Annotated in this window: 107 protein-coding genes and 1 tRNA gene (2 of these 108 running past the window's edge); 55 read left to right on the top strand and 53 right to left on the bottom strand. The window is 56.5% G+C overall.

The features are described 5' to 3' along the window. The 12 genes from G8764_RS01045 to G8764_RS00990 form a co-directional block, all read left to right on the top strand. Positions 1-165, top strand: partial view of a YceD family protein gene (locus tag G8764_RS01045; RefSeq protein ID WP_166161012.1) — the end only. The gene continues 366 nt to the left of window position 1, outside the view; the window shows 165 of its 531 coding nt (coding positions 367-531); its start codon lies off the left edge, out of view; its stop codon occupies positions 163-165. A 42-nt stretch (positions 166-207) separates the two neighbouring features. Next, positions 208-390, top strand: a complete 183-nt coding sequence (gene rpmF / locus G8764_RS01040; RefSeq protein WP_166161010.1) for a 50S ribosomal protein L32 — start codon at positions 208-210, stop codon at positions 388-390. 114 nt (positions 391-504) lie between these two features. Further along, positions 505-1,446, top strand: a complete 942-nt coding sequence (gene fabD / locus G8764_RS01035) for an ACP S-malonyltransferase (protein ID WP_166161008.1) — start codon at positions 505-507, stop codon at positions 1,444-1,446. Between the two features lie 43 nt (positions 1,447-1,489). After that, positions 1,490-2,233: a 3-oxoacyl-ACP reductase FabG gene (gene fabG / locus G8764_RS01030; protein ID WP_166161006.1), complete on the top strand. Its 744-nt coding sequence runs from the start codon at positions 1,490-1,492 to the stop codon at positions 2,231-2,233. Between the two features lie 199 nt (positions 2,234-2,432). Beyond that, positions 2,433-2,669 (top strand): acyl carrier protein, encoded by a 237-nt coding sequence (gene acpP / locus G8764_RS01025; protein ID WP_166161004.1) that lies wholly within the window; start codon positions 2,433-2,435, stop codon positions 2,667-2,669. A 251-nt stretch (positions 2,670-2,920) separates the two neighbouring features. Beyond that, complete coding sequence (fabF, locus tag G8764_RS01020; protein ID WP_166161002.1) at positions 2,921-4,159, top strand: beta-ketoacyl-ACP synthase II; 1,239 nt, start codon at positions 2,921-2,923, stop codon at positions 4,157-4,159. 49 nt (positions 4,160-4,208) lie between these two features. Beyond that, entirely contained in the window at positions 4,209-5,045 is an 837-nt protein-coding gene (gene pabC / locus G8764_RS01015; protein ID WP_166161000.1) for an aminodeoxychorismate lyase, read from the top strand. Beyond that, positions 5,029-6,081 (top strand): endolytic transglycosylase MltG, encoded by a 1,053-nt coding sequence (gene mltG / locus G8764_RS01010; RefSeq protein ID WP_207951621.1) that lies wholly within the window; start codon positions 5,029-5,031, stop codon positions 6,079-6,081. The genes pabC and mltG overlap by 17 nt, the downstream gene beginning before the upstream one ends. A 121-nt stretch (positions 6,082-6,202) precedes the next feature. Beyond that, positions 6,203-6,838 carry a dTMP kinase gene (tmk, locus tag G8764_RS01005; RefSeq protein ID WP_207951620.1) on the top strand — a complete coding sequence of 212 codons (636 nt, stop codon included), beginning with the start codon at positions 6,203-6,205 and terminating at the stop codon, positions 6,836-6,838. Between the two features lie 130 nt (positions 6,839-6,968). Continuing rightward, on the top strand, positions 6,969-7,976 hold the full coding sequence (locus tag G8764_RS01000; protein WP_166160998.1) for a DNA polymerase III subunit delta': 1,008 nt from the start codon (positions 6,969-6,971) through the stop codon (positions 7,974-7,976). Between the two features lie 154 nt (positions 7,977-8,130). Then, positions 8,131-8,484 carry a PilZ domain-containing protein gene (locus G8764_RS00995; protein ID WP_166160996.1) on the top strand — a complete coding sequence of 118 codons (354 nt, stop codon included), beginning with the start codon at positions 8,131-8,133 and terminating at the stop codon, positions 8,482-8,484. Positions 8,485-8,651: 167 nt separating this feature from the next. Next, positions 8,652-9,425, top strand: a complete 774-nt coding sequence (locus G8764_RS00990) for a TatD family hydrolase (protein WP_166160994.1) — start codon at positions 8,652-8,654, stop codon at positions 9,423-9,425. Positions 9,426-9,468: 43 nt separating this feature from the next. On the opposite strand, the gene G8764_RS00985 is transcribed toward G8764_RS00990, so the two are convergent. After that, positions 9,469-10,554, bottom strand: coding sequence for an MJ1255/VC2487 family glycosyltransferase (locus G8764_RS00985; protein ID WP_166160992.1), 1,086 nt, complete (start codon positions 10,552-10,554; stop codon positions 9,469-9,471). Further along, on the bottom strand, positions 10,551-11,072 hold the full coding sequence (locus G8764_RS00980; protein ID WP_166160990.1) for a phosphatase PAP2 family protein: 522 nt from the start codon (positions 11,070-11,072) through the stop codon (positions 10,551-10,553). The genes G8764_RS00985 and G8764_RS00980 overlap by 4 nt, the downstream gene beginning before the upstream one ends. 203 nt (positions 11,073-11,275) lie before the next feature. On the opposite strand from G8764_RS00980, the gene G8764_RS00975 reads away from it, so the two are divergent. The 7 genes from G8764_RS00975 (at position 11,276) to G8764_RS00945 (ending at position 17,723) form a co-directional block, all read left to right on the top strand. Beyond that, the gene (locus G8764_RS00975; RefSeq protein ID WP_166160988.1) at positions 11,276-11,899 is read left to right on the top strand and encodes a dUTP diphosphatase; all 624 of its coding nucleotides are present in this window, start codon (positions 11,276-11,278) and stop codon (positions 11,897-11,899) included. A 161-nt stretch (positions 11,900-12,060) separates the two neighbouring features. Beyond that, on the top strand, positions 12,061-13,044 hold the full coding sequence (locus tag G8764_RS00970) for a malate dehydrogenase (protein ID WP_166160986.1): 984 nt from the start codon (positions 12,061-12,063) through the stop codon (positions 13,042-13,044). 94 nt (positions 13,045-13,138) lie between these two features. Next, on the top strand, positions 13,139-13,615 hold the full coding sequence (gene bcp, locus G8764_RS00965) for a thioredoxin-dependent thiol peroxidase (protein WP_166160984.1): 477 nt from the start codon (positions 13,139-13,141) through the stop codon (positions 13,613-13,615). Positions 13,616-14,034: 419 nt separating this feature from the next. Next, on the top strand, positions 14,035-15,015 hold the full coding sequence (locus tag G8764_RS00960; RefSeq protein ID WP_166160982.1) for a helix-turn-helix domain-containing protein: 981 nt from the start codon (positions 14,035-14,037) through the stop codon (positions 15,013-15,015). Between the two features lie 140 nt (positions 15,016-15,155). Next, positions 15,156-15,491 (top strand): preprotein translocase subunit YajC, encoded by a 336-nt coding sequence (gene yajC, locus G8764_RS00955; RefSeq protein ID WP_166160980.1) that lies wholly within the window; start codon positions 15,156-15,158, stop codon positions 15,489-15,491. Positions 15,492-15,651: 160 nt separating this feature from the next. Further along, positions 15,652-16,635, top strand: coding sequence for a D-cysteine desulfhydrase family protein (locus G8764_RS00950; protein ID WP_166160978.1), 984 nt, complete (start codon positions 15,652-15,654; stop codon positions 16,633-16,635). A 176-nt stretch (positions 16,636-16,811) separates the two neighbouring features. Continuing rightward, positions 16,812-17,723 carry a 5'-nucleotidase gene (locus G8764_RS00945; protein WP_166160976.1) on the top strand — a complete coding sequence of 304 codons (912 nt, stop codon included), beginning with the start codon at positions 16,812-16,814 and terminating at the stop codon, positions 17,721-17,723. Between the two features lie 66 nt (positions 17,724-17,789). On the opposite strand, the gene G8764_RS00940 is transcribed toward G8764_RS00945, so the two are convergent. Further along, entirely contained in the window at positions 17,790-18,563 is a 774-nt protein-coding gene (locus G8764_RS00940; protein WP_166160974.1) for a sulfite exporter TauE/SafE family protein, read from the bottom strand. Positions 18,564-18,718: 155 nt separating this feature from the next. On the opposite strand from G8764_RS00940, the gene cysB reads away from it, so the two are divergent. Beyond that, positions 18,719-19,693, top strand: a complete 975-nt coding sequence (gene cysB, locus G8764_RS00935; RefSeq protein ID WP_166160972.1) for an HTH-type transcriptional regulator CysB — start codon at positions 18,719-18,721, stop codon at positions 19,691-19,693. Positions 19,694-19,751: 58 nt separating this feature from the next. On the opposite strand, the gene G8764_RS00930 is transcribed toward cysB, so the two are convergent. Beyond that, a complete protein-coding gene (locus G8764_RS00930) occupies positions 19,752-20,480 on the bottom strand; it encodes a phosphoadenylyl-sulfate reductase (protein ID WP_166160970.1) in 729 nt (242 codons plus the stop codon). 490 nt (positions 20,481-20,970) lie between these two features. Here G8764_RS00930 and thrH point away from each other — a divergent pair, with 490 nt between their 5' ends. Continuing rightward, positions 20,971-21,588 (top strand): bifunctional phosphoserine phosphatase/homoserine phosphotransferase ThrH, encoded by a 618-nt coding sequence (thrH, locus tag G8764_RS00925; RefSeq protein ID WP_166160968.1) that lies wholly within the window; start codon positions 20,971-20,973, stop codon positions 21,586-21,588. A 71-nt stretch (positions 21,589-21,659) separates the two neighbouring features. On the opposite strand, the gene pabB is transcribed toward thrH, so the two are convergent. Beyond that, a complete protein-coding gene (gene pabB, locus G8764_RS00920) occupies positions 21,660-23,063 on the bottom strand; it encodes an aminodeoxychorismate synthase component I (RefSeq protein ID WP_166160966.1) in 1,404 nt (467 codons plus the stop codon). A 366-nt stretch (positions 23,064-23,429) separates the two neighbouring features. Between pabB and G8764_RS23035 the strand changes: the two genes are divergently transcribed. Together G8764_RS23035 and G8764_RS00910 are read left to right on the top strand one after the other, a co-directional pair. Beyond that, complete coding sequence (locus G8764_RS23035) at positions 23,430-23,741, top strand: Rieske (2Fe-2S) protein (RefSeq protein ID WP_166160964.1); 312 nt, start codon at positions 23,430-23,432, stop codon at positions 23,739-23,741. Between the two features lie 37 nt (positions 23,742-23,778). Beyond that, a complete protein-coding gene (locus tag G8764_RS00910) occupies positions 23,779-24,216 on the top strand; it encodes a secondary thiamine-phosphate synthase enzyme YjbQ (RefSeq protein WP_166160962.1) in 438 nt (145 codons plus the stop codon). A gap of 141 nt (positions 24,217-24,357) precedes the next feature. Here G8764_RS00910 and G8764_RS00905 read toward each other — a convergent pair whose 3' ends face one another. From G8764_RS00905 to rne, 6 genes are all read right to left on the bottom strand, one after another. Then, positions 24,358-24,642 carry a DsrH/TusB family sulfur relay protein gene (locus G8764_RS00905; RefSeq protein ID WP_166160960.1) on the bottom strand — a complete coding sequence of 95 codons (285 nt, stop codon included), beginning with the start codon at positions 24,640-24,642 and terminating at the stop codon, positions 24,358-24,360. Next, positions 24,642-24,989: a DsrE family protein gene (locus G8764_RS00900; protein ID WP_166160958.1), complete on the bottom strand. Its 348-nt coding sequence runs from the start codon at positions 24,987-24,989 to the stop codon at positions 24,642-24,644. Before G8764_RS00900 ends, G8764_RS00905 begins: the two co-directional genes overlap by 1 nt. Next, positions 24,982-25,362 (bottom strand): sulfurtransferase complex subunit TusD, encoded by a 381-nt coding sequence (tusD, locus tag G8764_RS00895; RefSeq protein ID WP_166160956.1) that lies wholly within the window; start codon positions 25,360-25,362, stop codon positions 24,982-24,984. The genes G8764_RS00900 and tusD overlap by 8 nt, the downstream gene beginning before the upstream one ends. Before the next feature lie 49 nt (positions 25,363-25,411). Then, complete coding sequence (locus G8764_RS00890; RefSeq protein WP_166160954.1) at positions 25,412-26,092, bottom strand: Bax inhibitor-1/YccA family protein; 681 nt, start codon at positions 26,090-26,092, stop codon at positions 25,412-25,414. Between the two features lie 415 nt (positions 26,093-26,507). Continuing rightward, positions 26,508-26,595: transfer RNA gene (locus tag G8764_RS00885), tRNA-Ser, on the bottom strand. Positions 26,596-26,717: 122 nt separating this feature from the next. Continuing rightward, positions 26,718-29,762 carry a ribonuclease E gene (gene rne / locus G8764_RS00880; RefSeq protein ID WP_166160952.1) on the bottom strand — a complete coding sequence of 1,015 codons (3,045 nt, stop codon included), beginning with the start codon at positions 29,760-29,762 and terminating at the stop codon, positions 26,718-26,720. 856 nt (positions 29,763-30,618) lie between these two features. On the opposite strand from rne, the gene rluC reads away from it, so the two are divergent. Next, a complete protein-coding gene (rluC, locus tag G8764_RS00875; RefSeq protein ID WP_166162906.1) occupies positions 30,619-31,575 on the top strand; it encodes a 23S rRNA pseudouridine(955/2504/2580) synthase RluC in 957 nt (318 codons plus the stop codon). Positions 31,576-31,619: 44 nt separating this feature from the next. Further along, complete coding sequence (locus tag G8764_RS00870; protein ID WP_166160950.1) at positions 31,620-32,300, top strand: HAD-IA family hydrolase; 681 nt, start codon at positions 31,620-31,622, stop codon at positions 32,298-32,300. Between the two features lie 47 nt (positions 32,301-32,347). Here G8764_RS00870 and G8764_RS00865 read toward each other — a convergent pair whose 3' ends face one another. The 6 genes from G8764_RS00865 to G8764_RS00840 all read right to left on the bottom strand — a co-directional run bounded on the left by G8764_RS00865 (position 32,348) and on the right by G8764_RS00840 (position 37,369). Then, positions 32,348-32,890, bottom strand: coding sequence for a DUF7931 domain-containing protein (locus G8764_RS00865; RefSeq protein ID WP_166160948.1), 543 nt, complete (start codon positions 32,888-32,890; stop codon positions 32,348-32,350). Between the two features lie 101 nt (positions 32,891-32,991). Beyond that, the gene (gene purB / locus G8764_RS00860) at positions 32,992-34,371 is read right to left on the bottom strand and encodes an adenylosuccinate lyase (RefSeq protein ID WP_166160946.1); all 1,380 of its coding nucleotides are present in this window, start codon (positions 34,369-34,371) and stop codon (positions 32,992-32,994) included. A 94-nt stretch (positions 34,372-34,465) separates the two neighbouring features. Further along, positions 34,466-35,101 (bottom strand): high frequency lysogenization protein HflD, encoded by a 636-nt coding sequence (gene hflD, locus G8764_RS00855; protein ID WP_166160944.1) that lies wholly within the window; start codon positions 35,099-35,101, stop codon positions 34,466-34,468. Then, positions 35,085-36,194 carry a tRNA 2-thiouridine(34) synthase MnmA gene (gene mnmA, locus G8764_RS00850; protein WP_166160942.1) on the bottom strand — a complete coding sequence of 370 codons (1,110 nt, stop codon included), beginning with the start codon at positions 36,192-36,194 and terminating at the stop codon, positions 35,085-35,087. Before mnmA ends, hflD begins: the two co-directional genes overlap by 17 nt. Positions 36,195-36,241: 47 nt before the next feature. Beyond that, complete coding sequence (locus G8764_RS00845) at positions 36,242-36,685, bottom strand: NUDIX hydrolase (protein WP_166160940.1); 444 nt, start codon at positions 36,683-36,685, stop codon at positions 36,242-36,244. A gap of 51 nt (positions 36,686-36,736) precedes the next feature. Next, positions 36,737-37,369 (bottom strand): pseudouridine synthase, encoded by a 633-nt coding sequence (locus tag G8764_RS00840; RefSeq protein WP_166160938.1) that lies wholly within the window; start codon positions 37,367-37,369, stop codon positions 36,737-36,739. A gap of 163 nt (positions 37,370-37,532) precedes the next feature. On the opposite strand from G8764_RS00840, the gene G8764_RS00835 reads away from it, so the two are divergent. After that, a complete protein-coding gene (locus G8764_RS00835; RefSeq protein ID WP_166160936.1) occupies positions 37,533-39,767 on the top strand; it encodes an NADP-dependent isocitrate dehydrogenase in 2,235 nt (744 codons plus the stop codon). Positions 39,768-39,891: 124 nt separating this feature from the next. Here G8764_RS00835 and G8764_RS00830 read toward each other — a convergent pair whose 3' ends face one another. Further along, positions 39,892-40,173, bottom strand: a complete 282-nt coding sequence (locus tag G8764_RS00830; protein WP_166160934.1) for a cold-shock protein — start codon at positions 40,171-40,173, stop codon at positions 39,892-39,894. Between the two features lie 336 nt (positions 40,174-40,509). On the opposite strand from G8764_RS00830, the gene clpS reads away from it, so the two are divergent. Both clpS and clpA read left to right on the top strand, forming a co-directional pair. Continuing rightward, positions 40,510-40,884, top strand: a complete 375-nt coding sequence (gene clpS, locus G8764_RS00825) for an ATP-dependent Clp protease adapter ClpS (protein ID WP_166160932.1) — start codon at positions 40,510-40,512, stop codon at positions 40,882-40,884. A 155-nt stretch (positions 40,885-41,039) separates the two neighbouring features. After that, positions 41,040-43,337: an ATP-dependent Clp protease ATP-binding subunit ClpA gene (clpA, locus tag G8764_RS00820; protein ID WP_166160930.1), complete on the top strand. Its 2,298-nt coding sequence runs from the start codon at positions 41,040-41,042 to the stop codon at positions 43,335-43,337. A 65-nt stretch (positions 43,338-43,402) separates the two neighbouring features. Here clpA and infA read toward each other — a convergent pair whose 3' ends face one another. The 4 genes from infA to trxB all read right to left on the bottom strand — a co-directional run bounded on the left by infA (position 43,403) and on the right by trxB (position 46,290). Then, on the bottom strand, positions 43,403-43,621 hold the full coding sequence (gene infA, locus G8764_RS00815; RefSeq protein ID WP_166160928.1) for a translation initiation factor IF-1: 219 nt from the start codon (positions 43,619-43,621) through the stop codon (positions 43,403-43,405). A gap of 198 nt (positions 43,622-43,819) precedes the next feature. After that, a complete protein-coding gene (locus tag G8764_RS00810; RefSeq protein ID WP_166160926.1) occupies positions 43,820-44,530 on the bottom strand; it encodes an arginyltransferase in 711 nt (236 codons plus the stop codon). 5 nt (positions 44,531-44,535) lie between these two features. Further along, positions 44,536-45,276, bottom strand: a complete 741-nt coding sequence (gene aat, locus G8764_RS00805) for a leucyl/phenylalanyl-tRNA--protein transferase (protein ID WP_166160924.1) — start codon at positions 45,274-45,276, stop codon at positions 44,536-44,538. Positions 45,277-45,315: 39 nt separating this feature from the next. Further along, positions 45,316-46,290: a thioredoxin-disulfide reductase gene (gene trxB / locus G8764_RS00800; RefSeq protein ID WP_166160922.1), complete on the bottom strand. Its 975-nt coding sequence runs from the start codon at positions 46,288-46,290 to the stop codon at positions 45,316-45,318. A 402-nt stretch (positions 46,291-46,692) separates the two neighbouring features. On the opposite strand from trxB, the gene G8764_RS00795 reads away from it, so the two are divergent. The 8 genes from G8764_RS00795 (at position 46,693) to gorA (ending at position 56,192) form a co-directional block, all read left to right on the top strand. Beyond that, complete coding sequence (locus G8764_RS00795) at positions 46,693-49,011, top strand: DNA translocase FtsK (RefSeq protein WP_425049209.1); 2,319 nt, start codon at positions 46,693-46,695, stop codon at positions 49,009-49,011. A gap of 15 nt (positions 49,012-49,026) precedes the next feature. Then, positions 49,027-49,668, top strand: a complete 642-nt coding sequence (lolA, locus tag G8764_RS00790) for an outer membrane lipoprotein periplasmic chaperone LolA (RefSeq protein ID WP_166160920.1) — start codon at positions 49,027-49,029, stop codon at positions 49,666-49,668. Beyond that, entirely contained in the window at positions 49,661-51,016 is a 1,356-nt protein-coding gene (locus G8764_RS00785; RefSeq protein WP_166160918.1) for a replication-associated recombination protein A, read from the top strand. The genes lolA and G8764_RS00785 overlap by 8 nt, the downstream gene beginning before the upstream one ends. 114 nt (positions 51,017-51,130) lie before the next feature. After that, positions 51,131-51,505: a fluoride efflux transporter CrcB gene (crcB, locus tag G8764_RS00780; protein WP_166160916.1), complete on the top strand. Its 375-nt coding sequence runs from the start codon at positions 51,131-51,133 to the stop codon at positions 51,503-51,505. Positions 51,506-51,517: 12 nt separating this feature from the next. Beyond that, complete coding sequence (gene serS / locus G8764_RS00775) at positions 51,518-52,795, top strand: serine--tRNA ligase (protein ID WP_166160914.1); 1,278 nt, start codon at positions 51,518-51,520, stop codon at positions 52,793-52,795. A gap of 9 nt (positions 52,796-52,804) precedes the next feature. Next, on the top strand, positions 52,805-54,184 hold the full coding sequence (cysG, locus tag G8764_RS00770; protein ID WP_166160912.1) for a siroheme synthase CysG: 1,380 nt from the start codon (positions 52,805-52,807) through the stop codon (positions 54,182-54,184). A gap of 261 nt (positions 54,185-54,445) precedes the next feature. Further along, on the top strand, positions 54,446-54,679 hold the full coding sequence (locus tag G8764_RS00765) for a hypothetical protein (RefSeq protein WP_166160910.1): 234 nt from the start codon (positions 54,446-54,448) through the stop codon (positions 54,677-54,679). A 121-nt stretch (positions 54,680-54,800) separates the two neighbouring features. Continuing rightward, positions 54,801-56,192, top strand: a complete 1,392-nt coding sequence (gorA, locus tag G8764_RS00760; protein ID WP_425049208.1) for a glutathione-disulfide reductase — start codon at positions 54,801-54,803, stop codon at positions 56,190-56,192. Here gorA and G8764_RS00755 read toward each other — a convergent pair. The 3 genes from G8764_RS00755 to G8764_RS00745 form a co-directional block, all read right to left on the bottom strand. Beyond that, positions 56,189-57,355, bottom strand: a complete 1,167-nt coding sequence (locus tag G8764_RS00755; RefSeq protein ID WP_166160906.1) for a cation:proton antiporter — start codon at positions 57,353-57,355, stop codon at positions 56,189-56,191. The genes gorA and G8764_RS00755 overlap by 4 nt on opposite strands. 85 nt (positions 57,356-57,440) lie before the next feature. Next, positions 57,441-57,941 carry a DUF934 domain-containing protein gene (locus G8764_RS00750; RefSeq protein WP_166160904.1) on the bottom strand — a complete coding sequence of 167 codons (501 nt, stop codon included), beginning with the start codon at positions 57,939-57,941 and terminating at the stop codon, positions 57,441-57,443. Further along, positions 57,925-59,589, bottom strand: coding sequence for a nitrite/sulfite reductase (locus G8764_RS00745; protein ID WP_166160902.1), 1,665 nt, complete (start codon positions 59,587-59,589; stop codon positions 57,925-57,927). Before G8764_RS00745 ends, G8764_RS00750 begins: the two co-directional genes overlap by 17 nt. Before the next feature lie 725 nt (positions 59,590-60,314). On the opposite strand from G8764_RS00745, the gene G8764_RS00740 reads away from it, so the two are divergent. Continuing rightward, entirely contained in the window at positions 60,315-60,761 is a 447-nt protein-coding gene (locus G8764_RS00740) for a MarR family transcriptional regulator (protein ID WP_166160900.1), read from the top strand. Between the two features lie 200 nt (positions 60,762-60,961). On the opposite strand, the gene G8764_RS00735 is transcribed toward G8764_RS00740, so the two are convergent. The 3 genes from G8764_RS00735 to G8764_RS00725 form a co-directional block, all read right to left on the bottom strand. Continuing rightward, positions 60,962-61,165 (bottom strand): DUF2970 domain-containing protein, encoded by a 204-nt coding sequence (locus G8764_RS00735; protein WP_166160898.1) that lies wholly within the window; start codon positions 61,163-61,165, stop codon positions 60,962-60,964. 82 nt (positions 61,166-61,247) lie between these two features. Then, complete coding sequence (locus G8764_RS00730) at positions 61,248-61,676, bottom strand: type 2 periplasmic-binding domain-containing protein (RefSeq protein WP_341806261.1); 429 nt, start codon at positions 61,674-61,676, stop codon at positions 61,248-61,250. Positions 61,677-61,877: 201 nt separating this feature from the next. Further along, positions 61,878-62,783, bottom strand: coding sequence for a LysR family transcriptional regulator (locus G8764_RS00725; protein WP_166160896.1), 906 nt, complete (start codon positions 62,781-62,783; stop codon positions 61,878-61,880). A 127-nt stretch (positions 62,784-62,910) separates the two neighbouring features. On the opposite strand from G8764_RS00725, the gene G8764_RS00720 reads away from it, so the two are divergent. From G8764_RS00720 to G8764_RS00710, 3 genes are read left to right on the top strand one after another with little or no spacing between them, the layout of a single operon-like run. Then, positions 62,911-63,708: a (Fe-S)-binding protein gene (locus tag G8764_RS00720; RefSeq protein WP_166160894.1), complete on the top strand. Its 798-nt coding sequence runs from the start codon at positions 62,911-62,913 to the stop codon at positions 63,706-63,708. Continuing rightward, positions 63,705-65,177, top strand: coding sequence for a LutB/LldF family L-lactate oxidation iron-sulfur protein (locus G8764_RS00715; RefSeq protein WP_341806260.1), 1,473 nt, complete (start codon positions 63,705-63,707; stop codon positions 65,175-65,177). Before G8764_RS00720 ends, G8764_RS00715 begins: the two co-directional genes overlap by 4 nt. Beyond that, on the top strand, positions 65,174-65,818 hold the full coding sequence (locus tag G8764_RS00710) for a LutC/YkgG family protein (protein ID WP_166160892.1): 645 nt from the start codon (positions 65,174-65,176) through the stop codon (positions 65,816-65,818). Before G8764_RS00715 ends, G8764_RS00710 begins: the two co-directional genes overlap by 4 nt. A gap of 529 nt (positions 65,819-66,347) precedes the next feature. On the opposite strand, the gene G8764_RS00705 is transcribed toward G8764_RS00710, so the two are convergent. The 10 genes from G8764_RS00705 to G8764_RS00660 all read right to left on the bottom strand — a co-directional run bounded on the left by G8764_RS00705 (position 66,348) and on the right by G8764_RS00660 (position 75,989). After that, complete coding sequence (locus G8764_RS00705) at positions 66,348-66,656, bottom strand: type II toxin-antitoxin system RelE/ParE family toxin (protein WP_166160890.1); 309 nt, start codon at positions 66,654-66,656, stop codon at positions 66,348-66,350. After that, positions 66,656-66,916 carry a type II toxin-antitoxin system Phd/YefM family antitoxin gene (locus tag G8764_RS00700; RefSeq protein WP_166160888.1) on the bottom strand — a complete coding sequence of 87 codons (261 nt, stop codon included), beginning with the start codon at positions 66,914-66,916 and terminating at the stop codon, positions 66,656-66,658. Before G8764_RS00700 ends, G8764_RS00705 begins: the two co-directional genes overlap by 1 nt. Positions 66,917-67,066: 150 nt before the next feature. Continuing rightward, complete coding sequence (gene fadA / locus G8764_RS00695; protein WP_166160886.1) at positions 67,067-68,242, bottom strand: acetyl-CoA C-acyltransferase FadA; 1,176 nt, start codon at positions 68,240-68,242, stop codon at positions 67,067-67,069. Positions 68,243-68,260: 18 nt separating this feature from the next. Beyond that, on the bottom strand, positions 68,261-70,423 hold the full coding sequence (fadB, locus tag G8764_RS00690; protein WP_166160884.1) for a fatty acid oxidation complex subunit alpha FadB: 2,163 nt from the start codon (positions 70,421-70,423) through the stop codon (positions 68,261-68,263). A gap of 182 nt (positions 70,424-70,605) precedes the next feature. Then, positions 70,606-71,655: a helix-turn-helix domain-containing protein gene (locus G8764_RS00685; protein ID WP_166160882.1), complete on the bottom strand. Its 1,050-nt coding sequence runs from the start codon at positions 71,653-71,655 to the stop codon at positions 70,606-70,608. 69 nt (positions 71,656-71,724) lie between these two features. After that, positions 71,725-72,396: a DUF480 domain-containing protein gene (locus G8764_RS00680; RefSeq protein WP_166160880.1), complete on the bottom strand. Its 672-nt coding sequence runs from the start codon at positions 72,394-72,396 to the stop codon at positions 71,725-71,727. 55 nt (positions 72,397-72,451) lie between these two features. Further along, entirely contained in the window at positions 72,452-72,766 is a 315-nt protein-coding gene (locus tag G8764_RS00675) for a CopG family antitoxin (RefSeq protein WP_166160878.1), read from the bottom strand. Further along, on the bottom strand, positions 72,763-73,041 hold the full coding sequence (locus G8764_RS00670; protein ID WP_166160876.1) for a BrnT family toxin: 279 nt from the start codon (positions 73,039-73,041) through the stop codon (positions 72,763-72,765). Before G8764_RS00670 ends, G8764_RS00675 begins: the two co-directional genes overlap by 4 nt. A 135-nt stretch (positions 73,042-73,176) precedes the next feature. Then, complete coding sequence (locus tag G8764_RS00665; protein WP_166160874.1) at positions 73,177-75,528, bottom strand: heavy metal translocating P-type ATPase; 2,352 nt, start codon at positions 75,526-75,528, stop codon at positions 73,177-73,179. Between the two features lie 38 nt (positions 75,529-75,566). Beyond that, positions 75,567-75,989 carry a MerR family transcriptional regulator gene (locus G8764_RS00660; RefSeq protein WP_166160872.1) on the bottom strand — a complete coding sequence of 141 codons (423 nt, stop codon included), beginning with the start codon at positions 75,987-75,989 and terminating at the stop codon, positions 75,567-75,569. Positions 75,990-76,617: 628 nt separating this feature from the next. On the opposite strand from G8764_RS00660, the gene G8764_RS00655 reads away from it, so the two are divergent. After that, positions 76,618-77,046 (top strand): globin, encoded by a 429-nt coding sequence (locus tag G8764_RS00655; RefSeq protein ID WP_166160870.1) that lies wholly within the window; start codon positions 76,618-76,620, stop codon positions 77,044-77,046. Positions 77,047-77,079: 33 nt separating this feature from the next. On the opposite strand, the gene G8764_RS00650 is transcribed toward G8764_RS00655, so the two are convergent. The 3 genes from G8764_RS00650 to G8764_RS00640 are packed head-to-tail and all read right to left on the bottom strand — an operon-like array spanning position 77,080 to position 82,945. After that, positions 77,080-80,211 (bottom strand): efflux RND transporter permease subunit, encoded by a 3,132-nt coding sequence (locus tag G8764_RS00650; protein WP_166160868.1) that lies wholly within the window; start codon positions 80,209-80,211, stop codon positions 77,080-77,082. Further along, positions 80,208-81,641 carry an efflux RND transporter periplasmic adaptor subunit gene (locus G8764_RS00645; RefSeq protein ID WP_166160866.1) on the bottom strand — a complete coding sequence of 478 codons (1,434 nt, stop codon included), beginning with the start codon at positions 81,639-81,641 and terminating at the stop codon, positions 80,208-80,210. Before G8764_RS00645 ends, G8764_RS00650 begins: the two co-directional genes overlap by 4 nt. 14 nt (positions 81,642-81,655) lie before the next feature. Then, the gene (locus tag G8764_RS00640) at positions 81,656-82,945 is read right to left on the bottom strand and encodes a TolC family protein (protein ID WP_166160864.1); all 1,290 of its coding nucleotides are present in this window, start codon (positions 82,943-82,945) and stop codon (positions 81,656-81,658) included. A gap of 325 nt (positions 82,946-83,270) precedes the next feature. On the opposite strand from G8764_RS00640, the gene G8764_RS00635 reads away from it, so the two are divergent. Both G8764_RS00635 and G8764_RS00630 read left to right on the top strand, forming a co-directional pair. Beyond that, positions 83,271-83,558: a hypothetical protein gene (locus G8764_RS00635; protein WP_166160862.1), complete on the top strand. Its 288-nt coding sequence runs from the start codon at positions 83,271-83,273 to the stop codon at positions 83,556-83,558. A gap of 232 nt (positions 83,559-83,790) precedes the next feature. Next, positions 83,791-84,021 (top strand): hypothetical protein, encoded by a 231-nt coding sequence (locus G8764_RS00630; protein WP_166160860.1) that lies wholly within the window; start codon positions 83,791-83,793, stop codon positions 84,019-84,021. Between the two features lie 138 nt (positions 84,022-84,159). On the opposite strand, the gene G8764_RS00625 is transcribed toward G8764_RS00630, so the two are convergent. Together G8764_RS00625 and G8764_RS00620 are read right to left on the bottom strand one after the other, a co-directional pair. After that, positions 84,160-84,921, bottom strand: a complete 762-nt coding sequence (locus G8764_RS00625; RefSeq protein WP_166160858.1) for a TIGR01458 family HAD-type hydrolase — start codon at positions 84,919-84,921, stop codon at positions 84,160-84,162. A gap of 31 nt (positions 84,922-84,952) precedes the next feature. Beyond that, on the bottom strand, positions 84,953-85,180 hold the full coding sequence (locus tag G8764_RS00620; protein WP_166160856.1) for a hypothetical protein: 228 nt from the start codon (positions 85,178-85,180) through the stop codon (positions 84,953-84,955). 94 nt (positions 85,181-85,274) lie between these two features. Here G8764_RS00620 and uxaC point away from each other — a divergent pair, with 94 nt between their 5' ends. From uxaC to G8764_RS00600, 4 genes are all read left to right on the top strand, one after another. Next, the gene (gene uxaC / locus G8764_RS00615) at positions 85,275-86,705 is read left to right on the top strand and encodes a glucuronate isomerase (protein ID WP_166160854.1); all 1,431 of its coding nucleotides are present in this window, start codon (positions 85,275-85,277) and stop codon (positions 86,703-86,705) included. A 7-nt stretch (positions 86,706-86,712) separates the two neighbouring features. Then, positions 86,713-88,170: a mannitol dehydrogenase family protein gene (locus G8764_RS00610; RefSeq protein ID WP_166160852.1), complete on the top strand. Its 1,458-nt coding sequence runs from the start codon at positions 86,713-86,715 to the stop codon at positions 88,168-88,170. Positions 88,171-88,179: 9 nt separating this feature from the next. Beyond that, a complete protein-coding gene (gene uxuA / locus G8764_RS00605) occupies positions 88,180-89,382 on the top strand; it encodes a mannonate dehydratase (RefSeq protein ID WP_166160850.1) in 1,203 nt (400 codons plus the stop codon). Between the two features lie 316 nt (positions 89,383-89,698). Next, on the top strand, positions 89,699-91,405 hold the full coding sequence (locus G8764_RS00600) for an IS1634 family transposase (protein ID WP_166160848.1): 1,707 nt from the start codon (positions 89,699-89,701) through the stop codon (positions 91,403-91,405). Between the two features lie 211 nt (positions 91,406-91,616). Here G8764_RS00600 and G8764_RS00595 read toward each other — a convergent pair whose 3' ends face one another. Both G8764_RS00595 and G8764_RS00590 read right to left on the bottom strand, forming a co-directional pair. Continuing rightward, positions 91,617-94,112 carry a beta-glucosidase family protein gene (locus G8764_RS00595; protein WP_166160846.1) on the bottom strand — a complete coding sequence of 832 codons (2,496 nt, stop codon included), beginning with the start codon at positions 94,110-94,112 and terminating at the stop codon, positions 91,617-91,619. 290 nt (positions 94,113-94,402) lie between these two features. Beyond that, positions 94,403-96,643, bottom strand: coding sequence for a TonB-dependent receptor (locus G8764_RS00590; RefSeq protein WP_166160844.1), 2,241 nt, complete (start codon positions 96,641-96,643; stop codon positions 94,403-94,405). A gap of 304 nt (positions 96,644-96,947) precedes the next feature. Between G8764_RS00590 and G8764_RS00585 the strand changes: the two genes are divergently transcribed. From G8764_RS00585 to G8764_RS00550, 8 genes are all read left to right on the top strand, one after another. Continuing rightward, positions 96,948-98,003, top strand: coding sequence for a substrate-binding domain-containing protein (locus tag G8764_RS00585; protein WP_166160842.1), 1,056 nt, complete (start codon positions 96,948-96,950; stop codon positions 98,001-98,003). A 448-nt stretch (positions 98,004-98,451) separates the two neighbouring features. Next, positions 98,452-100,533: a glycoside hydrolase family 2 protein gene (locus G8764_RS00580; RefSeq protein ID WP_166160840.1), complete on the top strand. Its 2,082-nt coding sequence runs from the start codon at positions 98,452-98,454 to the stop codon at positions 100,531-100,533. A gap of 94 nt (positions 100,534-100,627) precedes the next feature. Continuing rightward, the gene (locus tag G8764_RS00575) at positions 100,628-101,689 is read left to right on the top strand and encodes a TRAP transporter substrate-binding protein (protein WP_166160838.1); all 1,062 of its coding nucleotides are present in this window, start codon (positions 100,628-100,630) and stop codon (positions 101,687-101,689) included. A 2-nt stretch (positions 101,690-101,691) separates the two neighbouring features. Continuing rightward, positions 101,692-102,201: a TRAP transporter small permease gene (locus tag G8764_RS00570; protein WP_166160836.1), complete on the top strand. Its 510-nt coding sequence runs from the start codon at positions 101,692-101,694 to the stop codon at positions 102,199-102,201. Then, positions 102,189-103,472, top strand: coding sequence for a TRAP transporter large permease (locus G8764_RS00565; RefSeq protein ID WP_166160835.1), 1,284 nt, complete (start codon positions 102,189-102,191; stop codon positions 103,470-103,472). Before G8764_RS00570 ends, G8764_RS00565 begins: the two co-directional genes overlap by 13 nt. 158 nt (positions 103,473-103,630) lie before the next feature. Next, a complete protein-coding gene (locus tag G8764_RS00560) occupies positions 103,631-105,718 on the top strand; it encodes a glycoside hydrolase family 3 protein (RefSeq protein WP_166160834.1) in 2,088 nt (695 codons plus the stop codon). Positions 105,719-105,909: 191 nt separating this feature from the next. Further along, on the top strand, positions 105,910-106,911 hold the full coding sequence (locus G8764_RS00555; protein WP_166160833.1) for a Gfo/Idh/MocA family protein: 1,002 nt from the start codon (positions 105,910-105,912) through the stop codon (positions 106,909-106,911). Positions 106,912-107,141: 230 nt separating this feature from the next. Continuing rightward, positions 107,142-108,452, top strand: coding sequence for an NAD(P)/FAD-dependent oxidoreductase (locus G8764_RS00550; RefSeq protein ID WP_166160832.1), 1,311 nt, complete (start codon positions 107,142-107,144; stop codon positions 108,450-108,452). Between the two features lie 21 nt (positions 108,453-108,473). Here G8764_RS00550 and G8764_RS00545 read toward each other — a convergent pair whose 3' ends face one another. From G8764_RS00545 to G8764_RS00510, 8 genes are all read right to left on the bottom strand, one after another. After that, positions 108,474-109,100, bottom strand: coding sequence for a 3'-5' exonuclease (locus G8764_RS00545; protein ID WP_166160831.1), 627 nt, complete (start codon positions 109,098-109,100; stop codon positions 108,474-108,476). A gap of 29 nt (positions 109,101-109,129) precedes the next feature. Next, a complete protein-coding gene (locus G8764_RS00540) occupies positions 109,130-109,300 on the bottom strand; it encodes a sodium-dependent bicarbonate transport family permease (protein ID WP_207951617.1) in 171 nt (56 codons plus the stop codon). A 181-nt stretch (positions 109,301-109,481) separates the two neighbouring features. Beyond that, entirely contained in the window at positions 109,482-112,004 is a 2,523-nt protein-coding gene (glgP, locus tag G8764_RS00535; RefSeq protein ID WP_166160830.1) for an alpha-glucan family phosphorylase, read from the bottom strand. Between the two features lie 350 nt (positions 112,005-112,354). Beyond that, entirely contained in the window at positions 112,355-112,714 is a 360-nt protein-coding gene (locus G8764_RS00530; protein ID WP_166160829.1) for an STAS domain-containing protein, read from the bottom strand. An 18-nt stretch (positions 112,715-112,732) separates the two neighbouring features. After that, positions 112,733-113,344 (bottom strand): MlaC/ttg2D family ABC transporter substrate-binding protein, encoded by a 612-nt coding sequence (locus G8764_RS00525; protein ID WP_166160828.1) that lies wholly within the window; start codon positions 113,342-113,344, stop codon positions 112,733-112,735. A gap of 27 nt (positions 113,345-113,371) precedes the next feature. After that, on the bottom strand, positions 113,372-113,854 hold the full coding sequence (gene mlaD / locus G8764_RS00520) for an outer membrane lipid asymmetry maintenance protein MlaD (protein WP_166160827.1): 483 nt from the start codon (positions 113,852-113,854) through the stop codon (positions 113,372-113,374). A 22-nt stretch (positions 113,855-113,876) separates the two neighbouring features. Continuing rightward, positions 113,877-114,674 (bottom strand): lipid asymmetry maintenance ABC transporter permease subunit MlaE, encoded by a 798-nt coding sequence (gene mlaE, locus G8764_RS00515; protein WP_166160826.1) that lies wholly within the window; start codon positions 114,672-114,674, stop codon positions 113,877-113,879. Between the two features lie 103 nt (positions 114,675-114,777). Then, positions 114,778-115,343, bottom strand: the 3' portion of a protein-coding gene (locus G8764_RS00510) for an ABC transporter ATP-binding protein (protein WP_166160825.1). It continues 253 nt past the right edge of the window; only the last 566 of its 819 coding nucleotides appear in the window; the start codon falls outside the window, past its right edge; it ends in the stop codon at positions 114,778-114,780.

The following is a 115,343-nucleotide window of genomic DNA, read 5'->3' as shown; positions in this document are numbered from 1 at the left end:
TATACAATTATTGAAGATGAATTACTGTTGAGTTTGCCTATGGCGTCCTATCACCCCGAGGACTGTATAGCGCAAACCAGCTTTGGGGAGGAGGTCGAAGAATCGACCAATTCCGCTAACCCGTTTCAAGTGCTGGAGCAATTAAAGGGCTCGCCGAAATCCTGAGGCGCCCCGGTTCTGGCGGACTTTGAGTAATAGGAGTGCAAGATGGCTGTTCAAAAAAGTAAAAAGACTCGTTCCAAGCGCGGTATGCGTCGTTCACACGATGCCCTGTCTGGACCTACTCTTTCTACAGATCCAACAACTGGTGAAAAACACCTTCGTCACCACGTCACCGCTGACGGCTTTTATAAAGGCCGGAAAGTGGTCGATACTGGCGCAGACGACTAAGATACGAGTCACTTTCGGTGACCGTATTTTTTCAGGAACGGGGACTTAACAGTCCCCGTTCTGCGTTAGGTCGCAGCAAACTTCGTCCTTACAAACTACAGAGTGAAAAGAATTATGAAAAATAATCAGCTTGCATTCGTATTCCCCGGGCAAGGTTCTCAAAAAGTTGGCATGCTTGCGGAATTGGCTGGTTCCTACCCCGTGGTAGAAGAAACATTTGCCGCGGCATCCGGCGTGCTGGGTTACGACCTTTGGGCACTGGTACAAAATGGCCCGCAGGAAGAGTTGAACTTGACTGAGCGAACCCAGCCCATGTTGTTGACCGCCAGCATTGCGATCTGGCGTGCCTGGCAGCAGAAGGGAGCCCCGCAGCCGGCGCTGATGGCCGGCCACAGTTTGGGTGAGTGGTCGGCATTGGTCGCGGCGGGCGTGGTTGGCTTTGAGGACGCGGTCAAGCTGGTGCAATTGCGCGGCAAGTATATGCAGCAAGCGGTGCCGAAGGGTACCGGCGCGATGGCGGCAATTATGGGCCTGGATGACGATGTTATTAAAGCGGCCTGTGCGGCGGCGGCGGAGTCTGAAGTGGTGGCGGCGGTTAACTTTAATTCGCCCGGCCAGGTGGTTATTGCCGGTCATGCCGGTGCTGTGGAGAGAGCAATAGACAAGTGCAAGGAAGCTGGCGCCAAGCGTGCCTTGCCGCTGCCGGTCAGCGCGCCTTTCCATACAGAACTGATGCGTCCTGCCGCCGATCAGCTGGCGGAGCAGATAAAGGCGACGGCATTTTCGGCACCGGAAGTGCCCGTTGTGCACAATGTTAATGCACAAACCGAGGCCAGTGCGGAAACAATCAAGGAGCTGATGATCGAGCAGATATACACCCCGGTACTGTGGGTGGATTGCACCAAAGCGCTGGCGGCAGCCGGCATTACCCAGGTTATTGAATGTGGTCCTGGTAAAGTGTTGTCGGGGCTGTGCAAGCGTATTGATCGCAGCCTCAATGCCTTTGCTACCGAGAGCCTGGCGGAGTTTGATGCCGCCATCGCCGCAGCACAGTAGTGGTAATCAGTAAACTCAATCCATTGATAGGGAGTTTTGGAGTATGAGCGTAAAAGACAAGGTCGCATTGGTGACCGGGGCCAGCCGTGGAATTGGCGCGGCTATTGCAGATCAGCTCGGTGAGTCAGGTGCAACGGTTATCGGTACCGCGACCAGCGAAGCCGGTGCCGAGAAGATATCCGCCCGCTTTGCCGAGAAAGGCATCAAGGGCTGCGGTAAGATGTTGAACGTCAATGATGCAGATTCAGTAGCTGCATTGTTAAAAGATATTCAGGCCGAGTTTGGCGCGCCGGCCATATTGGTGAATAATGCCGGTATCACCAAGGATAACCTGTTGATGCGGATGAGCGACGAGGAGTGGTTTGACGTCATCAATACCAATCTGAGTGCGGTTTACCGTCTCAGCAAGGCCTGTCTGCGCGGCATGATGAAGGCTCGCTGGGGGCGCATTATCAATATCAGCTCCGTAGTGGGCTCTATGGGTAATGCCGGGCAGTCGAATTACGCAGCCACCAAAGCCGGCGTCGGCGGTTTTGCCCGCGCCCTGGCGAAAGAAGTCGGTTCGCGGGGTATCACCGTCAACACCGTAGCGCCCGGGTTTATCGATACCGATATGACCAAGGAGCTGTCGGAGGAGCAGAAGCAATTGATGCTGTCGCAGATATCCCTTGGCAGGTTGGGGCGGCCGGAAGAGATTGCTGCTGTGGTGGCATTTCTGGCAGGTGATGCCGGTGGCTACATCACTGGTGATACCATCCATGTGAATGGCGGTATGTATATGGCCTGATGTCTGTCACGAAAGTGCAGTCGTTTGGCGTGAAAGAATTTTTTAATCGTTACGTTACAACTCGGGAAATTCTATGTAGAATGCGCCTTCGAGTTGGCCGTAACCCACTAATAGAGCTGGTTCCCAAGATTTTGGAACACGGGTTTGGGGACAAGGCTCAGGGCTAACCATTGATATCAATTAGGAGTTGAAAACCACTATGAGCAGCATTGAAGAGCGCGTTAAAAAAATCGTTGCTGAGCAACTGGGCGTTAAAGAAGAAGAAGTGAAAAACGAAGCCTCTTTCGTTGAAGATCTTGGCGCTGACTCACTGGACACAGTTGAGCTGGTTATGGCTTTGGAAGAGGAGTTCGAAACTGAAATTCCTGATGACGAAGCGGAAAAAATCACTACCGTTCAGCTGGCAATCGATTACGTAAACTCTAATCTGGACTAACCGCCGGAATAGCAGTAGTGGCTTCGATTGAGCCAATTGATACTTGTTGAACACGTATCGTCCTGAAAGCCGCGCTATTGAAAAATAGGGCGGCTTTTCTGTCTATGTGGTGTTTAAACCGGATAACGATTGGCAAAAAAGGCTATTATGCCAGGTACCAAGGTGCGATTGGAGTTGAGCCGTTTAGTGGCTGGCCAAAAATCGTACCAGTATTGCACTAGAACAGAAGAGACAAACCAAAAGGAGGCCGCGTGGCACGCCGTAGAGTGGTAATAACAGGTGTGGGTATGGTTACCCCACTGGGTAATGATGTCACCTCAACCTGGGATGGCATATTGGCAGGTAAGAGTGGTGCCTGCCCCATAGACACTTTCGATGCCTCGGCATTCACCACCCGCTTTAGTGCTTCGTTGAAAGGCTTCGATCCGGAACCGCTGTTGCCGGCCAAAGATGCCCGGAAAATGGATCTCTTTATCCAGTACGGTATGGTTGCCGGGATTCAGGCCATGGAAGATTCCGGCCTGCCAATCACCGAGGAAAACGCCCCTCGCATTGGCGCTGCCATAGGCGCTGGTATCGGCGGCATAGGGTCTATCGAGTTTGGTGCCGCAACCATCGCCAGCAAGGGCCCGCGGCGCATATCCCCGTTTTTCGTACCGGGTGCGATCATCAATATGATCGCCGGCAACCTGAGTATCAAATACGGTTTCAAAGGCCCGAATATTTCTATCGTTACCGCCTGTACCACAGGTACTCACAATATCGGTATGGCGGCGCGCCTGATTCAATACGGCGAGGCAGACGCCATGGTGGCCGGCGGAGCGGAAATGGCCTGCACACCGGTGGGCCTGGGCGGCTTTGCCGCGGCACGAGCACTGTCGACCCGCAACGATGACCCGCAGGCTGCCAGTCGGCCCTGGGACAAGGACCGGGACGGTTTTGTACTCGGCGATGGTGCCGGGGTGGTGGTGCTGGAAGAGTATGAAATGGCGAAGGCCCGCGGGGCGAAAATTTACGCTGAATTGATCGGCTTTGGTATGAGCGGTGACGCCTATCATATGACTTCGCCGCCGGAAAACGGCGAGGGTGCGGCCCAGTCCATGGAAAACGCCATCAAGGATGCGCAGATCGATGTCGCTGACATCAATTACATCAACGCCCACGGCACGTCCACTCCAGCCGGTGACATCGCTGAGTGTAAAGCCGTTAAGTCGGTAATGGGCAGTGCCGCAGACAAGGTCGCAGTGAGCTCCACCAAATCCATGATTGGTCACCTGTTGGGTGCTGCCGGCAGTGTTGAAGCCATCTTCAGTGTGCTGGCGATTCGGGATCAGGTAGCTCCGCCAACCATTAACCTGGACAACCCCGAGGAAATTTGCGACCTCAACCTGGTGCCTCATACGGCCCAGGAAATGCCCATTAATGCCGTTTTAAGTAATTCTTTCGGCTTCGGTGGTACCAACGGTTCGCTGATTTTCCGCAAGGTTTAAAGCTTGACTGCGGCAGGTTACGGCTGCTCGCTGTGGCCCGCATAAGCCCATGGTTATTTGCAGTGTCAACGGCGTTGTAGCGGCTGCGGTGCCAGTTTCGGACCGCGGCCTGGCCTATGGCGACGGGGTTTTTGAAACCATGCGCCTGGTGGCTGGCGACTTGCCGCTTTGGGCTTACCATAAGCAGCGTTTGACCCGGGGCTGCCAGCGACTGGGTATTGCCCCGCCACTTGAGCAGGTGCAAACCTGGCTTTGTGAACTGCTGGCGGCGGTGCCGGCAGCGACTCTGAAAACCTGCACTGTCGCCAAGTTGATTGTTACCCGCGGCGGCGGAGGTCGCGGTTATCGCCCCGATCCTGGCGCTTCCCCAACCGTGATTATTGCTTTGTATGCCGGTGACCTGGCAGCGCAAGACGCTATTGCATTGCGGGTTTGTGATTATCGGCTGCCAGCTAACCCATACCTCGCGGGCATTAAACACCTCAATCGACTGGATAATATCATGTTGCAAATGGAGTGCAGCGCGGCGGGCTTTGGTGACGGACTGGTGCTCGACAACCAGGGTAACGTTATCGAGACGACTTCCAGCAATGTGTTTTTTGAGCAGCGTGGCAAATTGATAACACCGCTGTTGAATGAGTGCGGGGTCAGTGGGGTGATGCGCGGCTTTATTATTGACGAATTGGCGCCGGCCAATCAGGTCGCCACCGCCGAAGCGGTGATTCCGCTGGCCTCGCTCGACCGCTTCAGTGGGGCGTTTTGTTGCAATAGTGTGCGCGGAATAATCCCTGTTGAGCGAATCGGTGACCTGCGCTTCCAGGCTACCCCCGCGATGCAAAAATTGCAGCGTTCACTGATGGAAAGCCGGTTTGAAAAAGGCCAATAAATCTATTTTGAGTAAGTGCCTGTGGCTGCTGCTGGCATTGGTCGGCGCGGCCACTGTTCTGGTTGCGGCGGCGAGCTGGCGCTGGTTGCATACGGAGCTGGAGCTGACAGGTGAGGCAGGTGTGGAGATTGTTTTTGAAATTGAGCGCGGCGAACCCCTCAATCGGGTGCTGCGCAAATTCCAGCAAGACTTTGGCCTCGAGTACCCGGTGCTGGTAAAAGCCTATGCGCGATTGGCCGACCAGGGCCGCATAAAACAGGGTGAATACAGTTTGCCGGCCAGGCTGACACCGGTGCAGCTACTGGAATTGTTCAACGCCGGGAAAGTGAAGCAGCACTCCGTAACTCTGGTAGAAGGCATTACCGCCGCTGAGGCCGTGGCGTTGTTGCAGCGGCAGTATGGCGTGGTGAAAACATTGCAGGGCACGGATACGACACTGCTGGCAACCAGGTTGGGTGTAGACAATGGCAACCTGGAAGGCTGGCTGTTTCCCGATACTTATCACTACGAAAAAGGTAGCAGCGATTGGTCTCTCATCGAGAGGGCCCATCGGCGCATGCGGGCAATGCTTGCGTTGGAGTGGCAGCAGCGAGCTGAAGGCCTGCCCTACAAGTCGCCCTATGAAGCCCTGATCATGGCATCCATCATCGAAAAGGAAACAGGTGCGGGTCATGAGCGCGGCGAAATTGCCGGGGTGTTTGTACGCAGATTGGAAAAACGCATGCGGTTGCAGACCGACCCCACCGTTATCTACGGGCTCGGTGAGGAATACCAGGGCAATATCACCCGCCGGCACTTGAGGCAAAAGACGCCTTACAATACCTATATAATTGCCGGCTTGCCGCCGACGCCTATTGCTTTGCCGGGGCGGCAGTCGATTCACGCGGCACTGCACCCGGCGCCGGGCAGCAGCCTGTATTTTGTCGCCCGGGGCGACGGTACTCACGTGTTCTCTGACACCCTGGAAGCGCACCGGCAAGCGGTGCGAGAGTTTCAACTGCGCCGGCCGGAAAATTATCGATCGTCAGTGCGCTAGTAGTAGCGGGCACTGTGCGGATTGGGGTTGGGCCCTGGCAGCAACTTCTAAAGCAGTAACATCTAAAGTAGCAACACCTGTAACAGTAACAGCAATACCTACAACAACTGGTGGAGGTTTTTTGTCCGGTCAACAGATTAAACCAGGCAAGTTTTTGACCCTGGAGGGTACCGAAGGGGTGGGTAAGACTACCAATCGGCAATTTATCCAGGACTGGCTGGAAGCCCGGAATATTCCGCTGCTGGTTACCCGGGAGCCGGGCGGTACCCCCCTGGCGGAGGAAATCCGCGAGCTGTTACTGCAAAAGCGCGCTGAGGCGGTGGATGCAACGGCCGAGCTGTTGTTGGTGTTTGCGGCGCGGGCACAACACGTCAATACTCTGATCCGGCCGGCGTTGGCGGCGGGCAAATGGGTGCTCTGCGATCGCTTTACCGATGCCACCTATGCCTACCAGGGCGCTGGCAGAGGCTTGCCGTTGAACACCATCGAGCAGCTGGAAAATATGGTGCAAGGCGTGTTGCGCCCCGACTTGACCCTGGTGCTGGATATCGAGGTAGAGGCCGGCTTGCAGCGTGCTGGCGAGCGAGCTGACCTGGACCGGTTTGAGTCGGAGGAGCTGGCCTTTTTCCAGCGCGTTCGGGCCGGTTATCACGCCCGGGCGGCAGCGGCACCCGAGCGTTACCGATTGGTGGATGCTGGCCAGAATCTGACGGCGGTGCAGGATGATATTGAGGCGATCCTTGAAGGTTTGCTCTAGCTCAACCGGGGTTGAAGTCTTTGCTTCTGGCCCGCCACTGAAAAAGGGCAGGGGCAGGGGCAAGGAAAGGGCAGCGTTTTGGTCGTGCACTGGCGCCGTAGCGGTATTGAAGATGGGTGGAGAACAATAGATGGAAAGTGAAAAGGCGCGGCTTGCGGTCCCGTTTGCCTGGCAGCGTGAGCAGTGGGGGCGCTTGTGTCAGCAACATGCGGATAACCGCTTGCCCCACGCGTTGTTACTGGCCGGGCCGAAAGGTGTGGGCAAGCTGCATCTGGCCTCGGCGTTCGGCTGTTATCTGCTCTGCCTGTCGCCCCTGAACAATGCCGCTTGCGGCCACTGCAAAGGCTGCGATCTTAATTTGTCGGGGACCCACCCGGACCTGCTGCTGCTGCGACCTGAGGACGGCAGTCGCGTTATCAAGATCGACCAGGTCAGGAGCTTGACCGAATTTCTCAGCAAGACCGCCCAGCAGGGTGGGCGCAAGGTTGCTGTGATAGAGCCGGCCGAGGGGCTGAATGCCAATTCTGCCAATGCGCTGTTGAAGAGCCTGGAGGAACCCTCGGGTGATACCACGCTGTTGCTGGTGTCGCACTTGACCAGCGGGGTGCTGGCGACGATTCGCAGTCGCTGCCAGCTGTTGCCGTTTGCTATTCCCTCCACCGACGACGGTCTCGCCTGGCTGGCGCCGCTGGCGGTGGGGCAGGACCCGGAGTATTTATTGAAGTGTGCTGCCGGGGCGCCGCTGGCGGCGTTCGCGCTGCTTGACGGGGACAAGCTGGTAAAGCAGGAGGCGCTTATAAAGGGCCTGCTGGGAGTGGCCACCCATAATGCGTCGCCACTGGCGCTGGCCGCCGAACTGGCCTCCGGCGAGCCACTGGTAGTGATCGAAAGTATGCAGCAGTGGTTGCAGAGCGGTTTTCGCCAGCAGGCCAGCGGCGGCGAGGCAAGTGCTGGCCGGGATGCGCAACTGGTGAATTTGCTGGCGGCCACGCCGGCCACGGTGGCCTATCGCTTTTGGGACAAGCTGGTGCGCTTAAAGCGCCAGTCCCTGAGCGCCGCCAACCCCAATAAGCAACTGCTGCTGGAAGAATTGATGTTAGACTGGCAGGCGCTGGCGCGACAATCACGCTATGCTTAGGAAGCAAGGGCAGCGATTAACCGGTTGTCGCCTGGCAGGGCGCGAGGCGGCGGGCTGGACAGCTGGCGATTATTGAATTATTTTTCCTTGTACACGGCTACCGGTGACACCCGGGTGGTAGCTGGGGCAAATTGATTAACACGAGAACAGATACATGCAAGCGAAAGCTGGAGCGGCGCGCAACGGTATTTTATCCCTGACGATCAAGGATAAAGCAGTGCTGTATGCAGCCTATATGCCTTACGTTAAGCACGGTGGGCTGTTTATTCCCACCAGCAAGACCTACAGTCTCGGTGACGAGGTGTTTATGCTCCTTAACCTGATGGATGAAACAGAAAAAATTCCGGTGGCTGGCAAGGTGGTTTGGGTGACGCCCAAGGGCGCCCAGGGCAATCGCGCGGCCGGAGTCGGAGTACAATTCAGCGATCAGGATGACACTGCCGCAAAAAAAATTGAGACTTACCTGGCCGGCTCACTGGACTCTGATCGGCCCACTCATACCATGTGACAAATTGCTCGTTTAGCAGGCATCCGGAAACCCATAGGCCAGTTACCCTGGCCTTTTTTGTTACAACTCGCTCAGTCGTATGCTGCTTATCTTTTATACTGTTTGGCCGTCGTACTGTTTAACTTTCGTATTGTTTAATTTTTGTAACGCATAACCAAGAGGCACCTATGCTGGTAGATTCCCATTGCCACCTGGATCGATTGAAACTCGATAAATATGGCGGCAGCCTCGACCAGGCCCTGCAGGCAGCGCGATTGGCCGGGGTAGAGAAATTTCTCTGTATTGGCATCAGTCTGGAGAACCGGCAGCGGGTCACAGACCTGGCGGCAAAGTACCCGGATGTACGGGCCTCGGTGGGGGTTCACCCCCTCGATGTGGCGGCGGGACTGGCCACCGAAGACCAGTTGGTGGCCTGGGGCGAGAATCCGGATGTGGTGGCGCTGGGCGAAACCGGCCTCGATTACTATTACAGCAAGGATGACCTGGCGGTGCAGCAGGAGAGTTTTGCCATTCATTTGCGGGCTGCCGGTCGCGCTCAATTGCCGGTTGTCGTACACACTCGGGACGCCCGTGAAGACACATTGAGCTTGATCAGGGAGCACGGCTGCCTGGAAAACGCCGGTGTACTGCACTGTTTTACCGAGAGTTGGGAGATGGCTAAAGCCGCCCTGGATATGAATTATTACGTGTCGCTCTCCGGTATTGTCACCTTCAAGAATGCCGAGGAGCTGCGCGATGTGGCGCGCAAGTTGCCGCTGGATCGGCTGCTGGTAGAGACCGACTCGCCCTACCTGGCGCCGGTGCCGTTTCGGGGCAAGCCCAATGAACCCGCATTTGTACGCGAGGTGGCGAAGTTTGTGGCCGAACTCAGGGGTATCAGTTACGAGCAGCTGTGCGAAGTGACTGGGGAGAATTTCCACCGTCTGTTCCGCAAGGCTTGAAGTAACTTCCTGTCAAATCCCCCTGCGGAGACCGCCGGGGCGATTAGCCGGCGGCGGCAACCGGCACCCGGACATCGTTGTCGCCGGCCGGGCCTGCCGATGCCACGCGCGCCTCTGCCCAGAGCCGTCCGGCAAGCTCCGCGACCGGGCAGCGTTGACTCTGCTGGAGCCAATTGACGATGGCTGCAGCCACGTCAGGGTAATGGCAATCCGGCTGCTCGGCGCAGTCGAGCCAGTCGCGGATCGCTGCTTCTGACAGGTTTTCCATGCGCTGGCCGAGCTTGAGGCTGGTGAGTGCCAGGGCGTTGGAGAGCTGCTCCATCTGGCCGTGCAGGGGTTTTACCAGCAGGCGCTTGCCGAGGTGCAGGGCTTCGCTGGCCAGCTCGAAACCGGCGTTGCAGATCACTCCCCTGGATTGTGCCAGCTCATGCTTGAAACCCTTGACGCTGAGCGGACACAGGGTGATATTTTGCTCGTCTCTGCGCTCGCTGAATTCGCCGTAGTAGACAAATTTCTGCTGTGGAAATTTATGCAAAAGGGGTATGACTTCGGCCGGGTCCTCAAATCCCAGGTAAACCAGCACCTGGTTGTCTTTCACTGGCAGGGAGCGCTCCCTGAGATCTATGATCGGCGGCAGTATTGGCTGGCCGAAATGGTGCCAGTGCAGGCCCAGATACTCGCTGCCCGGGGCAAAATATTTGATGATGCTGCGCGATAGCCAGGAGTCACCTTCGAGGGGAATGTCGTATCGAAACGCATACTGGTGGCCGAGGGTAATGCAGGGGATGCCCTGGCGCCGGGCGGCCCATGCGGTAATCGGTTCAAAATCCGATAACACCAGGTCGTATTGGCTCAGGTCGAGCTCGCAGATATCCCGGTAGAAGCGCCACAGCTTGTTGCGGATGATTGTTTTGGCGGGATTGACCCGACCTCTCTCAGTCACGAAGCTGAGCCCGGTCTTGCTCTGCCAGTTGCCGAATATCTCCATGTCGAAGTACTGGTCGCGGGGGCGGCCGCTAAACAGGAAGCGGGTGTCTATATTGGCGGCATTCTGCAGGTGTGTTGCCATGGCTCGGGCGCGACTGATGTGGCCATTGCCGGTGCCTTGCACACCGTAAAAGATTCTCATGCCACACCCATATAGAGCAACACAAGACTGGCGACGCTGTGGCCCAGAGCCGCTCCTGCCAGGGTGTCGGTGGGGAAGTGAACCCCCAGTAAAACCCTGGAGATGGCGACGGCGACGGCCCAGGGGTAGAGCAGCCAGCCCAGGGCTGGTATCGCCGCCACTGCGAGCGCGGTGCAAAGAAAAGCCGCGGAACTGTGCCCGGAGGGAAAGCTGAACTGGTCACTGGGTTGCACTATGCTGGTGAAGCCTGGAATGGCCGCCGGCGGGCGGTTGCGGCGAAAGTGGCTTTTCATAAAGAAATAGCAGGTCCGCTCAATCGCAAAGGCCGTTAGCACCACCCAGGCCCACTGATACTGCTTGAACAGCAGTAACAGCAGCAGGGCGATGGCGTAGAGGTGACCGTCGGCGGTGCGCGACACCTCGCGGCTGGCGCGGGTTAGCTGTTGCAAGTGGCGGCGCCGCAGGCACCAGTCAAAGGTGTACAGGTCACAGTTGTGCAAGTTTTGCAGGAGTTTCATGGCTCGTTCTCCTCATTGTTCCTGGATTGTAGGTATCGAATACAGGTTATTGCTTTGATGTGACAAATTCATGATCGGCGAATGACAGGATTGTGGCGTTATTGTGACTAAATTGTGACAGCTGGGGAGGTGAGGAGGGTGTGCGAGGGGCTGATATTTGATAGCATCTGCCGCGTTTGATTGCGACCCACCACGGAGAATTTATGCAGCAACAACTGAAAATCATGCTCGATCTGCAAGACGGCATTAACAGCAAGGTAAACGCCGACTGGCGCCAGCAGGGCTTTGCCTGGTATCGCGCGATCTGGATCGAATGTGCCGAGCTGCTCGATCACTACGGTTGGAAATGGTGGAAAAAGCAGACCCCGGATATTGAGCAGGTACAGCTCGAGTTGATTGATATCTGGCACTTCGGCCTCAGTATCCTGTTGCAGAGCGGCAAGACTCACGCGCAATTGGCAGAGGAAATTGCCGATCAATTGCTTATCCAGACCGACCAGCCGGACTTCCGCCTCGACCTGGAGGCGTTTGCGGCAGCGGTGCTGACCACGCGGGACTTTTCAGTGCCGGCCTTTGGTCGCCTGATGGCGGGTATGGATATGGACTTTGACAAGCTCTATCGGGGTTACGTGGGTAAAAACGTGCTCAATTTCTTCCGCCAGGACAACGGTTATCAGGATGGCACCTACCAGAAAGTGTGGGACGGCCTTGAGGACAACGAACACCTGGTGCTGGCAGCCCGTTCGCTGGACAGCAACAGTGTCAGCTACAGCGATGAGCTGTACCAGGCATTGGTACAGCGTTATGCAGCGAGTGCACAGGGATAGTGCGGGTGCCGATTAAATAGGCTGGAAGGGCACCTCTTTGCCCGCCAAGACCATGTTTTAAGTGCATTTTGCCATTATTTCCATATAATGTTGCACCGCCTGATGGGGCCTTTCCGGCCTTCATCTACAACTTCTAAATTGAGCGTAAACGGAGAAATATCGTGAAAGCACCCGTACGTGTCGCCGTAACTGGCGCAGCCGGTCAGATCAGCTACTCCCTGTTATTCCGCATTGCTGCTGGCGAAATGCTAGGTAAAGACCAACCCGTGATTCTGCAAATGCTTGAAATCACTCCCGCCCTGAATGCCCTCCAGGGTGTAGCGATGGAACTGGACGATTGTGCCTTTCCGCTGCTGGCCGGTATGGTTTGCACCGATGATCCTAACGTAGCCTTTAAGGATGCCGATTACGCGCTGTTGGTGGGTGCTCGTCCGCGCGGCCCGGGCATGGAGCGCAAGGATCTGCTGGAGGCAAACGCGGCGATCTTTTCTGTGCAGGGCAAGGCCATCAACGATCACGCCTCCCGAGACATCAAGGTGCTGGTGGTTGGTAACCCGGCCAATACCAATGCCCTGATTACCCAGCGTAACGCGCCGGATATCGACCCCCGTCAATTTACCGCCATGATGCGCCTCGACCACAACCGTGCCATGAGCCAGCTGGCGGAAAAAGCCGGCAAGACCATCAACGATGTCAACAAGGTCATTATCTGGGGTAACCACTCCGCTACCCAGTACCCTGACATTCACAACACCACGGTCGCTGGTACTGACGCCATGCAACTGGTGGATCAGGCCTGGTACGAAGAAGACTTTATTCCGACTGTGCAGCAGCGTGGCGCGGCTATTATCAAGGCGCGGGGCGCATCCTCAGCGGCTTCTGCTGCCAATGCGGCGATTTTCCATATGCGCGACTGGGCCCTGGGTACACCGGAGGGTGACTACGTGACCATGGGTGTCTATTCTGACGGCTCCTACGGCATCGAGAAGGGCCTGATTTACGGCTACCCCTGTGTCTGTAAGGATGGCGACTGGAGTATCGTTCAGGGTATCGATATCAACGAGTTTTCCCGTGCGAAAATGACCGCCACCGAAACCGAGTTGAAAGAAGAGCGCAATGCCGTAGCTGATTTGCTGCCGAGCTGATCGTCGCAGTTAAATCAATGTATAAAAAGCGCGGCTGGCCCGCGCTTTTTTGTGGCTTTCGTGTAATAAATTTCCAACTGAGGATAGGTGAAAAATGGCGTTTCCAAAAATCGGCAACCTGGCTCCTGTGTTTACACTCCCGAATCAAGCCGGTGCCAATGTCAGCCTGAAAGATTACCGGAACAAAAGTAATGTGGTCGTCTATTTTTACCCAAAGGCGAGTACACCGGGTTGTACCACCCAGGCCTGCGGCATTCGCGATATTGCCAGTGAGCTGAAAAAGTTCGATACCGTGGTGCTGGGAATCAGCCCTGACCCGGTTGCGCGGTTACAGCGTTTTATTGACAAGCAAGAGTTAAATTTTGACCTCCTGTCCGATGAGGATCACGCGGTGGCGGAAAAATATGGCGTGTGGGGGCTGAAGAAGTTTATGGGGCGGGAGTTTATGGGTATTTTGCGCACCACATTTATTATTGGCAAGGACGGCCGCTTGAAGCAGGTTATGGATCGATTTAAAACCAAAAGCCATCACGACGATCTGTTGGCTGAGCTCGCGCAACTGGAACTTTAAGCCCGTACTTATTGAGTTCCCTCCGGGTCGCTCGCCGCTGCTGAAGCGGGCGCCCGAGGCTCGGCCACCGCCGGCGCGGTTACAACGGGATGACTCACGCCGCCGTTCTTGCTGGCGGACTGCTACCTCGCGCTCGCCTATCGCGCTCGCCTAAACCGGCGCTAAAGTTCTGGGTATCGCAGGCAATCTCTTCGTGGAAAAAAATAAATCTTGCGCCCCCACACAACCGCAAAATACTACCTATACTTAATTGGGCAGTTGTAGCTTTCGGTCAGCCCGTCTGGCAGGAAAAAAACAACTATTGGCGTTAAAACCAACTACGTGGCACCAATCAGCCTAGTTTATTTTCGTTATAAAGAATATGGTTGTTTATAGTTAATTAGACGCTTGCTGAAAGGCGCCTCTGGTGTAGCAGGAATATGGAAGAACAGCGACAAGTTATCGGCAACCCCCGCAGGGTGGTGGTCAGTGCTGAGCAGGATGCTTACCCGCATAACAGTGAAATTCTGGTCGACCGGTACCGCCGGTTGCACGATTTGCTGACGGCTACGTATCCCACTCGTAATCGTCACTCACAGGCGTACCTTGAGTGCGGCCTGGAGATGTTTCGGGCTGATTTCGCACTGTTGTGCCGGTGGCGCTACTTGCAGGATGATATGGTCGTAGAGCAGCAGGCCGGTACTATATCTGACGGGGCTGCAAGCCTGAATCCGAAAGAAGACTGGTTCGACTTCACAATTACGGAAAAAAAAGCAAGCTATGTGAACGATTCCAATGGGAATTCGGGACGCATGTCATATAATGGGGCCTCTATTCGTGCTTATCTCTGCGCACCGCTCGTTGTTTCCGGGCAGTTGTATGGCGCGCTATGTTTTTTTAACAGTGAAGGCGGCGAGCGCAGGTTTACTGGCGATGATCTTGCAACAATTGACTTGATGGCAAAAGGAGTGGCCAAAATGATTGAGCTGCATAAAAAGCACCCTGAGGGTCTGGCTAAACTTCAAACCGGCTTTGCCACTGAAGGGGTAAAATCTTTTGAGGAGTACGTGCAGCAGGCACGCCTCCCGGAGGCCTATGGTGTGCCGGGGCGGGTGGTGGAAGTGCTGCAGCGCCGCATTGGTAACTCTCCGCTGTCGATTGATCACATTGCCGATGAAATGAACTTGTCCAAGCGTACCTTGCAGCGGCGCCTGCAGCAGCAGGAGATCAGCTTTGCCCAGCTGCGCGACCAGGTCCGTTTCCATCATTCCATCAATTATCTGGTGGAAAATGTCATGAGTATTGACAGTATTTCTGCTTCTCTGGACTTTTCCGACCGCACCAGCTTCACCAATGCTTTCAAGCGTTGGACCGGTCTGTCCCCCAGCACTTTCAGAAAGCTGTTCAGGGACTACGCCTAACCAACCCACTTACAGAGCACCGACTACTAGTGCTCTGTAAGTAATAGATCCCCATAAATTCTCCCTCCTCTCGTTGCCTGACTGCTGGAAACAGGGTAGAGTTCTGCGCTTTGGATTTTACTCAATAACGAGGATAGTTAATGTCGTTTTTTATTCCTGCTGCGATGGCACAAACCCAGGCTCCCGCCCCTCAGGGCAACCCAATGGTCACGCTGCTGCTGTTTGGCGGTTTGTTCGTGTTCATGTATTTCTTTATGATTCGGCCCCAGCGCAAGCGCCAGAAAGAGCACCAGCAATTGGTCACCGGGCTGAGCAAGGGCGATGAGGTGGTTATGAACAGTGGTATATTGGGCAAGGTTACCAAGGTGGATGATAATTACCTGGTGCTCGATACCGGTAACAATGTTGAGTTAAAATTCCAAAAGGTTGCTGTTCACGCCGTACTGCCCAAGGGCACCATCAAATCGATCGGTTAGGCGGGCTTGGTGCCTGCTGAATTCGCAGGCCGCCTGGCAAGTGCCACTCCATAGGAGGGCATCCTCCTAAAAGGCACTCAACAAAAAGGCAGCCCAGGGCTGCCTTTTTGTTAGTATCGGCGATCTGGTTCCGGGGTGGCCGCACTGGAGAGACGAAACCATGCTCAAATTACCGCCACAAGTGCCGTTGGCACAGACTCCTACGCCGTTGCAGTACCTGGCTCGCGCCAGTGCTGAAGTCGGGGCGAAGCTCTGGATCAAGCGCGACGACCTGACCGGCATAACCCTGAGTGGCAACAAGGTTCGCAAACTGGAGTTTACCCTGGCCAAAGCCATGGCTGAGGGGTGCGACACCATCATTACCTGCGGGGGCCTGCAATCCAATCACTGTCGCGCCACTGCGTTCGCCTGTGCTTCACTGGGGCTGGCCGCGGTCCTGGTCCTGCGCGGCGTGCCGGAGGGGGTCGATGACGGTAATTTATTGCTCGACAAGCTGGCCGGTGCGGAAATATGCACCTTTGAGCCGCGTGTATACACAAGTCAGCTGCCACAATTGCTCGAGGCGAAGGCCGAGGAGTTGCGCAGCCAGGGCCGGCGCCCCTTTATCATTCCCACCGGCGCCAGCGACGGCACCGGAATTTGGGGCTATGTGGCCGCGGCCATGGAGCTACAGCGCGATTTTGAGAGCCAAAACCTGCAGCCCAGCCATATTGTCTGCGCGACCGGATCAGGGGGAACCCAGGCCGGGTTGACCCTGGGTGTGCACTTGCTGCAGCTGGAGACCACGGTGTTGGGGATGGCTGTGTGCGACGATGAAGCCTATTTTCAGCGCAAGGTGAGGGCCGATATCGAGCAGTGGCAGCAGCGCTACAACCGCCAGGTGAGCCTGGATGATGCCGCCATTGTGGTGAATGATCGCTACATCGGGCCGGGCTATGCCAAAGCCGGAGCAGAGGTGTTTGCCACTATTGCCTGGCTGGCGCGAACCGAGGGTATCGTCTTGGATCCGGTCTATACAGGTAAGGCATTTCACGGGCTGGTTAGCGAATTGCGGGCCGGTCGGCTGCCTTCAGACAGGGATATCGTGTTTGTCCACACCGGGGGCATTTTCGGCAATTTTCCGCAAAAACAGGGTTATAGCTGATTGGTGTGCGCAGCGGCTGGCCGACAGTCAGTGGGCAGGAGCTATTTACAGGCGTTATGGGGGCCTGTCGCGTGGATAATTTCTTTCGCGACGGCCATGATCCGCTACAATTGCCGCTTGAGTGAGGCTGCTGCGACGCCTGGCCTTGTTTTACCCCGCTAAAGTGAGAATGCTCTATGCCCGCCGTCTATGGCAATAAGCTGATAATCGCCCTTTCTTCCCGCGCCTTGTTTAATCTGGATGACAGCCACAAAGTCTACCAGGAGCAGGGGCTGGAGGCCTACGCCAGCTACCAGATCGAACACGAAAACGACCTGCTGCAACCCGGTGATGCTTTTACCATTGTGCAAAAGCTGTTGCGACTCAATGATTTGCTGGAGGGCGACCCGCGGGTTGAGGTGATCCTCCTGTCCCGCAACAGCGCCGATACCGGTTTGCGGGTGTTTAACTCGATCGAGCACTATGGGCTGGATATTTCCCGGGCCGCGTTTTGTGGCGGAGAAAGCCCGTATCGTTATGTGGCCGCATTCGGTTGCCATTTGTTTCTCTCGACTCACGCGGAAGATGTGCGCAGCGCGCTGGAGCACGGAGTGGCGGCGGCCACCCTGATGCCGGCCAGCTCGCGCTCGGAGCACGGTGAAGAGTTGCGCTTTGCCTTCGATGGCGATGCGGTGCTGTTTTCCGACGAGGCGGAAAGGGTTTATAAGGACGAGGGCTTGAAAGTATTTGCCGCCACTGAAAAAGCGCGGGCAAATATGCCGTTGATGGGGGGGCCGTTCAAACAGTTTCTCGCTGCCCTGCAAGGACTGCAGCATGAGTTCGCCGGCAATGATATCAAGCCCATCCGAACTGCTCTGGTCACCGCTCGCTCAGCACCGGCCCACGAGCGAGTGATAAAAACCCTGCGCGCGTGGAATATACGCATTGATGAGTCACTGTTTCTCGGCGGGTTGGACAAAGGCGCGTTCCTGAAATCCTACGGTGCTGATGTCTTTTTCGACGATCAGCAGTCGCACTGTGATTCTGCGCGCAGCGTAGTGGCCACCGGGCATGTGCCGCACGGTGTGGCCAATGAATTGAAATTGTAGGCCAAGGGTATCCATTGACCGGGCGGCGCTGCGCGAATAGCGTTTATAAAGCTGAACAGGCGCCCCTTAAAACAGCGCAAATTTGATGCCCAGGGCCATCAGCACACTGGCCAGAATGGGTTGTAATATCCGGTTGGGCAGGCTTGAGCCAATTCTTGTGCCAAGGCTGACGGCCGGCAGTGAGCCCACCAGCAGGCAGCCGAGCAGAACAAAATCGACATTTCCCAGCAGCAACATGTGGCCGAGGCCGGCGGCCAGGGTGAGCGGAACCGCGTGCGCAATATCGGTGCCGACCACATGGCGGGCTTTCAGGGCAGGGTAGAGGATCAGCAGGATAGCGGTGCCGATGGCCCCGGCCCCGACGGAACTCAAGGTCACGAAAACGCCTAAAAAAACTCCCATCACTACGGTCAGGGCCGGCTTGTGTGTTTCCGCCCAACCCTGCGGGTCTCTGGATGGCTGCTGCAGTTGCGTTTTAAACAGCAGCACCAGCGAAGTCAGGATCAGCATGATGCCGAGGCTGGTGGTCAGCAGGTGTTTGTACTCATCGGCGTTGCCAAATACCGTTTTCAGCAACAGGATGGTCACCAGGGTGGCCGGTATGCTGCCCGCCGCCAGCCGCAGGACAATGGGCCAGCGTACATTGGCTTTGCGCTGATGAGCGCGCATTGCACCAGCCTTGGTTATGGCGGCGTAGAGCAGGTCAGTGCCGATGGCAACGTGGTAGGGAAAGCCGAACAAGATCAGCAGCGGCGTCATCAGGGAGCCGCCGCCTACACCGGTGACGCCGATAGCCAGCCCAACACCTGCTCCAGCGAGAATATAGTACAGGATTTCCATTGTTTTATAGGCTATCGTTATGTATAAGAGACTTCGCTATAAGCATTTGTTGATTTTGGCTGGCAAATATACGTAAATGTATCTATTCTGGAAAAGAATATTTTCTTATATTTTTATAATAAAATTTCAGTGACAAAGAGCCAATTGGAGGGCTTATGAAGCTGCAGCAACTGCGCTACATTTGGGAAGTTGCCCACCACGACCTGAACGTATCTGCGACCGCGCAAAGTTTGTACACCTCCCAGCCCGGTATCAGTAAGCAGATTCGCCTGTTGGAAGATGAGTTGGGCGTGGAAGTATTTTCCCGCAGCGGCAAACACCTGACCAGAATCACCCCGGCAGGGGAAGCGATTCTGAAAACTGCCGGGGAAATACTGCGCAAAGTAGAGAGTATCAAGCAGGTTGCGCAGGAGTTCAGCAACGAGAAAAAAGGCAGTCTTTCCCTGGCGACGACCCATACCCAGGCTCGCTACGCGCTCCCCAAAGTGATTGAGACCTTTATTAATCGTTACCCCGAGGTGTCGCTGCATATGCACCAGGGCACACCGATGCAAATCTCCGAAATGGCCGCCGATGGTACCGTTGATTTTGCGGTGGCCACCGAAGCGCTGGAGTTGTTCAGTGACCTGGTCATGATGCCCTGTTACCGCTGGAACCGCTGCATCGTGGTCCCCAAAAACCACCCCCTCTGCCAGGTCTCGCAACTGACCCTGGAAGATGTTGCCAGGCACCCGATCGTCACCTATGTGTTTGGTTTTACCGGGCGCTCCAAGCTGGATGAAGCCTTTATTGAGAAGGGCCTGGCGCCAAAGGTTGTATTCACCGCCGCCGATGCGGATGTGATCAAGACCTATGTCAGGCTGGGGTTGGGTGTGGGTATCATCGCGAAAATGGCCTATAACGAAGACCTGGACAGCGACCTCGTGGCGCTGGATGCCAGCCATCTGTTCCAGCCCAGCGTTACCAAGATCGGCTTTCGGCGCGGCACTTTTTTGCGCGGTTATATGTACGAATTTATCGAATTATTTGCACCGCACCTGAGCAAGGATGTGGTTACCGAGGCCTATAACCGGCACTCCAGGGCGGAAGTTGAAGAGCTGTTTGCCGATATAGAGCTGCCGTCTCACTGACAGGTCCCTCAGCCGCCCTCGACAACTGCCGGGCCGGGGGCGCGGGTTGATTTCCTGCTTATTCGCGCTCGAAATTCACAGCGTGCAAGCCGCATTCCTTCTTGGTAGCTTCCTCCCACCACCAGCGACCTTCGCGTTCGTGCTGGCCCGGGCCCACAGGCCGGGTGCAGGGTTCGCAGCCGATGGAAACAAAGCCGCGGTCGTGCAGCGGGTTGTAGGGCACCTCAAAGGCCCGGATATAGTCCCAAACCTGTTGTGATGTCCAGTTTGCCAGCGGGTTGAATTTGGTGAGCGGGCCGCGCTCGTGGGCAAATGCCTTGTCGTCCTGGATGACCGGGATTTGCGCGCGGGTGCCGGGGCTCTGGTCCTTGCGCTGGCCGGTTATCCACGCGTCGACGCCCTGCAGCTTCCTCTGCAGCGGGGCAATTTTGCGGATACCGCAACACTCCTGGTGGTTGTCTTCGTAAAAACTGAACAGGCCTTTCGCTTTGACCAGTGCGCGCACAGCTTCGCCATCGGGGCTGACAACATCGATATCGATCTTGTAATGCTTGCGCACGGTTTCGATAAACTGGTAGGTCTCCGGGTGCAGGCGACCGGTATCGAGGCAAAAAACCTGGATGTCGGGCCTGATTTTGTGAGCCATTTCGATCAGTACCACGTCCTCCGCACCGCTAAAGGAGATACAGATATTGTCGTACTCCGAGAGGGCGTATTTAAGGATTTGCTGTGGCGACTGTTCTTGCAGCTGCTTGTCGAGGTCGACGGTATCAAGCAGTTCGGTCATGGGGCGTTCCTGGTGAGTTTTGGGTGCAATAGGGTTAATTTGCGGCGCAGGATAGCAGAGCCGGCGTTAGGAGAAAAATAATATCCAGTCATACCGTTATAACTCTTTGCTCTTTTGTCTTCCTGCAATGTCGCACACAGCGGCTGCTCAAGGTGCGGGGAAAAACTTCGTGGAACATTGGTTAATATTTGATCGGTGAGATTGGTCTGTGCTTTAGTTTGTCTGAAATGATGAAAATTTTGCCGATATTCTATACTTAAAGTAATTTCTTAACTTTTACCTCTGATTCTATTCAGCAAGTTATAGAGAGATTATAAGGTTGTTTATTAAGAGTTCCACGTGAAAACTATTTGCCCCGACCGGTGCTTCGCTAATTGGCAGCACAGAGAAATTGCGGTGAGGGCGTGAACAAGGTAGATTGCCTGCTTTTGATGCCGGACGAATACCTCGTCTTGTGAAACCTTCATCTGATTGGCAATAGGAGTCGTTTGTGGAGCTCGCGTGTTTGGACCTCGAAGGGGTGTTGATCCCTGAAATCTGGATAAAGTTTGCGGAGAAAACCGGTATTGAGGCGCTCAAGGCGACCACCAGGGATATCCCCGATTACGATGAATTAATGACCATGCGTCTGGGAGAGCTGGCAAAGCACAAGCTGGGGTTAAATGAAATTCAGGAAGTGATTGCGACCCTTAGCCCTATGGAAGGTGCCCGGGAGTTTATCGATTGGCTGCGGGAGCGCTTCCAGGTGGTTATCCTGTCGGACACCTTCTATGAATTTGCGGGTCCGCTGATGAAGCAGCTGGGCTATCCAACCCTGCTTTGCCACAAGCTTACTGTGGATGATACGGGCCGCGTTACCGACTACAATATCCGCCAGGCCAACCCCAAGCGGCAGTGTATTGTTGCCTTTAAGTCGTTGTACTATCGCACCATCGCCGCAGGTGATTCTTACAACGACACCACTATGTTGGCGGAGGCAGATGCGGGTATTTTGTTCAAAGCCCCGCAGAACGTAATCGAGCAGTTTCCGCAGTATCCGGCGGTACATACCTACAGTGATCTGAAGCGAGAGTTCCTGAAGGCCAGTATCCGCGATTTGGCACTATAAGCCCCCTGTGTAGTTGATGCCCGGCCCGGGCGTGCTTTTGCCCGGGTCGGCAGCCCTGCCGGTATAGGGAGTCACAGGCTGGTCAGGGTGTCGAGAATCAGGCCAATTTTTGTCAGAGACTCCTGGTACTCTTCTTCTGGCAGTGAGTCGAATACGATCCCGCCGCCACCCCAGGTAAAAATCTTATCCTTGTTCAGGGCCAGCGTGCGAATGGCGATGTTGGAATCCATTTTGCCGCTCTGGTCGATATACACAACGCTGCCGCAGTAAACCGCACGCCGGCTGGCCTCCAGCTCTTCGATGATTTCCATGGCCCTCACTTTTGGGGCGCCGGTAATCGACCCGCCGGGAAAGCAAGCCTTGAGAAGCTCAACGGCACTGATGTTGTCTCGCAGTTGGCCGGTCACGGTGCTGACCAGGTGGTGCACGTTGGCGTAACTTTCCAGTTCAAACAGTCGCGTGGTGTTTACTGTGTGACACACTTTGCTCAAGTCATTGCGCAACAGGTCAACGATCATCAGGTTCTCCGCCCGATTTTTCGGTGATTGCACCAGCGCCTCCGCCAGTTGCCGGTCCTCGCTTGCTGTCGTGCCCCGCGGGCAGGTTCCCTTGATGGGCTTGGTGGTGACCTGGTGGCCGTCCGAATGCAGGAACTGCTCCGGTGACAGGCTCAGTATGGTGCCGTATTCCGTTTCAAAGTAGGCGGAGAAGGGTGAAGGCAGGGACTCACGGAGGGTTAAATAGGCTTGCAGGGGGTCGCCCTGGTAATCTGCTGCAAAGCGCTGGGAAAAGTTAACCTGGTAACAGTCGCCGGCCGCTATGTATTGTCCGATTCGGCGAATTTTTTCGAGGTAATCCTTCTCGGTCAGATTGCTTTTGAATGCACCGGCTTTGAATGGGCTCACTTCGACTTGAGCTGCGGTCGCCGGGCAGTCTTCGTGACCGGCGTTTTGCAGTCTCAGCAGCAATGTTTCCACCTCGGCTTCCGGCATGTCCGCGGCGTGTGCCAGGTGCGCAGCTTGCAGCTGGTGGTCCTGAATGATGGCCCAGCGGTAAATGCCCACCAGCATGAGTGGTAGCTCGCTGTCATCGCCGATGCGATTGGGCAGGTGCTCCAGCTGGCGGCCGATGTCGTAACCGAGATAGCCCAGCGCACCGCTGTAAAAGGGTAGTGGTGTGGCATTTGCCAGGCTCCCGGTCGGGGGCGCTAACTCCTGTTCCAGTGCTGCCCAGGGGTCCTGGTATTGACGGATTTTTTCCTGCTCAATGCAGCGGTTGCCGCTGGCATCGCTGATAAGTTTGCGCGCCGGTGCGGCGCTGATAATGTCGTAGCGGCCGCGATTCTGGTGCGGCTGGCCGCTGTCCAGCCAGATGGGCCAGGGCATGGCGCGCACCGCCCGGAAATAGTCAGCGCTGTTACCCCGGTAGGGCAGCGGTCGGCTAAAGGTGGGTTGATCGGGCTCGGAATGGTTCATTCGGGTGCTTTTATGCAGTTAGTTTCGTACGGCTGGTTCTATGCCGGTGCGTGGCAGCGGCTGACTGGTGCGCGGCATTGTAGTGCCTGCGACCGGGCTTGGCTACGTTTGGCCGGGCGCCTTGATTAATCCGTCCTGGCAGCCTTGACGGAGCTGGTAAAAGTGAGCAATCTTTCCGGTGCTGGTTGGGAGTGTTTATCCGGGCGTGGTGCCGCTGTTGCTGCAGCACGCGGTTTGGGTGGCACCCTTAGCAGTGTGGCACAGATAGGGCGGCACAGATAGGATGGCACAGGAGGGTGCCTTTAGGGCGCGGATAGTGGCGCAGTGTGGTTGGGCGGGGCGAAGGTCTATTTGAGATAAAACACTATGGGATTTCAGGCACTGGAAAAATTACACCAGCTTCACGACGGCTATAAGCGCGCATTTCGCGTGGGGCAGTTGGAGCTTTTGCTTATTCAGGAAGAGGGCAGGGTCTATTTGTTGGAAAACCGCTGTCCCCACATGGAGGCGCCACTGACCTACGGGCGCGTCCAGAATGGCCAGATTCGCTGTCCCATGCACGGTATATGTTTCGAGCTGGCCACCGGTAAGTGCGGGCCGGCAACGCCTGGAAGCCTAAGGGCGGTAAAAACATATATACCGGTCTATGAGGGCAATACCGTTGGGGTTGTGTTGTGATCGGTCGCCATAGTGCGGGTGTCAGGAGGGGGCGGCGGTGAGTGTATGGCTGCAGCGAGAGATACGCCTGCGCGCCAGGCCGAGGGGCTTTCACCTGGTGACAGCGGAGATACTGGAGCAGCTGCCGGAGCTGGCCGATGTGGAGGCGGGGTTGATAAACATTTTTATTAAACACACCTCGGCCTCCCTAACTGTAAACGAAAATGCTGACCCCAGTGTCAGGCGGGATTTTGAACGCTACTTCAATCGCGCGGTGGCGGAGAATGAGCCCTACTATGAGCACGTGGATGAGGGTAGTGATGATATGCCGGCGCACCTGAAGAGCAGCATCCTGGGGGCGAGTCTCAATCTGCCCATTACCCGCGGGCGCTTGAATTTGGGAGTTTGGCAGGGCATTTACTTGTGTGAGCATCGCAACAACGGCGGTGCTCGCAGCCTGGTGGCGACCGTCCAGGGCGAGCGATTCAGGGTGTGAGGTCGAGCGGGTGGCGTGACCGGGCCTCTGTGGCTGGCCTTGCTCCGGCGTCAGGGCGCTTAAGTTGCGGCTAAATGGCAGCCGGAAGAGAGTCAAAAAATTAGTAGTCGTCCGTCTGTTGGATTGGCAATTTGTATGCGGCTACCAGCTGCAAACGGGTTGGTGCAGGCTGCACAGTTCGACAAACTCCGGGTAGTCAATCAGTTTCACCGCTGCCGCCAACGGCGTTGGCAGCTTCCGCGTCGCCACATCTTCCTGCAGCGCGTAACAGGTCAGCCCTCGGGGAGGGTTGCCGCCGTTGTGAACGCCATCGCCAATAAGCACCAGGCTGTCTCCCTCCGCCGCCGCGCTAGTGCAGTTAAGTAGTGAGGTGTGGGTGTGGCGACTTAGTATGTGCAGAGCCTGTTGAGGGGTGGGCGCTGTCATCAGAAATTAAACACCTGGTCGTGGCGGGCTATTAGACGGGATATATCGAGGTTGCTCAACTCCGTTATCCTGCTATCGCTGGGGCGGCTTGTGACTGTGTCCACGAGACCTTGTTGTTGCACATAAATATCTGTCACGCCGTACTGGAGCAGTTCGTCTACCGGGTTTGTCAGCCCCTCCGTTGCGCCCGGCGCGCTTGCCGTTAACTGGGCTACGCCTTCCCCCAGAAATAACACCGCAACATGCAGTCCGAAAACTGCTGAGGTGAGAGCGGCATCCAGGTAGTCGCGGCAGTGGGGGTTGGCACCGCTGGCAATGTACAACAGCTTCACCGCTGGGCTAGGCAAAAGTAACTACCCGATCGCTGCTCGCGGCGGCGTCCGTCAGTTCTGCCAGGCCGGCCAGTTCGAAGCAGGGCAGCAGCCGTGAGCTGCAGTCGGCTGAAGGGTCGCTGTCGGCGGCTACAAGGCCGCGCTGACTGGCGGCTGTGGTGCACACCACCAGATCTGTCGGGTATTCGCGGGCCAGCAACTGCCAAAGTTCGCCCTGCCTGGCAGCCCCCGGGTTTGCAGGTTTGCTTGCCGCGCTGTAAACGCCATCAGCGTAAAAAAAGACACGATAGAGCTGGTGACCCTGTTGCAGCAGGGTGCGGGCAAATTTAACAGCGTGATTGTCTTCAGGTGACAGGGGGGTGGTGCAGACCAGCAGGGAAAATATCATGGGTGGCGCAGGCGCAAAGCTCCGCAGCAGGAGCTTTGCGCCAGGCTGGTTAGTCGTCTGCGCTCATTCCGAGAATGTGCAGCAGGCTGACAAACAGGTTGTAGATGTTCAGGTACAGGGACACGGTGGCCATGACGTAGTTGGTCTCGCCGCCGTTTACGATCCGGCTGGTGTCGTACAGGATAAAGCCGGACATCAGGAAGACAATGGCAGCGCTGATTGCGAGGCTGGCACCGGCGATGTTAACGCCGAACATTCCCGCTACCATCAGGGCAATGGCGCACACAACAACGACGATCAGGCCGGTGATGAGAAAGCCTTGCATAAAGCTGAAGTCTTTCTTAGTGGTGAGCACGTATCCCGACAGGCCAAAGAACACCAGCGCGGTGCCGGCGAGGGCCTGCAGGACGACTTGCGAGCCGCCAGACATGTTCAGGTAGTGATTAATGGTGGGGCCGAGGGAGGCGCCCAGCAGTGCGGTGAAGCCGAACACAACGTAAATGCCGGAGGCGGAGTTGGCAGTGCGAGGTAGCACCAGCCAAACGATGGCCAGGGCTGCGAGGTTCATCATCAAGGCGACGCCATGTCCGAGCCCGATTGCAATGGAAACGGCACAGGCCGCGGCACTGACTGCCATGGTCATGGCCAGCAGCATATAGGTGTTCTTTAACACCTTGTTAGTTGAAACGATCGAATGTGATGACCGTGTTTGGGTGTAGATCTCTTGCATGAGCACTATCTCCATAAAGGAAGGTATTGGCGTTGGCTCTATCATACTGAGCAGAGAGCCAAAATCAAGCTATATCGGTTCTGTCAAAATCCATCTAACTGGTTGATATACGTAGAAAAGTGTAATTATGGATCGCTACACAGCAGCAATAATATTGGGGGGATTTCAGCCTTTTCAAGGTGCTGCATAAACCGGGCTGGGGCGGCCTTGCCAAATCGGTGTCGGGACTGGAGTTGCCTGGTGGCTTCAACCTGAAATGCGGGGTGGTGGCGGTTGGCGCAGTATTCAAAACTTACACAGTAGGCGGGCGATAGGGGAAGGCGCTCACTGTAATTGCGGCTCAGGCGCGGCGTTTGTGCCGGCGGGTTTGGGAAAAATAAAAAGCCCGGCATTCGCCGGGCTTTTTATTTGTAGTTGGCGGTGAGCTAGGGATTCGAACCCCAGGAACCTCTCGGTTCAACGGTTTTCAAGACCGCCGCTTTCGACCACTCAGCCAGCTCACCAGAACGAGCCGCATTATACAGAGATTCAAGCCAACGGCAACTCGCTAAGCTGTTATTTTTTATGAAAAAACCCCGCCTGTGCAACACGGGCGGGGTTTCTGTTCAAACAGCAACGCCTGGCGTTACTCGGATTCAGCCTCTACGGCCAGTTGGCCTTCGCTGCGCTGGTGGCGCGGGTCGTTAGCAGGCCGTGGCAAGGGGCGAGGGTTGTGGGCAATATTCGCCGCTTTGGAGGTGTCCAGAGGTTCGCTCATCGTAATAGTAACTTGTACTGTTTCGATTTTGGCCTCTGTTACCGGGCGCGGGTTGATGCGCGGATCATTTTGTGCCCGGCTGTAATCCCGGCTTTCGGCAGCAGTGGGTGCCGGCGTAACCGGTGTGGTTTGCTCGGTACTGGCTACAGTTTCCCGCGGGGCCTCTGCTGCTAACTCTGTCGGGGCGTCGGCAGCTGTTGGCTCGAGTGGCAGTTCGACCTGCGCATCGGGAGCGGCGGCAGGGCTGCTGCTTTGCGCCGTAGCATCGACCTTCTCGTCGCGAACCTCTGGCGCTGCAGCTGTGACCGCTGCCTCGTCTGAAGTTGTCGTTTCGGGTTCAGTTGCTGCAGGCTCGATCTTGGCAGGCTCAGCGCTAGCATGGGTTGCACCAGGCTCTGGTGCTTCCTGTGATTCTGCTGGTTGCGCGGCGGCCTGCTCAAGCTCGGGCTGCTGGGGCGCTGGTGCAGCCTTCGCTGATTCAGGTGCCGGTGTCTCCTGCTGCGCTACCGCAGCGGCTGCAGGCACTGCTTTCGCCGCTGACTCGGTGTCTACCGGCTCCGGCCTGCGGTTGCGCTTTTCGGTTCGCTCTGGCCTGGTTTCAGCCCTGGCTTCCTGATCGTTTGCTTGCGTGGCGCTGGTTTCCCGGGTTATCGGCCCTTCAGCGCGAGGCTCCCTGGTCTTGCTCTCGGCAGCGGTGGTTTCCTGCTTCTGCTGCTCAGGCTGCTGCTCCGGGCTGTTGCCTTGTTTCCCGTTCTCGGTTTCAGTGTTGCTGTCGCGACGTCCACGGCGACGCGGTTGTGGCTTGCCTCGCTTGTTGGCTGGTCGTCTTGTGGGCCGATCCTCACTGCCGGTGTCGGTTTGGGTCTCTGGCGCTTGCTGGTTGACGGCTTCCTGCTGGTTTTGATCGTCGTTGCGCTGGTTGCGACGGCGGCCACCGCCAGAACGAGCTTCGGATCGGTTGTCGGTTCGCTCCTGGGGTTGGTCGCGGTTTTCGTCCCGGCGCCGAGGGGCTCGGCTGTCCCTGCTGTCACGCTTTTCCCGGTTGTCGCGATCGCGCTGGTTGCCGCGCGCACCGCTGCGGCGATTGCGGGTTTGGGAGCCGCGATTGCGCTGCTGTTGCTTTTGCTGCTCTTCCTCTTTCTCCTTTTTCTCCTGCTCCAGTCTGGCCTTTTCCGCTGCTTCGGCAGCAGGGTCGCCAAACAGTGAGTGCATAAAGCGCGTCCACAGGCCGGGCTTGGGCGCCTCTACTGGCACCTCTGTAACGGCGGCGGCGACGGGGGCCTTTGCTACGGGTGCCGGCGCTGGAGCCATATCCGTGGGTTGCAACTGCTGCACTACAGGCTTTGGAGCCTGTACAGGGTTGGGGTTGGAGAGCTCGTCCTCGTTGCTCTCTTCGGGCGTACCGACGATCTTGTAGCTGGTTTCGGTATTTACCGCTTCGTCATCACGCAGTCGCTGCACCTCAAAGTGCGGGGTGACCATTTGCTCATTGGGCACGACTACCACCCGGGTCTTGTTGCGAGTTTCAATCCCGGAAATGGCTTTGCGCTTCTCGTTAAGGAGAAAGGTGGCCACGGCAACCGGGGTAATGGCACGGATTTCGGCGCTGCGCTCTTTCTGCGCTTCTTCTTCCACCAGGCGTAAAATGGACAGGGCAATGGACTTGGTGCTGCGGATGGTGCCTTGTCCCATGCATCTCGGGCATACCTTGGAAGATGTTTCTCCCAGTGAGGGGCGCAGGCGCTGGCGCGACATTTCCAATAGGCCAAAGCGTGAAATACGACCCACTTGCACGCGCGCCCGGTCCATGGAGAGCGCGTCTTTCATGCGATTCTCCACTTCGCGCTGGTTGCGTACCGGCTGCATATCGATGAAATCAATGACCACCAGGCCGCCCATATCCCGCAGTCGCAGTTGGCGTGCAATCTCGTCAGCCGCTTCAAGGTTGGTGCGCAGTGCAGTCTCCTCGATATCGCTGCCCTTGGTGGCGCGGGAAGAGTTAATGTCGATGGAGATCAAGGCTTCGGTAACATCGATGACGATGGAACCGCCGGAGGGTAGTTTTACTTCCCGCTCGAAGGCTGTTTCGATCTGGCTTTCAATCTGGTAGCGATTGAACAGGGGGGTGTCGTCCTGGTACAGCTTCACCTTGTTGGTGCTGTCGGGCATCATTTGCGCGATCAGGGCCTTGACCAGGTCGTAGGACTCCTTGCGGTCGACGATGATTTCGCCTATGTCGAGGCGCAAGTAGTCGCGGATGGCGCGGTAGAGCACGTTGCTTTCCTGGAACAGGAAGTTGGGCGCGGTGTGAGCATTGGCGGCCTCTTCGATGGAGTCCCAAAGCTTCAGCAGGTTATCCAGGTCCCACTGCAGCTCCTCTGCGCTGCGGCCTACGCCGGCGGTGCGCACAATCACGCCCATGCCGGAGGGTACTTCAATCTTGCCGAGGGCTTCCCGCAGCTCGGCACGATCTTCGCCGTCGATACGGCGAGAAATCCCACCGGCACGCGGGTTGTTGGGCATCAATACCAGGTAGCGACCGGCGAGACTGATAAAGGTTGTCAGGGCGGCACCTTTGTTGCCGCGCTCTTCCTTGTCGACTTGAACGACAATTTCCAGGCCTTCCTTGACGACGTCCTTGATTTTGACGCGGCCATCAACTTCGCGAGGAGATTTGGAAAAGTACTGTCTGGAGATTTCTTTCAGGGGGAGGAAGCCGTGCCGGTCGGCGCCGTAGTCGACAAACGCAGCTTCGAGGCTTGGTTCTACCCGGGTGATTTTGCCTTTGTAAATATTGGCTTTTTTCTGTTCGCGGGTTCGGTTTTCGATATCGAGGTCGTACAGCCATTGGCCGTCTACCAGTGCTACACGCAACTCTTCAGGTTGAGTTGCATTAATTAGCATTCTCTTCATGTGGTACCTATTTAAAATCAATGGGTTAGCACAAAAAGAGGAGGGCCAAGCAGGCAGAATCAGGGGCGGCCGACCGTGTTGTTCCGATGTCGCTGGCCTGTGGGGCTGCGATGCCGGCAGGGTCTACGGGTGCCGAACTCTAAATAACTCTCACTTCCATATTGGCTCCGGCCGCGGCGGGAGCGGAATTCCTGGTTTTTTAAAATTCGTAACCATATACTCGTTGATCAATACCGACTGCGTTCTGCCGCCGGCTGTGAGTTAATTTCTAGCAGTCTGTCAATGAAATTGCTTTGCTTGAACTCTTTGGTTTTTTGAGTATTGTTTTGCCGTGTTCTGTCTGTTTTGCCCGTCACTCTTGTGCGGGTTATTTTAGGACACCCCTCCACACTTCGGTCCGGATTGCCTGCAGTTGCGTGCCAACGATAATAGGTGGCACGCCGGTGACTGCAAGAACTCCGGGGTTCGGGGTCGGGTGTCAATTGTCTTGTGGGGCTGGCTGTCGAGGCTTGCAAACGTTACAAAGCCAGTGATGTTTTACGGCTTTGATCGTCGATGGAAGAACAGACAACTCAGTCCTGTCGGTCAGCGGTATTTCCTAGCAACATGCCTGGTGCCGAAATATAGAGAGGGTGCGCCTTCGCACTCCTGTAAGGATACTGGTAATGGATGCCAGTTGTGCAGCACTCAAACGCAATGTCCGGAAACCTGCCTGGGTCAGACCGACCGACTATAACAACATTAGTCCAGAGCAGCAAATATTCTTGTGTACAACCTCAGCTTTTTCCATTAGAAGCCTGATATGCAAAGGTTTTTATTCGGGCTAATCGGGAATGATAAAGGCTATAATGGCGCCATGATGAATGACAATACCCCCCCAGTCAGTGTTAGATTTGTTGATATCGATGCGGATCGAGAAGGTCAGCGTATCGATAATTTTTTATTGGCCCAGCTGAAAGGCGTTCCCAGGACCCTGGTCTACCGAATCGTGCGCAAGGGCGAGGTGCGGGTAAACAAGGGGCGCGTAAAGGCCGATTATCGGCTTAAAAGCGGCGATGTAGTGCGGATTCCTCCGGTGCGGGTAACCCCCGCCAGTGAGCCTCCGCCGGCGAGCCAGCAACTGGCTGATCTGCTGGAAAACTCAATATTGTTTGAAAACAAGGGCTTGCTGATCCTCAATAAGCCCTCGGGGCTGGCTGTCCACGGCGGCAGCGGCATCAACCTCGGCTTGATCGAAGTGCTGCGGCAGATAAGACCGCAGGAACATTACCTGGAGTTGGTGCACCGGCTCGATCGCGATACCTCCGGCTGCATCATGATCGCCAAAAAGCGCAGCATGCTGCGCCATTTGCACAAGGAGTTGCGGGAGGGGCGGGTGCAGAAATACTATCACGCCCTGGTGGCCGGGCGCTGGCCAGAGCGCTGCCGGGAAGTGCGGGCACCGCTGAAGAAGAATGAGCTGAGCAGTGGCGAGCGGATGGTCAGGGTAGACAGCGACGGTAAGGAGTCGCTGACGGAGTTTCGCGTGTTGCAGCACTACCAGGGGTGCAGCCTGGTTGAGGCCAAGCCCATTACCGGTCGCACCCATCAAATCCGGGTGCACGCCCAATTCCAGGGTCACGGCCTGGTGGGTGACAGCAAATACGGTAACGATGAAGTCAACAAGGCGATGAAGGCCAAAGGGTTTAATCGCCTGTTCTTGCATGCGGCGGCGTTGTCCCTGTTATTGCCTGATGAAGACAAGCCGCTACTGGTGCGCGCCCCGCTGGACGAGCGGCTCAGCGTACCCCTGCAGCGTCTACCGCTGTTGTAAAAGCAGTTATTGCTGTGTAATCAGCGGTTCAACCGGAGCGTAGGGTGTCAGACAAGCTACTTTTTATATTCGACTGGGATGGAACCCTGTGCGATTCCACCAGTACCATCATTGAAGCCATGCATCGGGCTGCCGCAGCGCAGGGTTTACCTGTATTGGCGGATGTTGAAGTCATGGAAATTATCGGCCTGGCGTTGCCGCAAGCCCTGCAACGCCTCTATCCGCAACTGGATGCTGTCGGCATAGAGCAGATGCGCAGCCAGTACAGCCAGCAATTTCTCGAGCTTAATCACACGCCGCCACAGTTGTTTCCCGGGGTCGAAACCACGCTCGCCAGCCTGGCAGATGCTGGTCATAAACTGGCAATAGCAACGGGTAAAAGTCGTGCCGGACTGGACAGGGTGTTAAAGTCCGTGCAGGTTGGCGACTGGTTTCACGGCACACGATGTGCGGATGAAACGGCTTCCAAGCCTGACCCCTTGATGTTGCATCAGTTATTAACGGAGTTGCGCACGCCAGTGCAGCGGGCCGTTATGATTGGCGACACCGAATTCGATATGGAGATGGCGCGGCGGGCCAACATGCGCCGTATCGCGGTGGACTACGGGGCCCATTCGGTTGACCGATTGCAGGCCTATGCGCCGCTGATGTCGGTGTCGCGGGTGGAGCAAATTTTGGCGCTGGTTAACCTGGATGTTGAAGGGGCTGCTTGCGCACAGCCCTGAGAGCGGGGTCACAGTGAGTTTGGGGCCTGCTTTCCCCAGGGCGGAAGCTACAGGGAGAGGCGGCGCAACTCCACAATATCTTTGCTGTGACGTTCCCACAAGCCCCTGAACTCTTCCAGCAGTGTCTTGGCCAACGGAGCGGCATCGGTATCGCAGAAACCGTCAAATTCCCGGTCATCGTGCTGCAGCAGCAGTTGGCGACCGTCGACGATTACGTAGCTGCGGGGGTCTACATCTTGCTCCACGGAGAGCTGGCGCAGGTGAATCTTGCTGGGCAGTCGCTGCTGCAGCTCCACCAATCCGTGATAACGGCCGATCAGCGCGCTGGTACTTTTAATCAGTATCAGGACCTCTGTTTGGCGGTGGCGACGTGCCAGTTGGCTGAGCAAGCGGCAGGTCGCCTGGCAGGCAAACAGGTTGTTATCCAGACCGTAGCTGAAAATGCAAACCTGGCGATGGGCCAGCTGCAGGATGTGCTGTAAATGTTTGGTAAAAGCAGGTGCACCCTGCAGCAGGGTGAGGCTGCTGGAGGTTTCCGACGGGCACTCACCCAAGTCGGTGGCACCCGGAGTATTGTCGGTGACACTCATAATAACCTTCCCGCGGTCAAGATTGCGCTAGCCACTACTGGCAGACTAACCCAATCCGAGGCGCGGGAAAAGCCGGCGTTAGCCGCCGGGCTTGAGAGAAACTAGAGCCCCTGGATTTTCTTCGCCTGTTGCACCGCATTGCCGATGTAGTTGGCCGGGGTCAGCTCCCGAATGGCCGCCTTGGCTTGTTCGGGAATATCCAGTGTTGCGACAAAATTGGCAAGAATCTCACGATTGATGGTCTGGCCGCGGGTCAGGGCCTTGAGTTTTTCGTAAGGCTCCGGAACATCGTAGCGGCGCATGATGGTCTGGATTGGTTCGGCCAATACTTCCCAGCTGTTATCCAGGTCTTCTGCCAGGCGTTTGTGGTTGATTTCCAGCTTGCCGATACCCTTCAAGGTGGAGGCATAGGCAATCGCGCTGTAGCCGAAGCCCACGCCCATATTGCGCAGCACAGTGGAGTCGGTCAGGTCGCGCTGCCAGCGGGAAACGGGCAGTTTGGCGGCCAGGTGGTTGAAGACCGCGTTGGCAATGCCGAGGTTGCCTTCGGAGTTTTCAAAGTCGATCGGGTTGACTTTGTGGGGCATGGTGGATGAGCCCACTTCACCGGCCACGGTTTTTTGCTTGAAATAGCCCAGTGAAATATAACCCCAGATATCCCGGTCAAAGTCGATCAGGATGGTGTTGAAGCGGGCAATGGCGTCAAACAGTTCAGCGATGTAGTCGTGGGGTTCGATCTGGGTGGTGTAGGGGTTCCAGTTGAGCCCCAGTTGCTGCTCGACGAACTGCTGGGCGGTTTGTTGCCAGTCCAGCTCCGGGTAGGCGGACAAATGGGCATTGTAATTGCCCACTGCACCGTTGATCTTGCCGAGCAACTCGACCCGTTCGATCTGCACCAACTGGCGCTGCAGGCGCGCCACTACATTAGCCATCTCCTTGCCCACGGTGGTGGGTGAGGCGGTTTGGCCGTGGGTGCGCGATAGCATGGGCACTTCAGCGTAGGCGTGGGCGAGCTCGGTAATCGCCGCGATAATCTGGCGGGCCTGGGGCAGCAACACCTCACTGCGACCGTCGCGCAGCATCAAAGCGTGGGAGAGGTTATTGATATCCTCCGAGGTGCAGGCGAAGTGAACGAATTCCTTGATCCGATTCAGCTCTTCATTGTCGCCAAATTGCTCCTTGATAAAGTATTCCACGGCCTTGACGTCGTGGTTGGTGGTGCTTTCGATGGCCTTGATTCTGGCAGCATGAGATTCATCGAAGTTGGCGACGATCGCTTCCAGCAGCTCATTGGCTGGCGCTGAAAAAGTCGGCACTTCAGGGATTTCCGGCTGGCGGGACAGTTGCTGTAACCAGCGGATTTCAACTTCAACCCGATAGCGGATTAAGCCGAATTCGCTGAAGATTGCCCGCAGCTCCCGGGTTTTGGAGCCGTAGCGGCCATCGATAGGGGAAACAGCAGTGAGAGCAGAAAGATCCATAGTTGTTAAAACCGTATGTTGTTAAAACCGTAGCTTGAATGGTAATTCAGAAAACCGTAAATGATACCGGATTTTACCGCGCGCGGCGCGCGCTTCATGTTTTTTGCAGATTGCGCAGCAGGTCATCGGCACAGACAGCCAGCTTTTTGCGCTGGAATATGACCTGCAGGCGACTGCCACCCCGCTGCCGCCAAAGGGTGGCGGCACGGATTCCCGATAGCAGCAGCGAGCGCACCTGGTTGGCCACCCGGGTTTGCTGCAGGTAGCTAAAGTCACCGCTGACCTGGATTCGAAACTTGAAAGTGCTGACAGTGTCGCTGTAGATAGCGGCGGTGCTGGCCATAACATTTTCATGGGCGATGCCGAAGTGCTCTGCCTGTTGGGCACTCTGTTGCAACCGCTTGCCGATGACGGCCAGCATGTCCTGGCGGCCCAGCAGTTTTTTCTGCAGGTGCAGGATGCCCAGCACGTAGCGCAATGTGTTGGGGTAATCCCGGGATTGCTGGTGGCTCAGCAGGTCGCTCATTACTTTGAGGCCGAGCTCGATATTGGCCAGGTCATTGCCGAATACATCCAGCGTGGAGGCCGGATTCTGGTTAAACAGGCCGTTCATGCAAGTGCCCAGCGGGGCGGAGGGCAGGTAGCCGGTTTTCGCCAGCTGTTCCACCAGTGCGGCGGCCTGGAACACCCCGGCCAGGGCGATGGCCTGGTCTTCAAAGCGCGCGTTCAATGACCGCTCCTCCCAGACAGGTATCGTCCTGGTAAAAAACCACTGACTGGCCCGGGGTCAGGGCCCGTTGCGGCTCGTCAAAAGTGACCTTGATGCTGTTGTCTGGCATGAGTTCCACGCTGCAGGGCTGGTCCGGTTGGCGGTAGCGGGTTTTAGCTGAGCAGCGCAGTGTCGCGCCGGCGGGCTTGCCATTGATCCAGTGGCAGTTGCCTGCAACCAGGCTGTTGCTAAGCAGCAGCGGATGGTTTTTGCCCTGTACTGCGACCAGTTGATTGCTGGCCAAATCCTTGACCGCCACATACCAGGGTTCATGGGCCGCATCCTTCCTGCCACCGATGCCCAGCCCCTGGCGCTGGCCAATGGTGTGGTACATCAGGCCACTGTGCCGACCAATTACCTTGCCGCTGTCGTCGACGATGTCGCCGGGCTGGGCCGGCAGGTACTGTTGCAAAAAGTCCTTGAAGCGACGCTCACCGATAAAGCAGATGCCGGTACTGTCCTTTTTGTCGTGGGTGACCAAATCGTGCTGTTCGGCCAGTTGCCGTACCGCGGGCTTTTGCAGTTCGCCAACCGGGAACAGCGATTTGGCGAACTCCTGTTCGCCCACTGCGTGCAGGAAGTAACTTTGATCCTTGTTGCTGTCCAGCCCTTTTAGCAAGCGGGTGTGTTCGGTGTCATCCGAGCGGCGCACGTAGTGGCCGGTGGCGATCATATCCGCGCCGAGAACTTCGGCGTATTCCAGAAATACCTTGAACTTGATTTCCCGGTTGCACAGGATGTCCGGGTTGGGTGTGCGACCGGCCTGATACTCTTCCAGGAAGTGCTCAAAGACGTTGTCCCAATACTCGGCGGCGAAATTGGCGCTGTGGAGCTTGATGCCCAATTTGTCGCACACGCGTTGGGCATCGGCCAGGTCTTCCCGGGCGGTGCAGTACTCGGTGCCATCGTCCTCGTCCCAGTTTTTCATAAACAGGCCTTCCACTCGATAGCCCTGCTGCTGCAATAGCAGCGCGGCGACGGAGGAGTCGACACCGCCGGACATGCCGACGATGACATGGCCGGAGGAAGAGGCCGGGGAGGTTCCGGTGGTCATGGATTCAATCAACTATTTACTGCCGCGAATGGAAAAGGGCGCATATTCTACCTCTGCTCAGAAATCAGATCCAATGGATAAGCGACTCCACGGCGATGATCTTCAATGACTTTCAGGACCACCGGGCTGCGCAGCTGATCCTTGAGGGCCAGGATTTCGCCGTGGGTCAGCCATACCGGCGCGATGATATCGTCATCCAGACGGGCCAGAGGGTCTTCCTGCAGCGGCCTGGCAATGATAGTTGTACGGACGTAGCTGATACCGTTGGGGGCGTGGTACACCGACAGACCGGCAAAGCCGGTGGGCTCTACCAGCCAGCGAGTTTCTTCCAGGGTTTCCCGGACGGCTGCCTGCAGAATGGACTCGCCGCATTCGATGTGGCCGGCGGGCTGGTTGAAGACGATGCGGTTGTCACGCTTCTCCTTGACCAGCAGGTAACGGCCGTCCTGCTCGACAATAGTCGCCACAGTTGCGTGCGGTAATTCAGTCATCGGTAGTGGTCTCCTGGCCTGCAGCGCCGGGTTGGAAAAGGTGGGGAGAGGTCAGTTGGTTAGTGTTTTTTTACCTCGGCGAGGCGCCTGGCGTTTTGGTCGCCGGTGCACGGGTGTGCCCGGGGTCGGCGCGGGCGTGTGCACCTGTTCGAGACAATATTCACCGGGCAACAGCTCACCCAGCTGCCATTGACCGATAGAGGCGCGGATCAGGCGCAGGGTGGGGTAGCCCACCGCCGCGGTCATTCGCCTGACCTGTCGATTGCGGCCTTCGGAGATGGTGATTTGCAGCCACTGGGTGGGGATGTTCTGCCGCTCCCGGATAGGAGGGGTGCGCTGCCAGAGCCCGGCAGGTTGTGCTATGGGGTGGACTTTGGCTGGCCGGGTGAGGCCGTCTTTTAATTGTACCCCGGCTCGCAAGACCTGCAGTGCCTGCTGATCCGGCTGGCCCTCGACCTGGACCCAGTAGGTCTTGCTTAACTTGTGGCGAGGATCGCTGATGCGATGCTGTAGTTTACCGTCATCGGTCAGCAGAATCAGCCCTTCGGAATCGTAATCCAGCCTGCCGGCAGGGTAGTGGCCGTGGAAGTTTGGCAGCAACTCTTTCAGGGTGGCGCGGCCGTCGGCATCGGTAAATTGGCTCAGCACCTGAAAAGGTTTGTTGAGGAGGATAATGCTGGCCATAATGAAAAATCACCGAATAATCTGTAGAAATTTTACAACCTGTACGAACTTTACCCTTAATGGTATCATGCTGCCCGCAAAAAAGCGGGGAGCCGAAGGGATCAAAAGTCAAACGGCTATGGCCCATTTCCAATCCAGATACAGCTGACATTTGGGAGATATAATGTCCACCGACACGCCAAAAATTATATACACCTTAACGGATGAGGCGCCAGCGCTCGCCACTTACTCATTGCTGCCAATCGTGCAGGCCTTTGCCAAGAAGGCTGATATCGTAGTGGAAACTCGGGATATTTCCCTGTCTGGTCGTATTCTGGCGACCATGGCGGAATACCTGCCGGAAAACATGCGTGTAACAGACGACCTGACGGAGTTGGGTGTGCTGGCTGAGCGCCCTGAGGCCAATATCGTCAAATTGCCAAACATCAGTGCTTCTGTCCCTCAGCTGCAAGCCGCGATCAAGGAGTTGCAGAGTCAGGGTTACCCGCTGCCTAACTATCCGGAAGAGCCTGCCAACGCCGAAGAAAAGAAAATCAAGGGGCTGTACGATTCAGTCAAGGGCAGCGCCGTTAACCCGGTTTTGCGTGAGGGTAACTCTGATCGCCGCGCCGCCGCCTCGGTTAAAGCCTACGCCAAGAAAAACTCCCATCGCATGGGCAAGTGGACTTCCGACTCCAAGAGTCACGTCGCCCACATGACTTACGGCGATTTCTACGGCAGTGAAGTGTCTACTGTCTGTCAGCAGGCCGGCAATGTTGTTATCAAATACGTCGGCGACGATGGCAAGATTGAAATCCTGCGTGCGAAAACACCGGTGCTCGAGGGCGAAGTGATCGACTCTGCGGTCATGAACGTCTCTGCGCTGAAGTCATTTTTGACCCGTTGCATCGAGGAAGCCAAGCAGGAGGATGTGCTGCTGTCGCTGCACCTGAAAGCTACCATGATGAAAGTGTCCGACCCGATCATGTTTGGCCATGCGGTGGAGCAGTACTACAAGCCGGTATTCGACAAGCACGGCAAGATCTTCGCCAACCTGGGCGTAGACGTCAATAACGGCCTCGGCGACGTGTACGCCAAGATCAAGGACCTGCGACCTTCCAAGCAGGCCGAGATCGAGGCGGATATCACAGCCTGTTACCACAACAAGCATCGCCCAGAGCTGGCGATGGTCAACTCCGACAAGGGCATTACCAACCTGCACGTCCCCAGTGACGTCATTGTCGATGCGTCCATGCCGGCCATGATTCGTGACTCCGGTAAAATGTGGGGTCCTGATGGCCAGCTGCACGACACCAAAGCCGTGATTCCGGATCGCTGCTATGCCGGTGTCTACCAGGCTGTTATCGAGGACTGTAAAGCCAATGGCGCTTACGACCCCAGCACTATGGGCAGTGTCGCCAACGTCGGCCTGATGGCGAAGAAGGCCGAAGAATACGGTTCACACAACAAAACTTTCCTGTCCCCCGGCCGTGGCCGTGTGTTGGTGGTAGACGCGGCAGGCAACACCCTGCTTGAGCAGGAAGTGTCCAAGGGTGACATTTTCCGCATGTGCAAGGTAAAGGACGCGCCGATCCGCGACTGGGTCAAGCTGGCGGTCAATCGCGCCCGCGCCTCTAACACCCCCGCGGTATTCTGGCTCGACAGCAATCGCGCTCACGATGCCCAGTTGATCATCAAGGTTGAAGCTTACCTCAAGGAGCACGATACCAGCGGTCTGGACATTCGCATTATGTCTCCGGTAGAGGCGACCAAGTTTTCGCTGGAGCGTATTCGTCGCGGCCAGGACACCATTTCGGTGACGGGTAATGTGTTGCGCGACTACCTTACCGACCTGTTTCCAATTCTCGAGCTGGGCACCAGTGCGAAAATGCTGTCCATCGTACCGTTGATGAACGGCGGTGGCCTGTTTGAGACCGGCGCCGGTGGCTCCGCTCCCAAGCACGTGCAGCAGTTTGTCGAAGAGGGCCATTTGCGTTGGGATTCACTGGGTGAGTTTTTGGCCCTGTCCGAGTCATTCTCGCACCTGGCCTCGACCTTCAAGATGCCCAAGGCCAAAATTCTTGCGGACACGCTCGATAAGGCCAATGGCAAGTTCCTGGACAACAACAAGTCGCCGTCGCGCAAGGTCAAGGAAATTGACAACCGCGGCAGTCACTTCTATCTGGCACTGTACTGGGCGGAAGCCCTGGCGGCCCAGAATGAAGACCAGGAGCTGAAGCAGGCATTCTCTGCTGTGGCTGCCGAGTTGGCTGCCAATGAAAATGCAATTCTTGATCAGTTGAACTCTTGCCAGGGGGCGCCTGTGGATCTGGGTGGGTATTATCGACCCGATTGGTCCAAGGTGTCAGCCGCCATGCGACCCAGCGAGATTTTCAACAAGGCGTTGGAGATGCTGTAGGCCTAAGCGGCCAGCTGCGGCACACGCAAAACCCCGCATCCTGACCGGAGCGGGGTTTTTTGGTTTTAGGGGGGGGCGAGTGTGCTGGCGGAGGTAAGGTGTTGCCGGTCTGGCCGGGACGGCGTTACCCGAGTGCCTTTTTCGGTTCGCTCAGGGGAGGAGCATGCTCTTCCTCAGGGGGCGTGTCTGCGGGATGAAGTTTGTCCGGCAGCTCGATATCGGTGGCATGCAGGCCTTTGGCGCCTTCAATCACCTGAAAATTGACCTTTTGGCCAGCCTTGAGAGTTTTATAGCCCTCCATAATAATGGAGGAGTAGTGGGCGAAGAGATCTGAACCGCCGTCATCAGGCAGGATAAAACCGTAGCCTTTGGCATTGTTAAACCACTTTACTGTACCTGTTGGCATAGTACGTTCCTTGCATGGCCGGTGGTGATGGCCATGGGTATGGTATTATTATGATTTAGCACGGACGTCCGGGTTAAGCCCGTCTTCGGGGTAAGCCGCAACCAGGTGGAGCCCTGGGAGCGATTTAAACTGTCGGACCGGAACTGGCTGGTGCAGCAGTGCTCCGCCGATGTTCTCGCCGGGACCGTGTTTTTCTTTTGTGGCCTTGTTATAGCGAACATGTTTTTACAAGTCAATCAGCTGGATTAACTTTTTGCTGGTAAAGTGTTCTAACAGGTCATGGGGTGATCGGTATCGTGGGGCTGGACGTAAAAATGAGGGTTGAAGAGAGAATTGATGGATAACGTGTGTAAATATCATCTAAGATTAAGTTCAGATGATCAGGATGACGACCACGCCGGTGATGGTAACCTGGCGGTACAAGAGGCCAAGCCGCGCCTCAAACGACCGTCCATGTATAAAGTAGTTTTGTTAAACGACGACTATACACCCATGGAGTTTGTGGTTGAGACCCTGGAGATATTCTTTGGTATGAACAGAGAGCAGGCCACCCAGGTAATGCTGATCGTTCACACCAAGGGCAAGGCAGTGTGCGGCCTGTTTACTCGGGATATCGCCGAGACCAAGGCGGCCCAGGTAAACCAGTACGCGCGGGAGAACCAGCATCCGCTGCTGTGCGAAATCGAGGCGGCAGACGACTCCGATGAGTAAATGCTCGCGGGGAGTAGCCCTGCTGGCAAGCTCGTGATAGCTTATTAAAAGGCTGTCCAGAAGGCAGTCCGGAATCTAGCCTGAACGTAGCCAGTCTGCAGTTGGTGCGGGATGGTGGAAATTATGCGTAGTAGCTGTTGTAGAGGTGATCACTAATGTTGAGCAAGGATCTGGAAGTAACCCTCAATGTGGCGTTTAAGGGTGCGCGCTCAAAGCGGCATGAATTTATGACCGTTGAGCACTTGTTGCTGGCCCTTATCGACAACGACTCGGCAGCCAGTGTGCTGAGGGCCTGTGGTACCGATCTCAATGCCCTGCGTAAGGACTTGATAGAGTTCGTCGATTCCACCACTCCCCTGATACCGGAAAATGATACCGAGCGGGAAACCCAGCCGACACTGGGGTTCCAGCGAGTGTTGCAGCGAGCTGTATTCCACGTGCAATCCTCCGGCAAGAAAGAAGTCACGGGGGCCAACGTGCTGGTCGCGATCTTTAGCGAGCAGGAGAGCCAGGCTGTCTACTACCTCAAGCAGCAGAGCGTAGCCCGTCTGGATGTAGTGAATTTTATTACCCACGGCATATCCAAGGTCGCCGGGCACCATGATCACAATGACGATTCGGCGCCTGACAATAGTGATGAGGCGGCCATCGGCAGCGACTCCTCCTCGCAAAGCCCGCTGGAGTCGTTTGCTACCAACCTCAATGAAGAAGCCATACTGGGCCGCATCGATCCGCTGATCGGGCGTCAATTGGAGGTTGAACGGGTCAGCCAGATATTGACCCGGCGCCGCAAGAATAACCCGCTGCTGGTTGGTGAGTCTGGCGTGGGCAAAACTGCCATAGCCGAAGGGCTGGCCAAGCGCATTGTCGATGGCGATGTACCGGAGGTACTTGCCTCCAGTGTCGTCTATTCCCTCGACCTGGGTTCGCTGCTGGCGGGCACCAAGTATCGCGGCGACTTCGAAAAACGCTTCAAGGGCTTGCTGGCAGATCTCCGCAAGCAGGAGCACGCCATTCTGTTTATCGATGAAATTCATACCATTATCGGTGCTGGTGCCGCCTCCGGTGGTGTTATGGACGCCTCCAACCTGCTCAAGCCGCTGCTGACTTCCGGGCGCTTGCGCTGTATCGGCTCCACGACCTTCCAGGAGTACCGCGGCATATTTGAGAAAGATCGGGCGTTGTCGCGCCGTTTCCAGAAAGTGGATATCAACGAACCCTCCGTCGAGGACACCTACAAAATCCTCAAGGGCCTGAAGCAGCGTTTCGAAGAGCATCACAAGTTGCGTTATACCGATACCGCACTCAAGGCGGCGGCGGAGCTTTCCGGGCGTTACATTACCGAACGCTTTATGCCGGACAAGGCGATAGACGTGATCGATGAGGCAGGGGCCTACCAGCAGCTGTTGCCGGCTACCAAGCGCAAGAAGTTGTTGGGGGTCGGCGATATCGAGGCGGTAGTGGCGAAAATTGCCCGTATCCCGCCAAAGAGCGTCTCCAGTTCGGATCGCGAGCAGTTACGGGACCTGGAAGCTAATTTGCGGATGACCGTTTTTGGCCAGGAAAAGGCCATCGAAGCCCTGGCGACCGCCATCAAATTGTCGCGAGCCGGCTTGAATGTAGCGGACAAGCCCATCGGCTCATTCCTGTTTGCCGGTCCAACGGGAGTGGGTAAAACCGAGCTGTGCAAGCAATTGGCGTCTTCCCTCGGTATCGAGCTGGTGCGTTTTGATATGTCCGAATACATGGAACGCCACACAGTGTCACGCTTGATCGGTGCGCCACCCGGATATGTTGGCTTTGATCAGGGCGGCCTGTTGACCGATGCGGTGACCAAGAATCCGCACAGCGTGGTGCTGCTGGATGAGATCGAAAAGGCGCACCCGGAAGTGTTCAACTTGCTGTTGCAGGTCATGGACCACGGCACGCTCACCGACAACAATGGCCGCAAGGCGGATTTCCGCAATGTCATTGTCATAATGACGACCAACGCCGGTGCTGAAGAGATGAGTCGAGCTTCTATTGGCTTTAAGACCCAGGATCACACCACCGACGGGATGGAAATCATCAAAAAGATGTTTACCCCCGAGTTCCGCAACCGGTTGGACGCCATTATTCAGTTCAGCAGTCTGCCGTTGGAGGTTATCAAGACGGTGGTGGACAAGTTCCTGGTGCAGTTGCAGGCGCAGCTGGATGACAAGAAAATCTCCCTGGATGTGACCGATGAAGCTCGGGATTGGCTGGCGCTGCACGGCTACGATGCCAAAATGGGGGCCAGGCCGATGGCGCGCCTCATCCAGGAGAAGTTAAAAAAGCCACTGGCTGAAGAGGTGCTGTTTGGCGCGCTTTCAGGCAACGGTGGTACCGTTCATGTGCGCGTCGAAGATGACCAGCTGCAGCTGGAATACCAAGCGGCGCATGCCGCTAAAGAGGCTGCCAGTCAGGCACATTAAGCAACCACCTGCCATTTCGGTATGGCGGGTGGATCTGTTGTGTCTTGGGTCAGGAGAGGAGGGGGCTAGCGAGCGCGGTAAGTGATGCGGCCTTTGCTGAGGTCGTAGGGAGTCAGTTCTACTTTTACTTTGTCGCCGGTTAGAATGCGGATGTAGTTTTTACGCATTTTGCCGGAGATGTGGGCGATGACCACGTGACCGTTTTCCAGCTTGACCTTGAAAGTGGTGTTTGGAAGGGTGTCAATAACCTCACCTTCCATTTCAAAATTGTCTTCTTTTGCCATTCGGCAACATCCTCAATTACTTGGGTTTTTGAAGCTCGGATTTGAGCAGGCGTGAATTGTGCCTGAAAACCGTGGCAGAGCCAAGTGGCGGCGGGAAAAAGACGCAAATGCCGAGGTTCTGGCAGGCCCGGTTGAGGGGAGGGAACACCAAGCCGAACTGGCGGGTTGGATATAACACATGGCTGGCCCGGCCTGAAATCAGCGCACTCGCAGCCAGTGGCCGTTAATCAGCAATTCCAGCGGTCGATACAGGGTCTTGTAGCTCATTTTGGCGCATTCCTTGATCCAGTAGCCAAGATAAACATGGGGTAATCCCAGATTCCGGGCCAGTTCGATCTGCCAGAGAATGGCGAGGCTGCCAAGGCTGCGCTTGTCGTGCTGTGGCGCGAAAAAAGTGTATACCGCGGAGTAGCCATTATCCAGTCGATCGCAGACCGCCACCATCAGCAATTGCCCATCCTGCTGCCGCAGCTCCAGGTATTCGGTCACGCCCCACTCGCGACTGAGAAAGGATCGATATTGATCCGGCGTCGGTGGGAACATGTCACCGTCGGAGTGACGCGCCTCGATATAACGCGCATACAACTGGTAGTGTTCTTCCGTATCGATCGAGGGCGAACAGCTTAGCAGCAGGTCTTGATTGCGTTGCCAGCAGCGGCGCTGGTTGCGGTTCATCTGAAAATCAGCGACCGGAATGCGAGCCGGGATACAGGCCTGGCAGCTGCCGCAGTGGGGCCGATAGATGTGGGCGCCACTGCGCCGGAAGCCGCGCTCCGACAGTTTACTGTACAGGGCACTGTCCACCGGATAGGCGGGATCCACAAACACAGATACAGCCTCCCGATCATCCAGGTAGCTGCACTCATGTGGATGGGTGGTAAACAGTCTGATATTGCCGAGATTGCTCATCTGTTTTAACGTCTATCGGGTTGTTCACCCTGCTGTTCCAGGTTGGCAGGGGGTAAGGAATCTATCCAGCGGCCTCCGGTCGCGACCGGGTCACCATAGTTTATCAGGTATTGCTCAAAAATCCGCCTGGGGATTTCTTCGGCCCCCAGGCTGGCCAGGTGGGAGGTGTAAACCTGGCAATCGATAAGCTTGAAATGCAGCTTTTGCAGTTGTTGGGTCAGCCAGATAAAGCCGTACTTTGAGGCGTTGCTGGTGCGACTAAACATGGACTCGCCAAAGAAGACCTGGCCGATCGCCACCCCGTAGAGGCCGCCCACCAGTTGTTGCTCGTGCCACACCTCCACCGAGTGCGCGTAACCGAGCTTATGCAACTCGCCGTATGCGGCAGCGATCTGTGGCGAAATCCAGGTGCCGGGCTGGCCTGGTCGCGGCTCGGCACAGGCGGCAACCACGGCGTCAAAATTGCGGTTACTGGTAACCTGGAAACGATTCTGGCGCAGCAACTTGGCCATGCTTTTGGAGACGTGCAATTTCCCGGGCAACAGCACCAGGCGCGGATCCGGGCTCCACCAGAGTACCGGTTGGGACTCATCAAACCAGGGAAAAATTCCCCGCCGGTAGGCCGCCAGTAGTTGCGTTACAGACAAGTCACCGCCGGCGGCCAGCAGACCATTGGGCTCGCTGAGAGCGTCGGCAGTGTCCGGGAACAGGGTGCTGCCGGCTTCGATCCAGTAAAGCTTGGTCATATGACGGCGACTGTCCCCCGCTGACTGGAGCTTTGCTGCTTAACTGGGTACCCGTGATTCCTTGCCCTTGAGTTCATCCAGGTATTTTTCTGCATCCAGTGCCGCCATACAGCCGGCACCGGCGGAAGTGATGGCCTGGCGATAGACGTGATCGGCCACGTCGCCGGCGGCGAATACGCCGGGCACGCTGGTGCTGGTCGCCTCGCCGGCCAGGCCACTTTTAACAATGATATAGCCGTCGTGCATTTCCAGTTGATTGGCAAAGATGTCGGTGTTGGGCTTGTGGCCGATGGCGATAAACACGCCGGCCACATCCACTTCGCGGGTGCTGCTGTCTTTAGTGCTCGCCAGGCGCAGGCCAGTGACGCCGGAATCGTCACCTAGCACTTCATCGAGAGTGTGATCCCAGAGTATTTTAACGTTGCCATTGCGGGCTTTTTCCAGGATCTTGTCCTGCAGGATTTTTTCCGAGCGCAGCTGGTCGCGCCGGTGCACCAGGGTCACTTCCGAGGCGATATTGGACAGGTAGAGTGCCTCCTCCACGGCGGTATTGCCGCCGCCGATAACCGCAACTTTCTGGTTGCGATAGAAAAAGCCGTCGCAGGTGGCGCAAGCGCTGACCCCCTTGCCCATAAAGGCCTGCTCCGAGGGCAGCCCCAGGTACTGGGCTGAGGCGCCAGTGGCGATGATCAGGGCATCACAGGTATAGCTGTTGCTGCCCTTCAACTTGAAGGGGCGGCTGGAGAGGTCGGTTTCATGGATATGATCAAAGATAATTTCAGTGTCGAAGCGCTCGGCGTGCTGTTGCATTTGCACCATCAGGTCCGGCCCTTGCAGCTCAGGGATACCGCCTGGCCAGTTCTCAACATCGGTCGTGGTGGTCAACTGTCCACCCTGTTCCATGCCGGTGATGACAACCGGATTCAGGTTCGCGCGGGCAGCATAAATAGCGGCGGTGTAGCCCGCCGGGCCAGAGCCGAGAATGATCAGCCTGTGGTGTTTCACGTCACTCATTAGTATGTCCTGGGTCGAAAGTAAAAGTTCTAATCCTCGAAAGACGCTTATGATAGGGAAATCTGCAGCGCCTGAACATCCCCGCGGTGGATACTGGAAAAATTGCGGGTGAGTACCCTCAATATTTGGCTGGAATGGGTTAGAATAGCCCTGACGAAGATAAACTGAAAAAAATTCAGTGGCTTAGGGGGTAAATCTCAGGCCGTTTCGAAACACCGTGGTGTTTCGAAACTCCAGTTGGCCCGCGCGCCGAGCAGTGTCCGGAAGGATGCAGGGGTCCGGGTAGATGCAGGTTCAAAGTAGGTATAGTGCTGGTGGAAGTGCCGCAAGGCCCAGCAGCGGGAATTTTTCAAACCAGGGTTTACTAGCGGTAAAATTTTGAAATCATCCAACCAAGTCGTCATTAGTGAGCAGGAGGACCGGGAAGCCTTGCCTTTAAAAATCCTGAAAGAGGGAGCGCTGATCGGTTTGGTGGCTCTTTGTCTTTTCCTGCTGCTGGCGCTGATCACCTATTCTCCCACAGACCCGGGCTGGTCGCGCACCGGAGTGGGTGGCAGCCTGCAAAACGCCGGCGGTGCCTTTGGGGCATGGATCGCCGATGTGTTTTTCTCCCTGTTCGGTTATATGGCATTTTTGTTCCCTGTACTGATCGGCTGGCAGGCCTGGCTGGTGATTCGCGACCGCACCTTAAAGACCGATTTTGACTGGTTGCTGGTGGCCCTGAGGTTTGTGGGTTTTGTACTGGTGATGCTGGCCGCCACCGCCATGGCGGCCATGTATTACGGCATCGAAGGCGGCAGTTTGCCGTTTTCCAATGGCGGCATCCTGGGTTCCAGTGTCGCTACCGGGGTGGGTACCGCGTTCAGTTACACCGGCGGTACACTGGTACTGGTGGCGGTGCTGCTGTTTGGCCTGACCGTATTTACCGACCTCTCCTGGTTGGGTTTGATGGACACTGTGGGGGCCGCGACTCTGCGCCTGGTGCGCACGATTCGCAGCCGCTGGCATAGCTACAGGGCAGCCAGAACCGAGAAGGTGCAGTTGCAAAAAGCACAGCAAACCCGCCGCCTGGCCATCGAGAATCATACCCGCAAGGAAAAGGCACGGGTGCCTCCGCAAATCACTGAGCCGCCGAAAAAAGCCAAGCCCAGCCCCCGGGTAGAAAAGGAAAAGCAGACCTCGCTGTTTGACACCCAGGTGGTGGGTGACCTGCCGCCGATTAATTTGCTCGACCCGGCCGACAAGGCGTCGGGAAAAGGCTATTCGAAGGAATCCCTGGAGGCCATGTCGCGCCTGCTGGAACTGAAGCTGAAAGACTTTAATGTCGATGCGGAAGTGGTGTCGGTGTTGCCGGGGCCAGTGGTGACGCGCTTCGAAATTCAGCCGGCGCCGGGGGTAAAGGTCAGCCGTATCACCAACCTGGCAAAGGATCTGGCGCGCTCGCTGGCGGTAATCAGCGTGCGTGTGGTCGAGGTTATTCCGGGCAAGTCGGTGGTGGGTATCGAGATCCCTAATGAACACCGGGAAATGGTGCGCCTGAGTGAGGTGTTGGCATCGGACGTCTACGACACGTCCAAGTCTGCCCTGACCCTGGCGCTGGGTCATGATATTGCCGGCGAACCCATCGTCGCTGACCTGGCCAAGATGCCGCACCTGCTGGTGGCCGGTACGACCGGCTCGGGTAAGTCGGTGGGCGTCAACGTGATGTTGCTGAGCTTGCTGTACAAGTCGACACCGAAGGAGGTGCGCCTGATTCTGGTGGACCCCAAGATGCTGGAATTGTCTATTTACGAAGGAATTCCGCACCTGCTGACGCCGGTGATTACCGATATGAAAGACGCGGCCAATGGCCTGCGCTGGAGCGTCGGCGAAATGGAGCGACGCTATAAATTGATGGCAGCGCTGGGCGTGCGCAACCTGGCCGGCTTTAATCGCAAGATCGACGACGCCAACAAGCGCGGCGAGCCGATCCCCGACCCCACCTGGATTCCAGCGGAGCATTTTGAAGCCGGCTCGGAGGAGGCCACCCCACCCAACCTGGAGACCCTGCCCGCCATTGTCGTGGTCATCGACGAATTTGCCGACATGATGATGATTGTGGGCAAGAAGGTCGAACAACTGATCGCGCGTATCGCGCAGAAGGCCCGGGCGGCAGGTATCCACCTGATTCTCGCCACCCAGCGGCCCTCGGTGGATGTGATCACCGGCTTGATCAAGGCCAACGTACCCACCCGCATTGCCTTCCAGGTGTCCTCCAAGATCGACTCGCGCACCATTCTTGACCAGGGCGGCGCCGAACAGCTGCTGGGGCACGGCGATATGCTCTACCTGCCACCGGGAACCAGTGTGCCACTGCGGGTTCACGGCGCCTTCGTCGACGATCACGAGGTACACAAGGTGGTCGACGATTGGAAACGACGCGGGGAACCGGACTACCTCGAAGGCGTCATAGATGACAGCACCAACAGCATTCCCGTGCCGGGCCTGAGTTCGGAAGGCGAAGAGGGGGGCAGTGATGAATCTGACCCGCTCTACGACGAGGCGGTGGCCTTTGTAACCGAATCGCGCCGGGCATCCATTTCCTCGGTGCAGCGCAAGCTGCGCGTCGGATACAATCGCGCCGCCCGCCTTATTGAAACCATGGAAGGGGCGGGAGTGGTAAGCGAGATGGGCAGCAATGGCAATCGCGAAGTGTTGGCACCAGCGCCCCCCAAACATTGAGAGCAGCTTGACGTTATGATCACTAACCTTGTTTTACGCGGCCGGCAGCTTGTCTGCGCTGGCCTGTTGTCACTGGTTGCCTCGCTGGCCGCGGCAGACGCGGCAGTCGACAGCGCCGAGCAACTGATTGCGCTGCTGCAGCCGATGGTGTCCATGAGTGGTGAATTCAACCAGGTCCAATCCGACTCGAACGGTGAATTGCTGTCCGAATCCAGTGGCGTTTTCAGCGTGCGGCGACCCGGCTATTTGCGCTGGGAGACGCGCCAGCCATTTCCGCAGTTGCTGGTCAGTGACGGTGCCACCCTCTGGCTTTACGACCCGGACCTGGAGCAGGCGACCATCAGCGCGGTGGATGACCAGCTGAACCAGTCGCCGGCGGTTATTTTTTCCGGTGATCCGGCCGCCATTCGCGAACGCTTCGAGGTGAGTCGCGCTGCCTCCGGCGAGTTCAGCCTCACCCCGCGGCAGCAGGACGGCCATTTTCGCCGCCTCGATCTCAACTTTGACAAACGTCAACTGGTGGGCATGACGATTCTCGACGGTTTTGGCCAGCAGACCAATTTCCGCTTCGCGGCCATGGATTACGGCCGCGATATCCCGCTGACCGAGTTTCAATTTACGCCTCCCGCTGGTACCGACATTCTGCGGCATGAGTGACTTGTTCGGCGCCACCCCCTACCAGCCGCTGGCAGCGCGCATGCGGCCGCGGCATCCGGATGAGTACATAGGCCAGGAGCACTTGTTTGCGCCGGGCAAAGCGCTGCGCGAAGCCATAGTGCGCAAGCAGTTGCACTCTATGGTGTTGTGGGGGCCGCCAGGGGTGGGCAAGACTTCGATGGCGCATATGATTGCCGATGTCTCGGATGCCCACTTCGAGCGAATTTCTGCGGTTATGGCCGGCGTCAAGGACATCCGCAGCGCGGTTACCGCAGCCCAGCAACGACAGCGCCAGGCCGGCCAGAAAAGCATTCTGTTTGTCGACGAAGTGCACCGCTTCAACAAAGCGCAACAGGATGCCTTCCTGCCCTACGTCGAAGACGGCAGCGTTATATTTATCGGCGCCACCACAGAGAATCCGTCCTTTTCACTCAACAACGCACTGCTCTCCAGGGCCCGGGTGTATATTCTGCGCAGCCTGGGGATCGAGCAGCTGCTGCAGCTCCTGCGCGCCGCCCTGAGCGATTCGGAGCGGGGGCTGGGCCAGCTGCAGATCGAAGTCAGCGATGATATTCTCAACACCTTCGCCCACGCCGCTGATGGCGACGCGCGCAAGGCACTCAACTTGCTGGAGGTGGCCTCCGATCTCGCCGAAACCACGGCAGCGGGGCGCCTGATCACTGCTGCCATTGCCAGTGAAATCCTCGCCAACGATGTGCGCCGCTTCGACAAGGATGGCGACGTCTTTTACGAACAGATCTCGGCCATGCACAAAGCCGTACGCGGCTCCTCGGTGGATGGCGCACTGTATTGGCTGGCGCGCATGTTGGATGGCGGCTGCGATCCGCTCTACATTGCCCGCCGGGTGGTGCGCATGGCCAGCGAAGATATTGGCAATGCCGATCCCCGGGGGCTGCAGCTGTCGCTCAATGCCTGGGAGGCCCAGGAGCGGCTCGGCAGCCCCGAGGGCGAATTGGCAATCGCCCAGGCGATCGCCTACCTGGCGGCAGCGCCGAAAAGTAACGCCGTATATAAGGCTTTTAACGCGGCCATGGCAGAGGTAAAATCTGCGCCCAGTTACGAGGTGCCCCTGCATTTGCGCAATGCGCCGACAAAATTGATGAAGTCCATAGGTTACGGCGCCGAGTATCGTTACGCCCACGATGAGCCCGGTGGCTATGCTGCGGGTGAAAATTATCTGCCAGCCGAGCTCGCCACGCGCCAGTACTACCAGCCGGTGGACCGGGGCCTGGAGCTGAAAATAGGCGAAAAGCTCCGCCATTTACGCCAGCTGGATAGCGCCAGCGCCTGGCAGCGCTATCAGGACGACAATACTGACAACCAGTAACACCCGGTCAATCGTTGCGCCGGTACAGATAAAGTGCGATCGACACAGCGTTAGCGACACGGTTTTGTAAACCACGCTTTGACCGGCGCGATCAGCAAGGAATATTCGAACAATATGCACTGGCTTGCAGTAGCAATTGGCGGCGCCCTCGGCGCGATGGGTCGTTACGGCGTAACAGCACACCTGTTGCCGGCCGGTGCCGGCCGCATTCCACTCGGCACCCTAACGGTGAACGTAGTCGGCTCCTTCCTGATGGGGGTTTTCTTCGTGCTTATCGTCGAGCGCGGCCTGCTGTCGCCGGAATGGCGCAGCGTCATTACCGCCGGTATGCTCGGCGCCTTTACCACCTTTTCCACCTTTTCCCTCGAAGCCTTCCTGCTCTGGCAGCACGGCCATACCCAGGTTGCCCTGGGCTATGTGGTCGTCAGTATCGTGGCCTGCCTGGCTGCAGTGGCTTTGGGAATTCACTTAACTTCACGACTCGTTTAAGCGGTTATTTTTATGCTCGATCCGAAATACATTCGTACCAACCTCGCAGAAGTCGCTTCTGCGCTTACCAAAAAGGGCTTTAGCCTTGATCTGCAGTTGCTGGAGCAACTGGAAGAAGAGCGCAAGAGTATCCAGGTCAAAACCGAGACACTGCAGGCAGAGCGCAATAGTCGCTCGAAAAGTATCGGCAAAGCCAAGGCCGCCGGCGAAGATATTGCGCCATTACTGCAGGCCGTGGATCAGTTGAAGCAGCAGTTGGCAGAGGCTGAGGCGCAGTTGAACCAGGTGCAGGCCCGGCTGGAAGACTACCTCAGTGGGATTCCCAATATCCCCGCCGCGGAAGTGCCGGCCGGTGTCAGCGAAGACGATAACGTCGAAATCCGGCGCTGGGGCGAGCCTCGCGACTTCGGTTTTGAGGTGCTGGATCACGTCGACCTGGGCGCGAAACTGGGCGGTCTTGATTTTGAGGTCGCCGCCAAACTGACGGGCTCGCGCTTTGCGGTCATGCAGGGTGAAGTGGCGCGCCTGCATCGGGCGCTGATTCAATTTATGCTCAACACCCATATTTTCGAGCATGGCTACGAAGAGGTTTACGTTCCCTATATCGTCAATCGCGACTCCCTCTACGGCACTGGCCAGCTGCCAAAATTTGAGGCCGACCTGTTCAAGCTCGACGATGAGCGGCAGTACTATTTGATTCCCACCGCTGAAGTTCCGGTCACCAATCTGCTGCGCGATGAGATTGTGCGGGATGCCGACAGCCTGCCAATCAAATACGTCTGCCACACCCCCTGTTTTCGCTCGGAGGCGGGCAGTTATGGTCGCGACACCCGGGGCATGATTCGCCAGCACCAGTTCGAAAAGGTTGAACTGGTGCAGTTTGTGCGCCCGCAGGACTCGGATGCAGCGCTGGAGGCACTCACCGGCCACGCGGAGGCCATCCTACAAGCGCTGGGACTGCCTTACCGCACAGTGATCCTGTGCGGCGGCGATCTCGGCTTCTCGGCAGCCAAGACCTACGACATCGAGGTGTGGTTGCCGTCGCAGGAAAAGTATCGGGAAATTTCATCCTGCAGTACCTTCCGGGATTTTCAGGCGCGGCGCATGAAAGCGCGTTTCAAGAACCCGGATAGCGGCAAGGTTGAGCTGCTGCACACCCTCAACGGTTCCGGGCTGGCGGTGGGGCGCACCCTGATTGCCATTTTGGAAAACTACCAGCAAGCCGATGGTAAAGTCGCCGTTCCGGAGGTATTGTTGCCCTATATGGGCGGTATTGAATACATAGGGTAAACTGAACGTATGGATTACTTTCCGCTGTTTATCAAGCTGCAGCACAAGCCCTGCCTGGTTGTGGGTGGCGGTCAGGTGGCACGGCGCAAGGTGCTGTCGCTGCTGGAGTCCGGTGCCTGCCTGACGGTTGAGGCGCCGGTGCTGTGCGACGAATTGCAAGCGCTGGTGGACAGTCACCGGCTGAGCTGGTTTGCGGAACCATTTCAAGAGCAGGAGCCGCTCGACAGTTATTTCCTGGTGGTGGCCGCAACCGACGATGCCAGTGTCAACCGGGACATTGCGGAGCGCTGCAATTACCTTGGAGTGCACTGCAACGTGGCCAGCGAGGCCGACGAGGGAGATACCTTGTTGCCGGCCATTATCGAGCGCTCGCCGCTCACCATTGCCGTTCACAGCAGCGCCCAATCACCCACGGTAACCCGTTACCTGAAACGCCAGTTGGAGGCCTTTGTGCCGCCGCAAATGGGAGCCTTGGCTCGCTGGGCAGAGGGCTGGCGCGAACCGGTGAAGCAGCGCCTCGGCGATCTGTTGTCGCGCCGGCGCCTGTGGGACAAGCTCTTGTCGGGAGTGGCGTCCGCCCAGGTAATGGCCGGGCACGAGGCCAGCGCCGACGCAATCATGGAACAGCATCTAGAGGAGGCGGCTGCCGGCCGCCTCAGCGGCGAGGTTTTCCTGGTGGGAGCGGGGCCGGGAGACCCGGAGTTGCTTACCCTGAAAGCGTTGCGCCTGATCCAGCAAGCTGACATTGTGCTTTATGACCGGCTGGTATCGGAGGCAATTATGGAATTACTGCCGGCCGATTGTGAGCGCCTGTATGTGGGCAAGCGCCAGTCCGAGCACTCTGTGCCGCAAACCGAAATCAACCAGTTGCTGGTGGATTACGCTCGCCAGGGGCGCAACGTTTTGCGCCTGAAAGGCGGTGACCCATTTATCTTTGGCCGTGGTGGCGAGGAGATTGAACTGCTGGCCAGCGCCGGCATCAGCTTCCAGGTCGTGCCGGGTATTACTGCCGCCAATGGCTGCGCCTGTTATGCCGGTATCCCCCTGACCCATCGGGATTACGCCCAATCTGTGCGCTTTATTACCGGCCACTTGCAGAGCGATAAAGTCAACCTGGATTGGCCCGAGCTGGCTCGCCCTAACCAGACGCTGGTGTTCTATATGGGCTTGTCCGGGCTCGGCGAAATCTGTGCGGCGCTAATCGCCAACCGGCGCGCGCCGGAGACACCGGCGGCACTGATCGAAAAAGGCACCACCCCCCAGCAGCGGGTGCTGGTTGCCGACCTGGAAAGCCTGCCACAACTGGCCCAAACCGAGGCCATGAGCGCCCCCACACTGCTGATTATTGGCGAAGTTGTACAGCTGCAAAAGCAGTTGGCGTGGTACTGAATGTCCATTAGTGGTGCAATTGGCGGCAGGCTTTGACAAGCGGATTGCAAGTAAGGGCGATCGTCAGTAAAACAAGGCGCCAGTAAAGCCGGTCGCAAGGCTGCCGATAACCTTTATAGCGGAGCTGGCTGTAAATTAGTGGGTTATTCAAGAACCGGTAATTACGCAGTCGCTGTGAGCCGGGGTTGCAAAGACACCGTACTTGCAGAGACACTGTGCTTCAGGACCGCTGACTTGTGATATCCGCATGCGGAGGCGACCATGGTTAATATCGATACCTACAAGCCCAACACCCCCGGGTTGGTGACCAAGACCCGCAAAGTGACCCGGACCCATGACGCGGCCATGCCGCGCAACCTGCCCGCGGGGCAGACAGCGCCCGCCGGCGAGCGCCGGGGTCGCAAACCGGACCGCCGTAAGGCTCAACGGCGGGTGCTGTTGGACTTGCGTTGCGGCAGGGATCGGCGTCGCGCCGGGGTCGATGTCAAGGCATAGCCAAAAGCTATTCTATCTATATTCATAATTGTTCCCTGCTATCTATATCGTTAGTCGGTATTGCGCTAAAATAGCGCCATTGACTCGTTTTTGATGTTTTTATCCCTCTATCAGTAAGGTAATTAATGTGACCCAATATGACTATGACCTGTTTGTAATCGGCGCAGGCTCCGGCGGCGTGCGCGCCAGCCGCATGGCTTCCCAATACGGTGCCAGAGTGGCAGTGGCCGAAGACATTTACCTCGGCGGCACTTGCGTCAATGTTGGCTGTGTGCCGAAAAAGTTATTTGTCTATGGTTCCCACGTGTCCGAAGAACTGGAAGGGGCGGCTGGCTATGGCTGGAACCTGGGGGCCGCAAGTTTTGATTGGCCGACTTTGCGTGACAACAAGACCCGCGAAGTGCAGCGGCTCAACGGTGTCTATCGCAATATTCTCAGCTCAGCCGGGGTCGAGTTGATTGAGGGTCGAGCCCATATTGACGGGCCTAATAGCGTCACAGTAGCCGGCAAGACCTACAGTGCGGAACGAATCCTGGTCGCCACTGGCGGCTGGCCGGTGATTCCGGAAATTCCCGGTAAAGAGCACATTATCAGCTCCAACGAAGCCTTCTACCTCGAGCGTTTTCCCGAGTCTGTACTGGTACTGGGAGGCGGCTATATCGCGGTGGAATTTGCCGGCATCTTTAACGGCCTCGGGGCGAGCACTGAATTGGTGTACCGGGGGCCGCAAATACTGCGTGGGTTTGACGATGAAGTCCGTGAAGTGACCGCCCGTGAGGTCGCCCAAAAGGGCGTTCGTATTACCCTGAATACCAATATTGAGGCCGTTGCCAAAAATCCTGACGGCCGCTTCACCGTGACCCTGACCAGTGGTGAGCAGCGGGTAGTGGACTGCGTTATGGCGGCCACCGGCCGGGCACCAAAGATCGCCGGGCTGGGGTTGGAGAACACCGCAGTGACCTTGACTGACAAGGGCACCATCGCTGTCAATGAGGATTACCAAACCACCGAGCCCAGTATTTACGCGCTGGGGGATGTTATCGGCGGCATGGAGTTGACTCCGGTGGCACTGGCAGAGGGCATGGCACTGGCCAAAAACCTGTACGGCAAGTCCGCGGGTTTGCAAACGCCGGTGCGGGTGGATTATGCCAACATACCCACGGCGGTATTCTGCCAGCCCAATATTGGCACCGTCGGGCTCACCGAGGCGCAGGCGCTGGAAAAGGGTTATCGGTTGCGGGTGTACTGTTCGGACTTCAAGCCAATGAAGCACAGCTTGACAGGCCTGGGTGAGCGCACCTTTATGAAGTTGCTGGTGGACGACGCCAGTGACAAGGTAATTGGTTGTCACATGGTTGGGCCCGACGCCGGCGAGATTCTGCAGGGAATTGCCGTAGCCATGAAGGCGGGAGCCACCAAAGCGGACTTCGACGGCACCATCGGTATTCACCCCACCGCGGCGGAAGAGTTTGTCACCATGCGCGAACCCACCCGTCGTGTGCCGGCGGCCTAATCGCGACGCAAACGGTCGCTGACCGCGATCGGGTTGGGGTAATTGAAGATGACGATATAGCTCGAGACCAGGAAGGTAATAATGGCAGTGGCCTGTATCATCACCGACGCGGTTTCCCCGATCAGCTGGTTGCTGGTGGCAACAAAGGCAATCAGCAGCGAAAATTCGCTGATCTGGCCGAGACGAAAACCAATGTCCCAGCCCAGGCTGGTCATTTCACTCTGGCGCCCCAGCAAATAGCGGAACACCACCGGTTTGACCAGCAACACGGCAGCTGCAAGGACGCAGCTGGCCAGCCACACCTCCTGTAGCAGTGACAAGTTGAAGCGGGCACCGAGGGAAAAGAAAAACAGGATCAGGAAGAAGTCGCGCAGGGGTTTCAGGTTGATGGCGATGTATTGGGCGATGGGGCTGGTGGCAATGGAAATGCCGGCGATAAACGCGCCGGTTTCGGCGGACAAGCCGATGGCCACCGCCAACTCGGCGCAGCCGAGGCACCAGCCAATCGCCAGCAAGAAAATATACTCATTAAAGCGGTCAAATTTCTCGATCAGTTTAAGCAGTACGAAACGTACGAACAGGTAGGCGAACAGACCCAGCAACGGCAGGGCCAGGAAGGCAAAACCGAGCTTGGCGAAATTGACCTGGCCAACGTCGCCGCTGAGCAGCACGATCAGGCAGAGAATGGCCAGAAAGTCCTGCAACAGCAGCAGCCCCACCATCAGTTCGCCGGTGTGTCTGTGGTGCAGTACAGTCGTGGGCAGCAGCTTGATGCCGATAATGGTACTGGAAAACATCATCGCCATGCCGATGACCAGGTTTTCCATGTGGGTGAAACCCACTGCGTAGCCAATCAGGTAGCCACCAACGGCAAAGATGGCGGAGCTTATGATGCCGACACTGGTGGCTTTCTTCAGCACCGCAAACAGGGCTTTGGGCTGCATGTCCAGGCCCAGCAGGAAGAGCAGGAAAATAATCCCGATGTGGGACATATCAGTGACCAGTTCCAGGTCGGTGACGAAGTTCAATCCGTAAGGCCCCAGCAATGCGCCGAGTGCAATATAGGCGACCAGCAGCGGCTGCCGCGTATAGAGCGCCAGCGACGCTATTACCGCGGCACCGGTGAAAATCAGGAAGAAAGACTGAAACAGGGACTCATGCATTATTATTAGCCGTCGGCGCGGGGTAAAGAGTCTCTTTTACCCCAATCCTCGCCAAATTGCGAGGCGGGGTAAAGCCCGGGTAGGGTTAGGAGCGGCGACGGAACAGGGGTAGGGGTTGGTCGCAGGCGGCCTGGTAGGTTTCAGAAAAGTCCTGCAGCGACGCCAGGTTTTTTTCCAGATCGGTTCCCTCCGGCATGCTGAAGCTGTTGAAACCGCAGCGCTTGAGGAAAAATAACTGGTCGCGGAATATGTCGCCAAAGGCCCGCAGTTCGCCGCTAAAGCCATAGCGCTCGCGCAGCAGGCGGGCGGTGGAAAAACCTCGCCCGTCCATAAAGCCGGGAAAGTAGACCGCAACCAGCGCCAATTGCGTGGCATCGTCACCCAGTTCTTCGGCCATCTGGTCGCTGTTTAACCACACACCAAGTGTCTGCGCGCGGGCTTGCAGCTGGTCTTTCTGGGCCTGCCATACCGCGAGGGGCACGATAACATTGCCCGCCGGAACATCGATGGATGCCTCGCAACCGTCAAGCCCGAGCACTTGCCAGTTATCTTCTACGATTTCAAAATCCTTAATCAGCTTGGGCATAGACTTGCTCCTTGAAGGGTGCGATTCCAATGCGGCGATAGGTGTCGATAAAACGCTCGCCTTCCACCCGCTTGGCAACGTAAACGTCGATCAGGGTCTGGATAATTTGGGGCATAACATCGGCGGTGAAGGCAGGGCCAAGCACGCTGCCGAGGGCGGCATCACTGCCGGCATTACCACCCAGTTGTACCTGGTAGAACTCCTGGCCCTTCTTGTCGACGCCGAGAATGCCAATATGGCCGACGTGATGGTGTCCGCAAGCGTTCATGCAGCCGGAGATATTCAAGTCCAGGTCGCCCAGGTCGTAGAGGTAATCCAGGTTGTCAAACTGGCGCTGGATGGCCTCGGCGATGGGGATGGACTTGGCGTTGGCCAGGGAGCAGAAGTCGCCCCCGGGGCAGCAGATCAGGTCGGTCAGGGTGCCAATATTAGGTGTGGCAAAGCCCTGCTTTTTGGCGGCTTGCCAGAGGTCAAACAGCTGATCCTTGCGCACGTCTGCCAGCACGATATTTTGCTCGTGAGTAGTCCGCACTTCGCCAAAGCTGAAGCTTTCGGCGAGGTCGGCAATGGCATCAAGTTGCGCGTCGGTGACGTCCCCCGGAGCGACGCCGGTCGGTTTCAGGGACAGGGTCACTGCGGCATAGCCGGCTTGCTTGTGGGCCCGAACGTTGCGCTTCAGCCACTTGCCAAAGGCCGGGTTTTGCTCGGCCAGTTGCTGCACCGAGGACTCCACCGCCGACTCATCGACGCTGACGTAGCTCGGCTGCGGGAAAAAGCGGGCCACGCGGGCGACTTCTTCGGCGGTGAGGGTGATAGCGCCATCGCGCAGGTGTTCGAATTCGGCATTGACCTTGGCGGCGAAGGCTTCGGCGCCCATGGCTTTGACCAGTATCTTGATGCGCGCCTTGTATTTGTTGTCGCGGCGGCCGAACTGGTTGTAGACCCGCAGTATCGCTTCCAGGTAGGAAAGCAGGTGCTGCTCGGGCAGGAACTCATTGATCAGCGAGCCGATAACCGGGGTGCGGCCAAGTCCGCCGCCCACGAGCACGCGAAAACCGATGTCACCGGCCTGGTTTTTAACTACTTCCAGGCCGATGTCGTGTACTTGCACGGCGGCCCGGTCACTGGCTGCGCCGGTGACTGCGATCTTGAATTTACGCGGCAAAAAGGCGAATTCCGGATGAAACGAAGACCACTGGCGAATAATCTCGCAATAGGGGCGGGGATCGACAATCTCATCGCTGCTGACGCCGGCAAACTGGTCCGACGTCACGTTGCGGATACAGTTACCCGATGACTGGGTAGCGTGCATTTCCACCTCGGCCAGTTCGGCCAGGATATCTGGCACTTCTTCCAGTTCCGGCCAGTTAAACTGGATATTCTGGCGGGTACTGACATGGCAATAGCCTTTGTCGTAGTGACGGGCGATATGGGCCAGTTTGCGCAACTGCCTGGCGCTGAGCATGCCGTAGGGCACGTTCACCCGCAGCATGGGCGCCAGGCGCTGGATATAGAGCCCGTTTTGCAAGCGCAGAGGCAAGAACTGCTCTTCAGTAAGTTCACCGGCCAGGTAGCGCTCAGTTTGATTCCTGAACTGCGTTACCCGATCACTGATGATTTTGCGATCGTAGTCGTCGTATTGGTACATTGATCAGTACACCTGAAAATTGTGTGGTTAAATGGCCCGGCTGCAGGCCAATTATCTCATAGAGATCAATTGCTTGTCGGAAGTTTTAAGGGCGCGAAGGATACACTAATTAAGCCCCGTTCGCGAGTTGCGACAACGTAGAAAAAAGTAACAGTCTTGTTACTTCTTATGCGGAGATAGCTAAATAGCAGCAAGATTTAAGACGATTAACGAATAAGTTTAAATAATTGATGGTTTTTTGCGATTAGATCAAATTACTATATGAGTATAGCTTGCTTAGGAAGTTAATGGCTTAGCCTTGGCGACCAGTAGCTGATCTGCAGTAACGTCTGCTGTAACTAAAGACCTGGATTTTGGAGTATAAAAATAATGAATGAAGAGTTGGAAATGATGGAACCTGGCGATAGCGTTGCCGATGCAATTGCCGCAGTGGCACTGATCGCGATTTTCGTCGCGACTTGCGTTTTCTGGGTCAGCGGCCAGTAATTGCCATTCCGGGGCCCGGTCTGGGCCCTTTCTCTCTCCCCACCGAGTGTTAATCCGGGCGCGCCTCACCTCTTGATTTGCTCAATCCCCCCATACTCCACTGGCTGCAATTTCGCGGCGAAGCGGACCTGCGCGGCTGGCAGTGATATGCTTGGGCTGCAGAGGCTTTTTGGCTTCGTTGAGAAAGGAATGGGGCAGGGGGCCGTTGGGGCTAGTGAAACTCAGGTTAGGAATCGCGCGTGTCGTTGCAGTTACACAACAGTTACACCTTCTGGCTTAGCAGAGCCGCCAGCGCTCTACAGGAAAGTTTTAACCAGGAATTGTCGCTACTGGAGGTTTCCTGGTCCCAGTGGATGGTAATCAATCTGGTTTCCAGGGGGTTGGCCGATACGCCAGCCACAATTGCTGAAACAATCGGGGTTAACCGCTCGGCGATCAGTCGCTCATTGGATCGCCTGGAAAAGAAGGGGCTGGTGGTTCGTGTTCCGGATAACGAGGACCGTCGCTCCACCAAAATTCAAATTACCGGGCCGGGCGCGCTTATGGTTGCACACATGGACGACGCGGCGGCGCTACACCAGAACCGGTTACTCAATCAGCTCGATCCCGATGACCGGCAAAGCCTGAAAACACTGCTGGCCAAGCTGCTATTGACCCAGGGCATCGATTGTTCCAGCTGGAGTTGACCGGGGGCGCAATCGGCAGGACGCAAATCACGGGGCTAGGAGCCTGTCGGACTTAGGTGCCCGTAGCGAGAGAAAGTCCGATTTGAGTCAGTTTTTAACCATTTTTGAGGCGAATAGTGGTTCTATTTAACGAGAAAATGGTTAAAAAATGGCCAAACTCGGCTTTTTCGCAGCAGGGCAATCCTAAGTCCGACAGGCTCCTAGGCCGTGGCTAACACGCTCCGTACGATCAGGTAAACCGTGGCGACAAAGGCTGCTGTAAAAATAATGCCCGCAACGATAAACACCCAGATATTACCGTGCTTGAAATCACGCTCCTGGTTGGCCTTGCTTTGCACACCAAAGGCGGCGGCGACGGTACTGACCAGGATATCCCGCAGGCCTGGTTTGTTATTTTGCTCCATGACTTACATCCCTTAATACTGACTCGCGAACAGTAAACCCAATGTTGGGGAAATGCCAGCTATGGGGAGCTTGCGGCGCCCCTCAAAACTCGTATACCACCTTGACCGATTCATCCACCAGGCGTGTATCGATATAACCAATCAGAGCAGGGTTTGACGCGACCAGTTTCTTGATCTGCTCCTCCCGCTCAACCTGAATCGGCGGCGTGCCTTTGCCGCTGAACAGTTTTTGTGCCCAGTAGCTCTTCAGCTGTTGGTTGTTTTTACGCAGTACCTCCTTGATAAACTCCTCCCGCAAAATGGAATACTCCTGCAGATCGACGGGAATGGCGTCGCCGCCGGTGGGAAATGATTTTCTTTTGCCGAGAAAAATTTGATTGATATCGGCTTTTTGCAGGTTGTCAGGGTTGCTGGGATGGATAATGACCGCTCCTCCTGACCAACAGCTCAGGGATAACACCAGGCTTATCATGGCCAGGCTAACCGCAGAGACTTTTTTAAGCTCTAGCACAGTGTAACTCCCGTCTTAAAAGACGATATCGACACCACTCAAAAAAATTCGTGCCACAATGTAGTACCAAGGTACCGACTTATTTTAGAAAAAGCGTACTAATAACCCGTTTGGCCGCTGGCCGTATTGGCAAATATTTGCATAAAGGCTAGGGGGTATCTTTAGTGGTGCTGTTTTATTGGTATTGCCAGACGGGTATAGCTATGCGAAGTAGGCGGACATTTTTTGGTAGGCGGCGCGGATATGCTCAATCAACAGCCGTACTTTCTTCGGCTGGTAGCGGGTGAAAGGGTAAACGGCGTAAACACCCAGTGAGCGGGGCTGATAGTCGGGCAGCAGGGGGGTCAGGTCCCCGCGCTGGATATCTTCATACACACTGCAGCGAGGCACGTAGACAATCCCGCAACCGGCCAAAGCGGCCTTGCGCAGGGCCTGGGCATTATTGGTGGAGAAGTTGCCAGATACTTTAATTGACTGGGATTGTTCCCGGTGAGTAAAACGCCAGTCATGGGCGCCTTGGGCCTGGTAGGTGTAGGCCAGGCAGTTGTGTTCCAGCAGCTCGGCCGGGGTTGTTGGTTGACCAAAGCGCTGGATATAGGCCGGCGCGCAGCAGACCACCCAGTGGGATTGAATCAATTTTTGCGCGATCAGGCTGGAGTCGTCCATGATGGCGGTGCGAATCGCCAGGTCCACCCCCTCCTTAACCAGATCGACCAGTGAATTGTCGAGTCGCATATCCACATTCAGGTGCGGGTGCTGCTGGCAAAATTCCGCCACCACCTGGGCCAGTAACAGCTCGCCGGAGATGGTGGGCACCGACATGCGAATGGTACCGCTCAGGCGCTCCGAGAGATGGCTCACGGCGCCCAGCGCTTCCTGCACCTGCTGGTTAATACCCTTGCAATGCTGGTACAGAGCCCGGCCTTCCTCGGTCAGGCTCAGGCGGCGGGTGGTGCGGTAGAGCAACTGGACACCGAGCTCCTGCTCGAGTTTGCTGATCCGCTTGCTGACCACGGCAGTGGTCAATCCGGCCTGGCGGCTGGCCTCCTTGAAGGAGTTGGCGTCCACCACCAGGGCAAACAGGGCGAGTTCAGTGGCGCCGGCCATGGTATCTCCAGGCAAATTTGGATTACAACGTTTTTGGAAATAGTAATTTTATCTGTTGCCGATTTATTATCAATAGACAATACGGTAATTTAAGGCCTTCAGTATTTGCCCGTGAAGGATACTCGTAATGCCCGCTCTCCCGTTAGCCTCTGCCAAGCGCCATACCTCCAAGCGGGTCTACCCGCCCAAACCGGCGCAGGTATACCTGTTTGGTACCTGCCTGGCGGATACCCTGTTTCCCCAATCCGGCCTCGATGCCATTGAACTGCTGGAACGCCAGGGGCTGGAGGTGCTCTTTCCCCAGGGGCAGTCATGTTGTGGCCAGCCGGCCTACAACTCCGGTTACGAAGACGAGGCCAGGGTGGTGGCCCGGCACCAGATCAAGCAGTTTCCGCTGGATATTCCCATCGTGGTGATCTCCGGCTCCTGCGGCGGCATGCTGCGACACCATTACCTGGACATGTTAAAGCATGACAACGACCTGGAAGTGGCGGCCTTCTGTGAGCGTATTTTTGAATTTACCGAGTTCCTCACTTGCGTGCTCGAAGTGAAGTTGCAAGACCAGGGCGCGCCCGAGCGAGTAGCGCTGCACACCTCCTGCGCCGCTCGCCGGGAGATGGACGTGCACATTACTGGCAAAGCCCTGCTGGAGCAATTGGGCCAGGTAGAGTTGGTAGAACACGACTATATCAGCGAATGTTGTGGTTTCGGCGGCACCTTTGCGGTCAAGCACGGGGATATTTCTGGCGCTATGGTGCAGGACAAGGTCAAACACCTGCTGGCCACCGATGCGGTGCGCTACGTCAGCGCAGACTGGGGCTGCATGATGAATATCAACGGAGCGCTGGAGTACCAGCAAGAAGCGTTTCGAGGCGAGCATATCGCCAGTTATCTGTTGCGCCGCACCCGGGGAGACAATGCGTGAATACGAGAGCCAATACCATCGCCACTGACGGCAGCAAATACGAGGCCAGCGCCCGTCAATTTCGGGGTAACGTTGCCCGGGACCTGGCCAACCCGCAACTGCGGGAAAACTTTCGCGGTGCCATGGATTACCTCACCGACAAGCGCCGGCAGGCGTTTCCGTCGGAAGATGAACTGGAAACCCTGCGCCGCAAATGCCAGCTTATTAAACAGCGCTGCCTGCTGAAGTTGCCCGAGTTACTGGAACAACTGGAAAGCAAACTGGAACAAAATGGCATTCAGGTGCACTGGGCGGAAACCACCGCCGAAGCCAACACCATTATTGCGGAGCTGATCCAGCGTAAAAATGGCACTAAAGTGGTGAAGGGCAAATCCATGGTGTCGGAAGAAACCGCCCTCAACGATCACCTCCAGGCCCAGGGCATCGAATGCCTGGAAACCGATATGGGGGAATACATCGTGCAAATGGCCGGTGAACATCCCTCCCACATCATCATGCCCGCCATTCACCAGAACAAGAGCCAGGTGGCCGATCTGTTTGCGCACAACATTCCCGGTTTTGACTACACCACCGACGTGGATACCTTGATTCGCACCGGCCGCCAGGCCCTGCGGGACAAGTTTTGTCACGCCGATGTGGGCGTGACCGGAGTGAACTTCGCCGTGGCGGAAACAGGCACCTTGTGCCTGGTGGAAAACGAGGGTAACGGCCGCATGGTGAGCACGGTACCCGAGATGCATATCGCCATTACCGGGATCGAAAAGGTGGTGGAATTGCTGGACGATGTGCCGCCGCTGTTGAGCCTGTTAACTCGCAGCGCCACCGGCCAGATCATTTCCACCTATTTCAATATGATCACCCATCCGCGCCGGGAAGGGGAAAAAGACGGTCCCAAAGAAGTGCACCTGGTGCTGTTGGATAACGGTCGCAGCCAGGCGTTTGCCGATGAGGAGTTGCGCCAAACCCTGCAGTGTATTCGCTGCGGCGCCTGCATGAACCATTGCCCGGTGTATACCCGCATCGGCGGCCACGCCTACGGTACGGTTTATCCGGGGCCGATCGGCAAAATTGTCTCGCCCCATATGCTGGGGCTGGAGGCCACCAAAGATTTACCGACGGCATCGTCTCTGTGCGGCGCCTGCGGTGAGGTGTGTCCAGTCAAAATACCGATCCCCAAAATCTTGCTGCGCCTGCGCAAGGAGTCGGTCAAAGCCAAAGGGGAGCCGCTGGTAGTCAAGGGCCAGGGCTGCAATCGCAAACCGCTGGAAGCGGGCATCTGGAAGCTGTGGAGCCGCTTGAATACGTCTCCCGTTATCTATGCGATCGCCATGTGGCTGGCCAGTCGCGGGCGCTGGTTGACGCCAGCCAAAGCCGGTGCCTGGACCCGGGTCAGAACCCTGCCCAAACCGGCCCGGCGCCCACTGCGCGAGTTGGTTAAACAGCGCGAACAAAGGAGGGAAGGGCAATGAATAGCGCCAAAGCCAATATTCTGGCAAAACTGAAAATGCAATTGCCGGCCGCCACAGACGCGGCGCTCCCCGCCGAGCCTGCGGCTGCTCCAGAAGTGCGGAGCCCGGCGCAAAATGTGGAGCAGTTTGTACGGTTGCTGACGGATAATCACGCCGAAGTAATGCGCATTAAACGCGCTGAAATTGCCGCATCGGTGAAAACCCTGTTGCAACAGCGCGATATCAACCAGCTGATGTGCGGCAGTGGTTGGGTAGATGCCCTGCAAGAGATCGAGGGCGAGATATCCCTGAACACCTTTTACCCCAGTATTGACGGCAATAAAGATACGCTGTTCAACTCGGTACCCGCCGCCATCACCGGTTCCCGCTGCGCTATCGCCGCCACCGGTTCCATTGTGCTGTGGCCGGACGCCAGTGAGCCGCGGAGCCTGTCGCTGGTGCCGCCGTTGCATATTGTGGTGGTGGAGCAAAGCGCGATCTATAACGACTTTGGTGAATTGATCAGGAAGCAGCGCTGGAGCGAGCAGCTGCCCACCAACGCCGTGCTGATCTCGGGGCCATCCAAAACTGCGGATATCCAGCAGACCCTGGCCTATGGGGCACATGGGCCTCGGGAGCTGGTGGTGCTGTTGGTAGAATAGCGCACAGCTTGTATAGCATGCCTGCGGTGCGGCGACATTATCAGCACCGGTACACCGCCGGGAGTGATTCTCTACGCCAAATAGTTACTCCATGCGCTTACGACAAGGGTACTGACCAGTGCCCTTGTCGTTTTTTTTCTTCCTGCGTTACACCTTCAAAACGCATTCAGCCTCCTGAAACGGGTCTCTCAGGTTTTATGGGTTTCCATTTAAACGAGTGTTGTCGGCAGTCCGTAGCGTCGGAGATATCCAGATATAACATGTTTTGATGTGGTAACCAGACCCGCCTATTATTGCGTATAATGTATATTATGTTAAATTGAATATTATTCTCTGGAAGGTTTAGTCCATCAATTTGTGAGCTGTGGTTTCTTCCACCCGCAACAGTTGGGCAATAGGAATAAAAGATAACCGATGACAAAGCTGAGGCCGCACCGTTAAAAACGCTGGATTTAGCCACTGCGGCCGTAACTCATGGATGTAGCTGGATAGACTCTTTGGCTCACTCAAACATCATCAGCCAGCCCTATTAAATCCCCTCTCGCTCAGCCAGATGATTGAGCGGCCCCATGCGTTTGTGCAGCACGCCAAACACAACCAGGTGTTGCTCATGCACCGCGTAATAAATGACGTGGCTGGCATGAGGAAAGCTCAACACATTTGAATCAACTTCGGGCCTGGGTTTGCCCAGTGAGGGCGTTGCAGCAAGCAGGCGAATGGTATTGCGAAGTTCCGATAAGTATTTTACAGACTGAGCAGGCCCCCATTGTTTTAGCGTAAACCGGCGGATTTCGATCAAGTCCGCCTGGGCATCCGGGGTTAAGCCATAAGTTGGCATCAGTCGTGATGGCCCGCTTCCAACTCATCGAAAAATGAATCGCCATCAACCAGGTTGCCCGCTGCTATATCGGCCCTGGCTTGAACCGCTCTTGATTGCAACAATTGCAATTTGAGCTTCTCGATGCTTGCGTACTCGTCCGCTGAAATTACCACCGCAACAGGTTTGCCGTTCTTGCTAATCTGGATCGGCGCACGTTGGGCTTTTAACAACATATCGCCGAAATGGGTTTTAGCTTCATTGGCAGAAAGTGTGTCCATCGTCTTTGATCTCGCTTAAATCGTTCGATTCGTTCAGTATAAACGAATCGAACGATAACCTCCAAGCTCATCATAAAACGCCGTAAGGCCATCAGGCACATCTGATCAATGCACTGAATAACCTTGAACCATGCATGCGACCTGCAACACTCAGTTGAGCCGCTCGATAACAGTGCTAATCCCCTGCCCCATGCCCACGCACATGGTGGCGACGCCCAGGTTGCCGTCACGCTGGCGCATGACATTGAGCAAGGTGCCGGTGATGCGCGCGCCGGAACATCCAAAGGGATGGCCCAAGGCAATGGCGCCGCCGTGCAGATTCACTTTGGCGTCCATTGAGTCCAGCAGTTGCAGGTCTTTCAGTACCGGTAGCGCCTGGGCGGCAAAGGCCTCGTTGAGTTCCAGGAAATCAATATCGGCCATGGATAACCCGGCCCGCTGCAGCGCCTTGTGCGTAGACGGTACCGGGCCGTAACCCATAATGGAGGGGTCAACGCCGGCAACGGCCATGGCGCGAATACGAGCCAGGGGCTTTACCCCCAACGCCTGGGCCCGCTCTGCCGACATGACGATCATTGCCGAGGCACCGTCAGTGATCTGCGAGGAGGTTCCTGCCGTTACCGTACCCTTGGGGTTAAACACCGGCTTCAGGGTGGCCAGGGATTCCAGCGTGGTTTCCGGGCGAATGGTTTCGTCCTGCTTGACCAGGGTGCGGAAACCCTGCCCATTGTGGCCTTCGATAGCAATAATCTCTTCGGCAAAGCCGCCGTTGTCGGTGGCAGCCTGGGCCAGGCGATGGGAGCGTTCAGCAAAGGCATCCTGCTGCTCGCGGCTTATGCCGTGCATCAGGCCCAGCATTTCTGCGGTCATGCCCATCATACCGGCGGCCTTGGCCACATGCTTGGCCAGCCGCGGATTGGGATCCATACCGTGGGTCATGGTCAAGTGGCCCATGTGTTCCACACCGCCGATCACAAACATATCGCCGTTGCCCGTCATGATCGCCTGGGCGGCAGTATGCAGGGCTGACATGGAAGATCCACACAGACGGTTTACGGTCTGCCCTGCCGCTGCATGGGGAATCACGGTCAACAGGGAGAACATGCGCGCGATGTTAAAGCCCTGCTCCAGAGTCTGGTTGACGCAACCCCAGATCACATCCTCCACCTCGGCGGGATCGAGTTTCGGGTTGCGGGCAAACAGCCCGTTCACCAGCTCAGCGGAAATATCCTCGGCCCGGCGGTCGCGGAAGCAGCCACCCTTGGAGCGGCCCATGGGTGTGCGCGCAAAATCTACAATCACAGCGTCTCTTGAATTTACAGTCACAATCTCTCTCCTGTCCGTTTAGGCCTGGCCAGGCAGAGCGTAAAAACGCTCACCTGCAGCCGCCATTGCGCGCAATTTATCGGTCACTTTATAAGCGCCACCCAGTTCTGCGTATTTATCCGCCTGGGCAACAAAGCTTTCCAGTCCCAGGGAATCCATATATTTCAGTGCGCCGCCCACAAATGGCGGCATACCAATACCGTAAACCAGCGCCAGGTCCAGCTCGTTGGCGCTATCGACAATGCCATCCTCCAGACAGCGAACTGCCTCGAGGCAGAGTGCTGTCATCATCCGCTCCAGTATCTCACTGTCCTCGAATTGCCGGCGCGGGGCGCAGTGCGGGGCCAGCAGGTCATAGACTGCCGGGTCCACACGCTTCGCCGGTTTGCCGCGCTTGTCCATCTCATAACGGTAGTAGCCGCAACCGTTCTTTTGCCCCAGGCGCTCGTTTTCCAGCAGCAGCTGGTGGCCGGTCTTGAAGTGCTGCTGCATGCGGTCGGGAAAACCCTCGGCCATGACGGCACTGGCGTGCACACCGGTATCGATGCCCACCACATCCGCCAGGTAGGCGGGCCCCATGGGCCAACCAAATTTCTCCATCACCCGATCTGCCTGGACGAAATCCGCTCCATCATGCAGTAACTGCAGAAAGGCGCCCATGTACGGGAGCAAAATACGGTTGACCAGAAACCCCGGGCAATCGCGCACCACGACGGGTTTCTTGCCCATCGCCAGCGCATAGTTCACGGTTTTGGCCACGGTGGCCGCGCTGGTTTTACTGCCGCGAATCACTTCCACCAACGGCATCGCGTGAACCGGATTGAAGAAATGCATGCCGCAGAAATTTTCCGGGCGACTCAGGGGTTGGGCCAGGTAATCGATGGAAATCGTCGAGGTATTGGACGCCAGTACAGTGTCCGCACCGATCTGTTGCTCGGCTTCCGCCAGCACCGCGTGCTTGACCTTGGGGTTTTCGACCACAGCTTCCACAACGATGTCCAGGCCGCCAAAATCGCCGTAGTTGAGCGAGGGAACAATGGCATTCAGTACCGCGGCCATCTGCTCGGGCTTCATGCGCCCGCGATTGACGCGCTTGGCCAGCAGCTTGGCCGCTTCGCCCAAACCCAGTTCGATGCCGGCCGGGTTAATGTCTTTCATGATTATGGGCGTTCCGGTGACGGCGGACTGGTAGGCAATGCCGCCGCCCATAATGCCGGCACCGAGGACCGCCGCGCGTTTTACCGGGTCGCTCTGGGCCGCCCACTTTTTACCGATTTTGGCCAGTTGCTGATCGCCCAGGTACATCGCCACCAGATTGGCCGCTACTTCGGTCTTGGCCAGTTTGCTGACCGCTGCTGTCTCCACCTTGAGGGCTTCGTCCCGTGACAATTTGGCGTGCTTCTGAATTGTCTTCACCGCGGTCAGGGGCGCAGGATAGTGCGGCCCCGCCTGTGCGGCTACCATGCCCTTGGCGGTCTCGAAAGACATGCTCGCTTCGATATCGTTGAGTAACAGCGGGCTCTTCTTTTCTGCCTTTCTGGCCTGCCAGTCGAAATCACCGGCAATTGCTCGCTCCAGCAGGTCGCGACCCGCGGGTTCCACCAACTCTGGTGCGACCACGGCGTCGACCGCGCCAACCGCCAGCGCAACCTGCGCCTTCTGCCGCTTGCCGCTAGCGATCCACTCGATGGCGTTATCTGTGCCCACCAGGCGAGGAAAGCGCACCGTGCCGCCATAACCGGGGATAATGCCCAACTGGGTTTCCGGGAAACCGACAATCGCCGCTTCACTCATCACCCGGAAGTCGGTGGTGAGGGCCATCTCGAAACCACCGCCGAGGGCAACGCCGTTGATCAGGCTGACCGAGGGATAAGGCAAGTCTTCGATGGCATTGAAGGTATTGTTAATGTCAGCGAGCGAGGCAATGATATCTGCTTCAGCCAACACAAAGTTCTGGCCGAATTCGGTGATGTCGGCACCGACAATAAATACCGGCTTGCCGCTCTTAACCAGCAGCCCCCTGACGCCATCCGCGGCCGCCAGTTGCCGAGTGACTTCGCGCAACTCATCGAGTGTCTGTCTGTTGAACTTGTTGACCGAGTCATTCTCCAGGTCAAACACCATTTCCGCGATACCATCGCCCGATACGCTCAAGCGTATCGCCTTACCTTGAAACTCCATTGGTTTACTCCGTAAGTATTGTCTCTTATGCCCCCATACCGTGATAACGGCTATTGTATGGATGGGCGCTACCCTGTGGTGAATGTGTTCGTAGACTGATTCTAGAGAGAAGTGGCCAACAAACAATTACAAAGACAACCAATATCACTGTCGAAATAAAGCTCTGCCCGAAAAGCGCCGAATCAGGTTCCAGCTTCGATCTCTCCAGAGCGATACTGCCCCGGGGTGACACCGGTCCACTTCTTAAACGCGCGAAAAAACGTACTTATCTCGTCAAACCCGAGTCGATCGGCAATTTCCCTGTTGCTCAAATCTGGACAGCCCAAATAGTGGAAAGCCGCTTCCATGCGACACTCGTCTTTCAACTGCTGGAACGAGGTATTTTCCTTCTGCAGCTTGCGCCTCATGGTAGTGACAGACATATTGAGCCTGCGCGCGATCTGCTCGCTGCTTAACATGGCGTGGCTGACATTCTGGTTCAACAGGGCCTTGACCCGGTCGGACAAGGCTTGGCCCTCGCCGGTCTTTACCACCAGGTCAAAAGGGGCCAGGCGCAGAAACTCTTCCAGGCTCTCTTCGGTTTGAGTAATGGGGTAATCCAGAAACCTGGCCGGGAACTCTATGCCGTTGAAGTCGTGTTCGAATACCCGTTGCTTTGGGGAAAGAGACGCCATTTGCGCCACCTCCCCCTGGCCAGGAAAGGTAAAGTACACCCGGTCAACCGGTATGTCTCGACCGATCAACCAGCTGTAGTAACGGTGCAGGGTCGCCAGGGTGGTGTGAATCACTACCGGCGAAACAGTCGCCAGCAACTGCTCAAACTCTGCCGCGGTAATGCAATCCAGCGGCGCCAAGCGGAGCCGCGCCACGTCGTCCAATTCCTCCAATTGGCCGCTGACTTTGAAGCCCCGGCAAATTTGGCTGAATTCCCGGGTTCGAATCAAACCCTGGCGCAGTGTCTTGCAATGCAGAACGGAGAGGGACAAAAGCCGGAATGAGCCTTTGCGAATGGGGCCGCCGCTGAGCATGCCAAACCATTCGTCCTGGAATACCCACATGGCTCTCTGGTACAACTTGCCGTAGCGTGGCGCGGAAAAATAGTGCCCCTTCAGCTCCCGTGGCTCGATGCCGGAATCTGCCAGCAGTTGGGGCACGCTGTAGCCATGCTGGTCCACCTGGCTGAGCAGGTTTTCCACAAAACTGATTGGGACCGTAATCGGTGACTCTGGCATGGCTGCTGGCGCTGGGTTTCCCGCTGAATTTGAAGAAAGCTGATACGACTGGCCAGGTTAATGGTCGTTCTACTCAATAAGTGCTTTCAACCTCGCCAGCTCCTGCTCCAGGTAACTGACCCTGTCGTTGAGCTCAGCCAGAGTGGCCTGGTCGACGGAGCTTCCGCGGCTGGCCGGCGGCTCTGTCCGCGCCGCGCTCTGGGTTTCCCTGGCGTAAGCCTCCTGGTCCACAGGCCCGGCAAATAAATGGGTATACTCTGCATCCTTGCGCCCCGGGCTGCGGGGCAGCTGCACAACCAGCGGATCATCGTCCCGCTGCAGCAACCCGTCGAGCGCGCTGAGCACGGCATCGTTGTCGGCGAATTGATGCAGGCGACCGCTGTGAGCCCGCAACTCTCCCGGTGTTTGTGGGCCGCGCAGCAACAGCAGGCAGATGATGGCGTATTGGGCCTCATCAAATTGCAGCCCGCCGAAGGGGGTGTTGCAGAAGCGGTGGCCGTATTTTTCAGTGCCCCTTTTAAAGCTTTCTTCAACCCGGACCAGCTTGCGCTCACCCAGCTCCCGCGCACTGCGCTGCACCTCACCACTGGACAGGTTGAGCACCGGATTGCGGCTGGATTTCTGGTTGCAGGCGTTGGTCAGAGCGTTGAGCGTAAGTGGATACTGGTCGGGGGTGGTGATGGATTTTTCCATCAGGCAGCCGATGATACGGCACTCAATATCGGTTAGTAATTCTGGCACGGTGACATCCCCATTAAGGTTATTGTAATTTTGACTCTACCCCATAGCGCCCAACTCAGCTGCGTGTTTTTTGCGTCGGCTGCACTTTCTTGTTGGCTGTGAGGTCTTGCAAAGAGCCCGAAACGTATTTGTGAATGATGCTCGAGACAAAGGTTTGGTAAGGGATGCCCTCTTCCGATGCTCTTGACTGGATAGCCGTTAAATCCCTGTTTGAGATTCGAATATTTATTCTTTTGTCTTTTTTAAACGTGTTGCTGGCAAAAGCCGTCAATTCTTTTTTACGGGCTTCCGTTAATACTGATTCAAACTCGCCAGCCTCCACGGCATCTAGCAGAGTTTTCTCTTCTTTCGATAACTTGCCTTTGCTCATGATCCACCTCCGAGGTACAACTTGGTAAATTTTCTGCTGGGAATGATTGTTTTCAGAAATATTTCATCTTCGCTTTCCACATACGGGACGAGGTGAACGTATTCTTTAATACAAATGACGAAAATCCGTTGATTGGCGTAATCCGAGGCGTTTGGATGAGCAATATCATCTAATAGACCACCATGTTCAATATGAAAGATCGCCTCTTCAAAAGAAACGCCTCGCCCGACTATTAGCTCCTGATTTTTATCAGGGTTCCAATTGAAGATTTTCATGCGCTAAAGTGTAGCACTGGTGTGTGCACTTTGTCATCAACGAGCGAAAGCGGTCAACATGACCGGCACAATAGCTTCAAACAATGGCATCCGGCTCTTTTTTCGCAGACAAATTCAGTCGAGTTCATTCCAACACTACTTTTTGATCCGCAACCGCAGGGCATTGCTAACCACGGACACCGAACTCAGGCTCATCGCCAGGGCGGCGATCATCGGCGATAACAGCAGCCCGGTAAATGGATAGGCCACCCCGGCCGCGACCGGCACACCGATGCTGTTGTAGAGAAAGGCAAAGCCCAGGTTTTGGCGCATGTTACTCACGGTTATGCGGGACAGGTGGATCGCTTCGCCAATGCCGCGCAGGTCGCCTTTTACCAGGGTCACCTGGGCGCTGTTCATGGCCACGTCGGTACCGGTACCCATGGCGATGCCCACATCGGCCTTGGCCAGCGCTGGCGCGTCGTTGATGCCATCCCCGGCCATGGCGACGATGCGCCCTTCTTGCTGCAGGCGGCTGACAATATCCAGCTTGGCCGCGGGGGTAACCTCGCCGTAGACATCCTCGATCCCCAGTTCGCGGGCCACCGCCCGCGCGGTTTTCTCGCCATCCCCGGTCGCCATAATGACCCGCACACCTTCACTGCGCAGCTGTTCGATGGCCGACCTGGTGGTCTCCTTGATGGGGTCGGCCACGGCCAGTACCCCGGCCAGTGCGCCATCGACACCCAGGTAGATGACGCTGGCACCCTCCTCCCGCAGTTTGTCAGTGTCCGCATTCAGATTATGCAAATCGACCCCGTGCGCTTGCATCAGCGCGGTGTTACCCAACACCAGCCCGTGTCCTTCGACCTGGCCAGTGACACCGATACCGGATTCCGATTCAAAGTCCTCCGCGGTGGACAGGCTCAACTCCCGCTCGCGGGCGGCGGTGACGATGGACATAGCCAGCGGGTGTTCGCTGCCTTGATCGAGACTTGCCGCCAGTCGCAGTACCTCGTCACGATCAAAATCAGTCGTGGCGATAACTTCACGGAAAACGGGCCGCCCCTCGGTCAGGGTACCGGTTTTATCCACCACCAGGGTATCCACTTTGCGCAGTGCTTCAATGGCGGCGGCATCCCGAAACAGCACGCCCCGGGTGGCGCCCATGCCAGTGGCCACCATGATGGACATAGGGGTTGCCAGGCCCAGGGCACAGGGACAGGCGATGATCAAAACAGCCACCGCATTGATCAATCCGTGCACCCAGCCCGGCTCTGGCCCCCAAAGTCCCCAGGCGAAGAAGGTGACAACGGCAACCATGACCACAGCGACTACGAAATAACCGGCCACCACATCGGCCAGGCGCTGCATCGGCGCGCGGGAGCGCTGGGCCTGGGCCACCAGGTTGACGATCCGCGCCAGGGTGCTGTCCTGGCCCACCTGTTGCGCCTCGATCACCAGACTGCCGCTGGTATTCATGGTGGCGCCAATGACCCTGTCGCCGGGGCGCTTGGACACCGGTACCGGTTCGCCGGTGAGCATGGATTCGTCCACCGCGCTGCCACCCTCCACCACTTCACCGTCCACTGGCACTTTTTCGCCGGGCCGCACCCGCAAGTGGTCGCCGGCCCGAACGTCGGCCAGCGGCACATCCGCTTCACTGCCGTCGCCATTGATGCGGCGGGCGATATCCGGTGCCAACTGCAGCAGGGATTTAATCGCTTCCGAAGTGCGGGAGCGAGCCTTGAGTTCAAACAACTGGCCCATCAGGGTCAGGGAAATGATTACCGCCGCCGCTTCAAAATAGACACTGACCCGCCCGTCCATAACAAACGCCGCCGGAAATACCCCGGGAGCGATGGTGGCCACCAGGCTGTAAACGTAGGCCGCGGCGGTTCCGAGACCGATCAAGGTCCACATATTGGGGCTTTTGTTGACCACCGATTGGGCGCCACGTATGAAGAAAGGCAGCCCGGACCACAACACCACCGGGGTCGCCAGCAGTAATTCCACCCAGTTGTGCCAGCCCGCGGGGAGCCAGCCGTGGCCGAACATGGCCAGGATAAAAACACCGAGCGTAAACGGCAGGCTGAACCAGAAACGGCGCCGAAAATCCACCAGTTCCGGGTCGTCCGCGTCGTCCAGCGTCGGCATCTCCGGCTCCAGCGCCATGCCGCATTTGGGGCAAGTGCCCGGCCCCTGCTGGCGCACCTCAGGGTGCATGGGGCAGGTGTACCAGGCGTTGCTGTCGCCGGCCGGTTGCTCGGCGGGGTGCAAATACTTGCCCGGGTCGCTGGCAAATTTACTGCGACAGCCAGCGCTGCAAAAATAGTAGTCCTCGCCCTGGTGATGGACATGATGGGCGGAATCTTCACTGACCGTCATCCCGCACACCGGATCCTTGAGCGCAGCCAGCGGAGCCTGGTGGACGTGTCCGTGATCGTGTCCGTGATTGTGATGGTGATCGTGTACCTGGTCGTGGTGACAGCCGGTGTGCTTGTTCATGGTCTTGCCCTCTTGGTCGAGAACGATTGGTAGTTCGGTCAGGTTTTAACTTGTTGCAAGTCGATTTGTGATTCAATCAAGCGGCAGACGGAGTGACCGTCGGGCACGCTGTCAGGCATTTCTTCCCATTCGGCCATGCTGGCTTCCATGCGATCGCAGAGTAGCGTCAATTCCTTGATGGTCTTGCGGGTTTCAAGGATCCGCTGGTGCATCATTTCCCGGACTCGCGGACAGGGAGAATGCGCTTCTTTGGCGTCGCTGAAAATCTGCTGGATATCGTCGAGGTGCAGACCCAGTTGGCGGGCGGTTTTGATAAAGCGCAAGCGGGATAACGCCTGGGAGCCGAAGATCTGGTACCCATTGTTTCTATCCCGCTCCGGCGACAGTAAACCGATCGACACATAGTGCCGAATAGTATCCTTGGTGACTCCGGCTTTACTGGCTAGTTGGCTGATTTTCATGGCGTTGGCTCCTGAGTGTCCTTAGTGTACAACCATTGGGTTACCCCACGGTCAAGAGATTTTCAAGAATCTGGTGTAGCTGCCCGGGCTGGGGCATAAACGATCCTAATTACCACCTACGCTAAGCGTCGTGCAGCCGGCAGTATGTTAGGCATGGCTGCGGGGGCTTGCTTTCAAGACCCTCGACAGCAGGGATGCTGTCGTGGAGCCTCCAGGGATGGATGCACGGCGAGTCTTGAAAGCAAGCCCCTGGAGGCAGGCCGGGAGCAAAGCTGCTGTCGCAAGGGCTACAGGGTATATGTTTACTATCGCCGATAACTGGCTTATTCATAGGCGTAATTAGGTAAACGATTGAATAAACCAACAACTAATCGAGAATTGCCATGCGTTGCGCTATGGCGACGTCAGTCGAATAGACCCAAATGTTCCAATCCAACCGGGTCATTGCAGAGCAGTAATCGGTGATCTGCTGACCTATGTCAAGGCGTGAACATTAGCGTCTGCTAGTATGTACGTGATGTGTTCATTAGCTTCCGCAACAAGTCCGTGGATCGATAAAAAGTACAAATCAATGCTCTATTGAGCGCGTAAAAGCGCCTTTAACATAACCATACCGAGGTGGGTTCAAATGGACTTTATTGAGGAATTTAAAAGCAGTTATGAGCGCATCCTGGGTTCTAGTGTGGGTTTCAAATCCGATACCGCCGAGCCATTTTTTGATTATTTTTATCAATGTTTTCTCGCCAGCTCTCCAGAAGTTGCAAACGCCTTTCGCAATACCAATATGGGCGCGCAAAAGCAAATGTTGAAGCGCTCATTGATCTATTCCGTCGGGTTTCTCGCCAGCAAGGAAAGTTACGCTCATATGGAGAAAATGGCCCGTAAACACAGCCGCCACAACCTCAATATCCCCGCCCCCCTCTACGAGTTGTGGCTCGATTGCATGTTGGCGGCGGTTGCCAAATTCGACCCCAAATACGATGACGATGTGGAACTGGCCTGGCGCCTGGCCCTGGCGCCGGCTATCACTTATATGAAATTTATGTACGACAGATAGCTCACTTACAGTTTCTTCGCCTGTGGGTCATTTTTATAAGCTTTGGCGTTTCCACAAATAGTAAACCACCGGCAACACCAACAGGGTCAACACCACCGCACTCAACATTCCGCCCACCATGGGCGCGGCAATGCGGCTCATTACCTCCGAGCCGGTACCACTGCCGTACATAATCGGTAGTAACCCTACGACGATAGCGGTGGCAGTCATCATGACCGGACGCACGCGCAAGCCCGCTCCCTGCAGCACCGCGTGGCGCAGCGTCTCCTGCTGTGGCACCTGGCGTTTTTGCTGGCATCGGTCGAGCATCTGGCCGTGGGCCTGGTTGAGATACACCAGCATAATGACACCGATTTCTACTGCCACGCCCGCCAGGGCGATAAAACCCACGCCGACGGCGACGGAAAAGTTGTAACCGAGCAGATACATCAAGCCGATCGAACCGACCATGGCCAGAGGCAGTGTGCCCATAATAATGGCCACCTCAATAAAGCTGCGGAAGTTCAGGTACAACAGAACGATAATGATTGCCAGCGTCAGGGGCACCACGTAAGTGAGTTTCTCTTTGGCGCGCAGCATGTATTCGTATTGCCCCGACCAGTTTAGTGAATAGCCCACCGGCAACTCCACCTGCTCGGCAACCACTTCCATGGCTGCTTCCACATAGCTGCCGATATCCACTGCCTCGATATCGACAAAGGTCCAGCCATTAAGGCGAGCATTTTCGCTCTTGATCGCCGGTGGTCCGTCCTCGACGTAAACTCGCGCCACATCACCCAGGGCAATACGCTCGCCGCCGGGCGTGACCAAGGGTAGCAATGCCAGTTGCTCCGGCGAACTCCGGTAGTCCTGCGGATAGCGCAGGTTGATGGGGTAGCGCTGCAGGCCTTCAATGGTCTGCGCTACATTCATGCCGCCGATGGCTGTGGCGACCACTTGCTGCACGTCGGCAATATTCAAGCCATAGCGCGCGGCTTTTTGCCGCTCAATGTCCACCTTGATATAGCGACCACCAGCCACCCGCTCGGAATAGACTGAGGCAGTACCCGGGACATCCTTGAGTACCTGTTCCAGGCGCTTGCCAATTTTTTCGATTTGTCTGAGATCCGGCCCGGCTACCTTGATACCCACCGGGGTTTTAATGCCGGTGGCCAGCATATCAATACGGGTCTTGATGGGCATGACCCAGGCATTGGTGAGCCCGGGAAATTTCACCAGCGCATCCAGTTCTTTTTTCAACGATTCGGTGGTCACACCAGCCCGCCACTGGTCCCTGGGTTTGAGCTGCACAAAGGTTTCGATCATCGTCAGGGGCGCTGGATCGGTGGCGGTTTCAGCGCGGCCGATTTTACCAAACACGCTCTTTACCTCGGGCACCGTGGCAATTAATTTGTCCGTTTGCTGCAGCAGCTCCCGCGCCTTGCCAATAGATAGCCCTGGATAGGTGGTGGGCATATACATCAGGTCTCCTTCGTCCAGGGGCGGGATAAATTCACTGCCGATCTTTGTCAGCGGCCAGAACCCCGCGACGGTAATCAGTGCAGCAATGAGCAGCGTGGCTTTCGGGTAGTTCAACGCCGTTTTCAGGGTTGGCATATAGGCGCCTACCAGTGCCCGGTTAAGCGGGTTTTTGTGTTCCGCCAAAACCTTGCCGCGAATAAAATAACCCATCAATACCGGCACCAGAGTGATCGCGAGGGCGGCGCTGGCGGCCATGGCATAGGTTTTGGTGAACGCCAGCGGCGAGAACATGCGCCCTTCCTGGGCTTCCAGGGTGAATACCGGCACAAAGCTCACGGTAATGATCAGCAGGCTGAAAAACAGCGCCGGGCCCACTTCCGCAGCCGAGTCTGCCACCACCTGCCAGCGGTTTTCGGCAGTGAGGGCCTTGCCCTGGCCGGCATTGCGCTCCATATGCTTGTGCATATTTTCGATCATAACGATCGCACCGTCGATCATGGCACCGATGGCAATGGCGATCCCGCCGAGGGACATAATATTGGCATTGAGCCCCTGCCAGTGCATGACGATAAAGGCAACCAGAATACCTACCGGCAGGCTGATAATGGCTACCAGGCTGGAGCGCACATGAAATAGGAACGCCATGCAAACCAGAGCCACTACGATGAACTCCTCCAGCAATTTGTGCCAGAGGTTCTTCACCGCCCGCTCAATCAGGCCGGAACGATCGTAAACAGTGACTATCTCCACGCCCTCTGGCAGCCCGGCTTCAAGGCTTGCCAGCTTGGCTTTGACGCCATCGATGGTTTGCTGGGCGTTCTCACCAAAACGCATAACCACAATGCCACCGACCACTTCACCCTCGCCGTTGAGCTCGGCAATACCGCGCCGCATTTGCGGCCCCAGCTCTATGTCGGCAACATCTTTCAGCAGCAGCGGCGTGCCGTTGACAACCTGGCCCAGCGGAATATGAGCCAGGTCGTCAATGCCCTGGATATAACCCGTGGCCCGCACCATATATTCCGCTTCGGCCATCTCCACCACAGACGCCCCCACTTCCTGGTTGCCCCGCTGGATAGCCGTTTGGATATGGGCGAGCGGAAGGTTATAAGCGCGCAGTTTTTCCGGGTTTACCTTGACCTGGTATTGTTTCACCATGCCGCCCACGGCTGCTACTTCGGACACCCCGGGTACAGTTTGCAATTCGTATTTCAGGAACCAGTCCTGCAGGCTGCGCAGCTGGCTGATGTCGTGCTGGCCGCTCCGGTCGACCAGCGCGTACAGATATACCCAGCCGACGCCAGTGGCATCGGGTCCCAGTTGCGGCCTGGCACTGGGCGGCAGGGTCGGTGCCACCTGGGACAGGTATTCCAGTACCCGGGAGCGAGCCCAGTAGGCATCGGTGTCCTCGTCAAAGATTACGTAGACATAGGAATCGCCGAAAAACGAGTAACCGCGCACAGTGACTGCCCCCGGCACCGAGAGCATGGCGGTGGTGAGCGGATAGGTGACCTGATCCTCGACCACCTGAGGCGCCTGCCCCGGGTAGCTGGTTTTGATGATTACCTGCACGTCGGACAGGTCAGGAATGGCATCTACCGGGGTGTTTTTCAGGGACCAGCCGCCAATTCCCACCAATATCAATGTCGCCAGCAGCACAAAAAACCGGTTGTGGACGGACCAGCGTATAATGGCTTCGATCATTGCCGGGTCTCCGCTTGATGGTGGCTATGATTGGTCTCAGTAGTGATCGGGGGAGATGACTGAAGCTCCTCGTGGTTCATGTCTTCGTGATTGATTCTTTCATGATTGATTCTTTCATGATTCATGCTTTCATGATTCATGCCTCCATGTTCGCTCTCGTGGTTCATATCTTCGTGATTCATACCTTTATGATTTATATCGGCCTGGCTCATGCGCCGGAAATCCGAGGTTTTACTGGATTCGGAATCAATCAGGAATTGGGCTGAGGTGACGATGCGCTCCCTCTCTTTCAGCCCAGAGAGTATCTCCACCTGGCTCGCGCCAATTCTGCCCACGTTTACCTCGATGGATTTAAAGCGCCCTTCCCCTTTGGCAAGCACTACCCGGGACTGGCTGCCGGTGCGAATTAACGCCTCACGGGGAATTAACAGGGCTTGTTGTGCCGGTTGCGTCGCTATCGCCAGTTGGGCAAACATGCCCGGTCTCAGGTAAGCGTCCGGGTTGTCCAGGTGCACCCGCACCTGGGCGGTACGGGTCTTGCTGTTGAGCGAGGGGTAGATATAGTCGACCCTGCCCCGCCACTCGCGACCGGGCAAATAGTCCAGCCGCACACTGACAGCATCACCGGTTCGCACATTGGCGGCCTGGCGTTCGAACACTTCACCGATCACCCAGATGTGCGCCAATTGTCCGATCGCCATCATCTCCATGCCGGGCTGCACGAACATACCCTCGCGCAGGTCAAGGTTAGCCAGCACGCCGGATTGGGGCGCCTTTATGGTAATGACCTGACTTACTTTGCCGGATTCCTGTAACCGCTGGATCTCTGATTCTGGCACTTGCAGGGCAGCTAATCGCTCCAGTGCCGCGGCAACCAGCAGCGGGTTTTGGCGTTTTAGTGCCAGCAGTAATTCCTCCTGGGCATTGACCAGGGTGGGTGAATAGAGCGCGTAGAGGGGGGCCCCTTCAGTGACCGGATCACCTGCCGCTTTGACGTAGAGTTTTTCAATCCAGCCCTCAACTCGGGGGTGGATATGTACCAGATGCTCCTCATCAAATTGCACATAGCCCACGGTATCCAGCTTGACCTCCAGGTGTCCCCGGGTGACGGTGGCCGTGCGTACCCCGAGGTTATTGATCACCTGCGGCGAGATGGTGACAGTGCCCACCGCCTCGTCACCGCCCTTATCTTTGTAAACGGGGATCAAGTCCATACCCATGGGGGATTTACCCGGTTGGTCACGCCTGAAATTGGGGTCCATCGGCGCGACCCAGTAGAGCGGCTTGTTAGCTTTGGCTGGCGCGGCGGTGCCACCCTCGCTGTTGTTGGCCATTCCACCGGTGAGTAACCAGACACAGGCAGCCCCGATTGCAGCGCCTATCAATACGCCGACCGTCAGGTAAATCTTTGTTTCTGAAAAGGGTTTCATTGTCGTCTCCGGCGTTAGGGTTGCTGGTCTTGCCCGCTGCTGAGCAGATATTGGATGGTTGCCAGGGTTTGCCGGCGCTGCACGTCGATAACCAGTGCTTCGATACCGGCATTGAGTTCCGCGATGCGGGCGCGCACCGCTTCGGCAAAGTCGCCGGCGTCGCTGTTGTAGGCGGCCAGGGCGGCTTCCGCCAGCTCGGCCATTTGGGGCAACAGTTGGCGCTCATAGAGTGCCCGGCGCTCATCCAGGCGCTGCAATTGGGTTAAGGCGGTATCCAGTTGCGCCACCAGTTGCCGCGCCAAAAGTTGTTTGTCGGTCTTGAGTGCTTCCGCCCTGGAGCTGGCGGCACTGACCTCCTGGTCCTGGCGGTTAGCGGTAAACAGCGGCAGGTCAAAGGTCACACCCACGGAGAACAGATCGGCGCGGTCTCGGCCCACGGGGTCGTCGTCCCGATAGCCATATTGAGCGCTAAGGCCCCACTCCGGTTTGTACTTTTGCCGCGCTAACTCGACACCTGTCTGCATAGCATTGATCCGCCGCTCAAAGGCCTGCAGGGCCGGGTGCTGGCTGATCTGCTTATAGCGCCATTGATCATCCGCTGGAAGGTCGGCTAACCCGGGCAGGCCAGACTTTTCTTCGGGGAGTTGCCGGACCACAGGCGTGCGGGCCTGCAGGCCTATCCACTCGGATAAACGCTGCTGGGCCGACTCCTGCTGTTGTCGCAGCACAGTCAGGCGATCGTCGAGTCGGGTCAGCTCCAACTGGGCGCGGATGATATCCAGCTGCCGTGCACGCCCCAGCGCCGTTGAGTAACTGGCTCGGGTTGCGTCCACCAGGTTTTCAAACAGCGAGCGGTCCTGTTCAATCAGGCGGATGCTCTCCTGGGCCTTGAAAACTTCCAGCCACAACTGGGTAACGGTGGCGGTCACCTTGGCCCTGCGGTCCCATCGCAGCAGCGGCTCCTGCGCTGCCAGTTCCCGCTTCTGGCGCCCGGACAGATCCAGACTGTTGCCGCGCGGAAACATTTGGCTGACACCCAGTGTGACCTGGGTCATGGCTTCCTGGTTAATGTCGAAGCTGTCGCTGGGGAAATTTGCTGCCATCAGGCTGACTCTGGGGTCTGGCAAGGTAGTAGCGAATACCGATTCACTGTTCAATACCTGTTCCCGGTGAAGACTGCCATTGAGCCAGGGGTCGTTGACAGTGGCGAGCGAAATGGCCCGCTCCAGGGTCAACCGCCCGGCCTGGTCCTGCGCCAACACGGGATTCGCCAGCAACCCAAACCCGCTTGCAAATATCGGCATGCCGGCCCTTAGCAGCGCAGAGAATAGCCGCCGAGTGTTATTCTTTTTGGTTACAGGCCGACCTTTGCCAATTGCAGCAATTACCCACCAGAACAACAGCCGCGGGGTAAAGCCTGGCTTTCCGACTAGAGATTTCATGATGACTCCCAAGCAACGCGCGCAGCAGCGCAGACGCGTTTTACTGTATTTGCGATGGGAGTATTAAACTCCCGCTGAGATAACGGTCAGGCCCCAAATTTTGGGCGCACTAACCCCCTGTCAGCGGGAAATGGGTGGGCGAAACAGCGAGGATGTCTTCGCGATAAGGCAGGAAACGGAATATTCTGTGGTTAGCGTTTTGGAATACCGAACAGGAAACGACGCCTGGGTACTGACCAGTGCGACGCTTGCGGAGAGGCAATCTGCCGGGGAACACTGGCTGTGGCTGCAACAGTCTTCGTCACCGTGTGCCGCGGATTTATCCGGCTGGGTATGGCTGTCGGGTAGCGTATCGATACTGCTCATCATGACGGCAGACTTTGAGTCGGCCATTCCCGCCATATCAGCACAGGCAGGGTTTACGGCAGCGAACGGCTGGCTGGTAAAAACCAGCAAGGCGAGGACTGCCATGTAAAATCTGAATCCGCTGGGCCGCATAAACTGTAACCGTTGTGCTAACAAGCAGAAGATACCTGATTCTGGCAAAAGTTCAAATCCATAGCTGCGGCGACTGCTGGCCTGCAGTCGAATTGAATAGGCAGCATATTGCAACTATTGTCAGGAATGGCCCGCAGTCGGGGCGCTTTTGGTTATAATGCGCGCTTCTAGGTCTATTCAACTATCTGCGAGGCAATGGAATTATCAATATGCCAATTCACTACTTGAAAGTGTTAGCCAGCCAATCCGATCATGGCGACATCGACTTACTGCTGGCGGAACACTACTTGCGCGCCAATAAATGGAGCCTGGCGAAATATCATATAGAGAAGAGTATTGGCAAGGGCCCGACCTGCGATCCCCACCGGGCCCAGCAGGTAAAAATGGACATAGCAGTAAAATTAGGCGCAAACATCGCCGAGCTCGAAAGCTGTCTATAACCCAAAGTACGATAAAACCACAGTACGATAAAGGCGCTTATGACAATGCCAAACATCATTTGCAGGTGGCTGCCGACGAAAATCGCGGTGGCGGCAGTCGTCAGGGAGTGGTTAGCAGCAGGCTTTTAACAGTACCGCTCAGCCCCGGTTGTTAAGGGCCAGCTCTACCGCTTCCGTTACCGAATCGACAGTGTTGAAATCGCCGCTGACCTTGTCTTCATCCCCGGGCCGGTATTTGCCGGTTCGCACCAGCGCTGCCTGGAGGCCGACATTCAGCGCCCCCTCCACATCGCCGAACACGTCATCGCCTACCATCAGTGTATGCTCGGGGCGCGCGCTGGTGGAGGCAACCACCTGTTTGAAGAATTCAACGCTGGGTTTACCCACAATCACAGCCTCCACCCCTGCCCCAAATTCGATGGTTTTGATAAATGCACCGGCGTCCAGCACCAGCTGGTCGCCAGATTTGAAGTAGCGGTTGTAGCCAATGCCCAGCAAGGGGGCGCCGGCAATGCAGAGCTGAAAGGCGCGGTTGAGGCTGTGATAATGAAAACCTTCGGCGGCATCGGCAATCAATACTGCGTTGGGGTTGTGCTGATCGAAGTCGGCGAACTCGCCAATGATGTTCTCGTGTACCAGGCAGAAAGGCCTGAGGTTGCGTTGCCGCAACCACTGGCGCGCTGCATCCACCGCAGTAAACAGTTGCGTCTCCTCGACTGCAAACTTGAGACTGTGCAGGTGCAGCAGCAGGTTCTGCCGGGTTTTCTGCGAGGTGTTGGTGATAAAACGGACCTCGATCCCGCTGCGCTGGGCCCGCTGCACCGCTTGTTGTGCGCCCGGTATGACCTGGTCGCCGTCGTACAGCACACCACTCAGGTCAAACAATATTGACTCAATCATCGAATTCCCTCCCGCTTGACTGGCCTGGCTTTTAACCTGCCAGTAACACGTAAAGGGTAATCTGCCCGGCTCCAGCCAACTCGTCAATAGCTGGCGGCGTCACCCGGTTATTATCACCGCAACAATCGATGGCCCCTTTGGCTGCCGTGTCGGTAAATCGTTGCAAAGTACCTCTGTAAAAGCTGGCAATGCTTTTTTGACTACTGTGAGTAATGCACGAATTAGCTGCCTGGCCCGTCGTTGATTTGGCAATTGACAAGCAAAATGACACCGGTTACCATAATAGCTGTTTAAATTTCACCCAGACCGCTAACGGGTAATCTGCGACCCAAATACAGGAATTCCGAGAGCTTATGGCTACACCACTGCTGCTACACCCAGACCGGCTTTTTCCGGCCCAGGAATCTGCGCGCTCCGTCGCTCGCCAGCTCTATGATGGGATTAAAAACCTTCCGATCATCAGTCCGCACGGGCATACGGATCCCGCCTGGTTTGCCGGCAACGCACATTTTCCCAATCCCCACGCGCTGTTTATCGCCCCGGACCACTACCTGGTGCGCATGCTCTACAGTCAGGGTATCGGGCTGGGGGAACTCGGCATCGCTTCAAAATCGGGTGAACCCGTTGCCGGCCCGCGGCAGGCATGGCAGGTCTTTGCGCGTAATTACTTCCTGTTTCGCGGCACACCCACCGGCCTGTGGCTAAATCACGTATTCAGTGAAGTCTTTGGGCTGGATAAACAGCTCGATGAATCCACATCTGACCTCTACTACGACACCATTGCCGAGGCATTACAGAGCGAGGCATTTCGCCCCCGGGCGCTGTTCGATAATTTCAATATCGAATTCCTGGCGACCACCGAATCACCCACTGATTCCCTGCGCCACCATCAAGCGATTCTCGACAGTGACTGGTCGGGGCGGGTGGTCACCTCCTATCGGCCGGATCCGGTGGTGGACCCCGAACACCTGGACTTCAAGTCGGGCTTGCACCGTTTTGGAGAAATGACCGGAGAAGACGCATGCAGCTGGCAGGGCTACCTCAATGCCCACCGCAAACGGCGCGAGGATTTTATTGCCGTGGGCGCCACCGCCAGCGATCATGGCCACCCTACTGCCGCCACAGCCAATTTATCCAAGGCCGAATGCATAGCGCTGTTTGCGAAAGTGCAACAGCCCGGTGTAACTGCCGCAGATGCGGAGCTGTTCCGCGCGCAAATGCTCACTGAAATGGCTCGCATGAGTCTGGACGATGGCATGGTGATGCAGATTCATCCCGGGTCGTATCGCAATCACAATACCGAGTTGTTCAATAATTACGGTCGCGATCGGGGGGCAGACTTACCCTGCCGGGTCGAATACACCCGCGCGCTCAAGCCCCTGCTGGACCTCTTTGGCAACGAAACTGAACTCAGCATCATTCTCTTTACCCTGGATGAAAGCAACTACAGTCGCGAACTCGCGCCGCTGGCGGGCCACTACCCCTGCCTGCGACTGGGGCCAGCCTGGTGGTTCCATGACAGTCCTGAAGGGATGATGCGCTACCGGGAGCAGACCACGGAGACCGCCGGGTTCTACAACACGGTGGGCTTCAATGACGATACCAGGGCGTTCCTGAGCATTCCCGCCCGCCACGACGTGGCTCGGCGCGTAGACTGCGCTTTCCTGGCGCGGTTGGTGGTCGAGCATCGCTTAAGCGAGCAAGAGGCTCACCAGGTAGCGGCGGACCTGACCTACAACCTGCCGAAACGGGCTTATCGCCTGGATACAAGCGAACGGAGTTGAGAGCGCTATGAATCGATTGAATGAAACCACCCTGCCCCAGCTTGCGTCCGATGTCCAACTGCCCGGCTACGACCGCAGTCTCATCAGCGCCGGCATTGTTCACTTTGGTGCCGGTAATTTTCATCGCGCGCACCAGGCCGTGTACTGCGATACCCTCTTGAATCAGGGTGAGAACAGCTGGGGCATTATCGGTGTTTCCCTGCGCTCACCCGCCGTACGCGACAGCCTTGTCCCGCAGGACTGCCTCTATACCCAGGCGACCCTGGGTGAGACCACCTCCTATCGCGTCATCGCCGCCATCAAAGGCCTGCTGGTGGCTCCGGAGAACCCCCAGGCCGTTATCGACGCGGTCGCCGGCGACCGGACTCAGTTGGTCACCACCACCATCACCGAAAAAGGTTACTGCCTTGCCAACGGGGCGATCGATCGCAACCACCCTGACCTCAGCCGCGACCTGCATTCCCTCTCTGCGCCGCAAACGACGTACGGTTATCTGGCGGCAGCCTTGATCAAGCGCTGCGCGGCCCAGGGCAAGCCGCTGACGGTGCTTTGCTGTGACAATATGCACGGCGGCGGCGAGCATTTAGCGGCGGGGGTTCGCCTGCTGCTCGAGGTACACAGCCCCGACACCTGGGCCTGGGTTAGCCGGAATTGTGTGTTTTCTTCTTCGATGGTGGACCGGGTAACCCCGGCGACTGATACCGCTTTAAAGGAAAAAGTAGCCGAGCGGCTGGGTGTTTACGATGCCGCCCCGGTGGCCGCCGAACCCTTCAGCCAATGGGTCATTGAAGATCGCTTCGCGGGCGAACGCTCGCCTTTCGACCGTGCCGGCGCGCTCTTTGTGGAAAGTATCGGCCCCTACGAACAGGTGAAACTGCGCTTTCTCAATGCCGGGCATTCCATGCTCGCAGCGCTGGGGTACCTGGCCGGCGATCGCTTTATTCACGAGGCTTTACAGCGCGAGCCATTGGCCCGGTTTACCGAACAAGCGTTAAAGCAATGTGTACTGCCGGTCACAGCAGTGCCCGCAGACGTGGACGGCGTCGACTATATCAACCAGGTGCTTGGCCGTTTTCGTAACGCCAATTTGCCCTACGCGGTACTCCAGGTTGGCAGCGACAGCTCGCAGAAAATCCAGCAGCGCTGGCTGCCCTCCATCGACGATGCCCTCAGCCGTGAGCGAGATGCAGCTTACCTGGCGTTTGCCCTGGCGGCCTGGGCAAGTTTTATTCGCAAGGCATTGGCGAACGATGATCTCAATGACCCGCTGCGCAATGACTTTGCCCGTTGCGAGTCCGCTGCACCGCGGTCGCCTGTGCGTGATTATCTCGCCCTGGCGGGAGCGGCAAAATTCGCGTTTGTTAACAATGAGACGTTCATGGAATCCGTGGACGGGTTCTACCACACCATTGCCGAACAGGGCGTCGAACAGGCACTGGTTAATTTCCTAACATCTGTAAATTGAGAGGCTGATATGCGTGAATCCTGGCGATGGTTTGGGCCAAACGACCCGGTAACCCTGAGCGATATACGACAAACAGGCGCGACTGACATCGTCAGTGCGCTGCACACTATCCCGACGGGCGAGGTATGGCCACTGGAGGCCATACGCGAACACCAAGGGCTGATCGAGACAACCGAACCCGGTCTCTCGCCCTTGAAGTGGTCGGTGGTTGAAAGCATACCCGTCCACGAGGATATCAAGCTGGCGCGACCCGGACACCAGGTCTACGTGGATAACTGGATCGCGTCGATGGAGAACCTGGCGCAGTGCGGGATCAAAACCATCTGCTACAACTTTATGCCCGTGATCGACTGGACCCGGACCGACCTCAAGTACAAGCTGCCTTCCGGTGCCTACGCGCTGCGTTTCGACCAGGAAAAATTTGCCGCTTTTGATCTCTTTATTCTGCAGCGTGAAGGTGCTGAAAAGGACTACAGTGCGGCCGAAATTGAGGCGGCAAAACGAAACTTCGAGGCCATGTCCGAAGCGGAGAGGACCCAGCTCACCAATAACATTATCGCCGGCCTGCCGGGTAAAATGACGGACAGCTATGGGCTGGACGATTTTCGCAAGATGCTGGCCAACTACAAGGATGTGAGCAGCGCTACCCTGCGCAAAAACCTGTTTGCCTTTTTGTCACAGGTCCTTCCCCGCGCTGAAAAACTCGGGGTAAAGCTGGCCATCCACCCGGATGATCCGCCGCGGGATATGCTGGGCCTGCCCAGAATTATCTGCACCGCCGCTGACCTTGAAATACTGTTCGATGCGCTGCCGAGCCCCTCCAACGGCATCACCCTTTGCGTCGGCACCTACAGCAGCCGACCGGATAATGACTTGCCGGCAATGGCGAAGCAGTTCGGGCCACGTATTCACTTTTCCCATCTGCGCGGTGTCAGCCGTGACCCCAACGAACAACGGTCGTTCTACGAGGCCAGCCACCTGGACAGTGATATCGACATGATACAAGTGGTGAAAGAACTTCTGGGCGAAGAGTCGAGGCGTAAATCCGACCCGACCGGCGCCGCGCAGGAAATCTTCATACGCCCGGACCACGGCCACCAGATGATGGACGATATCAACAAGACGGTTAACCCGGGCTATTCCGGTATTGGCCGACTGAAAGGCCTGGCGGAAGTGCGCGGCGTGATCAGGGCGCTGTCGGCGCAAAAATAACGCGGGTACTTTCACGAGGTTCAGGCCCGTGACCTGCAATTACGTTTTAGCCGTGAGTGCATGCAGCAGTTGCGTAACCAAGAGGCCGGGCACACAGTGCCCGGCCTCTTCCGTTATGGGTTTAGACTGAAGTTCTTTTCTTAAAAAAGCCCTGTATTTCCCGCAAACGCTGGAAACACAGGGCTTTTTTTGTGTTTCCTTTATAATATATTGTTGTAAATGTAGGCATGTAAATGCAGTTTTTGTTCTGAATATATTTGAGTATTTACCGTTATTTATCTTGCACAAATGATTTTTATCGCTATCATGCGTAAGCATGTTTATTGCCCGTGTCCCGAATCGCAACTCCCCGCCGGCCATTCTCCTGCGCGAAAGCTATCGCGAGAATGGCAAGGTCAAAACGCGCACCCTGGCCAATCTGTCCAAGTTGCCCGAGGCGGCGATCGAGGCACTGAAACTCTCCCTCAAAGGGGAGCAGCTGGTGCCATTGGACGAGACGCTGGAGATTGTTGCCTCGCCCCATCACGGCCATGTCGAAGCTGTTCTGCAGAGCATACGACGCCTCGGCCTGGCGCGCCTCATCGACTCCCGGCCCTCGCGGGAACGCGACCTGGTGGTGGCGATGATTGCCGCCCGGATTCTGGCGCCTCACAGCAAACTGGCCACCACCCGCTGGTGGCACGATACCACCTTGCCGGCCGAACTCGGTGTCGAGGACGCCGACGAGTCCGACCTCTATGCTGCGCTGGACTGGCTGCTGGAGCGCCAGGGGCGTATCGAGAAGAAGCTTGCCGCCCGCCACCTCGACGAAAATGGTCTGGCCCTGTACGACCTGAGCTCGAGTTATTTTGAGGGCGCCACCTGCCCACTGGCGGCGTGTGGACACAACCGCGATGGCAAGAAAGGCAAACGGCAGGTCAACTACGGGCTGTTGACCAACGACCAGGGTGTGCCGGTGTCGGTCTCGGTGTTTGAGGGCAACACGGCCGATCCAACAACCTTGCTCGAACAGGTACGCCGGGTGCAAAAGCACTTTGCCATCCGTTCATTCGCCATGGTCGGCGACCGCGACATGATCACCCAGGCGCAGATCGACGCTCTGCGGAAGGAGGACGGTGTCGACTGGATTACCGCGCTGCGCCCCGGGGCGATTCGGCAACTGGTGCAGGATGGCGCCGTACAACTGGATCTGTTCGACGAACGCAACCTGTTTGAACTGACCCATCCGGACTTTCCCGGTGAGCGGTTGGTGGCGTGTCGCAATCCGGAACTGGCCCGGCGTCGCGCCGCCAAGCGCCAGAATCTGTTGCAGGCCACCGCCGGAGAACTGGACAAGGTGCGCGGAATGGTCGAGCGCGGACGCCTGCAGGGTAAGGACAAGATTGGCGTGCGCGTGGGCAAGGTCATCGACAAATACAAGATGGCCAAGCATGTGGTGCTGGAGATTGAAGGCGGACACTTCGGCTATGCTTTCGATGAGGACAAGATCGCGACGGAAGCCGCCCTCGATGGCATCTACGTGATCCGCACCAGCCTCGACGTGCAGCGCATCAGTGGCGACGATGCCGTGCGCAGCTACAAGCAGCTGACCCGGGTGGAGCGCGCGTTTCGCTCCATGAAAACCATGGACCTGCACGTGCGCCCCATTCATCACCGGCTCGAGGATCGGGTGCGCGCCCACATCTTCCTGTGCATGCTGGCGTACTACGTGCAATGGCACATGGTGGATGCCTGGCGTGAACTGCTGTTTGTGGACGAAGATCAGGAGGCCAAGACCACGCGCGATCCCGTCGCACCCGCCAGGCGATCGAAAGGTGCCTTGCGCAAGGCGCAGACGCGAACCCTGGACGACGGCAGTAGCGTTCACAGTTTCCAGGCCCTGCTGAATCATCTGAGTACCATCGTCCGCAACCAGTGTAAAATCCCCGAGGCAGAGGCGGATGCTCCGTTGATGGCAATTGCCACACAACCCAATGCCAAGCAGCAGCGGGCCTATGAACTGCTCGACACCATAACGGTGTAGGCAGCGCTGCGCACGAAAAATTTTCTACGTGATTGAAATACAGGGGATTTTTGTCTCCCCTCAGAAAGAACTTCAGTTTAGATATTCAACAGGTCAACCATTCGTCAGCGGCCTGCAGGCGAAAACCGATGGGATCTCGGGATTCGCCGTGCCTATTGACGGCGCTGACAGTACTTCCAATTGATAGCACTTCTACTTTTTGGCTCTGGCCTTAGGGCGTGACTGCCCCCTCCTGCTCCGCCGCACGGCTAAAAGAGATCGTCGCGAGGTCTTTCTCCGACGACGAGGTGCCCACATAGACCTGGTAAGTACCTGCAGGGTTGATAAAGCGCTGGAGCGCAGGATCGTAGACGCCCAGGGGATGATTGCTGGCAGCAGGATCGATAACAATGGAGACATCCTTGACGGCACCCGGCGCAAGACGGACTTTGTGAAAGCCAACCAGGCGCTTGGGCGGTTGGCCCGCGGCCGGGATGCCCAGGTAGACCTGCACCACTTCAGAGCCTTCTCTGTCGCCGGTGTTTTTCACGCTGGTCTTGACGACGTACTTACCATCTTCCAGCGTGATGCTGGGGGCCGCCAGTTCAAAGCTGGTGTAGGAGAGACCATGCCCGAACGGGAAGGCGACACAGGGGTTGGATTGGTCGGCGCGCAATTCGCACTGCCCGCTGACGTTAGCGTCGTACCAGCGATAGCCAATATTGAGCTTTTCCTTGTACTCGACATTGCCCTTGCCGGCGACCGGAACACCTGGAAAATAAACCGGGTCGGCGGCAATGTAATCCAGGAATCCCCTGCCCTCGACCGGAAAGGTTACCGGCAGCTTGGCGGACGGGTTCACCACCCCAAACAACAAATCAGCGACAATATGACCGTCCTCCTGGCCGGGAAACCAGACCTCGAGAATGGCCGGGCCGCGGGGGCCCAGGATCAGTTCGTCAGCGGGCATAGCCACACCGGCATTGTCCTTTAACACCAGCGCCGTTTTCTGTGCCATATTCGGGGCCGCCGCCATAATGCCGCGTATCATCGCCACGGTGTGACTATTTTTCTCCGGATTCAACGGCTTGCCGTCGGACCGTGTGAGGCTGGTAATTTGGTTGGGCGCGGGCGTGTACCAGTCGAGGTTGTCACCAATTGCAGTGGCCGCATTCACGCCTTTCTCATCGGCGAAGGTCGCGCGATCCGCGCCTTCCTCGGCAATCGTACCGGCCATGATGATCACTGCATCAGCTGCTACTGCGGCAGCTTTGGCCGCGTCGAGGTTGCTGTTGTCATCCTCGACCAGCAGCAGGGAAACCTGTGCCGAGGTGTTGCCCAGACTATTGAGCACATTCTGCAAGCCGGCGACCGGTGCAACGGTGTAATGCGGCACTACATCCGAGCTGCCACCGCCGGCGCCCATGGGTTTACCGACCACCACACCGCCGGCTACTGCCTGTTGCGCGTAGACCTGGGTGGCTTTGCCGATGACCACGACCTGCTGCACATCTTTCGCAAACGGCAACGCACCGTTGTTCTGCAGCAGTACCCCGGACTGCCCCCCTATCTTGCGTGCCGCTACGCCGCCTTTGTCAACGTCGATCGGCGTCTGCACCAGCGGCCGTTCAAATATACCCAGCTTAAACATTTGGGTGTAACGCCGTTCTAGCGCGGTATCGATATGGCTGACACTGATGTCGCCAGCCGCCAGTGCTGCATTGAGCTTATCTGGCGCCCAGTGGGACGGAATTGGCATCAGGTGATCGAGGCCTGCGGTGAGAGACGGTGCGGTACTCTTGACGGCGAAGAAATCGGACTGCACGTAGCCGTTAAATCCCCACTGGTCCCGCAGCACTTTGGTCAGCAGATTATCGTTTTCACAGGCTTGTTTGCCATTGACATCATTGTAGGAACACATCAGCGAGGCGACCTCGCCATCCTTGACCGCCATTTCAAACGGCAACAGATAGAGTTCGTGCAGCACCTGTTCATCGATGGTCTGGGCGATGTTCATGCGATTGGTCTCCTGCTCATTGGCGGCAAAATGCTTGGCCATGGCAATGACACCCCTGGACTGCACAGTCTTGACCTCGGCGACCCCCATGATGCCGGCGAGATAAGGGTCTTCGCCCTTGTATTCAAAATTGCGGCCGAGTACCGGATTGCGCGCCAGGTTGATCCCCGGCGCTTCATATACCTGCAGGGCTAACGCAATGGCTTCATCGGCGATGACATGGCCAAATTCAGCCGCCACCAACGGATCGAAAGACGCCGCTGTCGCCATCGAGGACGGCAGTGCGGTCGCCTTGGCAGAAGAGGCATCCGTATAGGCGGCAAAGGGCCTATCCGGGTCATTGACGAGATCCGCATCGACACAGTCGTTTTGGCCGATGCCGACCGGGCCGTTGGTGATACGCAGCGTGGGCACGCCCAGTTCGGCAATCCCCCTTACATGGCGCGCGCCATAACACTCGGGTAGCTCGGGGACGATTTCAGGCGTATTACCCACCAGTTGCTGCTGCTTCTGCGCTAGCGACATGGCGTCGAGCAGCAGTTGTGCCCGCCGTTCAGGCGCCAGAGAGGAGTCTAGCCAGGGGTTAGTGCCGGTTTTCGCGGCGGACTCGCCATCATCTGTGCCACAGCCGCCCAGCAGTAGCGCAAGCGCTACTGCAACAGCTTGTTTGCAGCGGGTATTTACAGATTTCTTATTCGTCAGTTTGTACATCGCCTACTCCAGACAGGATACCGATTTTTAAATTCAGGAGGGTGAGGCTCACGCCTCATCCCTCGCACAGAACCGCAGGTACAGGCCACGGCCTTGAAGGCGCGCCGTTTCTGTGCCTGAATACGGGTGTAGTTCGTGAAGATCGTTCGCCCTTGCCAATCAGATTGTCTTGCCCTCGGTCGGGGTGACGCCTTCTTCTTGCCGAAGGCCGGGTTTGCCTGCTACGCAGGGCCAACGAAAAAGCGACAACCGAAGGCTGCCGCTCCCTTACCGATATTTTGTTGGGGGCCTTAGAATTTAAATTTCACCTTCAATCCCGCATAGCGCTCGGCGTTGCGTGGCACCTGATGGTTAAAGACAGGGGCGCTGGTAAATGTGCCCGGGTTGATGCCAGAGACATAGAACTCATCGAACACATTATTGACAAACAGCGTTACCCGGTAGCTTTCCTTGTCGTCCTTGGCGGCAATACCGACACTCAGGTTAAAGATCCCGTAGGCATCCTGTGCCCGACCGGGGTTCTGCAACAGGTCGAAGTTGACCTCATCCTGATACTGGTAGGAGAAGTTCAGGAAACCGTCGAAGGGCAGGTCATCGAGGGGTATAAACAAATCACCGCCAAGGGTTGCCTTGAAATCCGGTGAGTTGGACAAGTCCTTTCCGCTCAGGTCCTGTATGTTTTGCGTAGAATCTGCGGGGTTGGGCACACAGCCTTGTGCAGCGGTCTGAAAATCGTAACAACTCGCCCCCTGGAAGGACTTGATGGTGGCATCGATGACCGCCAACCCGATGTTCATTTTGAAATTCTCGGTGAACAATACAATGGCATCCACTTCGAGCCCCTGGGTTTCCAGTTCGCCCACATTGTTCAGCAGAAAGTCAAGGTCACCCGTGGCCGGATTCTGGATACTGCTTTGTGCCTGAAAATCCGTGTATTCACTGTAAAAGGCCGTGGCATTCAGCTGAACACGCCCGTCGAACAGTGAACTCTTGATACCCAGTTCATAGGCGTCCGACTCTTCGGGCGCGACCGGCTGATCAAGGGTTTGCTGGGTGGTGGCGCTGACGATATCGTAGGTCTGCCCCTTGTAACCTCGGGAGAAGCCCCCGAATAGCATCACATCCTCATTGGCAAAGAATTGCAGCGCAACTTTACCCGTGACTACGTCATCGTCGGACTTTCCGGCGCAACCCGCGGAACAGTCTCGCCCCGCCTGGTTGTCCAGAAACGTCGCTTCGATTTCTTCGTACTGATAGCGCAGACCGGTGATCAGATTCCATTTATCGGAAAGCCCCCATGTGGCCTGGCCAAAAATAGAATAGGACTGGGAGTCCGCGGTGCCGACCCAATTTGATACAGCGATAGGCCCACGTATAAACTGACGGGTATTTTGTGTGTCCGAGTAAAACACCCCGGCGACATACTCAAAGGTTTCCGATGCAGGGGACGTGACCCGAAATTCCTGGGTGAACAACTCGGTGTTGTAAGGTCCGCCCTGATTGAGGGTAAAGTCGTCAAATCCGTCAAGGTCAATCATCCAGTCGTATTCCCAATCCCGGTAACCGGTGATGGAGGCGAATGAATACTCACCCACGTCAAATTCGAGCTTCAGGCTGGCCAGCCAGTCGGTCGAATCCGACTGACTGGGACCGTCCTGGCGGATCGCGGTATTTTCCTCAGAGGGCGTGATACCAGGTCCGAGAACCGGAGTGCCGAAAAAGGTCGCTCCCGGTGTTACGAAACGCAGTGGTTGCGCGCAGCAGTTATCCTCAGTTTTATTATACTCGCCGATAAAGGTCGCGGTGAGGGCATCGCTCAAGTCCGCCACCAGCTTACCGCGTACGCCTTTGGCCTCGCTGCCGTTCAGTTTTTCACCGGTGGTGAGATTATCGACATGCCCTTCCCGGTCCGAGTAGTACGCGCCAAGGCGCACCCCAACGGTATCGGACAGCATGCCTGACACGTTGCTTGCGACCCCGTACTCCTCATCCTCGGTGGCCAGTAGATCGAGCGTCCCCTCGAATTCTTCTGAAGGTGATTTGGTCGCAATATTGATCGCACCCGCCGATGCGTTTTTACCGAACAGCGTGCTCTGTGGGCCGCGCAGCACTTCAACCCGCTCGATATCGAGCAGGTTGGAAAAGGACGCGCCGGATTTTGCGACCGGAATATCGTCGATCATGACGAGGACGCTGGGTTCGGAACCAATACTGAAACTGTAGGTACCGATCCCACGCAAGTTGATCGGGCTTTCGTTCTTGTTATTGGTTTCGGCGATGGTGAGGGAAGAGGATACTTTGGTCAGATCGCTGAAGCTCTGCACCCCCATGTTTTCCATCATCTCTGAAGTGACTGCAGTCACTGCCACCGGGATATCCTGGGCGCTTTCCGCTCGTTTTTGAGCGGTCACCACCACCTCTTCTATCTGTAAAGCGGCCTGGGCCGTGTAGGGTAGCGTTGCTGAGGCAATCGTGAATGCTATCGCTGCACTTAATTTTTTTGTAGTTGCAGGCATTGGTGTAAGGTTCATAGCCCTTCTCCTGTAATTTGATAATTTGTCATTATTCTGCTTGTTTAAGCCATCTGAGCACACGTCAATCTGTAGCGCGTCAGTGTAAGTTACCCCTAAATGATACCGGTGTCAATTATATATTACTACCGGTGTCATCGTCCAATGCTATAATGCATCAAACTGGTTATAGAGCAGCGATCTGAGCTTCTGGTGAGGCTTGATTCTCCCGTGTTGTGTAGGATTTGTCGGTATGAGACCCGGGTGGCTGGTTCGTTACAGATACGCAGCGACAGGGTTTAAAATTCAGGAAAAGGAGTCAGTCGTGGCCCAAAATAGCAAAAAGGCAACCATCAACGATGTGGCCCGGGAAGCCGGCGTATCCAAGAAAACCGTGTCCCGGGTGATCAATAAGTCGCCGGAAGTCACCCAAAAGACCTACCAGAAAGTCGAACAGGCAATCGCAAGGCTAGACTACACCCCGGACCCCCAGGCACGGGGCTTGTCGTTCCGGCGGTCTTTTTTGTTCGGGCTGATTTACGATAATGTCAATACCGCTTTTATCGCCGATATTCAAGACGGGGTTCTGGATAAGTCCCGAAGTGAAGGCTATGAGTTGGTGGTTCACCCCTGTGAGCATGGTAATAGTCAATGGATTGACGAAGTACGACTTTTAATCGATCGCCTGAAGTTGGCCGGTGTCATTGTATTACCACCCCTATCCGAGAACCCTGAGCTGGTGAAAATGTTAAAAGGCGTGGATTGTGAGTACGTGCGGATACTCTCCGTCCCTCTCGATGACGACGCACACATGGTGCAATCGGACGACCGCAGTGCGGTAGCGCAGATTGCAGACCATTTAATCGAGTTAGGCCATCGCAATATAGGTTTTATTCACGGCCCGAAAGGCTCCCAAGCCGCAGCGGAACGCTATGCAGGCTTCTCTGATGCGCTGCTGCGGAACAAGCTGAAACTTCTGAAACGCAATCTGGTGTGGGGGGATCACAGCTTTGCATCGGGTGTGGTCGGGGCGCATAAATTGCTCGGGGGGAAGACCCGGCCCAGCGCTATTGTTGCCAGCAATGATGAGATGGCTCTGGGGGCAATGGTAGCCGCGGCGAAACTTGGGATTGACGTTCCGTCGCAATTGTCGATTGTAGGTTTTGATGACGAGCCACAGGCGGCAAAAATATACCCATCCCTAACCACGGTGAATCACAACTTGAAACGCATGGGGCAGCTGGCATCGGAAAAACTTGCCGCGCTGTGCAGAAACCAGCCGGAGCAAGCGGCCCAAGTTCAATCAGTGATCTGCCTCGACCTGATCGTGCGCGAGTCTACGGCGAAAGTGCCACCGGAAATCCAGGGAAACGATAATTAACTTGCGCTTCGATCAAGCATGGTAAAAAATCAAAAAGCGATCGGTTTTCAACAAGTTACAGTAATTGAAAAGGGCGTGCCACAGCTGTAACTCAGCAGCTTTGAATGGAACTGCTGCTTTCAAATTCAATCCATTGATCATTGGTCCCGCCGGGGTTACGGCCCGGGTTCACGGGCCCCTCGCCTTTTCTGGCAATCCACTCAGCCATCAAGCAACGGGCAAAATGTCATTGACAAGCCAAAATGACACCGGTTACCATGGTTCGCAGCTGCAGAGTTTACGAGCCAACTTTCCTGCCATAAAACACAGTAATAAAGGCAGGAATTGCGTATCAGCGTTCATGTCGAACGGCAGGTGAGTTCTCGGCCAGGTTTGCGCGCAGACCATCTGCTGGGCAGCTGTTGTTGGATAAAAAAATGCTCAAGAATCTATGACGAAGAGAATAATTATGAAACCTGCTCTTACCCAATCCATAATCGTAATCCTGTGCTGGTTAATCGGTTCGGTCTGCACTGCGGTTCAAGCTGCGCAAACGGAAGAAGACCGCGGCCTGTTTGAAACCCTGCTGGCGAAAGGAGCCGAGCTACCTGCGCCTGCGCCGCTGCTCACCAATATCACCAGTCGCACAACCCAGTCACTCAACGGCAAGTGGAATGTGGTTGTGGACGAGCACGAATGGGGTGATAAAGCCATTTTTGCCGGCACCTATTATGACCCCACTCCGCTGGACGGCACGGGCATGCAACTGAAGGAGTTTGCCTTTAACGAAGGCCGGCAATTGAATGTGCCCGGCGACTGGAACACCCAGGATGACACCCTGTTTCGCTACCGCGGCGTGGTCTGGTACCAGCGTACGTTTGACGTTAAAAAAGACGACCACAAGCGCTACTTCCTGCACTTTGACGGCGTCAATTACTTCGCTAATGTCTACCTGAATGGCAAGCCCCTGGGCAGCCACAAAGGCGGTTATACCGCATTTAATATCGAAGCGACCGAGGCACTGCAGGACGGCAGTAATTATCTGGTGGTGCGTGTCGACGGCAAGCTGGATGAGTCTACGGTACCGACGGTCAAAACCTCTGATTTTTTCAAGTACAGCGGCATTACCCGGGATGTCAACCTGGTGACTGTGCCGAAGACCTTTGTCCGCCAATATCACCTGTATCTGGCTGATTTGGCCAGCGGTAGGGTCAAGGGCTGGGTACAACTGGACGGCCCTGACGCTGGTAACAGCAAAGTCGAGCTGAAGATCAAGGAAGCCGGCGTTGATACAAGCATCCAGACCGCCGCCGACGGTAGAGGTGAGTTCGAGTTCAAGGCCGACCTGTCGCTCTGGTCACCGGAGACACCCAAGCTCTATGACGTCACTCTCACGAGCAAGGGACATTCCGTCAGCGATCGCATCGGCTTTCGTACCGTTGCAACACGCGGAAAACAGATTTTGCTCAATGGCAAGCCGGTTTATTTTCGTGGTATCAGCCTGCACGATGAATCGTTTCTCAAGTCCGGTGTCGCTTATGACCGCGCCGATGCGCAGGCCCAGTTGGGGCTGATCAAGGAGCTCAACGGCAATTACGTCCGCCTTGCCCACTACCCGCACAACGAGCACACAGTGCGCATGGCCGACGAACTGGGTTTGATGGTGTGGAGTGAGATCCCCATAGTCAGTGTTATCGACTGGCACAACCCGGAGACCCTGGCGGTCGCCAAAACGCAAGTGGTAGACAATGTATCACGGGACCTCAACCGCGCGTCGGTAGTAATGTGGTCGGTAGCCAATGAAACCCAACCACAATCTGCCGCCCGACTGGCCTTTTTAACCACACTGGCTGAAACCGCACGTTCGCTGGACGATAGCCGGCGTCCGATCGCGGCAGCACTGATTGGTGACGCCGCCAAGGAATTTGCAGAAGTGACCAAGCGGCTGGTGGCGGAAATGTTGCGCGATCCCGAGATTACTGATCCGTCCACTCGAGCACGCTTGCAAGCCATGGCAGATGAACTGTTTGCCGGTGAACTGGACAAGGTACTTAACAGTGAAATCGAGGTCATGCTCGACGACCAACTGGGTTCAGTCGTGGATATCGTTGGTTACAATGAGTACTTCGGCTGGTATTACAGCGCCTTCCTGGAGCGCTCACTGCCCGTTGACCAAGCGACGATCCGGCGCACCATGTTTGGCATCATGAAAGACATTCGTTTTCGCAATGTCTTTGGCAAACCCATGATTATTTCCGAGTTTGGCGCTGGTGCGAAAAAAGGTTACGTCTCACCGCAGGGGCCCGGAAAACTCTGGACGGAGGAATACCAGGCCAAGGTCTACACCTACCAGCTGGATATGCTCGACCGCAATGACTTCGTGCAAGGGATGTCGCCGTGGATATTGAAAGACTTTCGCTCCGCAGCGCGGGAGCTGAACTATATCCAGGGAATCTACAATCGCAAAGGCCTGGTATCGGAAGAGGGTGAAAAGAAAAAAGCGTTCTCGGTACTGCAATCATTTTACCAGCAAAAAGCGGCGGGCAATTGAGCAATCGATGGTTCGAATTGTCCGGGACAGGATAATCCCGGCCCCTGGCGGGCGGCAACACTAGCCCCGATTCAATAACCCGGAGTCCCACACTATGGCTACCCAGTTGCGACTGAACAAGCATTCGGCCTGCGGCCAACAGCGGCGATGGGTCAAATCCATCGCTGTAAAAATCGGCTCGCTGCTGCTACTGCCGTTGTTCGCCCTGGGCGCCATGGCAGGTCCGGCCCAGGTCTTGCGCAGCGCCGAAACCCAACCACTGGACTACCCTACTGCGCAGGCGCTGACCTTTATGGCTGAGCAGCTGCAGGAGTGGTCGCAAGGTGAACTCAACATCAAGCTGTACACCGGCGGCCAGCTGGGTGACGAAAAAGACACACTGGAACTGACTATCCTCGGCGGCATCGATCTCAATCGGGTCAATCTGGCGCCGCTCAATTCGATCGTTCCGGAAACCATCGTGTTTGGCATGCCCTTTCTGTTTCGATCGATTGCGCATATGCGAGCTGTGGTCGACGGCCCCATCGGTGACGAAATTCTTGCCGCAATGGAGGCCCACGGCTTAGTCGGCCTGGCGTTTTACGACAGCGGCGCACGCAGCTTCTATAACAACGTCAGGCCTATACGTACCCCTAAAGACCTGAAAGGTCTCAAGATTCGAGTGCAAAATTCGGATCTGTATGTGTCTATGGTGGCCGCCCTTGGTGCAAACCCGACGCCCATGGGATTTGGCCAGGTCTACGAGTCGTTGTTGCTGGGTACCATTGATGGCAGCGAGAATAACTGGCCCTCCTACGAGACAACAGGCCACTACGAAGCCGCACCTTTTTACAGCCTTACCGAGCACACCATGACGCCCGAGGTGCTGGTAGTGTCGAAACATCGCTGGGACAAGCTCTCCCCGGAACACCAGGTGCTGCTCAAACGGGCGGCTAAGGCATCGGTGCCTTTTATGAGGGCGCAGTGGGACTTGCGCACGGAAAAATCCCGGCAAAAAATCATTGCCGCGGGTGTGACGGTAGCAGCGGATGTGGACAAGGCTGCCTTCGAGGCAGCCGTGCAGCCCGTCTATGACCGGTTTATCGCAACACCGGAGCTACGTGCGCTGATTGCACGGATTCGCGCTGTCGAACCGCGCCCGAAAAGTGGGATATAGCCATGCCTTTCACCCTTGAGAATCTCGCCAAATTAACCCATCGGCTCACCCGCTGGGCGCTATATATTTCGGCCGCTGGACTGGTCCTGATGTCATTGATCATCGGCTGGCAGGTGTTTGGGCGCTATGTGCTTAATGCCAGCCCTGCCTGGTCTGAACCCGTAGCGCTGCTGCTGATGTTGTATTACATCATGCTGGCAGCTGCAGTCGGTGTCTACGAAGGGTTTCACCTGGGGCTTAGAATAGTCATTGATAATCTCCCCCCGCTTCCCCGCTGCATATTGTCCGTCATCAATGACGGTCTGGTCGGCTTTTTTGGCCTGCAGATGTTTATCCACGGCACCAAACTTGCCGGCTTTACGGTGGATCACGTGATACCAACCCTGGGGATTTCCCGGGCTGCGGCCTACTGGCCCTTCGCCGCCGCCGGGTTGCTTATCCTGATATTTTCCATAGAGCGAATCCTGATCACCCTCACCAATAAAAATGAGAAGCCAACATGGAACTCCTGATTCTGTTCGGTACCCTATTCCTGCTGTTGCTTATGGGAGTTCCGGTCGCGTTTTGCCTGGGGCTATCGTCCCTGGCAACCATGTTTTATCTCGATATTCCGCTCACAGTTGCCTTTCAACGCATGGCAGCTGGTATGAATGTCTTTGCCTTGATGGCCATCCCCTTCTTTATCTTTGCCGGCGAGCTGATGAACCAGTCGGGCATTGCCGAGCGACTCGCCAATTTTGCCCACGCGCTGCTGGGGCGAGTAAGGGGCGGGTTGGGCCAGGTCAATGTGGTCTCAAGTATGATGTTCGGAGCGGTTTCGGGGTCGGCGGTGGCGAGCGCTTCGGCGATCGGCCCCACGTTGATTCCAATGATGAAGAAAGAAGGGTATGACGCCGATTATGCGGTCAACGTAACCGTGACTTCGGCTACCACAGGGTTGTTAATTCCCCCTTCCCATAACATGATTATTTATGCTATCGCAGCGGGCGGTGGGATATCGATCGCCTCTCTGTTCCTCGCCGGCGTGGTCCCGGGAATTATCCTTGGCACATCCCTGATGACAGCCGCCTACCTGGTCGCTGTCAAGCGGGGTTATCCCGCTGGTCAATTCCCTGGCTGGGCAAAGATCCTGCGTTTGTTTTTTAGCGTACTTCCGGGAATGTTTTCGACGATTATCATTTTAGGTGGCATATTATCCGGTATTTTTACCGCCACTGAATCCTCAGCTATCGCCGTAATCTATACGGCACTTATCGCCACACTTGTCTACCGGGGGTTGAGTTGGAACGGTTTTGTCCTGGCCTGTGTGAATGCCGCAAAAACCACCTCACTGGTGCTGCTGATTATTGGAACGGCTGCGGCTTTTGGCTGGTTGCTGGCAGTCACCGAGGTACCGTTAAAGCTCTCCACTGCCCTGCTGGAGATCTCCGACAACCCGCTGGTTATTCTGCTACTAATCAACTTGATGCTGCTGCTGCTCGGCTCATTTATGGATATGTCACCGCTGATCATTATCACCACCCCGATCTTACTGCCGGTGGCGGTGAATATCGGGATGGATCCTGTGCAATTCGGGATCATGCTGATTCTCAACCTCGGTATGGGGGTCGTGACGCCACCCGTGGGCTCAGTACTGTTTGTAGGCTGCGCCATCGGCGGCATCCGTATCGAAGATACCATAAAGACCATCTGGCCGTTTTACCTTGCCTTCGTGGTTACGCTGGGCCTGGTCACCTATTTGCCCGCAACAACACTGTTTCTGCCCACGTTTTTTGGGTCATGATGGCTTGCCAGTTACGACCGCGGGCTTGAGAAGACCGATGCACAGCGACAACCCCTGGCGGGCAAATTAGCACTATTTTTCACTCTGGTGAGGCCGTTTAGATGAGGAAATCACAGCAAAAACTGCAGCAGCGTTTAAGTCCGGTTTTGGCGTTGCCAATGATTGTAGGAGCCGCACTCCTGAGCTCCTGTAGCGATGATAAAGCGAGTGCCACCGTAAAGGATACCGTTACTGAGCAACAACAACCGTTGCTGGGTTACCGCTCGGCAGAAATTCTGGAAGTAGGCGGTCTGCAGTTTAAGGACCTCAACCGCAACCTGCAGTTGGATCCTTATGAAGATTGGCGGCGGCCGTTGCAACAGCGCATCGACGATCTGGTCGGGAGAATGACCCCGAAAGAAAAGGCCGGCATGATGCTTATTCAAACCCTGAATTCAGCGCCCGGCGGCGCCTTGCCAGAAGATGCAACGCGATTTATTCAAGACGAATACATGACCCGCTTTATCTTCCGTAACCCGGTGGTACCAGAACCCGACCCTTCTCTCTCTGGGGGCTTCAGTGGTGCGCAGATTACACCCGAACAAGCCGCCGAGTACATGAATCGGATACAGGCATTGGCAGAATCCACCCGTCTCGGTATCCCGGTGGTGTTTAAGTCCAATGCCCGCAATCACTATGAACAGGATGCACGGCCGGGAATAAACCTGTCCGCCGGTTCGTTTTCCACCTGGCCCAAGGAGGCCGGTTTGGCGGCGACTCGGGATATGGCGCTGGTAGCTGAATTCGCCGAGGTGATGCGCCAGGAGTGGACTTCTATTGGCCTGCGTGGCATGTACGGTTACATGGCGGATTTATCCACCGAGCCGCGCTGGTACCGCGTGCACGAAACCTTTACCGAAGACGCCGACCTGGCCGCCGACATGATTACCACACTGGTAAAAACCCTGCAGGGCGAGCAGCTTAACCCCGGCAGTGTCGCATTGACGATCAAGCATTTTCCCGGGGGTGGTCCGCAATCTGGCGGTGGCGACCCCCATTACTGGTTTGGTCGCAACCAGGCCTACCCTGCCAACAATTTTGATTATCACCTCAAACCCTTTCAGGCCGCGATCAACACGGGAGCCTCGTCGATCATGGCCTACTACGGGGTTCCCGTGGGCCAGGCTCATCAGCCCAACGATGTCGGCATGGCTTTCTCCAAGGGCATCGTCACTGATCTGTTGCGCAACAAACTGGGTTTTAAAGGCTATGTCAACTCCGATACCGGCATTATTGGCGAACCGGGCGCCAACCGTGCCTGGGGGCTCGAAGGGAAATCGGTTGAAGAACTGCTGGTTACAGCTATCGAAGCCGGCACCGATGTGCTGTCCGGATTTAACAACCATCAACAAATCCTGGGGCTGGTGCACAATGGTATGGTGACCCAGGCGCGAGTTGACCAGTCGGTCGCCCGGTTGCTCAAGGAGCAGTATATGCTGGGCTTGTTCGAAAACCCCTACGTCGATCCAGCGGTAGCCGTGGCGACAGTCGGCAAGAAGGAGTTTCAGGCTCGCGCCGCTCTCGCCCAGCGCAAGTCAATCGTGCTGCTGCAAAATTCGGCCGAGTTGTTGCCTTTGCAAACCCCGACAGCTGAGGCACCCATCGGCGTCTACACCCTGGGCATGAGCGCTGACGCCGTTCGTGCTGCCGGCTACCGGGTCACCACTGGCGATCACGGGTCGGAGGCACCGCGGCCACCAGTCCCCGCGGACACTCGCTACGCATTGATTCGGGTAAATGTCAGCAACCCGGTGTCGTCGCTGGAAGAATTTGCTAACGAACCCATGCCCTTTCCCGGGGTAGAACCGGCCACGATATTTGGCGGCGCGCGCCCGGATGAGCTCGACTTCCTGGCCTTCAGCGATATGGTGAGTAAAAAGTCCTGGAAAATTTCCCCTTCGCTGCCAGATATCAAGGCCGTCATGGATGAGGTGGGTGCGGAGAATACAGTTCTATCCATTTATTTCCGTCAACCTTATGTACTGGATAGCGCCAGCGGCTTGCAGCAAGCTGGTGCAATTTTGGGCCTGTTTGGCGCCGATGACGCGGCGTTGATGGATGTGCTGACTGGCAAGTATAATCCGTCGGGCAAGCTGCCTTTTGCGTTGGCAAACAGTGCGAACGCGATACTGGAGCAGGCTTCTGATGCACCCGGCTATGCCCCCGAAGACACACTTTACCCTTTTGGTTTTGGCTTAAGCTACTGAGTTTCAGCGCCTGCCTTTCACCTGTCGTGTTTGGATGCGGCAGTGCAGATGCATGGAAGCTTGCCTGGAATGGCATTCTGGTTCACGCTCGCTAATAGTATCCTTCAACCTGCCGGTTCAACGGAGGACTAAAAGCGACTGGGTACGTACGTATCCGGACAGGCGCAAGCAAGACATGGAGCACACAAGCAATGAATACGCAGAGCAAGATCAAGTGGGGAATCATCGGCGCCGGGATTATCGCCAATAAACTGGCCGAGGCGCTACAGTTGGACCCGGACAGCGAACTGGTCGCCGTGGCCTCCCGAACGCCTGGCAAAGCCGATGCCTTTGCCGCGAAGTATTCGATACGCGCGGCCGACAGTTATGAGGCCCTGGTCCAGGATCCGGGCATCGATGTGGTGTACATCGCCACCACCCACAATTTTCACCATGAAAATGCCATGCTGGCTTTGCGGCACGGTAAAAACCTGCTAGTGGAAAAAGCCTTTACCGTCAATGCCAGGCAAGCCCGGGAAATGGTCGACCTGGCCCGACAAAATAACTGCTTTATGATGGAGGCCATCTGGACCCGGTTTTTACCGAGTATTGGCCAGGTGAAGGAACTGGTTGCCAGCGGCCGCATCGGTCAACTCCGACACCTGAGCCTGACCTTTGGCGGCTTTGTGCCGGAACACTTCCGCACCCGGCTAATTACTCCGGAACTGGCTGGAGGGGTTACCCTGGATATGGGCATTTACCCCATCAGCTTTATCTGCCATGTGCTGGAGGAGCTGCCGTCTGAAATCAAGTCGATGGCTCGATTTGGCGACACCGGGGTGGATGAATTGGCCACCTACCAGTTTAGGTTTCCGTCCGGTCGCACCGCAGTGGTATCCACCAGTCACAACCTGCTGATGAAAACGGAGGCTATGCTCTACGGTACCCTCGGTTACATCGACTTCCCCCGCTTCCAACAAGGCCAGGAATTTTCCCTCGCCATTCATAATGGCAGCAACCAGGTGCAGGAAGTGGAGTCATTTGTGGTGGAAAATCACCCCAACGGCTTTATCTACCAGGTGGCCGAGGTGGTGCGCTGCCTGCGGGCTGGCAAATTGGAAAGTAACATTATTCCGCTGGATGAATCAGTGGCCATAATGGAAGTTATGGACCGTATGCGGGCGGAATGGGGCTTCAAATACCCGTTTGAATAGGCGCGAGCCCTTTAGCCCCGCACTCGATGAAAGTGCCAGCCGGGTCTTCAGGCTGGCCCGTAGCTCAACCCTGCGGCGTAAAAATCCTACTAAGCGGCTATTATCAAAGCAGCGGTCCCGTGCTAAAGTGCGCCCGAATGCAGTCGCCCGCCCAGGCAATATCCCCCTGCCCCCCAAGTCCGAATTGCGGCTACGGAGTCAGTGGCATATTTCTTAAAGCAGGCAAACCCATGAAAATCATAATTGTAGGAGGCGGAGCTGGCGGCCTTGAGCTGGCAACCAAACTAGGCAAAAAACTGGGGCGTAAAAAGCGAGCTGAAATTCTCCTCGTTGATCGCGACCACACTCATATCTGGAAACCGCTGTTGCACGAAGTGGCTTCCGGCTCGCTGGACGCCGAAATCGACTCGGTCAGCTACCGCGCGCACGCTTACCAGAACGGTTTTGGTTTTAAGCTGGGCACCTTGTGCGGTATCGATCGCGAGCGCAAGGTTATCCACTTGGCGGAGCTCAAGGACGATGACGGCTCGGTAATCCTGCCCCAGCGCGAGGAAAATTACGATTACCTGGTGCTGGCCATAGGCAGTGTCACCAATGATTTTGGTGTGCCTGGTATCGCCGACAACTGCATTTTCCTCGACAGCCCCAGCCAGGCTTTGCGCTTCCAGAAACACCTGGCCCATCACTTTATCCGCCTCAATCGCCAGTTGTCCGAGAGTGACGCTGAACGCACCCTGCGAGTGGCCATTGTCGGCGGCGGCGCTACCGGGGTCGAACTGTCGGCGGAGCTGTTCAAGGCGCGCGAGTATTTTGCCATGTACGGGCTGCGCCACATCAAACCCGAGCACTTCACGGTCACCCTGGTCGAAGCTGGGCCCAAGTTACTGCCCGCATTGAGTGAGAGAATCTCCACTGCAGTGCAGAGGGAATTGACCGCGCTGGGCGTGAATGTGCGGGTGGCGACGGCAGTTGAACGGGCCGAGCAGAACAGCTTGATCTGCAAGGGTGGCGAGCGCATCGAGGCGGACCTGATGGTTTGGGCGGCGGGCGTCAAGGCTGCGGATTTTCTCAAGGATTTTGGCGGCCTTGAGACCAACCGCGCCAATCAACTGCTGGTGGAAAAGACCCTGCAAACCAGGGCTGACCCGGCGATTTTCGCCTTGGGGGACTGTGCCGGGTTGCTGCGCACGGACAAGGATGGTAACGAGCGTTGGGTACCACCGAGAGCGCAGTCGGCCCACCAGATGGCCACCACCGTGGCGAAAAACCTGCTCAACCTGATCAACGATAAACCCCTGCAGGAGTTTGTCTACAACGACTATGGCTCGCTGGTGTCGCTCAGTGATTACACCGCGTTTGGCAGTTTAATGGGCGGTTTGAGTCGCGGCACCTTGCGGGTTGAAGGCCGCATTGCGCGCATGGCCTATGTGTCGCTTTATCGCATGCACCAACTGGCGGTCCACGGCTGGCTGCGCACCCTGTTGCTGACCCTGACCGACAAGATCAATAACTTCCTGCGCCCCAGATTGAAGTTGCATTGATAGCGGGCTATACATGGCCGGTTACATCGGCAACAGAAGCTGCGGTGCGGTTCTGGCCAGCTGCAAGTATACCTGCAGGCTGGCATAGGCATCGTTGGCGGCATAGTTGAGTTGCGCTTGCGACAGTGGCCTCGCGGCCCAGTTGGAGGTCGATAATTTTTTCGATTTGCGCATATATTGATGCAGCACTATGGCCACCGCCGCTTGCGCCCCGACAGTTTGCTCATAACCCAGGCGTTTGACCGCGGACGATAATTCAATGATATTGCGGAGTGTCACGCCCAATGCCCTGTGGATCGGGCCGCGGTCTGATTTCAGTCCAAACCCCACTTTGACAATTGTTCCGGACTGGATGATTTCGCCCAGCGGCGCCAGGCCAGGGGCGTAGTCCGGGGTAAAAAGAAACGCATTGTCGGCGGTTGCCACCTGCAAAAGATGCGGCCCGCCGCCTTTCTGCCCGGCCACAAACGTCGGTTTGCTCTCGGTGTCAAAACCCACATGAGTGGAGGCGTTGATTGCCGCTATCGCCAGTTCCAGCTCAGGCCCAGATTGAACCAGTACTATGCGGCTCTGCGGCAGTTCTGCGAATGCCGGCAGAGCCCGCATCTGCTCTTTGGTTGGCCGTGGCAGGTATGTCGGCGATTGCATGTTAACCAGGCCACCTGTTTACGGGTTGATTATGTCGCTTGATTGCCGGGTTTGGCAAGTTCGATCCGACCCTTCATGCCGATGGCCAGCAGCAACAGCATACTGACAAAGTCGTAAATTGCCGCGGGCAAGCGCAACTCCGAGCGCAACAGTCCGGCGCCTATGCCGAGCAGGAAGAATAAAATAATCGGGTCGCTCATTTTATGATCACCGCACAGGTAGTATTGGAAAGGTTGCAGTTTAATTCACTGGCAAATAATTCCAACTGATATCCGGCTGGACCCAATCGCGTTAGCGCCAGTTGCAGAAATTTTACTGGCCTCTGCGGCAGGTGTTTGATACGCCATCGATCGCCCTGCCAGGCTACTGTAGAATTGACACTCACTGAAACCAGAGAATCTGGTTGGCTTCCAGGGGAATGTGAGCTTGCGGATGCGCAGCGATGATGCGCGGGGTAAAGTGCTCGGCTGGCCGCTCGGCGCTGACACTGCCGTGGTACACCCAGGCATTGGCTGTACCCGACAGTGCACTGCCCCGCCGCAGTTTGAGCTGGAGCGCCGTGGAGCCGGGGATCGCGTCGGCATACAATTCGACGCTCACCCACTCAACCGGTATGTCACCGAGGTAAACTTGCACCTCAAAATGATGCTCGCCCTCCTCCCAGTGTGTGGTTACATTGCCAAAATGTAATCTTTGCCAGTGCTGGTTGAGTGTGTCCTGCCAGGTTTCCAGCTCTACGGCGATATTGGGCTCGGAACTGCGTGTTCGATAGGCTGCGGCCAGCGGCATGTAATACTTATCGGTGTATTCTCGCAGCATGCGGTTAGTGGAGTACTGCAAGGTCAGGGTTGCCATGCTCGCGCGCATCCGCTTTACCCAGTCCGTGGCGAGTCCTTTTTCGTCGCGGCGGTAGAAGCAGGGAATCACTTCCGCTTCCAAAACCTGGAAAAGCTGTTCTGCCTCTTGCGTGTCCCAGGCGGCAGTATCGGCGTGCTCAAGACCATCCCCGATCGCCCAGCCCAATTCAGGCGCGTAGGCTTCGGCCCACCAACCGTCCAGTTCCGACAGGTTGAGGCCGCCGTTGACCAATACTTTCATGCCGCTGGTGCCACTCGCTTCCCAGGGCCGGCGCGGGGTGTTCAGCCAAACATCGACGCCCTGGATCAACTCCTCAGCCACACCCAGGTCATAATCTTCCACGAACACCACCCGTTCGTGCATATTGTTATGTTCGATAAACTGGTGCCATTGACGCAACATCCCCTTACCTATGGCATCCCTGGGGTGGGCCTTACCGGCGATAACAAGCTGCACCGGATGGTCCCGATTGCTCAGCAGGCGCAACAAGCGCTGTTGATTGTGCAACAGTAAATTGGGCCGCTTATACTCCGCGAAGCGCCGGGCAAAGCCCAGCGTCAGGATGTCGGGGTCGAGAACTTCCGCGCAACAGCGGATCCGCTCTTCCGTCGCACCGCTGCGTCGGTGTTTCCGCACCAATCGCATGCGCAGGAAGTCGATCAACCGCTGTCGCCCGGCAGCGCGCAAGTCCCATAACTTTTCATCGCCGAGTTGCCGCAGTTTCATCTCTACAGAGTCCAACTCGCCACACCAGCGTGATTTTCCACAAGCATCAGTCCATAAGCGGTCCGCGGCTGCAGAGTCCCAACTCGGTACATGTATGCCATTGGTGACATAACCCACCGGCACTTCGGCCTGGGGCCAATGGGGAAACAGGGGTTGAAAAATACGCCGACTGACCTCGCCGTGAAGGCGGCTGACACCGTTTACCGCCGCGGAGCCGCGCACGGCCAGGTAGGCCATATTGAAAGGCTCGCTGTGGTCGTCAGGGTTCAACCGCCCCAGTGCCAGCAGCTCATCCACGGACACGCCAAGTTCATCCGCCATCTGCCCGAAATACAGGCTAAAAACTTCCGGCTTGAAGCGATCGAAACCCGCCTCTACCGGGGTGTGAGTAGTGAACAGGGTGCCGGCGCGAATGGTTCTCAGTGCCACAGGGAACGGCTGGCCACTGCTGCTCATTAAGCTCCGGGCGCGCTCCAGGATCGCGAACGCCGCATGGCCTTCATTGAGGTGGCACACCGGGCAATCCAGGCCCAGTAAATCCAGCAAACGCCAGCCGCCAATGCCGAGCACAAACTCCTGTTGCAGGCGTTTTTCCTCGCCACCGCCGTAGAGTTCACTGGTAATGCCCCTGTCACCCGGGTCGTTGAGAGGGTCGTTGCTGTCCAGTAGCAATAACGTCCGCCGCCCTACTTGCCCTAGCCAGGTGCGCAAGCGCAATCTGCGGCCGGGCAGATCGAGTACCACATGCACCCACTCGCCGCTGTCATCGCGCAGGGGTACTACCGGCAACATAGTGGGGTCGTTATAGGGATAAAATTCGATCTGTTCACCGGCGGCGTTCAGGGTCTGGCGAAAATAACCCTGCTGATAGAGCAAACCGACACCAATCAAAGGAACATTGAGATCGCAGCCGGTCTTTAAGTAGTCACCGGCCAACACGCCGAGGCCGCCGGAATAGATCGGTAGCGACTCACAAATACCAAATTCCATACTGAAATAGGCAATAGAGCCAACAAAGTCGCCATCGATGGTTTCCGAAAACCAGGACTTCGCCGCAGAATGATGAGCTGCGCGGGAATCAAGCTGCAGCTGCAGTTGCCGCAGAAATACTTTGTCGCTGGCCAGGATCTGCAGTCGATGGTCAGAGACCGTTTCGAGGATCAGCCAGGGATTCGCCGTCTCGTCCCATAACTGGGGAGCAACCTGATACCATAACGTGTCCGCGCCGTGGTTCCAGCTCCAGCGCAAATCCAGCGCCAGGGTGGCAAGGCCGCGCAAGGGTTCAGGTAAAGCGCGGGGAAAATAGTGCTGGGATTGCATTGCTGTTTAATTCCCGGGGGCGGTTGACGTAGAAGTTTGTTGCAAGCCGTTGCAGTCAACGGCCTGAAGCCGTCATAAAATTTCCTAATTACCACCGAAGCTAAGCGTCGTGCAGCCGGCACTATGTTAGGTCTGGCTTCGGGGGCTTGCTTTCAAGACCCTCGACAGCAGGGATGCTGTCGTGGAGCCTCCATGGATGGAATCTCGGCGAGTCTTGAAAGCAAGTCCCTGGAGCCAGGCCGGGAGCAAAGCTGCTGTCCCAAGGGCTACAGGGTATATGTTTACTATCGCCGAAAGTTGGCTTATTCATAGGCGTAATTAGGTAAAATTTTAACAGTCACGCAGCTCTTTTACTCATCTGGCAGGAGCGTCGCGTTGGTTGACTGGGGCGAAGGCTGTGCGGATGGTGGAGATAAAATCCACTCGACCCCATAAAGGTGTACCAGGCTGGATAGTTTCTCGCTTAAGCCGACAATGGAGAGCACTTTGCCGCCGGCGCTAAGTTGTCGGTGAGCTTCTACCAATAAACCGATGGCTGCGGAGTCGGCATTGCCAATCTGCTGGCAATCCAGGGTCAAAGTTTTAGGCAGCTCAATGGCCAGTACCGATTGCAATTGCCGATACAATTCGGCCGCCGTTGCTATGGTCAGCGAACCACGGAACTTGAGTGTACCGGTGTTCTTGTCGACTTCCAGTGCAGGCTTGGACACTTTAATCAGTTCCGCTATTCAATTGGCCATATTGTTGGCTTTGATGCTGGCGATCAAGCCTTCGATGCCACCTTTACTCACTTCCGCATCAAAGGTACCCCGGTAGGTAATTACCATGCTAACCCCGTCCACCACCACGTCCACCACCTGCCAGTTGCTGTTGCGGTGCTCCATACGCAATATCACGTCTACCAAATTGCCGGTATTGGAGTTGGTCACGCTGAGGCGCACCCTGGCGCTGCGCTCACCGGATAACTTTTCACTGAGCAATTTGATCGGGGTATTGCGGAAAGTAAACATGGCATTGCTGTAATTGCGCACGATCATCTGCAGCAATTCATTGGTGATTTGTTCCCGCTGAGCCGGTGTTGCACTGGACCAGTTTTTTGCCAGCGCCAACTGGGTCATACGCTGAAAATCAAAGTGCGGCGCGACTCGCTCCAGCACCATGGACTGCAGTTTTTCTGGCTGCTCTGTATAGAGCTCCTGGTTCGCATTCATTTCGGCGACTACATCATTGACAGTGATTTCCACCAGCTTCAATGGGCTTGGAGCATCGGCGGCAAGTACCAAACCGGCCAGTAAAAAGCTGGCTATTACGGCGTAAAAGGATCTGCAAGTAAATCTCATAGTAAAAGTTTCCGTTGCTATAGTTATTTAATTGTCTGCGGGCGTCTTGGTCGGTTCGGCACCGGCCCTGTTAAAAAGTACCTGGCCGATCAGGTTTTCCAGCACGATAGCCGATGAAGTCAGCCAGATCAGATCGCCCTCTTGCAGCATTTCGGTATCACTACCAGCGAGCAGGCCGATATATTGTTCACCCAGCAGACCCGAAGTGAGGATGCTCATGGACGAGTCGGCACTGAACTGGTACCTGGCATCAAGGGCGGCACTCACCACGGCCTTATGCTGCTCGGCATCGTAACTGATGGCACTCACCCGCCCGATGGTGACACCGGCGCTCTTTACCGGCGCCCGCACCTTAAGGCCACCAATGTTGTCAAATTCGGCTTTTACCGTATAAACCGAGCCGGTTTGCAAGGTAGTAAGATTGGCCACTCGCAGCGACAGGAACACCGTGGCAACTATGCCGATTGTGACAAATATGCCCACCCAAAGATCCAGCAACTGACGATTCATAACTGTCCCTCTTTTGGTCCTTCTATATTCCCCTGAACATAAAAGCGGTCAAAACGAAATCCATGGCCAGTATCACAAACGCTGACTTTACCACGGTTTGTGTGGTCGCCAGCGACACCCCTTCAGCGGTTGGCGAGGCGTGGTAACCCTGGAACACGGCGATAAAGGTTATGGCGATACCAAAAAAGACACTTTTAATAATGCCGTTGACCACGTCGACCCGAAAATCCACCGACTCCTGTATCTGTGACCAGAAGGTGCCGGTATCCACCCCGAGCAGTTTTACGGCGACGATATAACCGCCGAATATGCCAACCACGTTGAAAACCGAAGTCAGTAGCGGCACCGAAATAATACCGGCCCAAAAGCGCGGTGCAATGACACGAGATACCGGCTGGATGGCCATCATCTCCATGGCGCTGAGCTGTTCAGTGGTTTTCATCAGGCCGATCTCAGCGGTAACCGCCGAGCCGGCGCGACTGGAAATAAGCAGGGCCGACAGCACTGGTCCCAGCTCCCGAATCAAAGACAGCGCCACCACCATGCCGACGATATCCCCAGAGCCGAAGCGCTGCAGAGTGTCATACATCTGCAACCCCAGTACCAAGCCCACAAACAGGCCGGGCACCAAAATAATGACCAGGGACAACACCCCGATAAAGTAGATTTCCTTGATCACCAGACCGGGCCGGCGCAGGCAAATCCCGGAAGCGGCCAATATCGCCACAAAGAAGCGTGCCGCCACGCCCAGGTCGACCAGGCCGTTGGTAACCAGCGCCCCCAATCGCTGCAATCCGCCACTTACACTACCGATATTCATTAACGCTGATCACCCCTGCCCGCGATTTTTTTTATTGGTAAACACTGTATGGGTAAACACTGTATGGGTAGTTAGCACTTCATGGATGGCTAACGACATGCTGCTAGCCGTGCAGTTCCGACAGCATCTGCTGGTAATCAGCGGCCGGATAGTGAAACGCCACTGGCCCATCGGCTTTGGCATCCACAAACTGCCGTACATACGGGTCGTTAGAGTGATGCATATCCTCTGCAGTTCCCTCGGCTATTACCGCCCCTGCCGATACCAGGTAGACATAATCGACAATTTTGAGGGATTCCTGCACATCGTGAGTCACCACGATGGAGGTCGCGCCCAGCGCATCATTGAGGGTGCGAATCAGGCGTCCGACAATGGCCAGGGAAATGGGGTCGAGCCCGGCAAAGGGTTCGTCGTACATAATAAGCATGGGATCGAGGGCGATGGCACGGGCCAGGGCCACCCGGCGTGCCATGCCGCCGGAGAGTTCGGACGGCATCAATTTGCTGGCACCGCGCAAACCCACCGCGTGCAGCTTCATTAAGGTGAGGTCGCGAATAAGCGCCTCTGGCAGATCGGTGTGCTCGCGCATCTGGAAGGCGACATTGTCGTACACCGACATATCGGTGAACAGCGCCCCCATCTGGAACAACATCCCCATTTTGCGGCGCA

Source organism: Pseudomaricurvus alcaniphilus (genome assembly GCF_011440395.1).
Lineage (GTDB): Bacteria > Pseudomonadota > Gammaproteobacteria > Pseudomonadales > Cellvibrionaceae > Pseudomaricurvus > Pseudomaricurvus alcaniphilus.
This window is presented reverse-complemented; position numbering and strand designations above follow the sequence as displayed.

Bases quoted from the DNA above. Each gene is read 5' to 3' on its own strand.
- acpP (WP_166161004.1), top strand. From the start codon at position 2,433: ATGAGCAGCATTGAAGAGCGCGTTAAAAAAATCGTTGCTGAGCAACTG.
- G8764_RS00675 (WP_166160878.1), bottom strand. From the start codon at position 72,766: ATGAGCAAAGGCAAGTTATCGAAAGAAGAGAAAACTCTGCTAGATGCC.
- G8764_RS00865 (WP_166160948.1), bottom strand. From the start codon at position 32,890: ATGAGTGTCACCGACAATACTCCGGGTGCCACCGACTTGGGTGAGTGC.
- G8764_RS00960 (WP_166160982.1), top strand. From the start codon at position 14,035: ATGGAAGAACAGCGACAAGTTATCGGCAACCCCCGCAGGGTGGTGGTC.
- G8764_RS00525 (WP_166160828.1), bottom strand. From the start codon at position 113,344: ATGAGATTTACTTGCAGATCCTTTTACGCCGTAATAGCCAGCTTTTTA.
- pabC (WP_166161000.1), top strand. From the start codon at position 4,209: ATGGTTATTTGCAGTGTCAACGGCGTTGTAGCGGCTGCGGTGCCAGTT.
- glgP (WP_166160830.1), bottom strand. From the start codon at position 112,004: ATGCAATCCCAGCACTATTTTCCCCGCGCTTTACCTGAACCCTTGCGC.
- G8764_RS00785 (WP_166160918.1), top strand. From the start codon at position 49,661: ATGAGTGACTTGTTCGGCGCCACCCCCTACCAGCCGCTGGCAGCGCGC.
- tusD (WP_166160956.1), bottom strand. From the start codon at position 25,362: ATGATATTTTCCCTGCTGGTCTGCACCACCCCCCTGTCACCTGAAGAC.
- G8764_RS00830 (WP_166160934.1), bottom strand. From the start codon at position 40,173: ATGCCAACAGGTACAGTAAAGTGGTTTAACAATGCCAAAGGCTACGGT.
- crcB (WP_166160916.1), top strand. From the start codon at position 51,131: ATGCACTGGCTTGCAGTAGCAATTGGCGGCGCCCTCGGCGCGATGGGT.
- G8764_RS00985 (WP_166160992.1), bottom strand. From the start codon at position 10,554: ATGAGAATCTTTTACGGTGTGCAAGGCACCGGCAATGGCCACATCAGT.
- rpmF (WP_166161010.1), top strand. From the start codon at position 208: ATGGCTGTTCAAAAAAGTAAAAAGACTCGTTCCAAGCGCGGTATGCGT.
- G8764_RS00890 (WP_166160954.1), bottom strand. From the start codon at position 26,092: ATGCAAGAGATCTACACCCAAACACGGTCATCACATTCGATCGTTTCA.
- G8764_RS00650 (WP_166160868.1), bottom strand. From the start codon at position 80,211: ATGATCGAAGCCATTATACGCTGGTCCGTCCACAACCGGTTTTTTGTG.
- G8764_RS00950 (WP_166160978.1), top strand. From the start codon at position 15,652: ATGCTCAAATTACCGCCACAAGTGCCGTTGGCACAGACTCCTACGCCG.
- infA (WP_166160928.1), bottom strand. From the start codon at position 43,621: ATGGCAAAAGAAGACAATTTTGAAATGGAAGGTGAGGTTATTGACACC.
- rluC (WP_166162906.1), top strand. From the start codon at position 30,619: ATGATGAATGACAATACCCCCCCAGTCAGTGTTAGATTTGTTGATATC.
- G8764_RS00630 (WP_166160860.1), top strand. From the start codon at position 83,791: ATGCCAATTCACTACTTGAAAGTGTTAGCCAGCCAATCCGATCATGGC.
- G8764_RS00835 (WP_166160936.1), top strand. From the start codon at position 37,533: ATGTCCACCGACACGCCAAAAATTATATACACCTTAACGGATGAGGCG.
- G8764_RS00995 (WP_166160996.1), top strand. From the start codon at position 8,131: ATGCAAGCGAAAGCTGGAGCGGCGCGCAACGGTATTTTATCCCTGACG.
- uxaC (WP_166160854.1), top strand. From the start codon at position 85,275: ATGGCTACACCACTGCTGCTACACCCAGACCGGCTTTTTCCGGCCCAG.
- G8764_RS00710 (WP_166160892.1), top strand. From the start codon at position 65,174: ATGAATAGCGCCAAAGCCAATATTCTGGCAAAACTGAAAATGCAATTG.
- G8764_RS00560 (WP_166160834.1), top strand. From the start codon at position 103,631: ATGATTGTAGGAGCCGCACTCCTGAGCTCCTGTAGCGATGATAAAGCG.
- G8764_RS01000 (WP_166160998.1), top strand. From the start codon at position 6,969: ATGGAAAGTGAAAAGGCGCGGCTTGCGGTCCCGTTTGCCTGGCAGCGT.
- yajC (WP_166160980.1), top strand. From the start codon at position 15,156: ATGTCGTTTTTTATTCCTGCTGCGATGGCACAAACCCAGGCTCCCGCC.
- G8764_RS00940 (WP_166160974.1), bottom strand. From the start codon at position 18,563: ATGGAAATCCTGTACTATATTCTCGCTGGAGCAGGTGTTGGGCTGGCT.
- G8764_RS00565 (WP_166160835.1), top strand. From the start codon at position 102,189: ATGGAACTCCTGATTCTGTTCGGTACCCTATTCCTGCTGTTGCTTATG.
- clpS (WP_166160932.1), top strand. From the start codon at position 40,510: ATGGATAACGTGTGTAAATATCATCTAAGATTAAGTTCAGATGATCAG.
- G8764_RS00905 (WP_166160960.1), bottom strand. From the start codon at position 24,642: ATGACAGCGCCCACCCCTCAACAGGCTCTGCACATACTAAGTCGCCAC.
- G8764_RS00610 (WP_166160852.1), top strand. From the start codon at position 86,713: ATGAATCGATTGAATGAAACCACCCTGCCCCAGCTTGCGTCCGATGTC.
- G8764_RS00745 (WP_166160902.1), bottom strand. From the start codon at position 59,589: ATGTACCAATACGACGACTACGATCGCAAAATCATCAGTGATCGGGTA.
- G8764_RS00990 (WP_166160994.1), top strand. From the start codon at position 8,652: ATGCTGGTAGATTCCCATTGCCACCTGGATCGATTGAAACTCGATAAA.
- G8764_RS00670 (WP_166160876.1), bottom strand. From the start codon at position 73,041: ATGAAAATCTTCAATTGGAACCCTGATAAAAATCAGGAGCTAATAGTC.
- G8764_RS00665 (WP_166160874.1), bottom strand. From the start codon at position 75,528: ATGAACAAGCACACCGGCTGTCACCACGACCAGGTACACGATCACCAT.
- G8764_RS00705 (WP_166160890.1), bottom strand. From the start codon at position 66,656: ATGCCAACTTATGGCTTAACCCCGGATGCCCAGGCGGACTTGATCGAA.
- G8764_RS00545 (WP_166160831.1), bottom strand. From the start codon at position 109,100: ATGCAATCGCCGACATACCTGCCACGGCCAACCAAAGAGCAGATGCGG.
- G8764_RS00720 (WP_166160894.1), top strand. From the start codon at position 62,911: ATGCCCGCTCTCCCGTTAGCCTCTGCCAAGCGCCATACCTCCAAGCGG.
- G8764_RS00975 (WP_166160988.1), top strand. From the start codon at position 11,276: ATGCAGCAACAACTGAAAATCATGCTCGATCTGCAAGACGGCATTAAC.
- pabB (WP_166160966.1), bottom strand. From the start codon at position 23,063: ATGAACCATTCCGAGCCCGATCAACCCACCTTTAGCCGACCGCTGCCC.
- G8764_RS00840 (WP_166160938.1), bottom strand. From the start codon at position 37,369: ATGGCCAGCATTATCCTCCTCAACAAACCTTTTCAGGTGCTGAGCCAA.
- G8764_RS00655 (WP_166160870.1), top strand. From the start codon at position 76,618: ATGGACTTTATTGAGGAATTTAAAAGCAGTTATGAGCGCATCCTGGGT.
- G8764_RS00765 (WP_166160910.1), top strand. From the start codon at position 54,446: ATGGTTAATATCGATACCTACAAGCCCAACACCCCCGGGTTGGTGACC.
- cysG (WP_166160912.1), top strand. From the start codon at position 52,805: ATGGATTACTTTCCGCTGTTTATCAAGCTGCAGCACAAGCCCTGCCTG.
- clpA (WP_166160930.1), top strand. From the start codon at position 41,040: ATGTTGAGCAAGGATCTGGAAGTAACCCTCAATGTGGCGTTTAAGGGT.
- G8764_RS00550 (WP_166160832.1), top strand. From the start codon at position 107,142: ATGAAAATCATAATTGTAGGAGGCGGAGCTGGCGGCCTTGAGCTGGCA.
- mlaD (WP_166160827.1), bottom strand. From the start codon at position 113,854: ATGAATCGTCAGTTGCTGGATCTTTGGGTGGGCATATTTGTCACAATC.
- G8764_RS00625 (WP_166160858.1), bottom strand. From the start codon at position 84,921: ATGATTGAGTCAATATTGTTTGACCTGAGTGGTGTGCTGTACGACGGC.
- G8764_RS00540 (WP_207951617.1), bottom strand. From the start codon at position 109,300: ATGAGCGACCCGATTATTTTATTCTTCCTGCTCGGCATAGGCGCCGGA.
- G8764_RS00580 (WP_166160840.1), top strand. From the start codon at position 98,452: ATGAAACCTGCTCTTACCCAATCCATAATCGTAATCCTGTGCTGGTTA.
- cysB (WP_166160972.1), top strand. From the start codon at position 18,719: ATGAAGCTGCAGCAACTGCGCTACATTTGGGAAGTTGCCCACCACGAC.
- G8764_RS00590 (WP_166160844.1), bottom strand. From the start codon at position 96,643: ATGAACCTTACACCAATGCCTGCAACTACAAAAAAATTAAGTGCAGCG.
- trxB (WP_166160922.1), bottom strand. From the start codon at position 46,290: ATGAGTGACGTGAAACACCACAGGCTGATCATTCTCGGCTCTGGCCCG.
- G8764_RS00600 (WP_166160848.1), top strand. From the start codon at position 89,699: ATGTTTATTGCCCGTGTCCCGAATCGCAACTCCCCGCCGGCCATTCTC.
- G8764_RS00660 (WP_166160872.1), bottom strand. From the start codon at position 75,989: ATGAAAATCAGCCAACTAGCCAGTAAAGCCGGAGTCACCAAGGATACT.
- G8764_RS00930 (WP_166160970.1), bottom strand. From the start codon at position 20,480: ATGACCGAACTGCTTGATACCGTCGACCTCGACAAGCAGCTGCAAGAA.
- G8764_RS23035 (WP_166160964.1), top strand. From the start codon at position 23,430: ATGGGATTTCAGGCACTGGAAAAATTACACCAGCTTCACGACGGCTAT.
- uxuA (WP_166160850.1), top strand. From the start codon at position 88,180: ATGCGTGAATCCTGGCGATGGTTTGGGCCAAACGACCCGGTAACCCTG.
- bcp (WP_166160984.1), top strand. From the start codon at position 13,139: ATGGCGTTTCCAAAAATCGGCAACCTGGCTCCTGTGTTTACACTCCCG.
- G8764_RS00555 (WP_166160833.1), top strand. From the start codon at position 105,910: ATGAATACGCAGAGCAAGATCAAGTGGGGAATCATCGGCGCCGGGATT.
- fadB (WP_166160884.1), bottom strand. From the start codon at position 70,423: ATGGAGTTTCAAGGTAAGGCGATACGCTTGAGCGTATCGGGCGATGGT.
- G8764_RS00595 (WP_166160846.1), bottom strand. From the start codon at position 94,112: ATGTACAAACTGACGAATAAGAAATCTGTAAATACCCGCTGCAAACAA.
- G8764_RS00570 (WP_166160836.1), top strand. From the start codon at position 101,692: ATGCCTTTCACCCTTGAGAATCTCGCCAAATTAACCCATCGGCTCACC.
- rne (WP_166160952.1), bottom strand. From the start codon at position 29,762: ATGAAGAGAATGCTAATTAATGCAACTCAACCTGAAGAGTTGCGTGTA.
- G8764_RS00700 (WP_166160888.1), bottom strand. From the start codon at position 66,916: ATGGACACACTTTCTGCCAATGAAGCTAAAACCCATTTCGGCGATATG.
- G8764_RS00575 (WP_166160838.1), top strand. From the start codon at position 100,628: ATGGCTACCCAGTTGCGACTGAACAAGCATTCGGCCTGCGGCCAACAG.
- G8764_RS00725 (WP_166160896.1), bottom strand. From the start codon at position 62,783: ATGGCCGGCGCCACTGAACTCGCCCTGTTTGCCCTGGTGGTGGACGCC.
- serS (WP_166160914.1), top strand. From the start codon at position 51,518: ATGCTCGATCCGAAATACATTCGTACCAACCTCGCAGAAGTCGCTTCT.
- G8764_RS00735 (WP_166160898.1), bottom strand. From the start codon at position 61,165: ATGGAGCAAAATAACAAACCAGGCCTGCGGGATATCCTGGTCAGTACC.
- fabD (WP_166161008.1), top strand. From the start codon at position 505: ATGAAAAATAATCAGCTTGCATTCGTATTCCCCGGGCAAGGTTCTCAA.
- G8764_RS00945 (WP_166160976.1), top strand. From the start codon at position 16,812: ATGCCCGCCGTCTATGGCAATAAGCTGATAATCGCCCTTTCTTCCCGC.
- G8764_RS00755 (WP_166160906.1), bottom strand. From the start codon at position 57,355: ATGCATGAGTCCCTGTTTCAGTCTTTCTTCCTGATTTTCACCGGTGCC.
- mnmA (WP_166160942.1), bottom strand. From the start codon at position 36,194: ATGACCACCGGAACCTCCCCGGCCTCTTCCTCCGGCCATGTCATCGTC.
- G8764_RS00640 (WP_166160864.1), bottom strand. From the start codon at position 82,945: ATGCCGATATTTGCAAGCGGGTTTGGGTTGCTGGCGAATCCCGTGTTG.
- G8764_RS00845 (WP_166160940.1), bottom strand. From the start codon at position 36,685: ATGACTGAATTACCGCACGCAACTGTGGCGACTATTGTCGAGCAGGAC.
- G8764_RS00810 (WP_166160926.1), bottom strand. From the start codon at position 44,530: ATGAGCAATCTCGGCAATATCAGACTGTTTACCACCCATCCACATGAG.
- aat (WP_166160924.1), bottom strand. From the start codon at position 45,276: ATGACCAAGCTTTACTGGATCGAAGCCGGCAGCACCCTGTTCCCGGAC.
- G8764_RS00750 (WP_166160904.1), bottom strand. From the start codon at position 57,941: ATGCCCAAGCTGATTAAGGATTTTGAAATCGTAGAAGATAACTGGCAA.
- G8764_RS00685 (WP_166160882.1), bottom strand. From the start codon at position 71,655: ATGCCAGAGTCACCGATTACGGTCCCAATCAGTTTTGTGGAAAACCTG.
- lolA (WP_166160920.1), top strand. From the start codon at position 49,027: ATGATCACTAACCTTGTTTTACGCGGCCGGCAGCTTGTCTGCGCTGGC.
- fabG (WP_166161006.1), top strand. From the start codon at position 1,490: ATGAGCGTAAAAGACAAGGTCGCATTGGTGACCGGGGCCAGCCGTGGA.
- purB (WP_166160946.1), bottom strand. From the start codon at position 34,371: ATGGATCTTTCTGCTCTCACTGCTGTTTCCCCTATCGATGGCCGCTAC.
- G8764_RS00980 (WP_166160990.1), bottom strand. From the start codon at position 11,072: ATGAAACTCCTGCAAAACTTGCACAACTGTGACCTGTACACCTTTGAC.
- G8764_RS00645 (WP_166160866.1), bottom strand. From the start codon at position 81,641: ATGAAACCCTTTTCAGAAACAAAGATTTACCTGACGGTCGGCGTATTG.
- mlaE (WP_166160826.1), bottom strand. From the start codon at position 114,674: ATGAATATCGGTAGTGTAAGTGGCGGATTGCAGCGATTGGGGGCGCTG.